Source organism: Methylobacterium frigidaeris, assembly GCF_022179185.1.
GTDB lineage: Bacteria > Pseudomonadota > Alphaproteobacteria > Rhizobiales > Beijerinckiaceae > Methylobacterium > Methylobacterium frigidaeris.
On the sequence record NZ_BPQJ01000002.1, the window covers coordinates 1 to 110,871 of the forward strand.

108 protein-coding genes, 1 rRNA gene and 1 riboswitch (1 of these 110 only partly in view) are annotated in these 110,871 nt (G+C 70.2%); of the genes, 27 read left to right on the top strand and 82 right to left on the bottom strand.

Annotation, left to right across the window (positions count from 1 at the left end):
• From MFF64_RS01875 to MFF64_RS01930, 12 genes are all read right to left on the bottom strand, one after another.
• Window positions 1-240 (bottom strand): 16S ribosomal RNA (locus MFF64_RS01875); the annotation flags it as partial.
• A 397-nt stretch (window positions 241-637) separates the two neighbouring features.
• Window positions 638-1,216 carry a biliverdin-producing heme oxygenase gene (locus MFF64_RS01880; RefSeq protein ID WP_099901804.1) on the bottom strand — a complete coding sequence of 193 codons (579 nt, stop codon included), beginning with the start codon at window positions 1,214-1,216 and terminating at the stop codon, window positions 638-640.
• Window positions 1,213-3,807 carry a histidine kinase dimerization/phosphoacceptor domain -containing protein gene (locus MFF64_RS01885; protein WP_238189331.1) on the bottom strand — a complete coding sequence of 865 codons (2,595 nt, stop codon included), beginning with the start codon at window positions 3,805-3,807 and terminating at the stop codon, window positions 1,213-1,215. Before MFF64_RS01885 ends, MFF64_RS01880 begins: the two co-directional genes overlap by 4 nt.
• 125 nt (window positions 3,808-3,932) lie before the next feature.
• Window positions 3,933-5,324, bottom strand: coding sequence for a dihydrolipoyl dehydrogenase (locus MFF64_RS01890; protein ID WP_238189333.1), 1,392 nt, complete (start codon window positions 5,322-5,324; stop codon window positions 3,933-3,935).
• 96 nt (window positions 5,325-5,420) lie between these two features.
• The gene (gene gmk / locus MFF64_RS01895; RefSeq protein ID WP_207768199.1) at window positions 5,421-6,131 is read right to left on the bottom strand and encodes a guanylate kinase; all 711 of its coding nucleotides are present in this window, start codon (window positions 6,129-6,131) and stop codon (window positions 5,421-5,423) included.
• A 142-nt stretch (window positions 6,132-6,273) separates the two neighbouring features.
• Window positions 6,274-7,149, bottom strand: a complete 876-nt coding sequence (locus tag MFF64_RS01900) for a YicC/YloC family endoribonuclease (protein ID WP_099906153.1) — start codon at window positions 7,147-7,149, stop codon at window positions 6,274-6,276.
• A gap of 8 nt (window positions 7,150-7,157) precedes the next feature.
• Window positions 7,158-8,528 (bottom strand): endolytic transglycosylase MltG, encoded by a 1,371-nt coding sequence (gene mltG / locus MFF64_RS01905; RefSeq protein WP_099906150.1) that lies wholly within the window; start codon window positions 8,526-8,528, stop codon window positions 7,158-7,160.
• Between the two features lie 198 nt (window positions 8,529-8,726).
• On the bottom strand, window positions 8,727-9,986 hold the full coding sequence (gene fabF, locus MFF64_RS01910) for a beta-ketoacyl-ACP synthase II (protein WP_099906148.1): 1,260 nt from the start codon (window positions 9,984-9,986) through the stop codon (window positions 8,727-8,729).
• A gap of 64 nt (window positions 9,987-10,050) precedes the next feature.
• A complete protein-coding gene (locus MFF64_RS01915; protein ID WP_048430877.1) occupies window positions 10,051-10,287 on the bottom strand; it encodes an acyl carrier protein in 237 nt (78 codons plus the stop codon).
• Between the two features lie 263 nt (window positions 10,288-10,550).
• Window positions 10,551-11,288 (bottom strand): 3-oxoacyl-[acyl-carrier-protein] reductase, encoded by a 738-nt coding sequence (gene fabG, locus MFF64_RS01920; RefSeq protein WP_238189336.1) that lies wholly within the window; start codon window positions 11,286-11,288, stop codon window positions 10,551-10,553.
• Between the two features lie 11 nt (window positions 11,289-11,299).
• Window positions 11,300-12,235: an ACP S-malonyltransferase gene (gene fabD / locus MFF64_RS01925; RefSeq protein ID WP_238189339.1), complete on the bottom strand. Its 936-nt coding sequence runs from the start codon at window positions 12,233-12,235 to the stop codon at window positions 11,300-11,302.
• 191 nt (window positions 12,236-12,426) lie between these two features.
• Window positions 12,427-13,152, bottom strand: a complete 726-nt coding sequence (locus tag MFF64_RS01930; protein WP_099904976.1) for a carbonic anhydrase — start codon at window positions 13,150-13,152, stop codon at window positions 12,427-12,429.
• Window positions 13,153-13,386: 234 nt separating this feature from the next.
• On the opposite strand from MFF64_RS01930, the gene rpoZ reads away from it, so the two are divergent.
• The 5 genes from rpoZ (at window position 13,387) to MFF64_RS01955 (ending at window position 19,476) form a co-directional block, all read left to right on the top strand.
• Window positions 13,387-13,797 (top strand): DNA-directed RNA polymerase subunit omega, encoded by a 411-nt coding sequence (rpoZ, locus tag MFF64_RS01935; RefSeq protein WP_099904978.1) that lies wholly within the window; start codon window positions 13,387-13,389, stop codon window positions 13,795-13,797.
• Window positions 13,798-14,098: 301 nt separating this feature from the next.
• Entirely contained in the window at window positions 14,099-16,345 is a 2,247-nt protein-coding gene (locus MFF64_RS01940; protein ID WP_099904980.1) for a RelA/SpoT family protein, read from the top strand.
• A gap of 513 nt (window positions 16,346-16,858) precedes the next feature.
• The gene (locus tag MFF64_RS01945; RefSeq protein ID WP_238189341.1) at window positions 16,859-17,866 is read left to right on the top strand and encodes a DUF3616 domain-containing protein; all 1,008 of its coding nucleotides are present in this window, start codon (window positions 16,859-16,861) and stop codon (window positions 17,864-17,866) included.
• Between the two features lie 101 nt (window positions 17,867-17,967).
• The gene (gene pyrE / locus MFF64_RS01950; RefSeq protein ID WP_099903086.1) at window positions 17,968-18,558 is read left to right on the top strand and encodes an orotate phosphoribosyltransferase; all 591 of its coding nucleotides are present in this window, start codon (window positions 17,968-17,970) and stop codon (window positions 18,556-18,558) included.
• Window positions 18,559-18,798: 240 nt separating this feature from the next.
• The gene (locus MFF64_RS01955; RefSeq protein ID WP_099903088.1) at window positions 18,799-19,476 is read left to right on the top strand and encodes a LabA-like NYN domain-containing protein; all 678 of its coding nucleotides are present in this window, start codon (window positions 18,799-18,801) and stop codon (window positions 19,474-19,476) included.
• Window positions 19,477-19,739: 263 nt separating this feature from the next.
• Here the strand turns inward: MFF64_RS01955 and MFF64_RS01960 are convergent, their stop codons facing one another.
• From MFF64_RS01960 to MFF64_RS01985, 6 genes are all read right to left on the bottom strand, one after another.
• The gene (locus tag MFF64_RS01960; protein ID WP_238189344.1) at window positions 19,740-20,663 is read right to left on the bottom strand and encodes an NAD-dependent epimerase/dehydratase family protein; all 924 of its coding nucleotides are present in this window, start codon (window positions 20,661-20,663) and stop codon (window positions 19,740-19,742) included.
• Window positions 20,660-21,673: an MraY family glycosyltransferase gene (locus MFF64_RS01965; RefSeq protein ID WP_238189346.1), complete on the bottom strand. Its 1,014-nt coding sequence runs from the start codon at window positions 21,671-21,673 to the stop codon at window positions 20,660-20,662. Before MFF64_RS01965 ends, MFF64_RS01960 begins: the two co-directional genes overlap by 4 nt.
• A gap of 176 nt (window positions 21,674-21,849) precedes the next feature.
• On the bottom strand, window positions 21,850-22,725 hold the full coding sequence (locus tag MFF64_RS01970; RefSeq protein ID WP_099908607.1) for a bifunctional helix-turn-helix transcriptional regulator/GNAT family N-acetyltransferase: 876 nt from the start codon (window positions 22,723-22,725) through the stop codon (window positions 21,850-21,852).
• Between the two features lie 120 nt (window positions 22,726-22,845).
• Window positions 22,846-23,649, bottom strand: coding sequence for a Bax inhibitor-1/YccA family protein (locus tag MFF64_RS01975; protein ID WP_099908605.1), 804 nt, complete (start codon window positions 23,647-23,649; stop codon window positions 22,846-22,848).
• Window positions 23,650-23,884: 235 nt separating this feature from the next.
• Window positions 23,885-26,479 (bottom strand): ABC transporter permease, encoded by a 2,595-nt coding sequence (locus MFF64_RS01980; RefSeq protein ID WP_099908603.1) that lies wholly within the window; start codon window positions 26,477-26,479, stop codon window positions 23,885-23,887.
• A gap of 5 nt (window positions 26,480-26,484) precedes the next feature.
• Entirely contained in the window at window positions 26,485-27,180 is a 696-nt protein-coding gene (locus tag MFF64_RS01985) for an ABC transporter ATP-binding protein (RefSeq protein WP_099908613.1), read from the bottom strand.
• Window positions 27,181-27,352: 172 nt separating this feature from the next.
• Here MFF64_RS01985 and MFF64_RS01990 point away from each other — a divergent pair, with 172 nt between their 5' ends.
• Both MFF64_RS01990 and thpR read left to right on the top strand, forming a co-directional pair.
• Window positions 27,353-27,952, top strand: coding sequence for an arylesterase (locus MFF64_RS01990; protein WP_238189348.1), 600 nt, complete (start codon window positions 27,353-27,355; stop codon window positions 27,950-27,952).
• 6 nt (window positions 27,953-27,958) lie between these two features.
• Complete coding sequence (thpR, locus tag MFF64_RS01995; RefSeq protein ID WP_099908599.1) at window positions 27,959-28,510, top strand: RNA 2',3'-cyclic phosphodiesterase; 552 nt, start codon at window positions 27,959-27,961, stop codon at window positions 28,508-28,510.
• 181 nt (window positions 28,511-28,691) lie between these two features.
• On the opposite strand, the gene MFF64_RS02000 is transcribed toward thpR, so the two are convergent.
• The 14 genes from MFF64_RS02000 to MFF64_RS02065 all read right to left on the bottom strand — a co-directional run bounded on the left by MFF64_RS02000 (window position 28,692) and on the right by MFF64_RS02065 (window position 41,033).
• Complete coding sequence (locus MFF64_RS02000) at window positions 28,692-29,909, bottom strand: ABC transporter substrate-binding protein (protein ID WP_099908597.1); 1,218 nt, start codon at window positions 29,907-29,909, stop codon at window positions 28,692-28,694.
• Between the two features lie 67 nt (window positions 29,910-29,976).
• Entirely contained in the window at window positions 29,977-30,969 is a 993-nt protein-coding gene (gene coaA, locus MFF64_RS02005) for a type I pantothenate kinase (protein ID WP_207768265.1), read from the bottom strand.
• Window positions 30,970-30,995: 26 nt separating this feature from the next.
• Window positions 30,996-31,319 carry a phosphoribosyl-ATP diphosphatase gene (locus MFF64_RS02010; RefSeq protein WP_099908595.1) on the bottom strand — a complete coding sequence of 108 codons (324 nt, stop codon included), beginning with the start codon at window positions 31,317-31,319 and terminating at the stop codon, window positions 30,996-30,998.
• A gap of 97 nt (window positions 31,320-31,416) precedes the next feature.
• Window positions 31,417-32,199 carry an imidazole glycerol phosphate synthase subunit HisF gene (gene hisF, locus MFF64_RS02015; RefSeq protein WP_099908593.1) on the bottom strand — a complete coding sequence of 261 codons (783 nt, stop codon included), beginning with the start codon at window positions 32,197-32,199 and terminating at the stop codon, window positions 31,417-31,419.
• Window positions 32,200-32,208: 9 nt separating this feature from the next.
• Window positions 32,209-32,691 (bottom strand): DUF29 domain-containing protein, encoded by a 483-nt coding sequence (locus MFF64_RS02020; RefSeq protein WP_238189350.1) that lies wholly within the window; start codon window positions 32,689-32,691, stop codon window positions 32,209-32,211.
• A gap of 33 nt (window positions 32,692-32,724) precedes the next feature.
• Window positions 32,725-33,471: a 1-(5-phosphoribosyl)-5-[(5-phosphoribosylamino)methylideneamino]imidazole-4-carboxamide isomerase gene (hisA, locus tag MFF64_RS02025; RefSeq protein ID WP_099908591.1), complete on the bottom strand. Its 747-nt coding sequence runs from the start codon at window positions 33,469-33,471 to the stop codon at window positions 32,725-32,727.
• A gap of 45 nt (window positions 33,472-33,516) precedes the next feature.
• Entirely contained in the window at window positions 33,517-34,176 is a 660-nt protein-coding gene (gene hisH / locus MFF64_RS02030) for an imidazole glycerol phosphate synthase subunit HisH (RefSeq protein WP_099908589.1), read from the bottom strand.
• 64 nt (window positions 34,177-34,240) lie between these two features.
• Window positions 34,241-34,735 (bottom strand): DUF2628 domain-containing protein, encoded by a 495-nt coding sequence (locus MFF64_RS02035; protein ID WP_099908587.1) that lies wholly within the window; start codon window positions 34,733-34,735, stop codon window positions 34,241-34,243.
• A 39-nt stretch (window positions 34,736-34,774) separates the two neighbouring features.
• Entirely contained in the window at window positions 34,775-35,377 is a 603-nt protein-coding gene (gene hisB / locus MFF64_RS02040) for an imidazoleglycerol-phosphate dehydratase HisB (RefSeq protein ID WP_099908585.1), read from the bottom strand.
• A 118-nt stretch (window positions 35,378-35,495) separates the two neighbouring features.
• A complete protein-coding gene (locus MFF64_RS02045) occupies window positions 35,496-36,374 on the bottom strand; it encodes an S-methyl-5'-thioadenosine phosphorylase (RefSeq protein WP_099908583.1) in 879 nt (292 codons plus the stop codon).
• A 164-nt stretch (window positions 36,375-36,538) separates the two neighbouring features.
• Window positions 36,539-37,450, bottom strand: coding sequence for a cytochrome c1 (locus MFF64_RS02050; RefSeq protein WP_099908581.1), 912 nt, complete (start codon window positions 37,448-37,450; stop codon window positions 36,539-36,541).
• A 91-nt stretch (window positions 37,451-37,541) separates the two neighbouring features.
• Complete coding sequence (locus tag MFF64_RS02055) at window positions 37,542-38,828, bottom strand: cytochrome b (protein ID WP_099908579.1); 1,287 nt, start codon at window positions 38,826-38,828, stop codon at window positions 37,542-37,544.
• A gap of 39 nt (window positions 38,829-38,867) precedes the next feature.
• A complete protein-coding gene (petA, locus tag MFF64_RS02060; RefSeq protein WP_099908577.1) occupies window positions 38,868-39,431 on the bottom strand; it encodes a ubiquinol-cytochrome c reductase iron-sulfur subunit in 564 nt (187 codons plus the stop codon).
• A gap of 297 nt (window positions 39,432-39,728) precedes the next feature.
• Window positions 39,729-41,033, bottom strand: coding sequence for an MFS transporter (locus MFF64_RS02065; RefSeq protein ID WP_238189352.1), 1,305 nt, complete (start codon window positions 41,031-41,033; stop codon window positions 39,729-39,731).
• Window positions 41,034-41,299: 266 nt separating this feature from the next.
• On the opposite strand from MFF64_RS02065, the gene ribH reads away from it, so the two are divergent.
• From ribH to MFF64_RS02085, 4 genes are all read left to right on the top strand, one after another.
• Window positions 41,300-41,842: a 6,7-dimethyl-8-ribityllumazine synthase gene (gene ribH, locus MFF64_RS02070; RefSeq protein WP_099901637.1), complete on the top strand. Its 543-nt coding sequence runs from the start codon at window positions 41,300-41,302 to the stop codon at window positions 41,840-41,842.
• A gap of 1 nt (window position 41,843) precedes the next feature.
• Window positions 41,844-42,326, top strand: coding sequence for a transcription antitermination factor NusB (gene nusB / locus MFF64_RS02075; RefSeq protein ID WP_238189354.1), 483 nt, complete (start codon window positions 41,844-41,846; stop codon window positions 42,324-42,326).
• Between the two features lie 177 nt (window positions 42,327-42,503).
• Window positions 42,504-43,508 (top strand): thiamine-phosphate kinase, encoded by a 1,005-nt coding sequence (gene thiL, locus MFF64_RS02080; protein WP_238189356.1) that lies wholly within the window; start codon window positions 42,504-42,506, stop codon window positions 43,506-43,508.
• A 220-nt stretch (window positions 43,509-43,728) separates the two neighbouring features.
• Window positions 43,729-45,876 (top strand): sodium-translocating pyrophosphatase, encoded by a 2,148-nt coding sequence (locus MFF64_RS02085; protein WP_238189359.1) that lies wholly within the window; start codon window positions 43,729-43,731, stop codon window positions 45,874-45,876.
• Between the two features lie 204 nt (window positions 45,877-46,080).
• On the opposite strand, the gene MFF64_RS02090 is transcribed toward MFF64_RS02085, so the two are convergent.
• The 3 genes from MFF64_RS02090 to MFF64_RS02100 all read right to left on the bottom strand — a co-directional run bounded on the left by MFF64_RS02090 (window position 46,081) and on the right by MFF64_RS02100 (window position 48,466).
• A complete protein-coding gene (locus MFF64_RS02090; protein ID WP_425324385.1) occupies window positions 46,081-46,590 on the bottom strand; it encodes a hypothetical protein in 510 nt (169 codons plus the stop codon).
• A 221-nt stretch (window positions 46,591-46,811) separates the two neighbouring features.
• The gene (locus MFF64_RS02095; protein ID WP_099904705.1) at window positions 46,812-47,321 is read right to left on the bottom strand and encodes an Hsp20 family protein; all 510 of its coding nucleotides are present in this window, start codon (window positions 47,319-47,321) and stop codon (window positions 46,812-46,814) included.
• A 389-nt stretch (window positions 47,322-47,710) separates the two neighbouring features.
• Window positions 47,711-48,466, bottom strand: coding sequence for an SDR family NAD(P)-dependent oxidoreductase (locus MFF64_RS02100; protein WP_099904707.1), 756 nt, complete (start codon window positions 48,464-48,466; stop codon window positions 47,711-47,713).
• Window positions 48,467-48,565: 99 nt separating this feature from the next.
• On the opposite strand from MFF64_RS02100, the gene MFF64_RS02105 reads away from it, so the two are divergent.
• Window positions 48,566-49,540 (top strand): LysR family transcriptional regulator, encoded by a 975-nt coding sequence (locus MFF64_RS02105; RefSeq protein WP_238189360.1) that lies wholly within the window; start codon window positions 48,566-48,568, stop codon window positions 49,538-49,540.
• On the opposite strand, the gene MFF64_RS02110 is transcribed toward MFF64_RS02105, so the two are convergent.
• The 4 genes from MFF64_RS02110 to glyA form a co-directional block, all read right to left on the bottom strand.
• On the bottom strand, window positions 49,467-50,117 hold the full coding sequence (locus MFF64_RS02110) for a riboflavin synthase (protein ID WP_238189363.1): 651 nt from the start codon (window positions 50,115-50,117) through the stop codon (window positions 49,467-49,469). The genes MFF64_RS02105 and MFF64_RS02110 overlap by 74 nt on opposite strands.
• Window positions 50,118-51,203 carry a bifunctional diaminohydroxyphosphoribosylaminopyrimidine deaminase/5-amino-6-(5-phosphoribosylamino)uracil reductase RibD gene (ribD, locus tag MFF64_RS02115; RefSeq protein ID WP_165795538.1) on the bottom strand — a complete coding sequence of 362 codons (1,086 nt, stop codon included), beginning with the start codon at window positions 51,201-51,203 and terminating at the stop codon, window positions 50,118-50,120.
• Window positions 51,204-51,238: 35 nt separating this feature from the next.
• On the bottom strand, window positions 51,239-51,787 hold the full coding sequence (nrdR, locus tag MFF64_RS02120; RefSeq protein WP_099900075.1) for a transcriptional regulator NrdR: 549 nt from the start codon (window positions 51,785-51,787) through the stop codon (window positions 51,239-51,241).
• A 119-nt stretch (window positions 51,788-51,906) separates the two neighbouring features.
• Window positions 51,907-53,208: a serine hydroxymethyltransferase gene (glyA, locus tag MFF64_RS02125; RefSeq protein WP_099900077.1), complete on the bottom strand. Its 1,302-nt coding sequence runs from the start codon at window positions 53,206-53,208 to the stop codon at window positions 51,907-51,909.
• Window positions 53,209-53,826: 618 nt separating this feature from the next.
• On the opposite strand from glyA, the gene MFF64_RS02130 reads away from it, so the two are divergent.
• Window positions 53,827-54,663: an outer membrane protein gene (locus tag MFF64_RS02130; protein WP_099900079.1), complete on the top strand. Its 837-nt coding sequence runs from the start codon at window positions 53,827-53,829 to the stop codon at window positions 54,661-54,663.
• Between the two features lie 98 nt (window positions 54,664-54,761).
• On the opposite strand, the gene MFF64_RS02135 is transcribed toward MFF64_RS02130, so the two are convergent.
• Both MFF64_RS02135 and MFF64_RS02140 read right to left on the bottom strand, forming a co-directional pair.
• Window positions 54,762-54,974 (bottom strand): SlyX family protein, encoded by a 213-nt coding sequence (locus tag MFF64_RS02135; RefSeq protein WP_099900081.1) that lies wholly within the window; start codon window positions 54,972-54,974, stop codon window positions 54,762-54,764.
• Between the two features lie 73 nt (window positions 54,975-55,047).
• Window positions 55,048-56,337, bottom strand: coding sequence for a L,D-transpeptidase family protein (locus tag MFF64_RS02140; RefSeq protein ID WP_238189365.1), 1,290 nt, complete (start codon window positions 56,335-56,337; stop codon window positions 55,048-55,050).
• Window positions 56,338-56,552: 215 nt separating this feature from the next.
• Between MFF64_RS02140 and MFF64_RS02145 the strand changes: the two genes are divergently transcribed.
• Both MFF64_RS02145 and MFF64_RS02150 read left to right on the top strand, forming a co-directional pair.
• Complete coding sequence (locus MFF64_RS02145) at window positions 56,553-56,978, top strand: hypothetical protein (RefSeq protein ID WP_133122968.1); 426 nt, start codon at window positions 56,553-56,555, stop codon at window positions 56,976-56,978.
• 61 nt (window positions 56,979-57,039) lie between these two features.
• Complete coding sequence (locus tag MFF64_RS02150; protein WP_099899052.1) at window positions 57,040-58,008, top strand: copper chaperone PCu(A)C domain-containing protein; 969 nt, start codon at window positions 57,040-57,042, stop codon at window positions 58,006-58,008.
• A gap of 154 nt (window positions 58,009-58,162) precedes the next feature.
• On the opposite strand, the gene MFF64_RS02155 is transcribed toward MFF64_RS02150, so the two are convergent.
• Both MFF64_RS02155 and MFF64_RS02160 read right to left on the bottom strand, forming a co-directional pair.
• Window positions 58,163-58,426, bottom strand: a complete 264-nt coding sequence (locus MFF64_RS02155) for a hypothetical protein (RefSeq protein ID WP_133122969.1) — start codon at window positions 58,424-58,426, stop codon at window positions 58,163-58,165.
• A 383-nt stretch (window positions 58,427-58,809) separates the two neighbouring features.
• Window positions 58,810-59,292 carry an Lrp/AsnC family transcriptional regulator gene (locus tag MFF64_RS02160; protein WP_099899056.1) on the bottom strand — a complete coding sequence of 161 codons (483 nt, stop codon included), beginning with the start codon at window positions 59,290-59,292 and terminating at the stop codon, window positions 58,810-58,812.
• Between the two features lie 125 nt (window positions 59,293-59,417).
• A riboswitch (ZMP/ZTP riboswitch) is annotated at window positions 59,418-59,502 on the top strand.
• A 23-nt stretch (window positions 59,503-59,525) separates the two neighbouring features.
• Here MFF64_RS02160 and MFF64_RS02165 point away from each other — a divergent pair.
• The gene (locus MFF64_RS02165) at window positions 59,526-60,842 is read left to right on the top strand and encodes a bifunctional folylpolyglutamate synthase/dihydrofolate synthase (RefSeq protein WP_238189367.1); all 1,317 of its coding nucleotides are present in this window, start codon (window positions 59,526-59,528) and stop codon (window positions 60,840-60,842) included.
• 99 nt (window positions 60,843-60,941) lie between these two features.
• On the opposite strand, the gene MFF64_RS02170 is transcribed toward MFF64_RS02165, so the two are convergent.
• From MFF64_RS02170 to MFF64_RS02220, 12 genes are all read right to left on the bottom strand, one after another.
• Window positions 60,942-61,658, bottom strand: coding sequence for an LrgB family protein (locus tag MFF64_RS02170; RefSeq protein WP_099899058.1), 717 nt, complete (start codon window positions 61,656-61,658; stop codon window positions 60,942-60,944).
• Window positions 61,655-62,026 carry a CidA/LrgA family protein gene (locus MFF64_RS02175; protein ID WP_099899060.1) on the bottom strand — a complete coding sequence of 124 codons (372 nt, stop codon included), beginning with the start codon at window positions 62,024-62,026 and terminating at the stop codon, window positions 61,655-61,657. The genes MFF64_RS02170 and MFF64_RS02175 overlap by 4 nt, the downstream gene beginning before the upstream one ends.
• Before the next feature lie 10 nt (window positions 62,027-62,036).
• On the bottom strand, window positions 62,037-62,789 hold the full coding sequence (locus MFF64_RS02180; RefSeq protein WP_238189370.1) for a glutamine amidotransferase: 753 nt from the start codon (window positions 62,787-62,789) through the stop codon (window positions 62,037-62,039).
• Between the two features lie 7 nt (window positions 62,790-62,796).
• The gene (locus tag MFF64_RS02185; protein WP_238189372.1) at window positions 62,797-63,279 is read right to left on the bottom strand and encodes a tellurite resistance TerB family protein; all 483 of its coding nucleotides are present in this window, start codon (window positions 63,277-63,279) and stop codon (window positions 62,797-62,799) included.
• A gap of 200 nt (window positions 63,280-63,479) precedes the next feature.
• Window positions 63,480-65,477, bottom strand: coding sequence for a glycosyltransferase (locus MFF64_RS02190; RefSeq protein WP_099899062.1), 1,998 nt, complete (start codon window positions 65,475-65,477; stop codon window positions 63,480-63,482).
• The gene (locus MFF64_RS02195; protein ID WP_238189374.1) at window positions 65,459-66,673 is read right to left on the bottom strand and encodes an HlyD family secretion protein; all 1,215 of its coding nucleotides are present in this window, start codon (window positions 66,671-66,673) and stop codon (window positions 65,459-65,461) included. Before MFF64_RS02195 ends, MFF64_RS02190 begins: the two co-directional genes overlap by 19 nt.
• A gap of 570 nt (window positions 66,674-67,243) precedes the next feature.
• The gene (locus tag MFF64_RS02200) at window positions 67,244-68,806 is read right to left on the bottom strand and encodes a sensor domain-containing diguanylate cyclase (RefSeq protein WP_099899066.1); all 1,563 of its coding nucleotides are present in this window, start codon (window positions 68,804-68,806) and stop codon (window positions 67,244-67,246) included.
• 85 nt (window positions 68,807-68,891) lie between these two features.
• A complete protein-coding gene (locus tag MFF64_RS02205) occupies window positions 68,892-69,368 on the bottom strand; it encodes a protein phosphatase CheZ (RefSeq protein ID WP_238189376.1) in 477 nt (158 codons plus the stop codon).
• A gap of 348 nt (window positions 69,369-69,716) precedes the next feature.
• On the bottom strand, window positions 69,717-69,851 hold the full coding sequence (locus MFF64_RS37785; protein WP_273557136.1) for a hypothetical protein: 135 nt from the start codon (window positions 69,849-69,851) through the stop codon (window positions 69,717-69,719).
• Window positions 69,852-69,935: 84 nt separating this feature from the next.
• Window positions 69,936-70,646 (bottom strand): SDR family NAD(P)-dependent oxidoreductase, encoded by a 711-nt coding sequence (locus tag MFF64_RS02210; protein ID WP_207767854.1) that lies wholly within the window; start codon window positions 70,644-70,646, stop codon window positions 69,936-69,938.
• An 83-nt stretch (window positions 70,647-70,729) separates the two neighbouring features.
• Window positions 70,730-71,122, bottom strand: coding sequence for a thiol-disulfide oxidoreductase DCC family protein (locus MFF64_RS02215; protein WP_099899072.1), 393 nt, complete (start codon window positions 71,120-71,122; stop codon window positions 70,730-70,732).
• 184 nt (window positions 71,123-71,306) lie between these two features.
• Entirely contained in the window at window positions 71,307-72,935 is a 1,629-nt protein-coding gene (locus tag MFF64_RS02220) for a long-chain-fatty-acid--CoA ligase (RefSeq protein WP_238189379.1), read from the bottom strand.
• Window positions 72,936-73,137: 202 nt separating this feature from the next.
• On the opposite strand from MFF64_RS02220, the gene MFF64_RS02225 reads away from it, so the two are divergent.
• Both MFF64_RS02225 and MFF64_RS02230 read left to right on the top strand, forming a co-directional pair.
• Window positions 73,138-73,620: a MarR family winged helix-turn-helix transcriptional regulator gene (locus MFF64_RS02225; RefSeq protein WP_099906174.1), complete on the top strand. Its 483-nt coding sequence runs from the start codon at window positions 73,138-73,140 to the stop codon at window positions 73,618-73,620.
• Between the two features lie 141 nt (window positions 73,621-73,761).
• A complete protein-coding gene (locus tag MFF64_RS02230) occupies window positions 73,762-74,883 on the top strand; it encodes an aldose epimerase family protein (protein ID WP_238189596.1) in 1,122 nt (373 codons plus the stop codon).
• An 81-nt stretch (window positions 74,884-74,964) separates the two neighbouring features.
• Here the strand turns inward: MFF64_RS02230 and MFF64_RS02235 are convergent, their stop codons facing one another.
• Window positions 74,965-75,717: a FadR/GntR family transcriptional regulator gene (locus tag MFF64_RS02235; protein WP_099906176.1), complete on the bottom strand. Its 753-nt coding sequence runs from the start codon at window positions 75,715-75,717 to the stop codon at window positions 74,965-74,967.
• 25 nt (window positions 75,718-75,742) lie between these two features.
• Window positions 75,743-76,279 (bottom strand): hypothetical protein, encoded by a 537-nt coding sequence (locus MFF64_RS02240; protein ID WP_099906178.1) that lies wholly within the window; start codon window positions 76,277-76,279, stop codon window positions 75,743-75,745.
• Between the two features lie 154 nt (window positions 76,280-76,433).
• On the opposite strand from MFF64_RS02240, the gene MFF64_RS02245 reads away from it, so the two are divergent.
• Together MFF64_RS02245 and MFF64_RS02250 are read left to right on the top strand one after the other, a co-directional pair.
• Window positions 76,434-77,816 carry an aminotransferase gene (locus MFF64_RS02245; RefSeq protein ID WP_099906180.1) on the top strand — a complete coding sequence of 461 codons (1,383 nt, stop codon included), beginning with the start codon at window positions 76,434-76,436 and terminating at the stop codon, window positions 77,814-77,816.
• A gap of 417 nt (window positions 77,817-78,233) precedes the next feature.
• The gene (locus tag MFF64_RS02250) at window positions 78,234-79,694 is read left to right on the top strand and encodes a methyl-accepting chemotaxis protein (RefSeq protein WP_238189381.1); all 1,461 of its coding nucleotides are present in this window, start codon (window positions 78,234-78,236) and stop codon (window positions 79,692-79,694) included.
• A 61-nt stretch (window positions 79,695-79,755) separates the two neighbouring features.
• On the opposite strand, the gene MFF64_RS02255 is transcribed toward MFF64_RS02250, so the two are convergent.
• From MFF64_RS02255 to alaS, 6 genes are all read right to left on the bottom strand, one after another.
• On the bottom strand, window positions 79,756-81,288 hold the full coding sequence (locus MFF64_RS02255; RefSeq protein ID WP_238189383.1) for an acyl-CoA carboxylase subunit beta: 1,533 nt from the start codon (window positions 81,286-81,288) through the stop codon (window positions 79,756-79,758).
• Between the two features lie 254 nt (window positions 81,289-81,542).
• Window positions 81,543-82,433 carry a glucose-1-phosphate thymidylyltransferase RfbA gene (rfbA, locus tag MFF64_RS02260; protein WP_099902317.1) on the bottom strand — a complete coding sequence of 297 codons (891 nt, stop codon included), beginning with the start codon at window positions 82,431-82,433 and terminating at the stop codon, window positions 81,543-81,545.
• A gap of 13 nt (window positions 82,434-82,446) precedes the next feature.
• Complete coding sequence (rfbD, locus tag MFF64_RS02265; RefSeq protein WP_099902314.1) at window positions 82,447-83,346, bottom strand: dTDP-4-dehydrorhamnose reductase; 900 nt, start codon at window positions 83,344-83,346, stop codon at window positions 82,447-82,449.
• A gap of 4 nt (window positions 83,347-83,350) precedes the next feature.
• Window positions 83,351-84,403: a dTDP-glucose 4,6-dehydratase gene (gene rfbB, locus MFF64_RS02270; RefSeq protein ID WP_238189385.1), complete on the bottom strand. Its 1,053-nt coding sequence runs from the start codon at window positions 84,401-84,403 to the stop codon at window positions 83,351-83,353.
• Window positions 84,404-84,513: 110 nt separating this feature from the next.
• Entirely contained in the window at window positions 84,514-85,068 is a 555-nt protein-coding gene (gene rfbC / locus MFF64_RS02275; RefSeq protein ID WP_099901666.1) for a dTDP-4-dehydrorhamnose 3,5-epimerase, read from the bottom strand.
• A 440-nt stretch (window positions 85,069-85,508) separates the two neighbouring features.
• The gene (alaS, locus tag MFF64_RS02280; RefSeq protein ID WP_238189388.1) at window positions 85,509-88,175 is read right to left on the bottom strand and encodes an alanine--tRNA ligase; all 2,667 of its coding nucleotides are present in this window, start codon (window positions 88,173-88,175) and stop codon (window positions 85,509-85,511) included.
• 188 nt (window positions 88,176-88,363) lie between these two features.
• Between alaS and MFF64_RS02285 the strand changes: the two genes are divergently transcribed.
• Window positions 88,364-88,774, top strand: a complete 411-nt coding sequence (locus tag MFF64_RS02285; protein ID WP_099907067.1) for an MAPEG family protein — start codon at window positions 88,364-88,366, stop codon at window positions 88,772-88,774.
• A 65-nt stretch (window positions 88,775-88,839) separates the two neighbouring features.
• Here MFF64_RS02285 and recA read toward each other — a convergent pair whose 3' ends face one another.
• The 10 genes from recA to flgB form a co-directional block, all read right to left on the bottom strand.
• Window positions 88,840-89,931, bottom strand: coding sequence for a recombinase RecA (gene recA, locus MFF64_RS02290; RefSeq protein WP_099907065.1), 1,092 nt, complete (start codon window positions 89,929-89,931; stop codon window positions 88,840-88,842).
• A gap of 123 nt (window positions 89,932-90,054) precedes the next feature.
• On the bottom strand, window positions 90,055-90,474 hold the full coding sequence (locus tag MFF64_RS02295; protein ID WP_238189390.1) for a type II toxin-antitoxin system VapC family toxin: 420 nt from the start codon (window positions 90,472-90,474) through the stop codon (window positions 90,055-90,057).
• Window positions 90,475-90,520: 46 nt separating this feature from the next.
• Window positions 90,521-90,745, bottom strand: coding sequence for a hypothetical protein (locus MFF64_RS02300; protein WP_133123684.1), 225 nt, complete (start codon window positions 90,743-90,745; stop codon window positions 90,521-90,523).
• 91 nt (window positions 90,746-90,836) lie between these two features.
• Complete coding sequence (gene cckA / locus MFF64_RS02305; protein WP_099907058.1) at window positions 90,837-93,434, bottom strand: cell cycle histidine kinase CckA; 2,598 nt, start codon at window positions 93,432-93,434, stop codon at window positions 90,837-90,839.
• 226 nt (window positions 93,435-93,660) lie between these two features.
• Window positions 93,661-94,725 carry a flagellar biosynthesis protein FlhB gene (flhB, locus tag MFF64_RS02310; protein ID WP_099907056.1) on the bottom strand — a complete coding sequence of 355 codons (1,065 nt, stop codon included), beginning with the start codon at window positions 94,723-94,725 and terminating at the stop codon, window positions 93,661-93,663.
• A 4-nt stretch (window positions 94,726-94,729) separates the two neighbouring features.
• Complete coding sequence (gene fliR / locus MFF64_RS02315) at window positions 94,730-95,503, bottom strand: flagellar biosynthetic protein FliR (RefSeq protein ID WP_238189392.1); 774 nt, start codon at window positions 95,501-95,503, stop codon at window positions 94,730-94,732.
• A gap of 57 nt (window positions 95,504-95,560) precedes the next feature.
• The gene (fliQ, locus tag MFF64_RS02320; protein WP_093566543.1) at window positions 95,561-95,827 is read right to left on the bottom strand and encodes a flagellar biosynthesis protein FliQ; all 267 of its coding nucleotides are present in this window, start codon (window positions 95,825-95,827) and stop codon (window positions 95,561-95,563) included.
• A 16-nt stretch (window positions 95,828-95,843) separates the two neighbouring features.
• Entirely contained in the window at window positions 95,844-96,149 is a 306-nt protein-coding gene (gene fliE, locus MFF64_RS02325; RefSeq protein ID WP_099900043.1) for a flagellar hook-basal body complex protein FliE, read from the bottom strand.
• Between the two features lie 2 nt (window positions 96,150-96,151).
• Window positions 96,152-96,562 (bottom strand): flagellar basal body rod protein FlgC, encoded by a 411-nt coding sequence (gene flgC / locus MFF64_RS02330; RefSeq protein WP_099900041.1) that lies wholly within the window; start codon window positions 96,560-96,562, stop codon window positions 96,152-96,154.
• An 89-nt stretch (window positions 96,563-96,651) separates the two neighbouring features.
• Entirely contained in the window at window positions 96,652-97,053 is a 402-nt protein-coding gene (gene flgB, locus MFF64_RS02335) for a flagellar basal body rod protein FlgB (RefSeq protein WP_099900039.1), read from the bottom strand.
• A 220-nt stretch (window positions 97,054-97,273) separates the two neighbouring features.
• On the opposite strand from flgB, the gene MFF64_RS02340 reads away from it, so the two are divergent.
• Both MFF64_RS02340 and fliP read left to right on the top strand, forming a co-directional pair.
• Window positions 97,274-98,488: a hypothetical protein gene (locus MFF64_RS02340; RefSeq protein ID WP_207767880.1), complete on the top strand. Its 1,215-nt coding sequence runs from the start codon at window positions 97,274-97,276 to the stop codon at window positions 98,486-98,488.
• A gap of 109 nt (window positions 98,489-98,597) precedes the next feature.
• Window positions 98,598-99,368 carry a flagellar type III secretion system pore protein FliP gene (gene fliP / locus MFF64_RS02345; RefSeq protein ID WP_099900035.1) on the top strand — a complete coding sequence of 257 codons (771 nt, stop codon included), beginning with the start codon at window positions 98,598-98,600 and terminating at the stop codon, window positions 99,366-99,368.
• Here fliP and MFF64_RS02350 read toward each other — a convergent pair.
• From MFF64_RS02350 to MFF64_RS02370, 5 genes are all read right to left on the bottom strand, one after another.
• Window positions 99,356-99,685: a hypothetical protein gene (locus MFF64_RS02350; protein ID WP_099900033.1), complete on the bottom strand. Its 330-nt coding sequence runs from the start codon at window positions 99,683-99,685 to the stop codon at window positions 99,356-99,358. The genes fliP and MFF64_RS02350 overlap by 13 nt on opposite strands.
• Window positions 99,686-99,710: 25 nt before the next feature.
• Window positions 99,711-100,109 (bottom strand): hypothetical protein, encoded by a 399-nt coding sequence (locus MFF64_RS02355; RefSeq protein WP_207767879.1) that lies wholly within the window; start codon window positions 100,107-100,109, stop codon window positions 99,711-99,713.
• Between the two features lie 92 nt (window positions 100,110-100,201).
• Window positions 100,202-100,519 (bottom strand): hypothetical protein, encoded by a 318-nt coding sequence (locus MFF64_RS02360; protein WP_238189394.1) that lies wholly within the window; start codon window positions 100,517-100,519, stop codon window positions 100,202-100,204.
• 53 nt (window positions 100,520-100,572) lie between these two features.
• Window positions 100,573-101,463, bottom strand: coding sequence for a DMT family transporter (locus MFF64_RS02365; protein WP_238189396.1), 891 nt, complete (start codon window positions 101,461-101,463; stop codon window positions 100,573-100,575).
• A 155-nt stretch (window positions 101,464-101,618) separates the two neighbouring features.
• Window positions 101,619-102,371 (bottom strand): class I SAM-dependent methyltransferase, encoded by a 753-nt coding sequence (locus MFF64_RS02370; protein WP_238189398.1) that lies wholly within the window; start codon window positions 102,369-102,371, stop codon window positions 101,619-101,621.
• 642 nt (window positions 102,372-103,013) lie between these two features.
• On the opposite strand from MFF64_RS02370, the gene MFF64_RS02375 reads away from it, so the two are divergent.
• Window positions 103,014-103,895 (top strand): YihY/virulence factor BrkB family protein, encoded by an 882-nt coding sequence (locus MFF64_RS02375; protein WP_099901281.1) that lies wholly within the window; start codon window positions 103,014-103,016, stop codon window positions 103,893-103,895.
• Window positions 103,896-104,071: 176 nt separating this feature from the next.
• On the opposite strand, the gene MFF64_RS02380 is transcribed toward MFF64_RS02375, so the two are convergent.
• Window positions 104,072-105,847 (bottom strand): glucan ABC transporter ATP-binding protein/ permease, encoded by a 1,776-nt coding sequence (locus tag MFF64_RS02380; protein WP_099902029.1) that lies wholly within the window; start codon window positions 105,845-105,847, stop codon window positions 104,072-104,074.
• Window positions 105,848-106,125: 278 nt separating this feature from the next.
• Between MFF64_RS02380 and MFF64_RS02385 the strand changes: the two genes are divergently transcribed.
• Both MFF64_RS02385 and MFF64_RS02390 read left to right on the top strand, forming a co-directional pair.
• Window positions 106,126-106,899: a motility protein A gene (locus tag MFF64_RS02385; RefSeq protein WP_099900917.1), complete on the top strand. Its 774-nt coding sequence runs from the start codon at window positions 106,126-106,128 to the stop codon at window positions 106,897-106,899.
• Between the two features lie 63 nt (window positions 106,900-106,962).
• Window positions 106,963-107,793, top strand: coding sequence for an OmpA/MotB family protein (locus MFF64_RS02390; RefSeq protein WP_238189400.1), 831 nt, complete (start codon window positions 106,963-106,965; stop codon window positions 107,791-107,793).
• 213 nt (window positions 107,794-108,006) lie between these two features.
• Here MFF64_RS02390 and MFF64_RS02395 read toward each other — a convergent pair whose 3' ends face one another.
• On the bottom strand, window positions 108,007-108,633 hold the full coding sequence (locus tag MFF64_RS02395; protein ID WP_099902481.1) for an RraA family protein: 627 nt from the start codon (window positions 108,631-108,633) through the stop codon (window positions 108,007-108,009).
• Window positions 108,630-109,550 (bottom strand): amino acid ABC transporter substrate-binding protein, encoded by a 921-nt coding sequence (locus tag MFF64_RS02400; RefSeq protein WP_099902479.1) that lies wholly within the window; start codon window positions 109,548-109,550, stop codon window positions 108,630-108,632. Before MFF64_RS02400 ends, MFF64_RS02395 begins: the two co-directional genes overlap by 4 nt.
• A gap of 196 nt (window positions 109,551-109,746) precedes the next feature.
• Between MFF64_RS02400 and MFF64_RS02405 the strand changes: the two genes are divergently transcribed.
• Complete coding sequence (locus tag MFF64_RS02405; RefSeq protein WP_238189402.1) at window positions 109,747-110,649, top strand: LysR family transcriptional regulator; 903 nt, start codon at window positions 109,747-109,749, stop codon at window positions 110,647-110,649.
• Between the two features lie 7 nt (window positions 110,650-110,656).
• On the opposite strand, the gene MFF64_RS02410 is transcribed toward MFF64_RS02405, so the two are convergent.
• Window positions 110,657-110,871, bottom strand: the final stretch of a protein-coding gene (locus MFF64_RS02410; protein ID WP_099904043.1) for a CAP domain-containing protein. The gene runs 301 nt beyond the window's last position; only the last 215 of its 516 coding nucleotides appear in the window; its start codon lies beyond the right edge, outside the window; its stop codon occupies window positions 110,657-110,659.

Sequence of the window (110,871 nt, forward strand, 5' to 3'; positions counted from 1 at the left end):
GGTGAGCCGTAACCTCACCAACCAGCTAATCAGACGCGGGCCGATCCTTCGGCAGCAAGCCTTTCCCCAAAAGGGCGTATCCGGTATTAGCTCAAGTTTCCCTGAGTTATTCCGAACCGAAGGGCACGTTCCCACGCGTTACTCACCCGTCTGCCGCTGACCCCGAAGGGCCCGCTCGACTTGCATGTGTTAAGCCTGCCGCCAGCGTTCGCTCTGAGCCAGGATCAAACTCTCAAGTTGAAGAGCTGATCATAGCTGATCACAACATAAACGGAAGCACACAACCGACCAGCGTTTCCGCCGATCGTGTGAGCACCGAAACGTCAGACCAGCATCATCCTACTCACGGCTGGTTCACGAAGAACCAGCCCGCAGGGACGACGCCGTCCACGCTTCTCTTTCTCAGATGAACTTGTCAAAGAGCGGGCCGGCCCGAACCGGCGATCATCGGCGACAACAGGACCAGTGCCTGACCAAGGTCAGGCCCGCTGGCCCAGACTGTGCAGAAGACGTTTCAGCGCCCGGTCCGCAGGAGCGGCCGTCGCCGATGAGCGGGGATATACGGGCCGCTCCCGGGCCCGTCAACCCCTTTGCGAAACTTTCGCGACGGGGTCCCTCCCCTTCCCGTTCAAGGCCGTCACGAGGACCGGCTTGGCTCGCCGCAGAGCCAGAGCCGCATGGCGTCGAAGGTCGCGGTCGCCGAGGCGACGATGACATCGGCCTTGCCATGCGACGCCTCCTCGGCGAGGGACAGGCGGAAGGCCTTCCACATCGCTCCGGTCTCACGACCGTGCGCCGCGTAGTAGCGGCAACCGCCTTCCGCGGTGAGCCCGAGCTGGCGCCCGATGTGCTTGGCGATCACCTGCCCGCCGAGAGTCGAGCCTTCAAGGACGTAGAGGGCGCCGAAGGCCTCGGCCCGGTGGCGTGGAAGAGCGAGTTGCGGCCGCGGCAGCGCCCCGATCGCCGCGTCGTCGAAGCCGAGGAAGCGCAGGTCGGCGACGAGATGCGCGAGGCGCCGGCGCGGATCGAAGAAGGCGGCGTCGCCGAGGGAAGCGGCGAGGGCCGGCTCCAGCACGGCATGGAGCCCCCAGAACCGGCCGAGCAGCGCGCGGTAATCATCGCGATTCGCGACGCGGGTCTCCCAGGCGAGGTCGCGCTCGATAGCGTCATGCGCCGCCCGGGTCTCGGTGCGCAGGCGCTCCAGGATGTCGCTCACGCGGTGACCGTGAAGCAGGCGCCGGGGCGGTTCTCGACCTCAAGGCGGGCGTTGATCTGGTCGAGCATCGCCCGGATCAGCTTCATGCCGAGGCCGGTGCCCCCGGCCGGAGCGTCGGGCCAGTCGGTCGGCAGGCCTTTTCCGTCGTCGCAGACCGAGAGCCGGATCCGCCCCTCGGTCTCGCCGGAGACGCTCACCGCGACGCGGCCACCTGCCTCCGCGAAGGCATACTTGAAGGCGTTGGTGATGAGTTCCGTCGCGATCAAGGAGAGTGCCACCGCCTTGCGGTAGGGGACCATCAGCCCCGGCTCAGCGTCGAGATCGACGGAATGCCCGTCCCCCGCCATGCTGGCGAGATCGGCGCAGAGATTCTCGATCGTCTGGCCGAGATCGACCTCCTCGACGCTCTCGGCCTGGTAAAGGCTGTCATGGACCCGCGCCACGCTCATCACCCGAGCCGCGGTCTCGGCGAAGGCCGCCTGCGATGCGGGGTCCGTCACCTGGCGGCGCTGCATCTGCAGGAAGGCCGAGACGATCTGGAGCGAGTTCTTGACCCGATGGTCGATCTCGCGGGTGAGCAGGTCCTTCTGGGCGAGCAGGCGCTCCTTGTCGGCGAGCAGCCCGGTCAGCTCGGTGATCTTGCGCTGCTGGCGCAGGACCACGCCCTCCACCGCCTGCGCCAGGGCCTCGGCGATGCCGGCCTGCCAGGGCGCGAACGGCTCGGACACCCCGCGGCGCTCCTCGACCCAGCGCTCGAACGAGCGGCGGGGCAGCACCGCCACCGGCCCGCTGCCCGCGAGCACCGGCTTCCGCGGATCGCCGCCCCAGGTGACGGTGCTCGGCACTTCGGGCCGGAACCACAGGAGCAGGTGGCGCCGCTCCGGATCGACGAAAACCGCGAGCAGGCCGCTGGCGGACTCGGCATAGGGTGCGCTCGGCGGGTGGGCGGCGGCGAATTCCGCCGTGGCGTAGCTGGTGCGATCCGCCGGCAGGGTCGTGCGCAGCCAGGCGGCGATGGCCAGGACCGCGTCCGGCGGCGGCGTCTGGCCGAGGCTGCGCACGGCATCGTCCGAGACGGTCGCGGCGCCGCGGGCGTCGAACAGGTCGAGGAGGGTGTGGGTGTTCTCGGTCAGCGCGCTGACGAAATCGTCGGAGCGGGCGAGCTCGCGTACCAGCTCGCTCTCCAGCGCCAGATGGGCCTGCTGCTCCTGCCACAGTCGCCGGCTCTCCAGCTCGTAGACCCGCATGGCGAAGGCGTCGGCGAGCACGGTGGCAGCGGCGCGGGTCTCGGGCGCGACGTAATGCGGCCGGCGGTGGTGGCCGATCATCAGGCCCCAGAGCCGCCCCTCGACCAGGATCGAGATCGACATCGACCCGTTCACGCCGAGATTGCGCTGGTACTCGAGGTGGATCGGCGACAGGCTGCGCGCCTGGGCAAAGGTCAGGTCGACCGGAGCGTTGGTAGGCGTGGGCGTCGCCACCAGGGGCACCGGGACGTAGTCGCGGTCGATGACGAAGCGGCTCTTCGAGCGGGTGTAGAGGGCGCGGGCCTGGGCCGGGATGTCGGAGGCCGGAAAGTGCAGGCCGAGCAGGCTGCGGGTCCAGGCAGGGTCCTTGTCCTCGGCGATGGCGGCGCCGTTCCAGTCCGGATCGAAGCGGTAGACCAGGATGCAGTCGAAGCCGGTCAGCGCCCTGGTCTCGCGGGCTGCCACCGCGGCGGCGCCCTCCAGCGTGTCGGCGCCGCGCAGGCGGCTGATGGCGAGCTCGGTATCGAGCTGGCTCGCCGAGCGGAAATCCTCCGGGTGGGCCGGCGCCAGTTCGAGCTCGACGATGATCCGGTCGCCGTTGCGGTGGGCCACCACCTCGACCGGCAACCCGTCGGCGGAGGGCAGCATGACGCGTTGGCGCATGACGCGGCCGGGATCGATGCCATCACCCTGCAGGCTTTCGCGGACCCGGTCGGCCAGCCCCGTTCCGAGCAGAGCGGCGAGGTCGAGGCCGAGCGGGTCCCGGTCGAGCACGTCGCCGACGTTGCGGCTGCAGGCGACCACTGTCAGGGTGTCGAGGTCGGCCGCGACCAGGACGGCATGGGGCTGGATCGCCCCGGGAATATGGATCGGCTCCTGCTCGCACAGGCGTGGGTCGACCGGCTCGGCCCGCACCCGCCGGTTCACCGCCGTCTGGACCGCCTCGCGGCTGTGCCCGTGTTCCAGCGTCTCCACCGGCTCGGTGACGATCCAGTAGCGGTCGGGCACCATGGCCTGACGCAAGGTAATCCTGACCTGCATCGGCCGCGGATCGAAGCCGTAGACGAACGAGAACGTGTGATCGAGCCGGCCCCGGCGCACGCCTTCGCGGAAGCGTCCATAGAAATGCGGCAGGTGGGTGCAGGGAGCGACGTCGGTGAAGAAGCTGCGGCCGATCACCTGCTCGGGCTGGCGGCCGGAGAACGCGCTCTCGGCACGGTTGTAGAGATGGATGACGCCGCGTCCGTCGATCTGGATCACACCCTGGCGGAGGCGGTCGAGGTCGTGCGGCGCGAGGGCGTCGAGGTCGATCGTCGGGGCCGTCGTCTGGTCGGGCAGGGTCACGGTGTATCCAACGAATCGATGGCCCGGGAGGGCGGCGCCTCCAGCGACAGGTCCCACACCTTAACGATTATCGCCTCCGAACGAAACCGCAACGGGTGATGGCCCGATGGCTCGCAGACGCTGCGTCACCGTGTTCCGCCCGTCCGCTCGGCCACCGCCTTGACGGCGCTCTGCAGCCCTTCCTCCAGAGTCGGGTGATAGAACGGGCGGTCGAGGAAGGTCGCGGCATTCCAGCCCTCCTGGACGGCGATGGCCATCAGGTGTGCGAGATGCTCGATCCCGGGCCCGACCATCGCGGCGCCGGTCAACCGGCCCTCGGGCTCGGCATAGACCCGGATCAGGCCGGCGGCCCGGTCCATCGCCCGGGCACGGCCCTGGTCGGCGAAGGCGGTCTCGCCGATGATCCAGTCGCGGGCCGCTTCGGCGTCGAAGGCCCGGCCGATAGCGGCGATCTGCGGGTCGGTGAAGACCAGCGCGAAGGCCGGCCAGGGCGGCGGCGCCTCGACCTGGGGGAAGCGCGCGGCGTTGCCGCCGGCGATCCAGCCCTGGCGCTGGGCCTCGTGCAGCACCGGATGCTCCTGGTTGGCGTCGCCCGCGATGAAGATCGGCGCCGTGCCGCACTGGAGCGTGCGCGGGTTGAAGTCCGGCAAGCCGTCCTCGTCGAGGGCGATCCCGGCGGCGCCGAGGTCGAGGTCGGAGAGGTTGGGCGGACGCCCGGCGGCGGCGAGCACGCGGTCGAAGGTGCCGCTGTCCTGGTCGCCGGATGCGAGGCGCCAGGTCAGCCGCACCCCGTCATCGGCGGCCTCGGCGGTCTCGACCGTGGCGCCGAGACGGAGATCGAACTCGGCGCCGATCAGATCGGCGGCGCAGGCGGCAATCTTGGGGTCGCGGGCACCGCCGACGGCGCCGGCGGGATCCAGGAGCGTCACCTGAACACCGAGGCGGGCCATCGCCTGCGCCAGTTCTAGCCCGACAGGGCCAGCGCCCAGGACCGCGAGGGATTCGGGCAGGGTCTCGATCTCGAACACCGTGTCGGTGGTGAGGACGCGGTCGGCGACCGGCCGCAGGGGCGGCGGCAGGCTCGGGGTCGAGCCGGTGGCGATCACCATGGCGCCGGCGCTGATCCGGGTGTGATCATCGACGAGGAGCGTGGTGGAGTCGGCAAAGCGGGCGGTGCCGGCGACACGCAAGTCCTGCGGGATGCGGTCGAGACCCTCGAAGACCGAGGCGACGAAGTCGTCGCGCAAGCGACGCACCCGCCGCATCACGGCCGCGCCATCGACCCGCACCTCGCCGGTGGTCACGCCGAGCGGGCCGGTGCCGCGCGCGTCGTGCACGGCGCGGCCGGCCTCGATCAGGAGCTTCGAGGGCATGCAGCCGACCCGGGCGCAGGTGGTACCGCCGGGGCCGCGCTCGATCAGCACCGCGCGGGCGCCAGCCTTGGCGGCGGCGGCGTGGGCCGCGATCCCGGCGGTACCGGCGCCGATGATCGCCACGTCGCAGGCCAGTTCACGCATCGCTGTTCCCCTCGGCCTGCTCGGCGCGGCGCGAGCGGCGACGCAGCGGATTCGACGGTGAAGCAACTTGCATCGCGGGCGATTCGTTCCCGCGCGTCAGGCTTTCGGCGCCGGGTCCGCGGGCGCTTGAGCTGAAGGATTCCGGCCCTCGGCGAGCAGGCCGCTGACGAAGCCGGCGAGGCCGACCTGGCGCTCACGGCGCAGGTGCTCGGCAGCGAGGATGGCTTCCAGGGTCTTGAACGAGCGGTCGAGGTCGTCGTTGACCAGCACGTAGTCGTATTCCGACCAGCGCTCGATCTCGGTGCGGGCGTTGAGCAGGCGGCGCTCGATCGTCTCGGCGGAATCCTCGGCCCGGCGCTCGAGGCGGCGGCGCAGCTCACCCAAGCTGGGCGGCAGGATGAAGATGGTGACGACGTCGTCGCGCAGCTTGGCGCGCACCTGCCGGGTGCCCTGGTAGTCGATGTCGAAGATCATGTCGCGGCCGGCCGCGAGCGCCTTCTCCACCGGGCCCCGGGGGGTGCCGTAATAGTTGCCGTGCACCTCGGCCCATTCGAGCAGGTCGTCGCGCTCGCGCAGGTGCTCGAAGGCGTCCCGATCGATGAAGCGGTAATGCTGGCCGTCGATCTCGGACGGGCGGCGCGCCCTTGTGGTGACCGAGACAGAGAGGTCGAGGCCCCATTCGGGCCGCTGGGCCAGCGCCCGGGTCAGGGTGGTCTTGCCCGCCCCCGAAGGCGAGGAGAGGATCAGCACCAGGCCCCGGCGCGCCACAGGTGTGTTCAGGAGTTCGGAGCCCATGGTCGCCACCATCGCGTTGCATCACCCTTTCGCCGGCATGGACGGGCGCGGGCCGTCCGCCGCGCCGCCGGCTTTCCGTTCAGGCCCTTCCAATGCCGCCCGCCCGGCGGGGGCGCAACCGGAGAGATGGCGACGGGGCGGGGACAGATTTCCCTTATTCGACGTTCTGGACCTGCTCGCGGAACTGCTCGACCACCGCCTTGAGGTCGAGGCCGATGCGGGAGAGCGACACGTCGTTGGCCTTGGCACAGAGCGTGTTGGCCTCGCGGCCGAGCTCCTGGGCCAGGAAATCGAGCCGGCGCCCGACGGCGCCGCCGGCGGCGAGCAGGTCGCGGGCAGCCGCGAGATGCGCGCGCAGGCGGTCGATCTCCTCCCGCACGTCGGCCCGCGCGGCGAGAAGCACCGCCTCCTGGTGCAGGCGGGCCGGATCGAAGCTGCCGGCCTCCATCAGGCTCGCGACCTGCGCCGCGAGACGGGCCTTCACCGCCTCCGGCCCGCGGGCCGGGCAGGCTTCCGCGGCCTCGACGAGGTCCGCCATGGCGGCGAGCTGGCCGCCGATGATCTCGGCGAGCGCCCGCCCTTCCGCGCGGCGCCCCTCGGCCAGGGCTTCGACCAGCCGGAGGGCGGCGGCCGAGAGGTCATGCCGCAGCGCCTCGTCGTCGGCCGTCTCCTCCTCGACCTCGACCACGCCGCGGACGCCCAGGAGCCCATCGACGGAGGGGAGCGTGATGCCGAGCGGCATCGGCACCCGGGTCACCGCCTCGGCCAGCGAGGCGAGGAGCGCCTCGTTGATGCGCACCCGCGGGGCGGCTTCCGAACGCGACAGGGTGAGGGTGAGATGGCAGGTGCCGCGGCCGAGGCGCTTCTGCACCAGGGCCCGGGCCTCCTCGCCGACGGAGTCGAGGCCGGTCGGGACCCGGACCCGGACCTCGAGCCCGCGGCCGTTGACGCTCTTGAGTTCCCACGCCCAGTGCGCGGGTCCGGTGGTTCCGGCTTCGCGGGCGAAGCCGGTCATGCTGGCGATGGACATCGTACGCTCTAAGGGTTGCGCAGGACCGGAACGGTCTTCGGCGAGTTCAGGTCGTAGGTCTTGTTGCGCAGCGGATCGCGGGCAGTCCCCTCGGAGGCGTCGAAGGCGCGCGAGCGGGTGCCCGGATTCGCGTCGCCGCCGTCATAGGCGAGGGGCGCGCCGGGCAGGCTCGTGCGCGAGGGCAGAGCCGAAGGGTCGGTCTGGGGCGGCGGCTCGACCTTGTCGACGCCGACCGCCGAGCCCGGATCGGCGGCAGCCTTCGCCTTCTCGACCTGGCGCCAACGGGCGACGTTGCGGTTATGCGCCTCCAGCGTCTCTGCGAAAACGTGTCCGCCGGTGCCGTCGGCGACGAAGAACAGCTCCTTGGTGCGCGACGGGTTCGCCACCGCCTCCAGGGCGGCGCGTCCCGGATTGGCGATCGGGCCCGGCGGCAGGCCCTCGATCGCGTAGGTGTTGTAGGGCGTCACCCGGTCGATCTCGGAGCGCAGGATGCCGCGCCCGAGGGTGCCGCGCCCGCCGACCAGACCGTACACGATGGTCGGGTCGGACTGCAGCTTCATCCGCTTCTGCAGGCGATTGACGAACACGCCGGCGACCCGGGGCCGCTCGTCGGCCCGGCCGGTCTCCTTCTCGACGATGGAGGCCAGGGTGACCATCTCCTGGGGCGTGCGCACCGGCACGTCGGGCGAGCGGCGGGCCCAGATCTGGTTCAGCACCTCGCGCTGCTTGGTGCGCATCAGGTTGAGGATCTTCTGGCGGGAATCGCCGCGCTCGAACTTGTAGGTGTCGGGGAGCAGCGAGCCTTCCGGGGGGGTCTCGTTGATGTCGCCGGTGAGGATGTCGTTGTCGTTGAGGCGGGCGACGATCTGCTCGCTCGTCAGGCCCTCCGGGAAGGTGATGGCGTGCTGCACCGGCCGGCCCTGGACCAGCACGTCGAGCACGTCGTCGATGCTGGCATGGGCCTTGAAGTTGTACTCGCCGGCCTTGAGCGCTGCTTTTCGGCCGAAGCGGGCGGTGAGCTCGAACAGCATCGGATGGGCGATCACGCCCTCGCGCTTGAGCAGGTCGGCCATCTCGCCGACGCTGGAGCGGGGCACCACCACGACCTTGTCGGCGGCAAGCGGCCCCGCCTCGTTGGTCTGGCGCTCGAGCACCACGAGGCCCAGGATGGCACCGAGGCCGAGAATGACGAACAGCGTCAGGAAGCCGCTCACTGCGGAGAGCAGGCCGCCGCGCTCGCGCACGGGCTTCTCGGGTGGCGGCGGGGGAGCGGTCGGCTTGATGGCCTCGCTCGGGCTGCGCGGGGCGAGCCGGCTCGGCGGGCTGACCGGCTCCGGCGCGCTCGGCGCCGGGTCCTGCGTCTTCGATCTGCGAAACATGGCGGTCCTGTCGTGGCGCGTCCGGGGAACCGGCCGGTGGACGCGCGTGCCGGCCCGATGGGGCGGAAAGCGACCGAGACCCTAGCAAGTTTTATGGCGAAATGGAGCCGGCGCGCGCCGGAGGCCACATGCGAGAAAGCCCCTCCACGCGGGCGAGAGGGGCTTTTCGAGGCGGCCGGGGTCCGTCCGGCCGGGCGATCAGTCGGCCCGGCGCAGGATGAGAGAGGCGTTGGTGCCGCCGAAGCCGAAGGAGTTCGACAGGGCGACGTCGACCTTCCGCTTCTGCGCCGTGTGCGGCACGAGGTCGATCGCGGTCTCGACGGAGGGGTTGTCGAGGTTGAGGGTCGGAGGCACGACCTGGTCGCGGATGGCGAGCACCGAGAAGATCGCCTCGATGGCGCCGGCGGCGCCCAGCAGGTGGCCGGTGGCCGACTTGGTCGAGGACATCGCCACGTCGGTGGCGTTGCCGAGCAGGCGCTCGACCGCCTTCAGCTCCAGCTCGTCGCCGAGCGGCGTCGAGGTGCCGTGGGCGTTGATGTAGTCGATCTCGGACGGGTCGATGCCGGCGCGCTTCACCGCCGCGCTCATGCAGCGATAGGCACCGTCTCCGTCCGGCGAGGGCGAGGTGATGTGGTAGGCGTCGCCCGAGAGGCCATAGCCGATCACCTCGGCGTAGATCTTGGCGCCGCGGGCCTTGGCGTGCTCGTACTCCTCGAGCACCACCACGCCGGCGCCCTCGCCCATCACGAACCCGTCGCGGTCGCGGTCATAGGGGCGGGAGGCGCGCTGCGGCTCGTCGTTGAAGCCGGTGGAGAGCGCCCGGCAGGCGGCGAAGCCCGCGAGCGAGAGCCGGTTGATCGGCGATTCGGCGCCGCCGGCCAGCATCACGTCGGCGTCGCCGAGCGCGATCAGGCGCGCGGCGTCACCGATCGCGTGGGCGCCGGTGGAGCAGGCCGTCACCACGGCGTGGTTCGGGCCCTTGAGGCCGTGGGCGATCGAGACCTGGCCGGAGGCCAGGTTGATGATCCGGCCCGGGATGAAGAACGGCGAGATCCGCCGCGGCCCCTTCTCGAACAGCGTCACCGAGGCATCGTAGATGCCGCCGATGCCGCCGATGCCGGAGCCGATGAGGACGCCGGTGGCGCACTGGTCCTCGTGCGAGGACGGGTGCCAGTCGGCGTCGTCGAGAGCCTGGCCGGCCGCCGCCATCGCGTAGACGATGAAGGGGTCGACCTTGCGCTGCTCCTTGGCTTCCATCCACCGGTCGGGATTGAAGGTGCCGTCACTGCCGTCGCCGAGGGGGATCGAGCAGGCGATCTTGCACGCCAGATCCGACACGTCGAAGGCCTCGACGCGGGCGGCACCGCTTTGCCCCTCGATGAGGCGGCTCCACGTGACGTCGACGCTGCTGCCCAGCGGCGACACCATTCCGAGGCCCGTGACGACGACTCGACGCATCGCGTTATCCCGACCCGATCCCATGACGGAAGCGTTCTACCTGACTAGCGGAAGAATGCGGCGATCAGCCGGCGTTCTTCTCGAGGAACTTGATCGCGTCGCCGACCGTCTGGATCGTCTCGGCGGCGTCGTCCGGGATCTCGACGTTGAACTCTTCCTCGAACGCCATCACCAGCTCGACGGTGTCGAGGCTGTCGGCGCCCAGATCGTCGATGAAGTTCGCGTTCGGAGTCACCTTCTCGGGCTCGACGCCCAGGTGATCGACGACGATCTTCTTCACCCGGTCCGCGATATCGCTCATCGTGTAGGTCCTTAAGTTACTGCTCGTGGAACTGTTCGGAGCCGCCGCGTGCGGGCGGAGCCCCGGGGGAAGTTCGTGATGCGGCCGGGCGTGCCGGTCGCGCATGTCGTGGAAAAGCCGCGGACGGCCGGTCCGTCAATCCCCTTGCACGGCCGGCGGGTGCTTAACACAGGGATTCCGCCCTGGCGAGGCCCGCTTCAGCTCCGGTTAAGAAACCGTGCTCCTCGCCTGGGGAATGTGTCCGGCCATCCCCGTGATGCCGCCTAGAACATCGCCATGCCGCCGTTGACGTGCAAGGTATGCCCGGTGACGTAGGCCGCCTCGTCGGAGGCGAGATACACCGCCGCCGCGGCGATCTCGGCGCCCTCGCCGAGGCGCCCCATCGGCACCGTGGCGAGGATGCCCTCGCGCTGCTTGTCGTTCAGCACGTCGGTCATCGGCGAAGTGATGAAGCCCGGCGCGATGCAGTTCACGGTGATCTTGCGGCTCGCCACCTCGGCGGCAAGCGCCTTGGTGAGGCCGACGAGGCCGGCCTTGGCGGCGGCGTAGTTGCCTTGGCCGGCATTGCCGGTGGCGCCCACCACCGAGCCGACATTGATGATGCGGCCGTAGCGGCGCTTCATCATGCCCTTCACCGCCGCCCGCGACAGCCGGAAGGCCGCCGTCAGGTTCACGGCGATCACGCTGTCCCACTCCTCGTCCTTCATGCGCAGGAAGAGGTTGTCGCGGGTGATGCCGGCATTGTTGACCAGCACGTCGAGCCCGCCGAGCGCGGCTTCCGCCGCCGGCACCAGGGCCTCGACCGCAACGGGGTCGGACAGGTTGGCCTCAAGGATGTGGACGCGCTCGCCGAGCTCGCCCGCGAGCGCCTCCAGGGCCTCGCGCCGGGTGCCGGAAACCGCCACATGGGCGCCCTGCCGGTGCAGGGCTCGGGCGATGGCGCCGCCGAGGCCGCCGGTGGCGCCGGTGACGAGGGCCTTGCGGCCGCTGAGGTCGAACATGCTTGATTCTCTCAGATGGTGAAGGCCGCGACCTCGGCCGAGGTGCCGACCGGCGTGGCGCTCGTCCCCGCCGCGATGCGCTTGACGAGGCCGGACAGCACCTTGCCGGTGCCGATCTCGTAGAAGGCGTCGACGCCGGACGCCGCCATCGCCGCCACGCATTCGCGCCAGCGCACGGTGCCGGTGACCTGCTCAACCAGCGCGTCGCGGATCGCCGCCGGCTCGCTCACCGGAGCGGCGAGCACGTTCGCCATCACCGGGACCGTGGCGGGGCGCAGATCCACCGCGTCCAGCGCCGCGCGCATCGCCTCGGCGGCGGGCGCCATCAGGCTGCAATGGAAGGGCGCGGAAACGTTCAGCATCACCGCGCGCTTGGCGCCGCGGCCTTGCGCCAGGGCGACCGCCCGCTCGACCGCCGCGCGGTGGCCCGACACCACCACCTGGCCGGCGCCGTTGTCGTTGGCGACGTCGCAGACGTCCCCCTGGCGGGCCTCCGCCGCGACCTCGGCCGCCGCCCCGACGTCGAGGCCGAGGAGGGCCGCCATGGCGCCGGAGCCCAGAGGCACCGCCTTCTGCATCGCCTCGCCGCGCAGGCGCAGGAGGCGCGCCGCGTCCGCCAGCGACAGGCTGCCGGCGGCGGCGAGCGCGCTGTACTCGCCGAGCGAGTGGCCGGCGACGAAGGCGGCATCGCGGGACAGGTCCAGGCCGCGCTCGGCCTCGAGCACCCGCAGCACCGCGATGCTCGACGCCATCAGGGCCGGCTGAGCGTTGGCGGTGAGCGTCAGCTCCTCGGCCGGGCCCTCGAACATCAGGCGGGAGAGGTTCTGCCCCAAGGCCTCGTCGACCTCGGCGAAGACCGCCCGGGCCGCGGCGTGGTCCTGGGCCAGGCCGGAGCCCATGCCGACGGCCTGGCTGCCCTGGCCCGGAAAGATGAAGGCGCGCGACACGTCGAATGCTTCCTGCCCTTGAGGCTGCCATAGGCAGCGTTAGGCTGCCGGACGCAGCAATGGGCCGCGACACGCAGCGATGCGGCTGCGAGACGCAGCGATTGGGCGGCGCCAGTCGCAGAGCGGCCGGCCGTAGTCAAGCGTGGCCGGAGCGCAAAATCAGGCGCCCCCATCTCGGGGGCGCCCCGGAATCAGGCCTCGTTGAAGAAATCGACCTCGCCGGTATCGAGGCTGTAGGCGGCGCCGACGATCCTGAGCTTCTTGTCGGCGAGCGGCGTGAGCAGCTCGGGCTCCGAGGCGGTGCGCAGGCGCTGCACCACCCGGCTCACATTGGCCCGCACGGCGTTCTCGACGAGGTCGCCCCCCTTGTCGCGCACGCCGAGCACCGCCGGGACGATCGGCTCGATCATCTGCCCGATGGCGCCGGGATACAGGGTGTTGTTCCTGACGACGTCGACCGCCGCCTCGACGGCGCCGCACCGGCTGTGCCCCATCACCAGGATCAGCGGCACGCCGAGCTTGGCCACGGCGTACTCGATCGAGCCGAGCGCCACCGTGTCGACGGTGTTGCCGGCATTGCGCACGATGAACAGCTCGCCCAGGCCACGGCCGAACAGGATCTCCGGCGAGACGCGGGAATCCGAGCAGCTCACCAGTACGCAGAACGGCGTCTGGCCCAGGGCGATCTCGATCCGCCGCTCGCGCCCCTGGACCGAGCGCACCGGGCTGTCGGTCTTGAACTGCCGGTTGCCCTTCTTAAGAGCCTCGAGCGCCTGGTCAGGCGTCATCGTGGTGCGGTTCGTCGACGGGGCGGCCGCGAGGGCGAGGCCGGGCGGTGCCAAGGCCGTCGCGGCGATGGCCGCCCCGAGGGAGCAGCCGCAGCCGAGGAGATGGCGTCGGCTCAGTCGGTTCATCATCGGGTCGTCTCCTCCAGCCTCCGCGCTTTGCACGCGGCCGGCCCGGGGATGCCGGGCCGCACGGCAGGATTGTGGGGCGGAGCGCCGGCGGCGCAATCGTCCAGAAACATTAGGCCCGGCGGCGGTGCAGCCCGCCAGGTCCCCGATGCGGCGGCGATGCTTGTTGCAAAACGGCATCTCGTGTAGGGAGGCGGAATCCCGAGATGTTTCGTTTGACCAAGGAAGGGGTCGCGCATGGCTCGCGTCACCGTTGAGGACTGCATCGACAAGGTCGAGAACCGCTTCGAGCTGGTGCTGCTGGCCGGCCACCGCGCCCGCCTGCTCTCCTCCGGCGCCCCGCTCACCATCGACCGCGACCGCGACAAGAACCCGGTCGTGGCCCTGCGCGAGATCGCCGACGAGACCATCACGCCGGACGACCTCAAGGAGCAGCTGATCCACTCGCTGCAGAAATACGTCGAGGTCGACGAGCCGGAGGCCGAGACCGTGCCGCTCCTGTCGAGCTCGCCCGCCGCGGCGGCGGTGGCGCCCCAGTCGTCCAGCGACGATGGCGACATCCAGTTCGACCGGATGAGCGAGGAGGACCTGCTGCGCGGCCTCGAGAACCTCGCGCCTCCGACCGAGACGGAGGAGGAGGGCGACTGAGTCCTCCCGGGACGGCGACCGGGCCTCTGGCCTCCGGGCCTCGGCCCGACGCGCCCCGAACCCGGCCGGGAGGCCGGCAGAACCCGGCCGGGAGGCCGGGTTTTTTCGTGACACGGCGCGGAAGCGGGGCTGCCGCGGCGTTTAGGGGCTGGCGCGACCGCCCGTTCGGCTCGATATTGGCCCTCGGACCTCCACAAGCGTCGTCGGCGTTCAGCGCACCCGGTTCGTCCCGGCACGCCGCGACGCCTCCGCGTCGGCCCCGTGCCGGCGCCCCGTCGCGCGCCAAGGAGACCAACGGCGGATGATGCGCCAGTACGAGCTCGTCGAGCGGGTCAAGGCCTACAATCCTGGCGCCGACGAGGCGCTGCTGAACCGGGCCTACGTCTACGCGATGCGGGCGCACGGCACGCAGAAGCGCGCCTCGGGGGATCCCTTCTTCGCCCATCCGCTCGAAGTGGCGGCCATCCTCACCGACCTGCGGCTCGACGACGCCACCATCGTGGCGGCGGTGCTGCACGATACCGTCGAGGACACGGCCGCCACCCTCGACGAGATCAACAGGGTCTTCACGCCCGAGATCGGCAAGCTCGTCGACGGGCTCACCAAGATCAAGCGCCTCGACCTGGTCTCGAAGCGCGCCGCGCAGGGCGAGAACTTCCGCAAGCTGCTGCTGGCGATCGCCGCCGACGTGCGGGTGCTGCTCGTCAAGCTCGCCGACCGGCTGCACAACATGCGCACGCTGCAGCACATGCCGGCGGAAAAGCGCGCCCGCATCGCCCAGGAGACCCTCGACATCTACGCGCCGCTCGCGAGCCGCATGGGCATGCAGGAGCTGCGCGAGGAGCTGGAGGACCTCTCCTTCGTCAACCTGAAGCCCGACGTCTACGCCACGATCGCCAAGCGGCTCGCCGACCTCTCGGCCAAGTCCGAGCGGCTGGTCGAGAGCATCGAGCGCGACCTGATGGCGAAGCTGGCGAATGCCGGCATCACCGCCACCGTCAAGGGACGGCAGAAGCGCCCCTACTCGATCTGGAGCAAGATGGAGCGCAAGTCGGTCGCGTTCGAGCAGCTCTCCGACATCTTCGGCTTCCGGGTCATCGTCGACAAGGTCGATACCTGCTACCGGGCGCTCGGCGTCGTCCACACCACCTGGCCGATGGTGCCGGGGCGCTACAAGGACTACATCTCGACCCCGAAGCAGAACGACTACCGCTCGATCCACACCACGGTGATCGGGCCGAAGAGCCAGCGCGTCGAGCTGCAGATCCGCACCACCGAGATGGACGAGATCGGCGAGTACGGCATCGCCGCGCACGCGCTCTACAAGGACGGCGCGCCGCACCTCGCTACCGAGAGCGGTGCCTATCAGTGGCTGCGCCGCACCATCGAGCTTCTGGCCGAGGGCGACAGCCCGGAGGAGTTCCTGGAGCACACCAAGCTCGAGCTGTTCCAGGACCAGGTCTTCTGCTTCACCCCGAAGGGCCGGCTGATCGCCCTGCCGCGGGGCGCGACGCCGATCGATTTCGCCTACGCGGTCCATACCGACGTCGGCAACACCGCGGTCGGCGCCAAGATCAACGGCCGCATCGCGCCGCTCCTCACCGAGTTGCAGAACGGCGACGAGGTCGAGATCGCCCGGGCCGACGGTCAGATCCCGCCGGCGGCCTGGGAATCCCTCGTCGTCACCGGCAAGGCCCGCGCCGCGATCCGGCGGGCCACCCGCTCGGCGGTGCGCCGGCAATATGCGGGCCTCGGGCGCCAGATCCTCGACCGCGCCTTCGAGCGGGCTGGCAAGAATTTTTCCGACGAGAAGCTGCGCGGCGCCCTGCCCCGGCTCGCCCGCCAATCGACCGAGGACGTCTTCGCGGCGGTCGGCCGGGGCGAGATGTTCTCCGGCGACGTCGTGAAAGCGGTCTATCCCGATTACAAGGACGAGCGCCGCGGCGCCGCCGCGAGCCAGGCCGGCCCGGGCCAGCCCCGCCCGCACGTCAACGGCGCCGGACGCCTGTCCCTCGACAAGGACCAGACGGTGCGCCTAACCTGGCCGGGCAAAGGTCCCGGCAAGGACGGCGCCGCCAAGGGCGGGCCGGAAGAGGGTGCGATCCCGATCCGCGGCCTCGACCGCGACCTGCTGGTGCGCTTCGCCCCCGATGGCGGCGCGGTGCCGGGCGACCGGATCGTCGGCATCCTCACCCCCGGCGAGGGCGTGACGATCTACCCGATCCAGTCGCCGGCGCTCGCCGCCTTCGACAACGAGCCCGACCGCTGGCTCGACGTGCGCTGGGACGTGGACGGCGCCTCGAACCAGCGCTTCCCCGCCCGCCTCGCCCTGCAATCGATCAACGAGCCCGGCAGCTTCGCCCAGATCGCCCAGGTGATCGCCGACCACGACGGCAACATCGACAACATCTCGATGAAGCGCCGGACTCAGGACTTCACCGACGTCACCATCGACCTCGCGGTCTGGGACCTGAAGCACCTCAACGCCATCGTGTCGGAGCTGCGGGCGAAGCGCGTGGTGAGCCGGGTGGACCGGGTGAACGGCTAGAGCACTTGACGATCGCGTTGCAATCGCGAAGCTCTCTAGGTCTTTGCTTTTGCCCCATTTTCTACGACGAACCGGTATCCGCTTCGTCGGAAAATGCTCTAGCGCTCGGCGCTCCGGCCCTCCGCACGCAGCAGGGCCGGAGTCCCGCTTCGGGAACCACGCCACGGCTTCGCGGGGTCGCGATCGTCGCTTGACGCCACCCTCCCGTATCCCAGTGATCCAACATCACGTAAGTCCGCCCTCGATATCTTCGGCTCCGCAAATTCGGCTTGACGGGTTGTACCGTCGAGCGCATCTTTTCTACAGAAACAAATCGTCCGATTGTGCGATGGGACGTCCAGGCGAAGATATAGACTGATATATTATATTATTTTAGCAAGTAGAAACAATGAATGTGAGCGCGGTCCAGGCGTCTATCGCGCACGGAAATCACGCCATGGGAGGTAGGATATGATGAACGCAAGACGTATCCGCCTTCCAATTTTGTGTCTCTCGACGATGTGCTTCCTCGGCTTGGCCGCGGCGGAGCCGGCAACGGCCGATAGCGCGAACCCGGAGCCCTGGAAGGTCGAGAAGACTCTGATCGGCAAGGACGATGACACGTCGACGGATGTCAGCGGCATCGCCTGCACCGAGAGCCAAGGTTTCCCGCGTCGCTGCCTGGTGATCGACGATGAGTTGCAAGCGGCCCAGATCGTGATTGTGGAGGACGGGCGGTTGCGTGCCGGCCAGGCGATCCCGCTGATCGACGACACACGCAAGGGCAAGCCGATCGAGTTCGACGGCGAGGGTGTCGCCTATGCCGACGGCACCTTCCTGATCATCGGCTCTCACGGCCACCCGCGCGACAAGAATAACAAGCTCGATCCGACCAAGGATAAGGACAGGGACAAGATCAAGGCGAGCATGACCGCCAACAGCCGGATCGCTCTGGTTCGTCTCACGGCCCACCAGATCGACCAGGACGGCAACCTGAAGGACAAGGTGGCCGTGCCGAAGGCCAAGCTCTTCACCGGCCTACCGGACATCCTGGCCGCGGAACCGCTGCTCAAGCCCTTCCTGAACCAGCGCCTGGACCAGAACGGCGTCACGATCGAGGGCATTGCGGCCTTGGATGACACGCTCTTCGTCGGCCTGCGCGGCCCGTCGCTCGGGGGCAACCGGGCGGCGATCCTCTCGATGCCCGTCAGGGACATCCTCGAGAACCGCACACCGAAGGCCAGGCTGCACCTCGTGCCGCTCGGGCCGGGGCAGGGCGTCCGGGACCTCGCGGCCTCGCCGTCGGGGCTCCTCGTCCTCGCCGGACCGACGGCGGACGTCGACGGCCCCTACTCGATCTACCGGGTCACGGGCGAGGCGGCGGAGTTTCTCGGCGAGGTGCCGCCCCGCGTCGAAGACGGCGAGAGGGTGAAGCCCGAGGCGCTGCTGTTCCTCGATCAGACGGCCAACAGCCAGCGCGTGCTCGTGCTGTCGGACGGCGCGACGGAAGGCGCGCCGCGGCCGCTGACGATCCGGCGCTGAGGCGGCGGGAGAGAGACGTGCCGACCGGCCGATTGCGCCGGTCGGCGCGCGCTGCCACAAGCCCCGACTCAGTGCCGCTCCAACGACCACTGAAGGGTGCCATGACCTCCGACGACGTCCTCGCTGAATTCCGCTCCGCCGGCGCCCTGCTCGAGGGCCATTTCGTGCTCTCCTCCGGGCTGCACAGCGCGGTGTTCCTGCAGAAGATGGCGATCTTCACCGATCCGGTGCGCACCGCGCGGGTCTGCGGCGCGCTCGCCGAGCGGATCGCCGACCGCTACGGCCGGGTCGATTACGTCGTCTCGCCCGCAATCGGCGGCATCGTACCGGGCTACGAGACCGCCCGGGCGCTCGGGGCCAAGGCGATCTTCGTCGAGCGCGACCCGGGCAAGCCGTTCGCCCTGCGCCGCGGCTTCCAGATCCCGAAGGGCGCCCGCGCGGTGATGGTCGAGGACATCGTCACCACCGGCCTGTCCTCCCGCGAGTGCCTGGCGGCCCTGACCTCCGAGCCCGGCGAGGTGGTGGGCGCGGCCTGCCTGATCGACCGCTCGGGCGGCAAGGCCGATCTCGGCCTGCCGCTGGTCGCCCTCGTCACCCTCGACATTCCGAACTACCCGGCCGACCAGCTGCCGCCGGACCTCGCCGCGATTCCCGCCGTGAAGCCCGGCAGCCGCGCCCTCCCGGACGCCTGACGCCCCCGCGGGCCGCTCTCCACGCCCGCGCCACGGCTTGTCCCCGTCGCACCGCCGCCTCATCGCTTGACAGGTGCGGCAGCGCGTCCTTAGCTGACCGAATTGCGGCCGCTATGCGGTGTGCGGCACCCGCGCTGATTGCCCCCACCCGGATACTCGGGGGCAGTTGCATTGCTGATGGCGGCTTTTCTCGCAAGTGATTCTTTTCGTGCGGCCGTACTGCACCTCCAAGGATAAATGATGCCCAATCCTTCACGCAGCGCCCTGTTCATCGACGGCGCCAATATCTACGCTACTACCAAGGCCCTTGGATTCGACATCGATTACCGCAAGCTCCTGGCCGATTTCCGGGCGCGCGAGAATCTCGTCCGCGCGTTCTACTATACGGCCCTGGTCGAGGACCAGGAATATTCCTCGATCCGGCCGCTGATCGACTGGCTCGACTATAACGGCTACCGCGTCGTCACCAAGCCGGTGAAGGAATTCACCGACTCGACGGGCCGCCGCAAGATCAAGGGCAACATGGACATCGAGCTCACGATCGATGCCATGGAGCTGAGCCCCTATATCGACCACATGGTGCTGTTCTCCGGCGATGGCGACTTCCGGCCGCTGGTGGCGGCGATGCAACGCCGCGGCGTGCGGGTGACCGTGGTCTCGACGGTGCAGACCCAGCCGCCGATGGTCGCCGACGAGCTGCGCCGCCAGGCCGACGACTTCGTCGACATCGTGCAGCTGATCCCGCGCATCGGCCGCGACCAGGGCGACCGCCCGGCCCGCCAGCCCCGCTCCGCCGGGCCGGACGGGCCGCGTGACACGCCCCCCCGGGATCCGGGCGAGCGGGCGCCGCGTGCCACCGTCAACCTCGAGAACCGCTACGGCATCCGCCAGACCGACGAGGACGACGCCGAGGATTGATCCCGTTCCCGGCGCGGACCACGCCGCAGCTCCCGGTCCAGCGCCCGATCGGGCGCTGGGCCACGTTCGCAACGAGAGCCTGATCGGGGAGGCAGACCCTGGTGGACGGGAGACCGAGGATCGCGACGGTGTCTCCTGGTGGGACCGTCCGGATCTGATCGAAATGGTCGTCTGGATCGCGCGCGGGATCTGGGGCCCCGTCGCGCTGATCGTCGCGGCGTTCCGGGATGACGCGGAGCGCCTCTCGGATCGTCGTCTCCGTGTCAGCCGCCAGCCCGGGCCAGCGCCTCCAAGCCGCTCCGGGTCTCGACCGGCGCCGTCCATCCCAGCGCCTCCAGGCCCGCCGTGCGGGCGACGAGGGAGCTGCCTAAGCGCTCGCGCAGCTCGCTCCGTCCGGTCAGCGCCAGGGCGGCGTCGAGGAGCACCTGGGGCATCGGCACGAGGCCCGGCCGACGGCTGAGGCCGGCGCGCAGGGACGCGATCATCTCCGGCACCCGCAGCGCTTCGGCCTCGGCGACGATCAGCGGCCGGCGCAAGGGGCCGGGCGCCCGCAAAACCGCGTCGACGGCATCGCTCAGGGATTCGACCGAGACCAGGGAGCGCCGCCCGGCGAGGCCCCCGAGGGGGAGCGGGTACGGCGCGGCGGCGAGTCGCATCAGCGCCGCCATGTTGCCCTTCTGGCCGGGCCCGTAGACCAGCACCGGCCGCAGGGAGACGTAATCGATGTCGATGCCCGCCAGCGCCTCCTCGGCGGCGAGCTTCGAGCGGCCGTACGGATCGGTCGGGGCCGGGGCGTCGGCCTCGGTGAGGATGCCGGCGGCGGAGGGGCCAACTTGAGCCCGGATCGAGGACAGGAACACGAAGCGGCGCACCCGGGCGCGGGCGGCCGCCTGGGCAAGGCCGCGCGTCGCCTCGGTGTTGAAGGTGCGGTAATCGTCCTCCGGCGCCCCCGACATCGCGTGGGCGAGGCCGGCCGAGTGCACGACCGCATCGGCGCCGCTGAGCGCCGCCGCCATGTTCTGAGACCGGGCGAGATCGCCCACCACCGCGCCGCTGATGCCCGGCGGCAGCTCCAGCGGCCGGCGCAGCAGGACCCGCACCCGGTAGCCCCGGGCGGTCAGTGCCGTCAGGAGGTGTCGACCGATGAAGCCGGTCGAGCCGGTGAGGGCGACGAGGGGAGCGGTCATGCGGCGGCGTTCCGGATGGCGGGCAGGGCGAAGAGCCGGAGCAGGCCGGCGACGAGCGCGGCGCCGAGGGCGAGGGCGACGAGGGAGGTCGTCCAGCCCGGCACCGCCAGGGTCGCAGCGGCGATGAGCGCCAGGGCGAGGTTGAGGACGAAGACCGCCCCGACCACGAAGGGCACGGAGCGCCCGTTGGTCGTGGCGCGCTGGTAGAAGTGGCTGCGATGCGCCTGCCAGACCGGCTCGCCGGCGAGGGCCCGGCGGCCGAGGGTCAGGGTCGCGTCGGCGAGGTAGTAGAGCGGCAGCAGGATCGCCGCGACGAGCCCCCCCTCCCCCGAGTCCCCCTGCCCGGCGAGCCGGTACAGCAGCCAGGCGACGATGAGCCCGATCGGCAGCGAACCGACATCGCCGAGGAAGAGCTTCGCCACCGGCCGGTTGAACGGCGCGAAGCCGAGGAGCCCGCCGAGGAGCGCCGCCGCCATCAGGGTCGCGTCTCCCGGCAGGCGGCCGGCGAGGCCGAAGGCCAGGAGGGCGCCGAGCACCGGCACCATCTCGGCCACCGTCATCCAGTCGAGCCCGTCCATGAAATTCGTGAGGTTGACGAACCACAGCCCGGCCAGGATCGCGAGGCCGCGCTCGAGCCAGAGCGGCAGGTCGGGCACCAGCTGCCCGCCGGCCGCAGTGAGCACCAGCACCACGGAGGCCGCCTGGAGCGGCAGGCGCGCCCTCACCGGGAGCGGCCGGATGTCGTCGACGGCGCCGACGATGCCCAGGGCGATCGCGCCGGCCGCGAGCGCCACGATCTCACCCCCGGGCGCGCCGACCAGCGCGAAGACCGCCGCGAAGGCGGCCGCCACCACCGCGATGCCTCCGCCCTGCGGCGTCGGGATCCGGTGGCTCGACCGAGCATTCGGCCGCGCGAGCGCGTAGCGCTGGAGCAGCGGCCGCAAGGCGACGATCAGCCCTGACGAGAGGAGAGCAGCGAGGGGAACGGCGACGAGGGGGCTGAGCGGCATGCGGCGGCGGGCGGGCGGGAGGTCGAGCCCACCCCTACCCTACCCGTCACGACGCGGCCAGACGGTGCCTCGACTCGACGCCAGTCCAAAGAACCTGGCTCTTTTCCGGATCGTGGAGCACAGGCCTCAGGGAGGAGATGCAGCGGGTGTTGACGGACGGCGCCGGACGAACCGCCTCACAACCGCTTCTCGAAGAAATGATCCGGATACGGATCGTCATTGAACCGGTCGATCTCGACCCATCCGGTGCGGCGGTAGAGCTGAAGCGCCTCGGTGAGGGCACTGTTCGAATCGAGGCGCAGGATCGCGATGCCGAGGTCGCGGGCGGCTGCCTCGGCGGCCTCCATCAGGCGGCGGGCGAGGCCGAGGCCGCGGGCGGAGGGGCAGACCCAGAGCCGCTTGATCTCGGCCGTCTCCCCGCCCTTGCCCTTGAGGCCGACGCAGCCGATCGGCAGGCCGTCCGACCGCGCGATCAGGAAGGTGCCGCGCGGGCGCATCATGTCGGCCGCCTCCGGGTCGCGGGAGAGGGACACGTCGAAGCCGGTGGCGAGCCGCCGCCCCAGCTCGGCGTAGTACGCGGTCAGGCAATGCAGGGCCTGCTCGGACCGCGGGTCGGATTCCTCGATCGCGATCCGCTCGCGGCCGAGCGCCGTGGCGACGAGGTCCATGGCGCGCAGGAGATCGTCGCCCTTGGGAAAGCGGGCCAGCAGCTCCGCCGCCCGGTCGTTCGACAGGGCCTCGTAGGCTGCAAATTCCTGCCGGCCGGCCTCGGTCAGGGCGGCGACCCGGCGGCGGGCATCGTCCGGATGGGGCAGCGTGACGATCAGCCCCTCCTCCTCCAGGCTGCGCAGGAGCCGGCTCATCAGGCCGGAATCGAGCCCGAGATAGTCGCGCAGGCTGCCCACCTCCCCGCGCCCGTGACCGATGGCGTTGAGCACCCGGGCCGCGCCCAGCGGCCGGCCGCGGCCGAGAAACGAGGTGTCGAGGGCTCCGACCTCGGCGGTCACGGCCCGGTTGAAGCGGCGGATTCGGCGGATAGCGTCGGTCGACATATACCTGACTTAAGTCAGATATTTTATGCCGTCAACGGCGCAGCCAGACGCGAAAAAGCCCCGGCCACAGGGGCCGGGGCTTCTCATTTACACAAGGAGCGGCACGCCGCTCCGGTGTTTTTAGTTGTTCCGGTTGCCCATCAGCGAGAGCAGGAACTGGAACATGTTGATGAAGTCCAGGTAGAGCGTCAGAGCGCCGAACACCGACACCTTGGCTGCGGTCTCCCCGTCGAAGTTGCCGTAGACGTACATCTCCTTGAGCTTCTGCGTGTCGTACGCGGTCAGGCCGGCGAAGATCAGCACGCCGATGACCGAGATCGCGAATTGCAGCGCGCTCGAGGCCAGGAAGATGTTCACCAGGCTGGCGATCACGAGGCCGATCAGACCCATCACCAGGAACGAGCCGATGCCCGACAGGCTCCGGGTCGTGGTGTAGCCATAGAGGCTCAAGCCACCGAAGGCCGCCGCCGTGATGAAGAACACCTGGACCACGCTCGCGCCGGTGTAGCGGAGCAGCAGCGTCGACAGCGACGCACCCATCACCGCCGCGAAGGCGAAGAAGGTGGTGCGGGCCGTGGCGGCCGACATCCGGTCCATCCGGAACGAGAAGAGGAAGATGAAGGCGAGCGGCGCGAGCGCGATCACCCACATCAGCGGCGTGGCGTAGAGCGTGCGGCCGAAGCTGGTCAGCGGGATCGAGCCGATCCGCGCCACCGCGTCCGCCGACGAGGTCGCCACCGCGAGCTTGTTGATGCCGATGGCCACCAGCCCGGAGATGCCGAGGCCGATGATCATGTTGTTGTAGACGCCGAGCATGAACGCGCGCAGGCCCTGGTCGACCTGGACCTGGCTCTGGGCGTAGCCCGTGGGCCCCCCGTAGCCGCTCGCGTTGCCCTGCCGGAACGGGCTGTTCTCGAATGCCATGGGAGATTCCTTCGGAAGCTCTCTAGCGTGGATGTTCCTGATGCGAGGCTCTCACGCGACCCTCGGACGCTTGACGCGTCGGATCGGCATTCGAGCCCTCGCGGGCCCGTCCGCCTTGACCGGAATATGTGGGGTGCGGCGAGCGCGCACAAGGGCGTAAGCGGATCCGCCGCTCATCGGATCCCGACAAAACGCAAGGTCAATCCGCCGCAGGGAATGCGAAGGATTAACATCCCTACAGATTTCGTAGGTACTGCGCCGGCTTCTGGCTGAGGATGCGCCAGGTGCCGGCGAGCCCGAGGCCCACCGCCACGACGACCGCCAGCAGGGCCGCGAGCAACGCTCCCGAGAGGTCGAGGGCGAAGTCGAGATGCATGACCTTGGTGAGGATCATCCAGCCCGCCAGCGTACCGGCGACGAGGCCGAAGACGGCGGTGGCAAGGCCGAGCGCGCCGTACTCCATCGTGTAGGCCGCGAGGAGCCGCGCCCGGGTGGCGCCGAGCGTCTTGAGCACCACGGCGTCGTAGAGCCGGGCCCGGTGGCCGGCCGCGAGCGCCCCGGCGAGCACGAACAGGCTGGTGGCCACCGCCACCGCGCTGGCGCCGCGGATCGCGAAGACGAGTTTGCCGACGAGGTCGTTGACCGCGTCGAGGGCGTCCTTCACCCGCACGCTGCTCACCGAGGGGAACTCCTTGGCCGCGTCGCGCAGGATCCGGGCCTCGAGGGCGGCGTCCGGCCCTTCCGGCAGGGTCAGGGTCGCGAGGTCGCTGTGCGGCGCGCCCCGGAAGGTGCCCGGCGAGAACACCATCACGAAGTTGATGCCGAGATTGCGCCACTCGACGTGGCGCAGGTTGGCGATCGTGACGGTGAGGCTGCGCCCGAGCACGTTGACGGTGACCGTGTCGCCGACCTTGAGGTTCAGGCTGCGGGCGAGCTGATCGTCGAAGGAAACGAGCGGCTTACCAACCTCCTCGCCCTTCCACCACTGCCCGGCGGTGATCCGCGAGCCGTCCGGGAGGTCCTCGGCGTAGGTGATGCCGCGGTCGCCGTCGAGCACCCAGGCGGCGTCCTCGCCGGCCTTGATCTGCGCCGCCGGCACGCCGTTCAGCGCCGTGATTCGCCCGCGCATCATCGGCACCCGCTCGATCTTGGCCCGCGGCGCGGCCCGCCCGAGGAACTGGTCGAAGGCGCCCGATTCGCGGCTCGGGATGTCGAGGAAGAACAGGCTCGGCGCCTTGGCCGGCAGCGAGCGGGTCAGCGTGCGGGTGATGTTGGCGTCGATCAGGCTCAAGGTGACGAGGAGCGTGATGCCGAGGCCGAGCGACAGCACGATCGAGGGCGTGAGCGCGCCGGGCCGGTGGAGGTTGGCGAGCGCCAGCCGCGGCGCCGCCCGGGCCGGGCGCGGCAGGCGGCGCGCCAGGGCCATCAGCCCGAAGGCGACGAGGCGCAGGAGGCCGAAGGCGATGCCCGCCGCGACGATGAAGATCAGCGCGACCCAGCGGTCGTAGGCGGTGGTCAGCGCCAGGGCCACGAGGCCCGCCAGCGCCAGGCCCAGGATGCCGAAGTAGCGCGGCCGCGGCCAGCGCCGGTCGGGATCGACCGTATCGCGAAACAGGCCAGACACCGCGACGTCGTGGGCGCGGCCGAGCGGCCCGATCGCGAAGGCGAGCGCCGTCAGCACGCCGTAGAACGCCGCCACCACGAGTTCGCCCGGCGCGAGCGTCGGGTTGAGCGGCAGCGGCAGGAGCGAGCCGAACGCAGCGTCGAGGGCGAAGGGCAGCACGGCGCCGACCGCGAGGCCGGCGACGATGCCGATGCCGGCGATCAGCATCACCTGGGTCAGGTAGAGGCCGACTACCTGGCTGCCCGGAGCGCCGAGGCTCTTGAGGGTCGCGATCGAGGCGCGCTTGCGCTCGACGAAGGCCCGCACCGCGTTGGCGACGCCGACGCCGCCGACGAGGAGCGCCGTGAGGCCGACGAGCGTGAGGAACTGGGTGAAGCGCTCGATGCTGCGGGCGAAGCGCGGATCGGCGTTGAGCCGCGAGCGGATCTCCCATCCCGCCTCCGGCAAGGCGGTGCGGGCCTCGGCCATCGTCGTCTCGACCGCCGCGTCGTCGCCCCGCGGCAGCATAACACGGTAGACGAAGCGGTTGAGGCTGCCGGGCTGGACGAGGCCCGAGGCGCGCAAGCCGTCGAGCGACACCATCAGGCGCGGGCCGAAGCCGATGCCCCCGGCGATCTTGTCCGGCTCGCTCACCAGCACCGTGCGCAGCACGATCTCGGCCCCGCCGATGGTCAGGCGGTCGCCGAGCTTGAGGTCGAGGCGGGCGAGCAGGGCCGGGTCGGCGGCGGCGCCGTAGACGCCGTCGCGGGCGGCGAAGATCTCCGAGGGCGGCATCTGCGGCTCGGTCGTCAGCTCGCCCACGGCGGGGTAATCGGGCCCGACCGCCTTCAGCTCGACGAGGGCCGCGCCCTTCTCGCCCGCCGAGGCCATCGCACGGGTGAAGCCCACCGCCGAGACGCGGCCCCGCGCCTCCAGGAAGGCCTTTTCCTGCGGGCTCGCCTCGCGGTGGATCAGCCCGAAGGTGACGTCGCCGCCGAGGATGCGCCGTCCCTCGCGGGCGAGCCCGTCGGAAAGCGAGCGCGACAGCGACGCGACGCCCGCGATGGTGGCGACGCCGATGGCGATGCAGGCCAGCAGCACCGTGAAGCCGCGCAGGCCTCCGCGCAGCTCGCGGAGCGCGAGGCGCAGGGTCAGCGGCAGGCGCGAGGGACGGCCGGGCCCAGTGCCGGGAGAGTGGCCGGGGAGCTTGGGAAGGCTGCCGTGCATGGATCCTACGCGCTCACCGCGGTGTCGATCAGTCCCGAGCGCAACCGCACCGTGCGGTCGCACAGGCGGGCGAGGCCGGGATCGTGGGTGACCAGCACCAGCGTGGCGCCGCGGTCGCGCTTGAGGGCGAAGAGCAGCTCGACGATCTGCGCGCCGGTCGCCTCGTCGAGGTTGCCGGTCGGCTCGTCGGCGACGAGGATCGCCGGCTCCGGCGCCACCGCCCGTGCGATGGCGACGCGCTGCTGCTCGCCGCCGGAGAGCTGGGCCGGATAATGGTGCAGGCGATGCCCGAGGCCGACCGCCTCCAGCTCCCGCGCCGCCCTCGCATGGGCATCCGGCGCGTCGGCGAGTTCGAGCGGCAACGCGACGTTCTCGAGCGCCGTCATGGTCGGCACGAGGTGGAAGGACTGGAACACGATGCCGATGCGCCGGCCGCGGAACCGCGCCAGCGCATCCTCGTCGAGACCGGCGAGATCGGTGCCCTCGACCACGACCCGGCCGGAATCCGGCCGTTCCAGCCCGGCCATGGTCATCAGCAAGGTCGACTTGCCCGAGCCCGAGGGACCGACGAGGCCGACCGCTTCACCCGAAGCAACGGCGAGGGAGATGCCCTTGAGGATGTGGACCCGGGCAGCGCCGCGGCCGAGGCTGAGATCGACGCCGTCGAGCGCGATCGCCGGTCCGGTGGCCTTGTCGGTCATGGGTGGGAAGCCGATCTTGTGCGGGGCGACCGAGGCGGTCGCCACCGGAGGTGACGTGTTGGGACGGACCTACGCAGGACAGGCGGCCCGCCGGCCCGATATGGGCCACGCATCGATGCTCCGCCATGATGGCCGCCGCGCGGCACTCGCATTTCTGATCGTTTCGCTGCTGATGACGCTCGTGACGCCGCTCCGCGCCAAAGATCGCCCCTTGTCCCTCGTCGCCCTCGGCGACAGCCTCACGGCGGGCTACGGCCTGCCCGCCGATGCCGCCTTCCCGGTGCAGCTCGAAGCAGCCCTGAAGGCGAAGGGCCACGCCGTGACGGTCGCCAATGCGGGCGTCTCCGGCGACACCGCGACCGGCGGGCTCGACCGGGTCGAGTGGTCGGTGCCGGACGGGACCGACGGCGTGATCCTGGAACTCGGCGCCAACGACATGCTGCGCGGGACCGATCCGGCGGTGACCGAGAGGGCCCTCGACGCGATCATCGCGACGCTGAAGGCCCGCGGCATCCCGGTCCTGCTCGCCGGCATGCGGGCGGCGCCGAATCTCGGGCCCGATTACGGCAAGCGCTTCGACGCGATCTATCCGCGTTTGGCCTCGCGCTACGACCTGATCCTCTACCCGTTCTTCCTCGACGGCATCGCCGGAGACCGGAGCCTCAACCTCGCCGACGGCCTGCACCCGACCAAGGCCGGCGTCGCGCGGGTGGTCGCCGGCATCCTGCCGAGCGTCGAGGATTTTCTGAAGCGCCTGCGCCAGGGGTCCTGATCCGCCATGCCGCGCCTGTTCACCGGGATCGAGGTCCCGCCCGAGACCGGGCTGGCGCTCAGCGCCTTCCGGGGCGGCCTGCCGGGCGCCCGCTGGGTCGAGCCCGCCGACTACCACGTCACCCTGCGCTTCATCGGCGACGTCGAGGGCGGGCTCGCCGAGGAGATCACCGAGGCGCTCGCAGAGGTGCGGGCCCGCCCTCCCCTGACCCTCGTCCTCGACGACCTGGCAGTCTTCGGCGGCGAGAAGCCGCACGCCCTCTACGCGCGCGTCGTGCCCGATCCCGACCTCGCCGAACTGCAGGCGGAGCACGAGCGCATCCTGCGTCAGCTCGGCGTCGCCCCCGACACGCGGCGCTTCACGCCCCACGTCACCCTGGCCCGGCTCAGGCGCGGCGCCGGCCCGGACGGGGTGGCGCAGTACCTGGCGGTGCAGCCGGTCTTCTCGCGGATCTCGTTCACGGCCGAGCGGGTGGCCCTGTACTCGGCGCGCGAATCGGTCGGCGGCGGTCCCTACGTGGTGGAGGCGGCCTATCCGCTGGCGGAGGACGAGGCCTGAGGCCGGCCTCTTCGGACGGAGGCCACTTCCCCGTTGGCAAGCCACCCAAACGGAGGATGGTGGTATAATCAAACTGGGATAGTATCGGGGTACTGCCCCTTGACGGGCACGCGCCCACGCCGGTCACCTCCACCTTCGAACTTGGCGTGGGCGTGTTCTTGTCCAGCGAGCAGGTCTCGTCTCACCCCGCCTTGCCGACATACGGGCAGTTGCCCGCCTCGATCGGCCGGAACGCCCGGTCGCCGGGGATCGTCGCGATCGGCTTGAGCAGGTCCCACTCGCCCTTCGATTCGGCCGGGGCCTTCACCTGCATCAGGTACATCTCGTGGACCATGCGGCCGTCCTCGCGGACCCGGCCGTTCTTGGCGAAGAAGTCGTTGACCGGAGTCTCGCGCATCGTAGCGACGACCGCCCTGGCGGCATCGGTCCCGGTCGCCTGCACCGCCTTCAGGTAGTTCGCGATGCTGGAATAGACCCCGGCCTGGAACTGGGTCGGCATGCGGCCGTGGCGCTTGAGGAAGCGTTGGGCGAAGGCCCGGGTCTCGTTGTCGCGGTCCCAGTAGAAGCTCGTGGTCAGCAGCATTCCCTGCGCGGTCTCAAGGCCGATCGCCCGCAGGTCGACCACATCGATCAGGAGCCCGACGAGCTTCTGTCCCTGCTGCTGGATTCCGAATTCACCCGCTTGCTTCGCCGCCGTCGCGGTGTCGCCGACCGGATCGGCGAGCGCGATCACCTTGGCGCCCGAGGCTTGCGCCTGGAGCAGGGCCGAGGAGAAATCCGCCATTCCCATCGGGTGGCGCACCGAGCCGATCACCTTGCCGCCGGCGCGGTTCACCGCCTGGCCGGTGTCGCGCTCCAGGGCGTGGCCGAAGGCGTAATCGGCGGTGACGAAGTACCAGGAACTGGCACCTTGCGAGACCAGCGGACCGGCGGTTCCGTTGGCGAGCGAGTAGGTGTCGTAGGTCCAGTGGATCGCGTTCGGCGAGCAGGCCGGGCCTGACAGGTCGGACGAGCCCGCCGAGGAGTTGAGGAACAGGCGGTCGCGCTCGCGGGTCAGATTCTGCACGGCGAGCGCCACCGACGAGGTCGGCACGTCGGCGACGACGTCGACCTGCTGCAACTCCAGCCACTGGCGGACGATGTTCGAGCCGATATCGGGCTTGTTCTGGTGGTCGGCCGAGACGACCTCGATGCGCTTGCCCAGCACCGTGCCGCCGAAATCCTCCACCGCCATCCGGGCGGCGGTGACCGAGCCCGGGCCGGTGCTGTCGGCCTGGGCCGCGCTCATGTCCGACAGGACGCCGATCTTGACCACGTCGTCGGAGATCTGCGCCTGCGCCGCGCCCGCGCACAAGGCCGCGGCCAGCGCCAGGCCGGCGCCCCAGAGGGCTCGTCTCATGGTATGTCCTCCCGGTTTTTTTTGCATGCTGGCGGGGGATGGGAGGACGGTCAACCCGCGCTGGACCCTACAGCCGGCGCAACGCCACGCTCTCGATGCGATGGCTCGCGCCCTTGGCGAGGATCAGGCTGGCGCGCTGGCGCGTCGGCACGATGTTGTCGCGCAGGTTGAGGAGGTTGATGCGGTTCCACAACCCGTCGGCGATGCCGAGCGCCTCCTCCTCGCTGATCTCGGCGTATTTGCGGAAGTAGGAGAGCGGGTCACGGAAGGCGGTGTTGCGCAGGCGCAGGAAGCGGTTGACGTACCAGCGGTGCAGGTCGTCCTCGTGCGCGTCGAGATAGACCGAGAAGTCGAAGAAGTCCGAGACGAAGGGGATCGCGGTGCCGTCCCGGGGCAGGCGGGCAGGCTGGAGCACGTTCAGCCCCTCGACTATCAGGATGTCGGGCCGATCGACCACCGTGGTCTCCCCCGGCACCACGTCGTAGACGAGGTGGGAGTAGAGCGGTGCGGCGACCTGGCGCTTGCCGGCCTTGATGTCGGCGAGGAAACGCAGCAGCGTCGGGGTGTCGTAGCTCTCCGGAAAGCCCTTGCGCTCCATCAGGCCGAGGCGGTTCAGCTCGGCATTGGGGAACAGGAACCCGTCGGTGGTGACGAGGTCGACCTTCGGGGTGTTGGGCCAGCGGGCGAGCAGCGCCTTCAGCACCCGGGCGGTGGTCGACTTGCCGACCGCGACCGAGCCGGCGACCCCGATGATGTAGGGCACCTTCACCTCGCGCTCGGCGAGGAGGAAGCGCTGGGTCGCCTTGAACAGCCCCTGCGTCGCCGCGACGTAGAGCGAGAGCAGCCGCGACAGCGGCAGGTAGATCGCGATGACCTCTTCCAGCGAGATCGGGTCGTTGAGCGACTGCAGCCGCATCACGTCCTCGGCGGTGAGGGTGAGCGGCGTGTCGGCGCGCAGATGCGCCCATTCCTCGCGGGAGAAGACCCGGTAGGGCGAGAGGTGGTCGGTCGCCTCGTCGAGGCTCGCCGCCAGCTGCGCCGCGCCGAGGGTCGGGGCCATGCTAGCGCCGTCGATGCCGGGCTCGGTCATGCCGGCCTCCTCGACGCCTTCTCGGCGATGCCGCTCTGGGCCGTGCGCCGCTCCAGCTCCGCCATCACGGCCTCCAGCGGCACCTCGGCGGCCTGCAGCACCACGAGCAGGTGGTAGAGCACGTCAGCGGCCTCCGCCGTCAGCCCGTCGCGGTCGCCCTGCACTGCCGCGATCGCGGCCTCGACTGCCTCCTCGCCAAGCTTCTTCGCCGGCCGGGCCGGCCCGCCGGCGACGAGCTTGGCGGTGTAGGATTCCTCCGGCGAGGCCGCGGCGCGCTCGCGGACGATGCGGTCGAGGTCGGCGAGGGTGAAGGCGGTCATGCGGCTGCCAAATGGTGTTGCGGGTGAACCCTGGGGCCGGCCGTGCCGGGTGGTCAAGCGGCTTGCCCCACCATGTCCCGCGATGATTGCCGAGAGGTCAGGGCGTCGGATCGAGCCGCATCGCCAGGCCCGCCGCCGCCATGTGGGCCTTGGCCTCCGCCACGGTGTGCTGGCCGAAATGGAAGATCGAGGCCGCCAGCACCGCGCTGGCGCCGCCGTCGCGCACGCCGGCGACGAGGTCGTCGAGCCCCCCGACGCCGCCCGAGGCGATGACCGGCACATTCACCGCGTCGCTGATCGCCCGGGTCAGGCCGATGTCGTAGCCCGAGCGCATGCCGTCCCGGTCCATCGAGGTGACGAGCAGCTCGCCGGCGCCCTTGCCGGCCACCGTGCGGGCAAAGTCGATCGCGTCGATCCCGGTGGGTTTGCGGCCGCCATGGGTGAAGATCTCCCAGCGTCCCGGCTCGCCCTCGCCTGAGACGCGCTTGGCGTCGATCGCCACGACGATGCACTGGGCGCCGAACTTCTCCGCCGCCCGCGCCACCAGATCCGGGTCGGCGACCGCCGCGGTGTTGATGGAGACCTTGTCGGCCCCGGCCAGCAGCAGGGTGCGGATGTCCTCGACCTTGCGCACCCCACCGCCGACGGTAAGAGGCATGAAGCAGGCTTCCGCCGTGCGGCTCACCGCGTCGAGCAGAATGCCCCGGTCCTCGTGGCTTGCCGTGATGTCGAGGAAGCAGAGCTCGTCGGCTCCGGCGCGGTCATAGGCCTTGGCGGCCTCGACCGGGTCGCCGGCGTCGCGCAGCTCGAGGAACTGCACGCCCTTGACGACGCGGCCGTCCTTGACGTCAAGGCAGGGGATGATGCGGGTCTTGAGCACAGGCGCCGTTCAGGTTGTCGGGTCTACGGGGAAGTCGCGGGTGAGCAGGTCGTCGCGGGTGTAGGGGCAGGCCTCGGGAAACGTCTCGACCGGCAGACCCGTATCGCGGGCGGCATCGAGCCTGGCGCCGCAATACGCGCGGATCATCGCCTCTTCGAGTCGGGATGTCAGGCTCGGGCTGTCAGCCAGCAGATAGGCCGCCCGGCCGCGCTCGCCCTCGATCGTCAGAGCCCATTCTCGCACGCGCCGCTCGGACTGGTAGTCCGTTGTCAGCATATGGAGCAGGATGCCCCGCCAAGCCTCGACCAGGGCGTAGAACTCGGACCGGCCCAGGCTCTCGATCTCCTCGGCCAGGTTCTCGCGGTCGAGTGCCGAGACATCGCCGGCGCGCAGGGCCACCGCCTGCTCCATAGCCCAGCCGTAGAGGTCGTCCGCGTAGGCTATGCGGGGCTGGACGCCGTCGGGGCTGGGCTGGGTGGTTGCGGCGGTCACGCGCTGGCTCGTCCTTCGTACGGCCTTAGCCTATCACGAAGCAGCCTTGCCGCGCGCCCGCGCGATGGCGGCCAGCGCCTCCTTCGGATCGATCCGGCCGTCATACAGGGCCCGCCCCGTGATGGCGCCGGCGAGCCCCGCGCAATCCGGCTCGAGGATGCGGTGCACGTCCTCGATCGAGGCCAGGCCCCCGGAGGCGATCACCGGGATCTTCACCGCCTGGGCCAGGCCCAAGGTCATCGGGATGTTGAGCCCCTTGAGGATGCCGTCCCGGGCGATGTCGGTGTAGATGATCGCGGCGACACCGGCATCCTCGAAGCGGCGGCCGAGTTCCTCCGCCGTGACCGTCGAGGTCTTGGCCCAGCCCTCGACCGCGACGCGCCCGTCCTTGGCGTCGATGCCGACGGCGATCTTGCCCGGGAATCGGCGGGCCGCCTCGCGCACGAAGGTCGGGTCCTTCACGGCGGCGGTGCCGATGATGACCCGGCTGACGCCCTTGGCGAGCCAGCCCTCGACGGTGCGCATCTCACGGATGCCGCCGCCGAGCTGGACCGGGATCTTGACCGCAGCGAGGATGGCGTCGACCGCCGCGGCGTTCATCGGCGCGCCCGCGAAGGCGCCGTCGAGGTCGACCACGTGGAGCCAGGAGAAGCCCTGCTCCTGGAACGTCCCGGCTTGCGCCGCCGGATCGTCGCTGAAGACGATGGCCTGCGCCATGTCGCCCTGCACGAGGCGGACGCAGCGCCCTTCCTTGAGATCGATGGCCGGAAACAGGATCACGCGTCGTCACCGCAAGGCTTGAGGGTGTGGGAGCGCGGCGCGCCGTCAGGGGCGCCAGCGCAGGAAGTTGCCGATGAGCCGAAGCCCGAGGGTCTGGCTCTTCTCAGGGTGGAACTGCGTGCCGGCGATGGTGCCGCGGGCGACCATGGCGGTGACCGCGCCGCCGTAATCGGCGGTGGCGACGACGTCGCCGGGCTCTGCCGGCGCGAGCGCGTAGCTGTGCACGAAATAGGCGTGCAGCCCGTCTCCGCCCGTGGGGATGCCGTCGAGCAGCGGATGCGGCCGGCGCTCCTGCAGCGTGTTCCAGCCCATATGCGGCACCTTCAGGCCCGGATCCGCCGGCCTGATCGGCGCGACGTCGCCCGGGATCCAGCCGAGGCCGGGGGTGACCTCGTATTCGAGGCCGCGGCTCGCCAGCAGCTGCATGCCGACGCAGATGCCGAGGAACGGCCGGCCGCGGGCATGCGCCGCCTCCGTCATCGCCTCGACCATGCCGGAGACGGCGTCGAGGCCGCGCCGGCAATCGGCATAGGCGCCGACGCCCGGCAGCACGACCCGGTCGGCGGCGGCGACCGTCGCGGGATCGGAGGTGACGAGGATGCGGGCGTCGGTCCCGGTCTCGCGGGCGGCGCGCTCGAATGCCTTGGCGGCCGAGTGCAGGTTGCCGGAGCCGTAATCGATGATGGCGACGGTGTCCGCGCTCAACGGAGATCCTCCCGGGTCGCGGTGGTCTGGGTCAACGGGGGGCTCGATCGGGTGGTTGCGGCGCTCACCGGGGTCCTTGCGCCTCCGGGAAGAGGCCCAGAGCCGGGCTCTCGGCGCGGGCGCTCGCCGGCGTCACCGGCCGGGGCGCGGCGGTCGTTCCGAGGCGGGCGCCCTCCTCCCGCAGCCAGCGGGCGACGAACTTCACCTCGGCCTCCTTGGTGTCCGAAGCCGTCACCGCGTCGCGGATCGGGCGGCCGGTGCGGGCATAGGTCCAGCGCCGCAGCGACGAGGCCTCGAGCCCGATGAGCCAGGACAGGAGCAGCGCGATCACGAAGCCCGCCACCGGATTCAACCCCAGGGCGAGGCCGGCGGCCCAGACCACGATCTCGGCCGCGAGCACGACGAGGCCCGCGAGCCAGAGCCGGTGCCAGAAGAACCACAGGGCCGAGAACCAGAAGGCCGGCCAGACGAAGGCGTCCGGCACCAGCTTGGCGCGGTCGAGCGCCTCCGGCTCGCCGGGATCGACCTCGTCGGGCACGTGCAGGGTGTAGGTGGTCATCCGGTTCCCCCCGGGATCCGTCGTTGCGGCATGACAGCTCTAGAGCGAGCCTTTGGTCGATGGCACCCGGCCGCCCTCGCGGGGATCGACCTCGACCGCGTGCCGCAAGGCACGTGCCAGCCCCTTGTAGCAGCTCTCGGCAATGTGGTGCTGGTTGTCGCCGTACAGCGTTTCGACGTGCAGCGTGATCCCGGCATTCATCGCGAAGGCCTGGAACCACTCGCGCACCAGCTCGGTATCGAAGACGCCGATCTTCTCGCGGGCGAACGCGGTGCGGAAGACCAGGAACGGCCGGCCGGAGATGTCGACGGCGACCCGCGTCAGTGCCTCGTCCATGGGCAGATGCAGGTCGGCATAGCGGCGAATGCCGCGCTTGTCGCCGAGCGCCTGAGCGAAGGCCTGGCCGAGGGCGATGCCGCAATCCTCGGTGGTATGGTGCTGGTCGACGTGGAGGTCGCCCGTCACCTTGACCTCGAGGTCGAACAGGGCGTGGCGGGCGAGCAGCTCCAGCATGTGGTCGAGGAAGCCGACCCCCGTCGCGATGCTGGCCCGGCCGGTGCCGTCGAGGGTGAGCGCGACGCTGACGTCGGTCTCGGCGGTGCGCCGGTCGACGCGGCCGGCGCGTAGGGGAGTGTCGGTCATCGCAGGAGACTGTTGCCAACGGAAACGGGCTGCCTTGTTAAAAGGCAGCCCGCGGAAATGCCAGGGGCGATCCGGCCTTTATGCCGTCGCGCCCCCGGGGCCCGAGGGAGCGGCGGGATCAGATGTCCGCCAGCACTCGCGCGCAAACCGCATCCAGCTTCGCCATCAGCGCCGGGTCGCGATGGGTCGGCGCGGTCATGATCGCACCCTCGAGCGCCCGGTCGGAGCCCGCCGGGCAGGGTTCGCGCTCGGCCGGGAAGTCGCGGGCGAGACGGCTCACCAGGCGCGCGGCCTTCGAGGCGTTGGCGCGGGCCACCGCCACCACGGAGGCGACGTCGACGGCGCCGTGTTCCGGGTGCCAGCAATCGAAATCCGTCACCATGGCGATCGTCGCGTAGGTGATCTCGGCCTCGCGGGCGAGCTTGGCCTCCGGCATGTTGGTCATGCCGATCACGTCGTAGCCCTGCGCCTTGTAGGTGAGCGACTCGGCATAGGACGAGAATTGCGGCCCCTCCATGCAGACATAGGTGCCGCCCTTCCTGACCGCGATCTCCTCGGCGTCGGCCGCGGCCTGGATGCGGGCCTGGAGGGCCGGACCGACCGGATGGGCCATCGAGACGTGGGCGACGCAGCCATTGCCGAAGAACGACGAGGTGCGGCCGACCGTGCGGTCGACGAACTGGTCGACGAGCACGAACAGACCCGGATAGAGCTCCTGCCGAAACGAGCCGCAGGCCGAGAGGGCGACGATGTCGGTGACGCCGGCGCGCTTGAGCACGTCGATATTGGCCCGGTAATCGATGCCCGACGGCGACAGCCGGTGGCCGCGCCCGTGCCGGGCGAGGAACACCACCGGCGTCTCGCCGATCCGGCCGACGCGGAGCGCGTCCGAGGGTTCGCCCCAGGGCGAGGTCATTGCTTCCTCGCGCACGTCCTCCAGACCGGGCAGGTCATAGACGCCCGACCCGCCGATGACTCCGAGCACCGCCTTGACCATGGGGGTTCTCCTGTAACGAAAGAGGCCCCTTTCGGGGCCTCTGGAAGGGATGGATCCGAGAGCATCATCCGATCGCGCTGCGATCGGATGATGCTCTCGGTCGTTGATCTTTCCGCATTTTCTTCGACGAACCGGCGTCCACTTCGTCTGAAAATGCTCTGGCGTCAGCTGGTCTTGTGCAGCTCGGGCTGCAGCCCGTGCGTCTCGCCGCCGACGTCGGACCAGATCTTCTTCTTCACGTAGTAGAGCAGGCCGGCCAGCACGAGCAGGAACAGCATCGCCCGCAGGCCCAGCGACTTGCGCGCCAGGAGGTGCGGCTCCGCCGTCCACATCAGGAAGGCGGTGACGTCGCGCGAGTACTGGTCGACGGTCTCCGGCACGACCGGTTGGCCGTTCGCGCCCTTGGCGTAGGTCACCTGACCGTCGCTCAGAGGCTTGGGCATCGCGATGACGTGGCCCGGATAATACTCGTTGTAGTGGCCACCCGCCGGCACCTGCACGTCCTTCGGCGGCTCATCCTTGTAGCCGTTGAGGAGGGCGTGGATGTAATCCGGGCCCTGCTCGGTGTAGCCGATGAAGGGCAGCCAATCGATGATGAACCACAGGCCGCCGCGGGCGAAGGTGCGGGCCTTGGCCATCAGCGACAGGTCCGGCGGCGCCTTGCCGCCGTTGGCGGCGGCCGCGGCCTGGTCGTTCGGGAACGGCGCCGGGATCTTGTCGGCCGGGCGGCCGGGCCGCTCGAACATGTCGCCGGAATCGTTCGGGCCATCCTTGACCTTGTACTCGGCCGCCAGCGCCTTGACCTGGGCGGCGGAGAAGTCAGGCCCGCCCTCCTCCTCCAGGTTGCGGAAGCGGATGTAGCTCAGGCTGTGGCAGTTCGAGCAGACCTCGCGGTAGACCTGGAAGCCGCGCTGCAGCTGCGCCTGGTCGAAAGTGCCGAACATCCCCGAGAAGGTCCACTTCTCGCGGTGCGGCAGCGGCCCACCCTCCGCCGCCGAGGCGGCGCCGGCCGACAGGAACGCGGCGAAAGCGGCCGCCACGAGAGCGCGTGTCCGGAGAGCGCGTGTTCTGATCATTCCCCTCGATGCCCCTTGCGGCGTCGTTAGTGCTTCATCGCGATCGTGGGACGGGCGGATGCGTGGAGCATCCGCCCACCCGAGGCCTGTGTCAGCCCTTGGTCGGGGGCGCGGCGGCCGCGCCGGCCGGCATGCCGGAGGAGCCGACCTGCTTGCCCGGGCCGGTGACGCTCTCGAGGATCGAGCCCGGCAGGGGCTTCGGGGTCTCGAAGAGGCCGACCAGCGGCATCACGATCAGGAAGTGGGCGAAGTAGTAGAAGGTGGCGATGCGCGAGGCGAGGACATAGCCGCCCTCCGGGGGCTTCGAGCCGAGCCAGCCGAGCAGGAAGCAGCAGAAGATGAAGACCCAGAAGAACTGGCGGTAGATCGGCCGGTAGTTGGCCGAGCGGACCCGCGAGGTGTCGAGCCACGGCGCCAGCGCCAGGATGATCACCGCGCCGAACATCAGGATCACGCCGCCGAGCTTGTCCGGCACCGCGCGCAGGATGGCGTAGAAGGGCAGGAAGTACCACTCGGGCACGATGTGCGCAGGCGTCACGGCGGGGTTCGCCGGGATGTAGTTGTCGGCGTGGCCGAGGTAGTTCGGCTGGAGGAAGATCCAGTAGGCGAAGAAGACGAAGAACACCACCACCGCGAACACGTCCTTGATGGTCGCGTAGGGGGTGAAGGGCACGGCGTCCTTGCCGGTCTTGATCGGGATGCCGGTCGGGTTGTTCTGGCCGGTGACGTGCAGCGCCCAGACGTGCAGGACGACGACGCCGGCGATCATGAACGGCAGGAGGTAGTGCAGCGAGAAGAAGCGGTTGATGGTCGGGTTGCCGACCGAGTAGCCGCCCCAGAGCAGGCTCTGGATCGTGTCGCCGACGATCGGGATCGCCGCCAGGATGTTGGTGATGACGGTGGCGCCCCAGAACGACATCTGGCCCCACGGCAGGGTGTAGCCGAGGAACGCGGTCGCCATCATCAGGAGGTAGATGATCACGCCGAGGATGTAGAGCACCTCGCGCGGGGCCTTGTACGACCCGTAATAGAGGTTGCGGAACATGTGCACGTAGACCGCGATGAAGAACATCGAGGCGCCGTTGGCGTGCATGTAGCGCAGGAGCCAGCCGTAGTTCACGTCGCGCATGATGTGCTCGACGGAGTTGAACGCCTCGGTGGCCGAGGGCTGGTAGTGCATCGCCAGCCAGACGCCGGTGATGATCTGCGAGCCCAGCATCGCCATCAGGATGGCGCCGAACGTCCAGAAGTAGTTCAGGTTGCGCGGAACCGGGAAGGCGATGAACGAGGAATGGACCAGGCCTGCGATCGGCAGCCGGGCCTCGAACCACTTCGCGAAGCGGCTCTTGGGAACGTAGGTTGTGGCGTGTGCGCTCATGGGGCAGCCCGCGTCTGGCGTTGCTTCACGATCGGCGGATCAGGCGGTGGCGCCTTCGCCGATGCGGACCTTGGTGTCGCCCTGGAAGGCGTAGGGCGGGATCGGCAGGTTGATCGGCGCAGGGCCACGGGTCACGCGGCCCACCGCATCGAACTGCGAGCCGTGGCAGGGGCAGGCCCAGCCCTCGAGCCCGTTGGCGTTGGCGATCGGCACGCAGCCGAGATGGGTGCAGTTGCCGTAGGCGACGAGCCAGCGCTCGTGGCCCTCCTTGACGCGGCCCAGGAACGGCGCCGGGTCGATCAGGCTCGCCGGGGCGACCGCCTTCATGTCGGCGACCTCCTTCTCGGTGAGGTGGCGCACGAAGATCAGCTTGCCGCGCCAGAAAACGTTGACGATCTGGCCATCGGCGATCGGCGTGAGGTCGACGTCGATGGGAGCGCCGGCGGCGATCGTCTCGGCATCCGGGGCCATCGAGGCGACGAACGGCCAGGCCAGAGCGGCAGCCCCGACCACGGCGCCCGCGCCGGTGGCGAGGAACAGGAAGTCCCGGCGGGTCGTCCCGTGGGGATGCGCGGCGTCGGATGGGGCGACGGTGGTGGCCAAGTTCCGGCTCTCCCGAAAATCGTTGACGGCGGCGGGCCGCCGCTTGCGCGGCGCAAGGCGTCGTGGCCCGCTGGAAGGGTCGGCGGGGTTGTCGTTCCCCGATCCTGCCGGACCGAAGCACCTCCCCACTCGTGGCGGCAATGCGACCGGGCGTCGCCGCGCGGGTAGCTCTGTTGCACGGCCAAGCCCCGGAATAAAGGGCGAAAAGGCGCCCCGATCCGGAGGAATTCCAGATTTCCGCTGAGTGTGTTCTCTGCCGTGGGACGGCCCGCGAGGGCCGTCCCGATCGGCTGCGGGCTACTCGGCGGGAGCACCGACGCGGCCCGGTGCCGCGGCTGCGCCGCCATGGCTCAGGCGCAGCACCGTGATCATGCCGACGAGGCCCGCGCAGGCGATCAGCAGGAGGCCGCCGGTGAAGCTGCCGGTCCAGTCCTTGATCGCGCCGACCGCGTAGGGGGCGACGAAGCCCGACAGGTTGCCGATCGAGTTCACCACCGCGATCGCGCCGGCGGCGGCGGCGCCCGAGAGGGTCTCGGTCGGAAGCGTCCAGGTGATCGGCAGCGCCCCGAAGATGCCCAGAGCCGCGCCCGAGAACAGCACCACCTTCACGATCGGGTCGCTGACGAGGGCTGCCCCGATGGTGCAGAGCGACGCGCAGGCGAGCGCCGCGGCGAGGTGGTAGCGCCGCTCGCGCTTGGCGTCCGAGCGCCGGCCCCACCACAGCATGCCGACGGTGCCGACGGCGTAGGGGATGATCATCACGAAGCCGGTCTGGGCGTTGGTGAGCCCGAACGCCTTGAAGATCTGCGGCAGGAAGAAGCCGAAGGCGTAGAGCAGCGCGACCGCGCCGAAATACACGACCGCGATGGCGAGCACCCGCGGGTTGAGGATCTCCTGCGTCAGCGGCACGTGGCCCTGGCGCGGGTTGCGGGCGGCTTCAGCGGCGAGCGTCTGCTCGAGCCAGGCCCGCTCGTCGGGGGCGAGCCACTGCGCGTCCGCCGGCCGGTCGGTGAGGTAGAAGTAGGTCATCACCGACAGGATCACCGCCGGAAGCGCCTCGATCACGTAGAGCCACTGCCAGCCCTTGAAGCCGAGCACGCCGTCGAGCTCGAGCAGCAGGCCGGAGATCGGCGAGCCGATGACGCTCGAGAGCGGGATCGCCACCATGAACAGCGAGACGATGCGGGCCCGGTAGGCGGCCGGGTACCAGAGCGTGAGATAGAAGATGATGCCCGGGAAGAAGCCGGCCTCCGCCGCGCCGAGCAACAGGCGCATGATGTAGAAGCTGACTTCGCCACCGATGAAGGCCATGCCGCCGGAGATCAAGCCCCAGCTCAGCATGATGCGGGCGATCCAGCGCCGCGCCCCGAATTTCTCGAGCGCCAGGTTCGAGGGCACCTCGAAGATGAAGTAGGTGATGAAGAACAGTCCGGCGCCGAGGCCGTAGGCGGTGGCCGAGATGCCGAGGTCCCGGTTCATCGTCAGCGAGGCGAACCCGACATTGACGCGGTCGAGATAGGCCACGAAGTAGCAGACGATCAGGAACGGGATCAGGCGCCAGCTGACGCGCCTGATGGTGCGGGCTTCGATGTCGGTCGTCACGGCGCTGTCCTCCCGGCCGATTGTTGTTGGGCCATAATCCGGTGCGGCCGGGTGCGATGGCCCGGCTCTGGCGCCCGGGATGACCGGATTGTTCCCGGTTGGCAAGGATCCCTCGGCAGGCAGCGACGATCTGCGAGGGTCCGCGCACTTGTGGGAGGCTCCTCTTCTGGTCTAGTGCTCCCCTCCCCGCCGGTGATGCACCGCAGCGAGGCCGCGTCACGGCCGCGCGCGAGCCGGTGCCCGTTCGAGGCTCGAAGACCCGCGCCATGCACACGCCACGCCGCGACAGCGGAGCCGACCGCCCCCAGCTCACCGGAGCCCGGGTGCTCGTCGTCGAGGCCCGCTACTACGAGGACATTTCCGACGAGCTCCTCGCCGGTGCGCAGGCTGCGATCGCGGCGGCGGGGGCCGAGGCCGTGGTCGTCACGGTGCCGGGCGCGCTGGAGATCCCCCAGGCCGTCGCGATCCTGCTCGAGGCGGCGGCCCGCGCCCACAAGCCCTATGACGCGGTGGTGGCGCTCGGCTGCGTGATCCGCGGCGAGACCGGCCATTACGACATCGTCGCGGGCGAGAGCGCCCGGGCCCTGATGGACCTCTCGGTGATGCTCCGCCTGCCGCTCGGCAACGGCATCCTGACGGTCGAGACCGAGGCCCAGGCCCAAGCCCGCGCCCGCGTCGCCGAGATGAACAAGGGCGGCGGCGCCGCGGAAGCCGCGCTGGCGGTGCTCGCCCTGCGCCGGGCCGAGGAAGCCGGGCGCCAGGACCGCACCATCGGCTTCACCCCCCGCCGCAATCCGGAGTCCGATTGAGATGAAGCCCGCCGAGCGCAGCGGCGCCCGCCTGGCGGTGGTCCAGGCTCTCTACGAGATGGAGATCTCCGGCAAGGGCGTGATCGACGCGCTGGCCGAGTTCGAGGCCTTCTGGATCGGCCAGGTCATCGACGAGGTCGAGCACCCGCCGGCCGAGACGGCCTTCTTCCGCGACCTCCTGCGCGGCGTCGTCGAGGAGCAGCGGGCGATCGACCAGCGCCTCGACGCTGCGCTCTCCGCCGGCTGGCCCCTGCGCCGCCTCGAGGCGGTGGTGCGGGCGATCCTGCGGGCCGGTGCCTACGAGGTGATGTTCCGCCGCGACGTGCCGGTGAAGGTCGCGATCTCCGAATACGTCGACGTCGCCCACAGCTTCTACGAGGGCGAAGAGCCGGGCCTCGTCAACGCGGTGCTCGACAAGGTCGGCCGCGTCGTGCGTCCGGACGATTTCGCGAAGGATTCAGCCAAGGGTTCGCGCGCCGGTTGAGGCGGCACGGGTCGCTTCCCGCGGTCTCGGCGAAACGATCCGGAAATGTGGGACGATTTTCCTTTTGTTGCGTTAGGGCATTGCCGCGGCCGCCGACCTGCGCTCTAGCTGTCTGCCGAGGGGGGGCGGATCGCGGTTTCGCCCCTTGCCTGCCTTCCACCGCGAGACCACCACGCGATGGCCCGCACCGATCTGCCCCGCCCCACCGAAGATGAGTTGATCGCCCGCTACTTCGCGCCTCTCGCCGGTGCCGGCGGGCTGTCCTTGCGCGACGACGCGGCCGTGCTGACGCCGAGCCCGGGTCACGACCTGGTGCTGACCACCGACGCGGTGGTGGCCGGCGTGCATTACTATCCCGACGACCCGCCGTCCTCGATCGCCTGCAAGGCGCTCGGCGTGAACCTGTCCGACCTCGCCGCGAAGGGGGCCGAGCCGCGGGGCTTCCTCCTCACCCTCGCGCTCAGCGACGATTGGGACGAGGCCTGGCTCGCCGAGTTCTGCACCGGGTTGAGCGAGGCCGCGGCGCTGGCGAGCTGCCCGCTCCTCGGCGGCGACACCGTGCGGGCGGCCGGCCCCACCCTCGTCGGCATCACCGCCCTCGGCGAGGTCCCGTCCGGCACGATGGTGCGGCGGGGCACGGCGCGGGTCGGGGACAGGCTCCTCGTCTCGGGCAGCATCGGCGACGCGGCTTTCGGCCTCAAGCTCCGGCAGAAGCCCGCGGCGCCCTGGGGGGAGGCCCTATCCTTCCCGGTCCGCACCGCCCTGGTCGACCGCTACCTGCATCCGCAGGCCCGCCTCGCCCTCGCGCCGGCCCTGCGGGCCCATGCCCGCGCGGCGATGGACGTGTCGGACGGGCTCGTCGGCGATCTCGCCAAGATGATGCGGGCCGCGGACCTGAGCGCCGAGGTCGAGATCGAGGCGATTCCGCTCTCGGACGCGGCTCGGGCGGCGCTGGCCGTAAAACCGGCGCTCCTCGACACCGCGCTTACCGGTGGCGACGATTACGAGATCCTCTGTGCCGCCGATCCCGCGGAGGTGCCGGCCCTGCAGGAGGCCGCTGGGCGGGCCGGCGTGCCGCTCGCCGAGATCGGCACGGTGACGGAAGGCAGCGCCCCGCCGGTCTTCCGTGCGGCGGACGGCAGCGTGCGCCGCTTCCGCTCCGGCTCGTTCAGCCACTTCTAGACGCGGTCCAAAGACGCAAGGCCGGCGCCGAAAGTCTCAGGCGGATGAAGCTTGGGAGCATTTGCGCTCCGGTGGGAAGTTTGGCACGACTAGGGGCGCGGATCCGTGCTGGCGCGCGGGCCCGCTCAACAGGGAGGGAGGCCCGCTTCGCGCGTTCACGGCCGCTCGCCATCTCGGCCGTCCGACGTCGCGGGAATGCCCGACAATCAAGGACGGTAGAATGACCGCACTCCTGCTCATCATCCTGGGCGGCCTCTGCGCCGTTGCCTACGGCATCGTCACCATCAACGACGTCATGCGGCGCGACGCCGGTACGCAGCGCATGCAGGAGATCGCCGGTGCGATCGCCGAGGGCGCCCAGGCCTATCTGCGCCGCCAATACCTCACGATCGGGGCCGTCGGCGTGGTGCTGTTCGTGCTCCTCGCCTGGTTCCTCGGCCTCAAGGTCGCGATCGGCTTCCTGATCGGCGCCGTCCTGTCGGGCGTCGCCGGCTTCATCGGCATGAACGTCTCGGTGCGGGCCAACGTGCGCACCGCCCAGGCCGCGGCGCAATCGCTCGGCGCCGGCCTCTCGGTGGCGTTCAAGTCGGGTGCCGTCACCGGCATGCTGGTGGCCGGCCTCGCGCTCCTCGGTGTGGCCCTCTACTACACCTATCTCACCCGCTTCGCCGGCCTGAACCCGTCGAGCCGCGAGGTGATCGACGCGCTCGTGGCGCTTGGCTTCGGCGCCTCCCTGATCTCGATCTTCGCACGGCTGGGCGGCGGCATCTTCACCAAGGGCGCCGATGTCGGCGGCGACCTCGTCGGCAAGGTCGAGGCGGGCATTCCGGAGGACGATCCGCGCAATCCCGCCACCATCGCGGACAATGTCGGCGACAATGTCGGCGACTGCGCCGGCATGGCCGCCGACCTGTTCGAGACTTATGCCGTCACCCTCGTCGCCACGATGGTGCTGGCGGCGATCTTCTTCTCCGGCCAGACCGATGTCGGCGGCCGCAACGTGCTCGAGACGATGCTGATCTACCCGATGGCGATCGGGGCTGCCTGCATCATCACCTCGATCATCGGCACGTTCTTCGTGCGGCTCGGCTCGAACCAGTCGATCATGGGGGCGCTCTACAAGGGGCTGATCGGCGCCGGCGCGCTCTCGATCGTCGCCATTGCGGGCCTGAACATGGTGATGTTCGGCGGCTTCTCGACGAGCTTCACCACCACCGGCGGCGACACTTTCACCTCGCTCAGCCTGTTCCTCTGTGCGGTGGCCGGCCTCGTCATCACGGCGCTGATCGTCGTCATCACCGAGTACTACACCGGCACCCGCTACCGCCCGGTCAAGTCGATCGCCCATTCCTCGGTCACCGGCCACGGCACCAACGTAATCCAGGGCCTGGCGATCTCCCTCGAATCGACCGCGCTCCCGGCGATCGTGATCGTCGCCGGCATCATCGTCACCTACGGGCTCGCGGGCCTGTTCGGCATCGCCATCGCGGTCACCGCCATGCTGGCGCTCGCCGGCGTCGTCGTCGCCCTCGACGCCTTCGGCCCGGTCACCGACAATGCCGGCGGCATCGCCGAGATGGCGGGACTCCCGAAGGAGGTGCGCAAGTCCACCGACGCGCTCGACGCCGTCGGCAACACCACCAAGGCGGTCACCAAGGGCTACGCCATCGGCTCGGCGGGCCTCGGTGCCCTGGTGCTGTTCGCCGCCTACACGTCGGACCTCAACTACTTCATCAAGAATGCCTCGCCGACCCAGTACCGGTTCTTCCAGGGCATCACCGTCGACTTCTCGCTGTCGAACCCCTACGTGGTCGTCGGCCTGCTCCTCGGCGGCCTGATCCCGTACCTGTTCGGCGGCATCGCCATGACGGCGGTGGGCCGCGCCGCCGGCGCGGTGGTGGAGGAGGTCCGCCGCCAGTTCCGCGAGAAGCCCGGCATCATGCAGGGGACCGAGCGGCCCGACTACGGCCGCGCCGTCGACATGCTGACTAAGGCGGCGATCAAGGAGATGGTGGTGCCCTCGCTGCTGCCGGTGCTCTCGCCGGTGGTGCTGTTCTTCGTGATCCAGGCCATCGCCGGCAAGGGCCAGGCCTTCGCGGCGGTGGGCGCGATGCTGCTCGGCGTGATCCTCACCGGCCTCTACGTCGCGGTCTCGATGACCTCCGGCGGCGGTGCCTGGGACAACGCCAAGAAGTTCATCGAGGACGGCCACCACGGCGGCAAGGGCTCCGACGCCCACAAGGCCGCGGTCACCGGCGACACCGTCGGCGATCCCTACAAGGACACCGCCGGCCCGGCGGTGAACCCGGCGATCAAGATCACCAACATCATCGCCCTGCTGCTGCTGGCGATCCTGGCGCATAGCTGAGCGGCGGGCGGACCGGCGATCCGCATCGGATCGCCATGACCCGCATCTCCCTAACAGCGAAGCGGCCGTCCGGAGCCCGGACGGCCGCCTTTTTTCAAATGCCACTGCTCGCCGTCGGCAGGGCGACCAGTCACCCCCCGCGATCCGCCCGCGCCATCAGTGGATCGGCAAAGTCGCCGACTTCCTGCCCCGGGCCGGGCGCGCCTAGGCCGGCAAGCCGAGCGCCCGCGCCGCGGCGTTCGGAGGTGTCCGGGGACGCGGCGCCGGCATCAGCGCGGCCGGGCACGGCGGGGGGTCATCGTCGTCATCCCGGCGGCCGGGACGGGTGGAGGAGCGCAGGTTCCACGGCGCGCCCGAACGCCTCTGAGACGGCCGCCGTCTCGTCGCGGGCGTGACGGCTTCCCGTCGCGAGGAACCGCGGTCGAGTTCGGCGAGGGCACCGAGCACGGCATCGACCGGGACCGGCTCGGCCCGGCAGCCGACCAGGCAGCGCAGGCCCGGCGCGTTCTCCAGGGCGCAGGCATCCGAGGCCCAGGAGGCCAGGATCGCGCGCTTCTCCGCCCGCGAGAGGCGCGGGTGCGCCAAGAGCTCCCGCGGGTGACGAAACACGTCGCCGGGCGCGACCAGCGCCTGCCACCCCTCGAACGAGGCGGGCTGGGTGGACGGCGGGTTCATCGGGCCGGAATGGGTGAGATGCGTCTCCATCATTGACACGGGTCATCCTCCCTGATGGTGCGTGACGGTGCACGACAAGGAATCAGGCCCCGGGGGCGCAGGCCTCCGGGGTTGCCGCTCGTCAGTGGATTATACCGCCGCGCCTTCGAACGGACGCGTTCGAAGGCGCCAGGCAAGCCCGAACGGGCGCCGGCGCTGATGCGCCGGTCGCCTTCGCATCGACACGTCGATGCGAAGGCGCGAGGGTATTTCTGGAGGGATCAGGCGGCCTTGACGCGATCCCCGGCGCGGTCCTCGACCTGGAGCGGGGCGCTCTGGGCCGGGGCGTTGTCCTGCCCGAGGGTGTCCTGCCTGCTGCCGATCGCGATGCGGCGGGGCTTGAGCGCCTCCGGCACCTCACGCTTGAGATCGACCGCCAGCAGGCCGTTCTCCAGGCTGGCGCCCGTCACCTTCACGTGGTCGGCCAGGCTGAAGGTCTGGCGGAAGGCGCGCGCGGCGATGCCGCGGTGCAGGTAATCGCGCTCTCCGTCCTTGTCCTTCTTCTGGCCGGCGACGAGCAGCGCGGTGTCGTGTTGGGTCAGCTCGATCTCGTCTTGTGAGAAGCCGGCGACCGCCATGGTGATGCGGTAGGCGTCGTCAGCGACCTTCTCGATGTCGTAAGGTGGCCACTGGGTCGACGGCTCGACCCGAGCGGCTTGGTCGAGCATCGAGAAAAGGCGGTCGAATCCGACGGTGGAACGGTAGAGCGGCGCGAAATCGTAGGTCCTCATGACCACATCCTCCTTGAGAGCAACGTGATGACGAGGGCCGCCGGACACCCGGTCCGGCGCCCAACCTGCGAGCCCATTCGGGCCTCGCGCGCATGTAACGCGGATCCCGCGCTCCGGTTCCAGCTCCATTGAGATTTTTTAGCCCGCGCGACGTCTCATCGAGGAACGCCGTCGTCCCACAAAGCCGTTCCGGCTTCGGCGGATGGCCCCGGCCGTCACCCGGCTAGGGCCGCCCCCGAGGACGAGGGTGAGGCCGAGGAGGGCGGCACGAAAAGCCGTCTCGTGGGTGCTGCTCATGCGGGATCTCCCGAGTGTTTCAGGGGAGCACGGTCCGACCGAGGCCGCTCGCCGGCGCAATGATACGCGCGTACCAGATCGGATGTGCCCAGTCAGACCTGCGCCTGTCCGCCATCCACGAACAACTCGATGCCGTTGACGAAGCTCGCATCGTCCGAGGCCAGGAACAGGGCTGCCCTGGCGATCTCGTCCGCCTCGCCGACCCGGCCCATCGGGATCCGGGAGGCGAGATAGTCGAGCAGGCCCTGCTGCTGGGCCGCGTCCGGGCCGGCGAGATCGACGAGGCCCGGGGTGCGGGTCGCGCCGGGGCTCAGCGTGTTCACCCGGATGCCGCGCCCCTTCAGGTCGAGGATCCAGTTGCGGGCGAGCGCCCGCACCGCCGCCTTCGAGGCGGCGTAGACGCTGAAGGCCTGCGTGCCTTCCGTGCCCGCCGTCGAACCGGTCAGAATCACCGAGGCGCCGGGCGCCAGCAGCGGCAGCGCCTTCTGCACCGTGAACAGCACGCCCTTCACGTTGCGGCCGAACGTGTCCTCATACTGCTCCTCGGTGATCTCGCCGAGCGGCAGCATCGACCCCCCGCCGGCATTGGCGAACAGCACGTCGATGCGGCCGGCCTCCGCCTGCACCTGCGCATAGAGCCGGTCGAGGTCGGCGAGCGTCGAGGCGTCGGCCTGCACGCCGGTCGCGGCCGGACCGATGGCGGCCACGGCCCGGTCGAGCTCGGCCCGGCGCCGGCCGGTGACGAAGACCCGGGCGCCTTCCCGCGCGAAGAGCCTGGCGGTGGCCAGACCGATGCCGCTGGTGCCGCCGGTCACCACCGCGACCTTGTGAGTGAGCTTGCCTGTCATGATCCGTGTCTCTCCCGTCCGGGTGCGTGAGCGGATCACGGACCGACGTTAGTGCTTGCGATACAGCAACGTCCGCAAACCATCGTTGCAGATCTGTCGATGTCGAAGCTGCCGGATTTCGAGGGGCTCGCCCTGTTCGCCAAGGTCGCGGAGGAGCGCTCCTACGCGGGTGCCGCGCGGGTGGCAGGCGTGTCGGTCGCCACCGTGTCACGGGCGGTGAGCCGGCTGGAGGCGCGTCTGGGCGGGCGGCTCGTCAACCGCAGCTCGCGCCGGCTCGCCCTGACCGCGTTCGGCGAGCAGGTGGTCGCGGGCGCCGCCCGGGCCTGCCGCGAGGCGCAAGAGGCGGAGGATGCGGCGCGCGACCTGTCGCGCCGGCCGCGCGGCACGGTGCGGCTCGCGGTGCCGATGTCTTTCGGGTTGCGCTGGGTCGCGCCGCTGCTGCCGGAGCTGTTTCGCCTCTACCCGGAACTCGCCGTCGACCTGCACCTCTCGGACGCGAGGGTCGATCTCGTCGGCGAGGGGTTCGACGCGGCCTTGCGGATCGCGGCCCTGCCGGATTCGACGCTCGTCGCGCGGCGGCTCCTGCCCGTCACGGCCCTCGTCGTGGCGGCGCCGGCCTACCTGGCGCGCCACGGCCGGCCGGAGCATCCGGACGGCTTGAGGCTGGACCACTGTCTCGGCTACGCCTATCGGGCCCGGCAGGGCGTCTGGCGCTTCACAGGGCCGGATGGCACGGAGGTCAGTGTCGCCCCCGCCGGGCCGTTGCGGGTGACGAATGCCGACGCCTTGCTGCCGGTGCTGCTCGACGGGCTCGGCGTGGCCGAGCTGCCGGACTTCATCGTGGCCGAATACCTCGCCGACGGGCGCTTGGAGGCGCTTCTGCCGGGCTGGCACCTGCCGGGCGGCGCACTGTCCTTCGTCACGCCGAGCGCGCAGGCGCGGCCGGCGAAGGTCGAGGCCTTGGCCGAGTTTTTCGCGACGCGATTGACGGGTCTTGCGGTCAGCCGGCGACCGCCGCCCGCGCCTCCGTCAACCGCGCCGCGTAGCGGGCGATCAGATCGACCTCGAGATTGAGCGTGTCCCCGACCCGGCGCTCGCCCCAGGTAGTGACGGCCAGCGTGTGGGGGATCAGCAGCACCGTGAAGGTGTCGCCCTCCACACCGTTGACGGTGAGCGAGGTGCCGTCGAGGCAGACCGAGCCCTTCTCGGCGATGAAGCGCGACAGCGCGGCGGGCGCCCGGAGCACGAAGCGCTCGCTGGGGGCCCAGCTATCCCCCGCGTCGCCGGCCTGCCCGGTCACCGGTTCGCGGGCGACGATCTCGGCGAGGCCGTCGACGTGGCCGGTGACGAGGTGGCCGCCGAGCTCGTCCCCGATCTTCAGCGAGCGCTCCAGGTTCACCCGCGTGCCCGGGCCCCACGCCCCGACGGTCGTGCGGGCCAGGGTCTCGGCGGCGGCATCGACCTCGAAGGTGCAGCCGCCCGCGCGCGGCGTCACCGTCACGGCGGTGAGGCAGGGCCCCGAGCAGGCGATCGAGGCGCCGATCAGGATGCCGGCGGGGTCGTAGGCGCAGTCGATGGCGATGCGCTTCAGCTTGGAATCGCCGGACACCGCGGCGACGCGGCCGACATCCGAGACGAGGCCGGTGAACATCTACGGGCTCCGTACGTGGCAGGTGAAGAGATCGGTGCCGACCCGATACTCCTCCGCGACCGCGAAATCCGCGGAGGCGAGGCGGGCGGCGAGGTTCGGGCCGACCGCCGGCAGGCCGGGCTGGCCGAGGACGCAATCGCCGGTGACGAGCAGGCACTCGTCGACGAGGTTCTCGCGCGCCAGCGCGTCGGCGAGCGTCGGCCCGCCCTCGGAGCAGACCCGGGTCAAGCCGCGGGCGCCGAGGAAGCGCAGGGCGGCGGGCAGGTCGATGCGGCCCTCCGCCGTGACCGGCACCCGCTGCACCTCGGCGCCGGCGGCGCTCAGGGCGTCCGCCGCCTCCATGGAGCCCTGAGGGCCGGCGAGGATCAGGGTCGGGACGGTGGCGCTGGTGCGCACCAGGCCGGCGGTCGGCGGCGTGCGCAGGCAGGGATCGAGGACGATCCGCAGCGGCGAGCGCGCCGCCATCCCGGGCAGGCGCACGGTGAGCGCGGGGTCGTCGGCCAGCACGGTGCCGACACCGACCATGATCGCGTCGCAATGCGCCCGCTGCAGATGGATCTCGGCATTGGCCCGCGGTCCGCTGATCATCAGCCGTCCCTCCCCGCCCGCCGCGAAGCCGTCCGCGGTGCGGGCGAGCTTGAGGAAGACGGCAGGACGGCCCTGAAGGATCCGGGTCACGTGCCCGCGCTGGTCGCGCGCGGCCTCCGCACCCAGGAGCCCAACCGAGACCGCGATGCCGGCCTGCGCCAGCCGGGCATGGCCGCGGCCGGCGACCCGGGGATCGGGATCGTCCATCGCGCTCACCACCCGGGCCACGCCGGCCGCGATGGTGGCGTCGGCGCACGGCGAGGTGCGGCCGTGATGGGAGCAGGGTTCGAGCGTCACGTAGAGGGTGGCACCGCGGGCAGCCTCCCCCGCCGCCGCCAGCGCCACCCGCTCGGCATGAGGCCGGCCGCCGGGTTGCGTCACGCCCTGGGCCAGGATGCGCTCGGCGCCCGGCGGACCGCCGACCAGCACCGCGCCGACCGAGGGGTTGGGCCAGGCCTGGCCCAGATGGCGCCGGCCGAGGGCGAGGGCGAGGCGCATGTAGCGCCGGTCCGACTGGACGGGATCCGGAGCGCTCACGACGCGCGGCTCCGCGGCCGCCGGGCCGGCGGCGCCGGATCGATCGGGGGCGACGCGTCGGCGGGGACAGGCTCGTCGGCGGCCGCCTGGGCCGCACCGGCGGCGAGGTGGCCCAGAAGCTCCTCGAAGTCGCGGGCCTCGCGAAAATTCTTGTAGACCGAGGCGAAGCGCACATAGGCGACGTCGTCGAGGCCCTTCAGCCCCTCCATCACCGCCTCGCCGATCGCCTCGCTGGTCACCTCGGCCTCGCCGGTGCTCTCGAGCCGGCGGGTGATGCCGCTCACCAGGCGCTCGACCCGCTCCGGCTCGACCGGGCGCTTGCGGAGCGCCGTCTCGACCGAGCGCTGGAGCTTGTCGCGGTCGAACGGCACCTTGCGGCCCGAGCGCTTGACCACGATCAGCTCGCGCAGTTGCACCCGCTCGAAGGTGGTGAAGCGGCCGCCGCAATCCGGGCAGATCCGCCGGCGCCGGATCGCCGAGCTGTCGTCGCTCGGTCGGGAATCCTTCACCTGTGTGTCGAGGCCGCCGCAATAGGGGCACCGCATCGGCCGCCCGTTCCTCTGTGTACGAAAAAGGGCCGGTCCCGCGTGGGACCGGCCCCGGAGGGGCGTGTTCTAGAGCGCTCCCGGCGGAAGGGGAAGCCGGGAGATCAGGCGCTCACAACTCAGCCATAGATCGGGAAACGGTCGGTGAGCGCGTGGACCTCGCGCTTGGCCGCCTCCTCGGCGCCCGCATCGCCCGCCTCGCCGGCGCGGTGCAGGCCGTCGAGTACGTGCACGATCAGCTCGCCGACCTTCTTGAACTCGGCAACGCCGAAGCCGCGGGAGGTCGCGGCCGGGGTGCCGAGCCGGATGCCGGAGGTGATGGTCGGCTTCTGGGGATCGAACGGCACGCCGTTCTTGTTGCAGGTGATGCCGGCGCGGGAGAGCGCGGCTTCCGCCGCCTTGCCGGTCAGCTCCTTGGCGCGAAGATCCACCAGCATCAGGTGGTTGTCGGTGCCGCCCGAGGTGATGTCGTAGCCGCCCGAGATGATGGTGTCGGCGAGCGCCCGGGCATTCTCCACCACCTGACGGGCATAGACCTTGAACTCGGGGCGCAAAGCCTCGCCGAAGGCCACCGCCTTCCCGGCGATGACGTGCATCAGCGGCCCGCCCTGGAGGCCGGGGAAGATCGCCGAGTTGAGCTTCTTGGCCAAGGCCTCGTCGTTGGTCAGGATCATGCCGCCGCGTGGGCCGCGCAGGGTCTTGTGCGTGGTGGTGGTGACGACGTGGGCGTGCGGGAACGGCGACGGATGCGCGCCGCCAGCCACCAGGCCGGCGAAGTGGGCCATGTCGACGAAGAACACCGCGCCGACGCTGTCGGCGATCTCGCGGAACTTGGCGAAGTCCCAGTGGCGCGGATAACCGGAGCCGCCGGCGATGATGACCTTCGGCTTGTGCTCCTGGGCCAGGCGCTCGACCTGCTCCATGTCGATGCGCTGGTCGTCGCGGCGCACGGTGTAGGAGACCGGCTTGAACCACTTGCCCGAGACGTTCGGGGGCGCGCCGTGGGTGAGATGGCCGCCCGCCGCGAGATCGAGGCCGAGGAAGGTGTCGCCGGGCTGCATCGTGGCCATGAACACGGCCTGGTTCGCCTGGGAGCCGGAATTCGGCTGCACGTTGGCGAACTCGCAAGCAAACAGGCGCTTGGCGCGCTCGATGGCGAGGTTCTCGGCGATGTCGACGAACTCGCAGCCGCCGTAGTAGCGCCGGCCCGGATAGCCCTCGGCGTACTTGTTGGTCAGCACCGAGCCCTGTGCCTCCAGCACGGCGCGCGAGACGATGTTCTCCGAGGCGATCAGCTCGATCTCGTGCTGCTGGCGGCCGAGCTCCTTCGCGACGGCGCCGGCGAGCTCCGGGTCGGCGTCGGCCAGCGACGCGGAGAAGAACGAGTTGGACCGGGAAGTGGCGGCGGTGCCCACGCTCATGATGGCCTCGAGGTTCGTCGGGAGCCGCCCGGACGGAGCGCCGGTGCGGAAATAAGCTACTGGGATCGGCCGGCTTCTACACGCGGACGACGCAAGAGTCCAAGGCCGCGAAGGCTGGACCTTCCGCCGCGTGCGCCTCCGGGCTTCGGCCTAGGTGAGGGCGGATCGATGCCCGCGCTCGGCCCGCCGGACCCGATCTGCACGCAGATTGGATTTGGATCGACCAGAAATAAACTCAAAAAAATTGAAACCGCCTTTGGGGAAAATTCGTGGGGCGTGGCCTCCTCCTCACGGCGGCGCCGGCGGCCACGATCGTCCGATCGGTCTGGCCAAGGCACATCGCAGGCTCGCTCACGTCGCGCTGGCGAGTGACCCCGCATATCGAGTCCCAGCAATTTCCCCGTTACCGAGAATTTAATCCCCGCTCACAAAAATTTTATGACTGACCATTTCCAAAGAAGAACTGTGCTCCATTCGACACTACGCGCTGGTAAATCCCGATGACGGCTGTTGGTCTGCGGTTTCTCCGGTGCCGTGGCTCGCCGGTCATTGGACGCGGTGCGACGCTGCCTCACACATTGACGGCGTCTCAATCGCGCAAGAGGAAAACCCGGGTCCATGCTGAAGTCATTGCTCACCGCCGGCACTGCCGCCGTCCTGTCCGTCGGCGCCGCGTCCGCCGCCGACCTGCCGCGGCGCGCCGCTCCGCCGCCGGTCTTCACGCCGGTGCCGGTCTTCACCTGGACGGGAGCCTATTTCGGCATCAATGCCGGCTACACCTATACGGAGGCCGACCGGCTGAGCACCGTCGGCATCGGGGCGCTCCAGGCCAACGTCAACAATGGCTTGCGCCGCGCGAGCGTCCCGCTGGCGCAGGACGGCTTCACCGCCGGCGGCCAGATCGGATACAATTACCAGTTCACGCCGGGCTCCGGCTTCGTCGTCGGTCTCGAGGCGGACGCAGCCTATACCGACCTGAACCGCCGCCGCACCGAGTCCATCTTCCTGCCGGCGATCAACCCGAACCAGCTGACCAACACCTACCGGGCGGATCTCAGTTTCCTGGGCACCGTGCGCGGCCGGATCGGCTACGCCTTCGACCGCGTCCTCGTGTACGGCACCGGCGGCTTCGCCTACGGCGACGTGACCCAGACCGTCGCCTTCCAGACCAACGCGCCGGTCACCTATTTCGGCAGCCGCTCGCGCATCGAGACCGGCTACGCCTATGGCGGCGGCATCGAGTACGCCCTGCCCACCGATTCGTTCCTGAACGTCTTCAAGTCGAACGCGGTGACGCTGAAGGCGGAGTACCTCCGCTACGACCTCGGCAGCCGCAACCTGCTGGTCGCCTCGACCGGCGCTCCGCTCAGCCCGGGCGTCGGCTACTTCACCCGGTTCCGCACCGAGGGCAGCCTCGTCCGCGCCGGCCTCAACTTCAAGTTCGGCACGTTCTAACCCTCGTTCCGCCGGTCGCAGACGGCCGGTGCCGGGAGCGGCGGAAACGGCACCGTGCGATCCGCCCCGGGCCCTGCGGCCCGGGGCGGTCTCTTTTCTCAGTAGTGGGGCGGCGGTGGCTCGTCCCCGGTCCCGGTCGGGCGCTCGGCCATCTCGCGCACACGCTCGCGCAGGGCAGCGACGTGCCGCGTCAGGGCGTCGATCGCGCTCCACTGCTCGGTGACGATGCGGTTCAGGTCCTCGATCGTCGCGTCCTGATGGGCAATGCGCGCTTCCAGCGCGTCGAGGCGGTCTTCCGGATCGGGGGTCATCTGGCGTCCACTCGCGCGAAAACGGCCCGGGCTCGCGCCCGGGCCGTCGTCGGTTCGGTTGGTTGCGCGGCGATCAGTTGGTCTGGTCGTCGTCGGCGTCAGGGTTGAAGTTGCGCGGGCCGGCGGCGGCGGCCGCCATCGAGGCGGTCGGGGCGCCGGCGCCGTCACGCTTGTAGATGTCGTCGCGGAACTGCACGAGGCCGTCCGGGGTCGACCAGGCGGTGATGTAGGTCCAGTAGACCGGGATCGGCGCGGTCGGCCGGGCATCGACGCGCTGGCCGCTCTGGATGATCGACTCGATCGTGTCCGGGTTGGCGTTCGGGGTGCCCTGCAGGATCCAGGACACGTAGTCACGCACGTTCTGCACGCGCACGCAGCCCGACGAGACGAAGCGGAAGTCGTCGCCGAAGATGCCCTTGGCCGGCGTGTCGTGCATGTACACGCCGTGCGGGTTCGGGATGTTGATCCGCACGAAGCCCATCGAGTTCAGGTCGACGCCCGGATCCTGGCGGAAGCGGTAGCGGGTCGCCTCGTCGGAGTGCCAGTTGACCTGCGACGGGGGGATCTCGCGGTCGCCGTTGAAGATGCGGATCTTGTTGTCCGTCAGGTAAGACGGATCCTTCTGCATCTTCGGGATCAGGTCCTTCTTGATGATCGAGGCCGGCACGGTCCAGTAGGGGTTGAAGTTCACCTCCTGGATCTTCGCGTTCATGATCGGCGACTGGCGGTCGATCTTGCCGACGCCGGCGGCGTGGCGTGTCGCGACGTGATCGCCCTCGACCGTCTCGACGAGCGCCGCCGGGATGTTGACGATGACGTAGCGTTCGCCGAGGCTGCCCGAGTAGGAGCGCAGGCGCACCGCGTTCAGCTCGAGCTGACGCAGGCGCACATCCGCCGGCACGTTCATCGCCTGCACGGTGGTGATGTTCATCGCGCCGGTCTGGTTCAGGCCGTGGCGGGCCTGGAAACGGCGCACGCCGGCCTCGACGTAGGAATCGTAGACCGGCGAGGAGCCGGCGGCCGGGTCGAGGTCGCCAGAGGCGATCAGGCGCTGGCGCAGGCCCGTCACCGCCGGGCTCTTCGAGCCGACGCGCAGGCGCTCGGCACCGGAGACCGACTGCCAGCCGCCGCGGGCCACGATGTCGCGGTAGCGCTCGACCATCTGCTCGGTCGCCGCCAGTGTCTGGGGCGAGAGGATCGGCGTGTTGGAGCGCTGCACCCGCATCGTCGCGGCGGAATCGTAGTTCTGCGCCCACTCGGCCTGGGCCAGCCCGCCGCCCCGGTCCTGCGCCAGGGCCGGGATAGCGGCGGCGGCCAGGAGAGCCAGGCCGAGCGAACCGGTGAGGGAAACGCGTGTCAGCATGGGAAATCTGCTCTCGAACCTGTGACGCGGGACGTGTGACGGCGGCAAACCTGATCGCTGCCGTGTTGCGCCCCATTCTATGGCCCGTGACGGTGCCGGGATGCGGTTAAGACACTATGAGGAGCAGGCCAGATTGTGGCGCCGGGCGGGCGCCGCTGTGGAGCTGCGAGCTGGGCTGTGGACTGCGGTAATTGTGCAACGCGCGGCGGGAGCCGGTGCGCGGGCTCGTCGTCGCGGGCGTGGCGGAGCCGAGCCGCCTGGGCTATGTCTGGCCGATGAGCGACGTTGGGCAGGCACGGGGCAGGAGGATGGCGCGCTGGCGCGCGGTCGCCGCCGTTCTGTCGCTCTACGGGCTGGTGCTGCAGGCCTTCCTCACCGGCCTCGGCCCGGTTCCGGTCGCGGCCGGCCCCGGCCTCGTCTGCCAGTCGCATCAGGCCCCGGCGGGCGGCGAGCCGCTCGTGCACGCGCATGCCTGCTGCACGGTCGCCTGTCAGGCCCCCCTCGCCCCGCCGGCCCCGGCGACGGCGGAGGCCTGGCCGCCCCGGGCGGCCGTCGTCCTGTCGTGGTCCATCGAGGCGGCCGCCCCGGCCCGCGCTGCGCCCGCCCGGCCCGCTTCCGCCCGTGGTCCGCCCGCTGCGTGACATGATTGGCGGCTCGGCGCCGCTCCTCGACCTCCGTCACGCTTCTCCCGGACCCAACGTCATGACCTTCCCGCTTCGCGCCGGCCTCGCCGCCGCCCTCTCCCTTGCCGCCGCTCCCGCCCTCGCCCACGCGGTGCTCGCCGTGACGCAGGCGAGCCCGAACCAGACCTATCGCGGCGTGGTCCAGATCGGCCATGGCTGCGACGGAAAGGCGACCACCGGCATCACCGTGACGATCCCCGACGGGGTGATCGCGGCGAAGCCCATGCCGAAGGCCGGCTGGGAGCTCAGCACCGTGAAGGGCGCCTATGGCCGCGCCTACCCGTCCTATCACGGCTCGGTCTCGGAGGGCGTGAAGACGATCACCTGGAAGGGCGGTTCCCTGCCCGACGACCAATACGACGAGTTCGTGTTCCAGGCCCGCCTCACCGATGCGGTCGCGCCGGGCGGCACGGTCTACTTCCCCGTGCGCCAGGATTGCGACGGCGCCGTCGTCGACTGGCGCGAGGTGCCGGCCGCCGGTCAATCCGCCCGCGACCTGACATCTCCCGCCCCGGGCGTGCGCATCGTGGCGGCCGCGGCGGCCGCCCCGGCCGCGTCAGCGCCGGCGTCGATCAAGGCCGGCGATCTCACCATCGAGGCGCCGTGGATCCGCGCCACCCCCGGCGGCGCCAAGGTCGCGGGCGGCTACCTGCAGGTCACCAATACCGGCAAGGAGCCCGACCGGCTGGTCTCGGCCTCGATCCCCCTCGCGGCCCGGGGCGAGGTGCACCAGATGGCGATGGACAAGGGCGTGGCGAAGATGGCGCCGGTGGAATCCGGACTCGTCATCAAGCCAGGAGAAACTGTGGTGCTCAAGCCCGGCGGCTACCACCTGATGTTCATGGACCTGACCGGCCCGGTGAAGGCCGGCAGCACCCTCGAGGGCACCCTCACCTTCGCCCGCGCCGGGACGGTGCCGGTGCGCTTCGCCGTCGGCGCCATCGGCGCGTCGGCGCCGGAGGCCGGGGGCGGGCACCAGCATCATTGACGGGTGACGGCGGCGACCGTTCGACGTCGCCGCCTTCTCTCTCGGCTTTGGAATTCGTGCGGCTCCCGACCGGCTGGTTCAGTCAGCCACCACGTGATCGCCGTCGCGACGCGAAAGGCTGGACCGGATCGCGGCCAGACCTCGCATCGCCCGATCACTCCCGGTCCGGATCGAGCCCCGCGGCGGCGAGCAGCGCCTGGTCGAGGCCGTCGCCGCCGGCCGACAATGCCTCGCGCAAGGCAGCCTCGTCGGCGTAGATCATCACGTCGCAGACATCCAGCGCCGAATCGGCTCCGAGATGCAAGCAGGTCCGGATCACGTAGCGGTGCTCCGGCGTGCGGTAGAGGGTCTGCGTGACCGGCACGGGATCATCGGGCCGGCTCGTCGTGCCGGCGATCGGAACGGCGAACAGGCTCACCGGATCCGGTTCGGCTCCCGACCGTCCGGCGATCGGGCGCGGCTTCGCGGCGTCGCTCCGGGACCGAGCCGGGATCGGTTTCGGTGGGAAGGGCTCGTGGCGATCCGACATCGTCATCCTGCGGCCTCTGTCATCCTGCCGTCGCGCGCCTCCGGCAATGATCCCGAATAGTGTCGGTGGGCATACATCCTGAGATCGCCATCCTGGCGGTATAGTATCAACTCAGAGTTTTATTTGCGTCGCTACACGCCCGATGAACTCTCCCCAAAGATGCGACGATGGTCGCAGCCCGCCATCCGTCGAGCCCGCAATCTAGGACATACTGACACGAAAGTCAGGTTTTCACAGTAAAGTATGCCGAGGCCCGGTGGATGACACTAGGATCATACCTCGGATGCGGGCCCGTCGAGGGGCGCGATCGGCTCGTCCTTGATCTGGTCGAGGGCGAGCGCGGTGCGCACCGTACGCACGTTGGGCAGGCCGGTGAGATGGCCGACGAGCTGCTGGAAGGCGGCGAGGTTCGGCGCGACGCATTTGAGCAGGAAGTCGGTCTCGCCCGAGAGCGTCCAGCATTCCCGCACCATCGGCCAGTCGCGCATCTCGGCCGCGAAGGCGGCGAGTTCCGCCTGGCCTTGCGCGGCGAGCTGCACCATGGCGAAGCACACCACCTCGTAACCGAGCGCCTTCGGCTCCAGCAGGGCGCGGTAGCCGCGGATGATGCCGGCCTCCTCCAGCGCGCGGACCCGGCGCAGGCAGGGCGGCGCCGACAGGCCGACGCGCCGAGCCAGCTCCACGTTGGTGATGGAGCCGTCGGCCTGCAGCTCCCGGAGGATCGCCCAGTCGATGGCGTCGAGGCGGGCGGGCAAGGCGGCGGGCGATCCTGGCAAGCGGAACGGGAGCCCCGGTGAGTACCCGCCCGCCGGGGCCGGCACAAGGTGACGCGACGGCTGACGACGCCGGTTGCCCGCCGCCGGCTCGTCTCTTATGGGGGGCTGTCCCGCGTGACTGGCGAGGTTCAAGGTGGTCCAACCACCGGGGAGCGCGGGATGTCGCCGCCGCTCGCCTGGGCACCCTCCCCGCACCGACCGACGGGTGACCCATGACGCCGACGCCGCGCATTCCCTCGCTCCTGTCCTCGCCCTCCGACGTTCCCCTGCCCGCCGTCCTGGACCGCCTCGACCGCCTGACCGACTGGGAGAAGCGGCCGCGGGGCGGGATGCGGGTCGGGCTCGACCCGATGCGCGACCTGCTCCACCGACTCGGCGAACCGCACGAGCGCTTGCGGGTGATCCATGTCGGCGGCACCAAGGGCAAGGGCTCGGTCTGCGCGCTGATCGAGGCCGGGCTGATCCGGGCCGGCCTGCGGGTCGGGCGCTACGCCTCGCCCCATGTCGAATCCGTCGCCGAGCGGGTCTGCCTCCAGGGCCGGCCGGTGGAGGACGCGCGCCTCGCACAAGCGCTTGCCCGCGCGCTCGACGCCCACGAGGCGGCGCGCCGCGACGGCACGGCGGGCCAGGACGCGACCTGGTTCGACGTGCTGACCGCCGCCGCCCTCACGATCTTCGGCGAGGCCGGGCTCGACTGGGCGGTGATCGAGGTCGGGCTCGGCGGGCGCCTCGATTCGACCAACGCGGTCGGCAGCGAGGTCGCGGTCGTCACCAACGTCGCCCTCGAACACACCGAGATCCTGGGGACCACCCGCGCGGCCATCGCGGCCGAGAAGGTCGGCATCCTCAAGCCCGGCGCGGTCCTCGTCACCACCCTCCCGGCCGACGATGAGGCCGGGGCGGTCGTGGCCGCCCGCGCCGCCGCCCTCGGCTGTCCGGTGCTGCGGCCGGCGATCTCGGACGGCGCCGCGATCGAGGAGGAGAACGCCGCCCTCGCCGGCCTCGTCCTCGACCATCTCGGCAGAAGCGGCGCGCTCGGCCGCGACGGCGCCCCCTTGCGGGCCAACCTCCTCGACGCCGCGGCCCGCGCGAGCGCCCGCCTGCCGGGGCGGCTCGAGCGCCGGCGGGTCAGGACCGCGGCCCGTGCGGTGCCGGTGGTGCTCGACGGGGCGCATGTGCCGTTCAACCTCGCAGCGGTCCTGCGCGACCTTGCCCGCGCCCCCGACCTCTCCGGTCCCTGCATCGCCCTGGTGGCGCTGGCGGGCGACAAGGACGCGGCAGGTTTCCTCTCGGTCCTGGCCGGCTACGGGGCGAGCGTCGTCGCGACCGAGATGCCGGAGCGGCGCGGGCACGCCGCCGCCGCGCTCCGGGCGCTCGCCGCCGCCGAGGGGATGGAGGCCGAGGCGGTGGCGGCTCCGGATGCAGGCCTCACCCGCGCGGCAGACCTCGCGGCGAGGCGGGGCGGCTGGCTCCTAGTGACGGGCTCGCTCCACCTCGTCGGCGCTCTGCGGGCGGCGACGGAGGCCTGAGCGGACGACGCGTTGGCGGACCACCGTTTCGTCCGCTCAGATCCTTGTTCCGTCGCAGGTTTTCATCGCAGACCCGACGGCCACTTCTGCGAAGCCTGCTTAGCGCAGGAACGCCAGCGCCAGCGGTACCAGCACGGCGGTCAGGAAGGCGTTGAGGCCCATGGCGATGCCCGCGAAGGTGCCGGCGACCTCGCTGACCTGGAAGGCGCGGGCGGTGCCGATGCCGTGGGCGGCCAAGCCCGCCGCGAAGCCGCGGGCGCGGTAATCCCTAATCCCGAGGCGGTCGAGGAGCGGCGTCACCATGATGGCGCCGAGGATGCCGGTGAGGATCACCAGCACGGCTGTCAGCGTCGGGTCGCCGCCGAGCGCCGAGGTGATGCCCATGGCGACGCTGGCGGTCACGGATTTCGGCGCCAGCGCGATCAGGATCGGGTCCGGCACGCCGAGGAGCTTCGCGGTTCCGATGCCGGTGACGAGGGCGACCGTGGAGCCGACCAGGAGGGCGGCCAGCATCGGCACCAGCACCCGGGTCACGGTCTTGCGGTGCTCGTAGAGCGGGATCGCCAGGGCCACCGTGGCGGGGCCGAGCAGGAAGTGCACGAACTGCGCGCCCTCGAAATAGACTGCGTAGGGCGTGCGGGTGACGACCAGCACCAGGCCGACCATCCAGATCGCGTGCAGCACCGGGTTCGCCAAGGGGTGGCGGCCAGTGGCGGCGGAGACCCGGTCGGCGATGACGTAGGCGGTCAGCGTCACCGTGAGCCACAGGAGCGGCGTGCGCGACAGGAAGACCCAGAGGGCGAAATCCCCCGTCATCGCCCGGTTCGCCGCGCGACGTACGCGAAGGTGTAGACCGTGGCGACGAGGGCGAGCGCCGTCGAGACCACCAAAGCCGCGGCGAGGGCGAGGCCGTGGGCCGCCAGCACGTCGAGCCGGCCGATCACCCCGGCACCCGCCGGCACGAACAGCAGCGAGAGGTGGGCGAGCAAGCCCTTGCCGGTGCGCTCCAGCGTGCCGTCGACGAGCGGCGCCGGCAGCCCGCCGGGGCGCCGGTCGCGCAGGGCCAGCACCGCGAGGAGCAGAGCCATGCCGACGACCGGGCCCGGGACCGGCAGCGCGAAGGCGCGGGCGAGGATCTCGCCGACGAGCTGGCAGAGCAGCAGCAGGGTCAGGCTGAGGATCATGACGCGGCCATCATTGCGCAGCCTGGAGCCCGGGTCCCGCGAGCCAGTGGTCGAGGAAGGCGTCGAGCCAGCGCACCACGTGGCCGTCATGCATCAGCCGGCCCTCGATCTGCCGCGCACGGTTCTGTGCGCCGGGCAGGAGCAGGCGCTCGGCAGCCCGCACGGTCCAGCGGCAGATCATCGCGTGGGTGACCTCGGGGTGGAACTGGAAGCCGAAAGCCGCCGGCCCGACCCGGATCGCCTGGGTTGGGAAGTCGTCGCCGGTGGCGAGCGTGTCGGCCCCCGCCGGGCAGGTGAAGCCCTCCCGGTGCCAGTGATAGACGTGGGACGGCCAGGGCTGGCCGATCTCGCCCGCGAAATCGCGCCCCGCCGCGGTCGGCAGCAGGGGATAGTAGCCGATCTCGGCCCGCCCCTCCGGATGGGCGCAGACCGTGGCGCCGAGGCATTTCGCCAGCATCTGCGCGCCGAGGCACAGGCCGAGGAAGGGACGTTCCTCGCGGAGCGGCACCTGGATCCAGTCGATCTCCTGCCGCACGAAGTCGTCGCCGTCATTGGCGCTCATCGGACCGCCGAAGATCACTGCGCCGGCATGGTCCTGCATCGTCTCGGGGAGCGGATCGCCGAAGCGGGGGCGGCGGATGTCGAGGGGGTAGCCGCGCTCCTGGAACAGCCGGCCGAGGCGGCCGGGCGTGGATTGCTCCTGGTGCAGGATCAGCAGCACGGGCTTGCGCCCAGGCTCGGGCATCACGAAGGAACTCACCATCGATCGCTCACCGGGCCGGCGCCTGCGGGGTCGGCAGCCCCGCCAGGGCGACCGCCCGGGTGGCGGTGATGGCGGCATCGTCGAAGCCCAGGAGTTGGCCGACGCGCCAGACGAGGTCGTCCTCGAACTCGTGCACCCGTCCGTCGGCCGCGGCCACCGCCCAGGCGAGGCCGAGGAGCCCGCGCCGCTCCTCCTCCGGCACGTCGCGGCCGATCATCTCGACGAGCTCGGCCACGTCGCGGGTCTCGTCGTCGAAGCTGATGGCCCGCTCGATCAGCGCCTTGGCCCGCGCCTCGTCGGGCGCGAAGCGATGGGTCAGGAGGCGCGCGAGCCGGTCGCGCTCCACCGCCGCGAGCGTGCCGTCGACCCGCGCCACGTGGACGAGCAGGGCCACGGCAGCGAGGTGCTGCTCCGCCTCCGGATCGGGCGGCGAGGCGGGCGCGCCGAACATCCCGGCGGCATAGGCACGAAGGCGGGCGATGAGGGGCATCGGGGAGATGTGGGCGGGGATTCTAGATTGTGCAACGCATGCTCCGGAATCGGCGGCCCAGCGTCAAGCGCTCCGGGCGCCGGAGGGTCGGCCCGAGCCCTGCATCCGTGGTCTGCACCGGCACGGCCGACTGCATCTGTCACCGAGGAGCAACGTCGATGAGCCTCGCGGTGCTCGAGAGCCGGCCTCGTCCCGGCGGGTCAGGCCGTCGCCCGCACGGTCCGGCCGAACATGCGGGACCAGAGGCCGCTGGCGATCGCCGACTTGTCGAGCTCGTGAATGTCCTGCGAGTACTGCCCGGTATAGAGCTTCACGATCATCCGGTCGCGGCACTCGCCTTCCAGCCTGTAGCTGAACTTCAAGGCGAATCCGCCCTTCGCCAGGCGGGACACCGCCTCGATCGTGCCGCGCAGGTGCGGAAACCGCTCCATCTCGACGGTCACCGCGTCCCCCGCCCTCGCCGCCGGCGCGGAGTCCAGCTCAATGATGCCGCCCTCGAGCGAGAGGCTGGTGATCCGGCCGGTGAGCACCGCGTCTTCGTGCTCGATCCGGGCCGCCTCGTCGGTGGCGAAGCTGTCGAGGAGCGGCCTCGGTTTCTCGAAGCAGATGAGGGCCGCCACCATCAGCACCGCGATGTTGATGACCGCCCACCAGGCCGAGACGACGGAGAACTCCCCCTCTCCGATCCGGGACCATTCGGGCACGACGTTGACGACGAGGCCGAGCGCCGTGACGGCGATCCAGAACGCGATCGAGAAGAAGGTGTAGGCGTCGAACTCCGATTCCTCGTTGCCCGACCCCTTCGGCGTCACGCGGAACGGCACGCCGAACGGCTTGACCAGGCTGGAGATGACGACCGGCAGCATGCGGAAGGTGGCGAAGGCGCCCACCGCCGAGGAGATCAGCGGCAGGTAGCGCGTCGGCGTCAGCCAGCCCATCAGCAGGAAATAGGCCGCCAGCACCGGCAGCTGGTACCAGACGATGTCCTGCGTTCCCGTGAAGTACAGAGGCGCGGCGCCGGTCCAGAGATAGACCGCGGGCACGACCAGGATCACGAAGCGGACGGTGTACTGGACGAGCCAGGACAGCGGCAGGAACATGAAGCGCTGAAACAGGGTGAGGCCCGGGCCGCGCAACGGGCCGTTATGCAGGTAGATCGTCTGGATGCCGCCGCGGCACCAGCGGCCGCGCTGGACGAAGTAGCCCTTCAGGTTCTCGGCGGCGAGGCCCATTGACAGGCGCTCGTTGAGATAGCGCGTCTTGTAGCCCCGGTTGAGGAGCGCCAAGGTGGTGAGGAGGTCCTCGGTGATCGAGTCGTGCGGGAACCCGCCGATCTCGTCGAGTGCCGAGCGCCGCGCGATCGAGCACGAGCCGCAGCAGAAGCTGACGTCCCAAGCGTCGCGGCTCGCCGCCATCTCGTCGAAGAACAGGCGCTGCTCGTCCGGCCAGACCTTCTCGAGGCTGAGGTTGGACTGGACCGGATCCTTGTTGAAGAAGTGCTGCGGGGTCTGGACGATGCCGATCGTCGGGTCCTCGAAGAACGGCACCGTGCGGCGCAGGAAGTTGCGGTAGGGCACGAAATCGGCATCGAAGATGGCGATGAACTCGCCCGACGAGACCGTCAGGCCGTTGTTCATGTTGCCGGCCTTGGCGTGGGAGTTGTCGGGGCGCGTGACGTGGATGGCGCCCTTGCTCTCGCAATAGTCCCGCAGCCAGTCGCGTCGCTTGTCGTCGAGGACGTAGACCTTGAGCTTGTCACGCGGGTAATCGAGGGCGAGCGCGCCGACGATGGTGCGCTCCAGGACGTCGATCGGTTCGTTGTAGGTCGGGATGAACACGTCGACCGTGGGCAGATCGGCGGCGTCGCGGGCGAAGAACTCCCGCTCGCGCCGGTCCGCCTCGGCACTGCGGTCGACGTATCGGCTCATCGCCACGAGGAACAGCAGGATGTCCGCGAAGGCGCCGAGCTCGACCAGGAAGACGAACCACGCCCAGAAGAAGCCGAAGCTCCCGTCGACGGGATGGGGCAGCACCGTCGAGAAGAAGCGCCACGCGAGGTAGCGCAGGGCCACCGCGAGCACGACGAGGCAGGTGATCGCCCGCGACCACGTCGCCTTGCGCGGCCAGTTCAGGCTGAACAGGAAGAAGAACGCGACGACGAAGAGGGTCGGGGCGAGATCTAGGAGATGCTGAACCACAGGCTCTTCACCCCGTTCAGGAACTGGTACCGCTTGGTGGCGCGCGCGATCCGGACCTGCACCGAGCGGCCGACCTGGCAGAAATTCGCGAAGTCGCGCTGCATCGGGTTCGGTTCGAGGGCGACGCGGATGCGGGCGCTCTTGCCGCGGCTCTCCGGCGGGACCGCCGCCAGCACCATTTCCTCGACCGCCGCGCTCGACCCGCGCACCGAGAGGACGGTGCCGGGGATGATCTGACTGCTGCCCAGCAGGCGCACCTCCGCGGCGGCGCCGGGACGGATGTCGTCGTAGTCGATCTCGTTGACCAGGATGTCGACGAAGAGGTCGCGGCAATCGAGCAGCCGCGTCAGCTCATTGCCGACGACGACGTTGGACCCGGCCACCACGTTGTTGCGCCAGATCACGCCGTCGAAGGGGACGCGGACGATCGCGGTCGAGAGCCGGTCGTTGCGATCGCGCTCGAGCTCGATCTGGCGCTCCAGCTGCTGGATGCGCGCGCGCTCGGCCCGGGCCTGCATCTGCACGTTGGCGAGCTGGATCGCCACCTCGTCCTGGCGCTGCTGCGAGTAGGGCACGTCGTTGCGCCCCTCGCCGACGAAAGTCCCCTTCCGGAGCGCCTCCAATTGCCGCGACAGGCGCTCCAGGTCGGCCTTGGCGATCGCCTGCTCGCTCGTGGCCGCCACCGAGGCGGCGCGCGCCTGCTCGACGGAGCTCCCGGCCACGACGCCGGTCGCACCGAGCGTCGTCTTGCGGACCAGGTCCGCCTGCGCGGAGACCTGCTGCGCCTGCGCCGCCGTGATGCGCTGCTGGCGGATGACGATTTCCTGCTGGATGCCGGTGATGCTGGCCTGCTGATACTCCTTCAACCTGGCGGCGAGATCGTTCTTGATGGCCGAGAGCGAGCCAGCCTGCCCCTCGAGGGCGCGTAAGCGCTCGCGCGTCGCACCGAGATCGGCCTCCAGCTGCGCCTCTGCCGTGCGGGCGATGCGCTCGTTCCTGATCTGGAAGAGCTGGAAGCCCTCGGGGACGGCCGTGCCGACCTTCGGGGGCGTGGCGGACACCACGCCCTCGATCGGCGCGGCAATCACGGTGAAGCGGGCATTCACTGTCCCGTCGAGACTCGTGTATCCAGTCAAGACCGGCAGAACCGCCAGGACGGCCGCTCCAAGCAGCAGCGCACCGATGAGGATACGCATCGCTCGGCTGTTCCATAGCATTCCCGAAGCCCCATTCTTTCTCCTATCGCGACAACTAACGATCGAGAGGGAATTCGGTTCAACTCTTGACGGTTAAAATTTGTCTTCAATGCGACATATTGTGGAAAGACGAATTGAAAATGCCAAGTTTTATGAAAATTATTCTTGAACTAAAGCCATCATACGGCTTTATCATCCGATCATGCCAAAATGAATATTCAAGACGATCAAGGGAGATCGAGCTGCAGCCAGGATCAATTCAACCCGGCATTGCATAGCTCGAATCACGAATGTTCGCCTCGGCGTGCGCTCACGCTAGTCCCGGTGTGGAGACGCGGCGCTTCATCCCGACCATCCTTCGTGGGAGCACCACCCTGTACAGCACGATGGACCCCGCCTGATTGGCGGCTACAGGCGTGGCGCGTTCCCGCCCTTCCGACAACTCACGGTCAGATGCGCCGCGTCGAGTTGCAACCGTCCGGGAAAACCATGGCCGATTCTCCATGAGGCCTTGCCACATCGCCGGACCGTGCCTCACGGGGGCGCCGCATCATCCCGCTCGTGCCCTCGTCAAACGACACTCGCCGCCGCGCCAACGACCTGGAGCGTCGCGGCGCCCGGCTCCGGGGCCCAGGCCCCGCTGGGGCAGGCCCGTGCCGAGCAGGTCCGGTTGCGGCCCTCCGCCTTCGCCGCGTAGAGGGCGGCGTCTGCGAGACGGAAGAGCTCAGCCGTCGATCCGCCGTCCCGCGGCCGCCCGCTGGCCAGGCCGATGCTCACCGTGATGGGGCCGATGCCGACTCCCTCCGCCTCGACGCGGAGACCGGCGACCGCCTCGTGCACCGCCTGCGCGACGCGGGCGGCGCCGTCGGCATCGGCGTCCGGCAACAGGATGGCGAATTCCTCGCCGCCGACGCGGGCGACGAGATCGGCCGGCCGGCGCGCGCTCGGCTCCAAGGCCCGGGCCAGCTCGCGCAACACCCGGTCGCCGACCGCGTGACCATAACGGTCGTTGTAGCGCTTGAAGTGATCGGCATCGACGACGAGCAGGGCGAGGGAGCCGCCGCAGCGGCGCACCTCGGCGAAAGTCCGCTCGAAGGTCTCCGTGAAGTGGCGGCGGTTGGGGAGGCTCGTGAGGGCGTCGGTGCGCGAGAGGAGGGCCAGTTCGGCCTCCGCCGCGGTGCGCCGCCTGAGTTCCCACCCGGCCAGCAGCGATAGCCCGACCGTCAGGCCGCACAGGGCGAGCACGATGCCGCCGATCACCAGCGCCTTCGCCCGCCATTCGGCCTCGATCTCCCGCGTGGAGAGCGCGACGTTGAGGATGAGCGGCAGGTGGCCGACCCGCGTGAACGCGTAGAGGCGCTCGAGCCCGTCGCTCTGGGTGGCGCCGACGAAGCTGCCGCTGCCCTCGCGCAGGAAACGCAGGAAGTTCGGCGCGCGCGCGAAGCTCGGAGCGAGCACCGCGTCCGGCTCCGGATAGCGCAGGAGGCGTGTACCGTCCTGGAGGAATAGGTTGATCGCGCCCGCCCGCCCCAGCTCGATCCGGTCGAACAGGCGGCTGAAGTAGGACATCGACAGGCTGCCGAGGACGAGCCCGCCGAAGGAACCGTCGGCCTTGTCGATCCGCCGGCTGAGAACGATGACGGGCTTGCCGGTGAGATGCGAGATCAGCGGCTGGCTGATGTGCAGCCCGATGCCGGGATCATCCCTGTGGGCCTTGAAGTAGGCGCGCCCGGCGTTGTTGAGCCGCCGCGCCGGCCAGCCGCCGGCATCGAAGACGGTGTCGCCGTTCTCGTCGAGCACCAGCACCACGCCGAGATCCTTGGCGTTGACGGCGCGGTCGAACAAGACGCGCTGGCGGAAGTCGGGAGCGAGATCCGCCAGTCCGGGCATCTTGAGGTTGTCGACGACGCCCTGCAGCGTCAGGTCGATGATCTCGACGTTGCGCTCGATATCGCGCTCGATCACCTGCAGCAGGTTCCGCGAGGTCTGCCGGGCCTTGTCCCAGGCGTCCTGGCGCAGCTCGAGCAGCATCGCGGTGCAGACGGCCACCATGCCGAGCGGCGCCAGGATCCCGAGCACGACCCAGAGCCGGGCCGAACGGATGCACCGAGACAGGCGAGTCGACGGTCCCATGGTCACGCATCGCAGGGAGGGGAGAGGACGGCGGCGTCCGGGATCGGTCGAGCGCGGCTCGTCAGCGCCCCTCGAGCGAGGATCCTTACGGGAACATCGCGTCGACGGCGTCCTGCGAGACGGCGGCGTCGCCGGGAAGGGCCGGGCCGTTGAGGAGAGCGTCCTCGTCCTTGCGGCGCTCCGGCGCCGGCTTCGACGGGGAGGCCGAGCCGGACCAGAGACGCATCATCTCGGCGACCCGCTCCTCGACAAGGACGATGGTCCGCACGACCTTCGCGATCCGCTGACCGGTCAGGTCCTGGAAGTTGCAGGCCTCGAAGATGGTCTGCATCTGGGCCTGGATGGCGAGAGCATCGTCCCGGGTCGCGTCGTCCCCGGCCCGCCTGGCGATCCCGCCGGCGAGCGCGTCGACCGCCTCCGAGGCCGTCAGGATCGTGTCGGTGGCCTGCTCGGTGCCGCGGACGACGGCGTTGAGCTCGTCGCGGGTGCGGCCGGCATCCTGCTCCTCCCGGATTTCGGCGATTTCCTGCCGCGTCCGCGCGATTGCCTCGGAGATCGCCACGATGTGACTCTGCAGGAGGGCAGTGCTGTCTTCAAGAGACCCGAATTTCGCCGTACCGCTGGTCATGATCCCGGGACACTATACGTGATTACCACGCCGCCCACGGTAGCCGTCCCTGATTAAACATTCGCAAATTTCGCGTGGGCACCGGCCACGCATGCAGCACGCCTCGAGCGAGCGACTCCGGTCGCCACCGCGTGTCCGGGCGGTGCGGCGAACGGCGGGGACCTGTGCCGTTCACCGCAGGCGACGCCGGAACCGATGACGAACCGGCCGCCTTGATGGGATCGGCGGCGACCGGGACATGGCGGCGCCAGGACATGGCGGCGCCAGGACCAGCCGCAACGATCAGATCAGGTAGACGGTGCCGTGCAGCCCGAACACCTTCGGGCAGTTGGAGGCATCCACCAGGGTCTGCGCGGCCTTGAGGTCGATGTTTCGCTCGGCCGCCAGTTCGGCCACGGTCTTCCACACCGGCATCATGCACTCCTTCTCGACCCGGACTTCATGCCTGACAAGCGCGACCTCCCGTCATTGGTTGCACCGTGCAGCACGCGTCTCCGTGCCTCATGGCGGGATCGGCTGCCCGTCCCACGCGAAAACTCGGCCGGAATCCCGGATCTGCAGCCCGTCGAGGATCCGCATGAGATGGGCGGCGCTCTCCTCCGGCGCGAACAGGCCCGGCCCCGGATCCGGGCGGAACGGCCGGGACAGGGCCGTCTGCACGGTTCCGGGATGCAGGCCCGCCACGATCAGCTCCGGATGGGTGCGCGCCGTCTCGACCGCGAGGGTGCGCAGGACCTGGTTCAGCGCCGCCTTCGAGGCCCGGTAGGCGTACCATCCCCCCAGCCGGTTGTCGCCGATCGAGCCGACCCGCGCCGAGAGGGCGGCGAACACGCGGCGCCCCTTGCGCGGCATCAGCGGCAGGAGGTGCTTGGCCACCAGGGCCGGGCCGATCGCGTTCACGGCCATCACCGCCGCCATCGCGGCCGGATCGAGCGTCCGGAGCGCCTTCTCGGGGGCGACGCCCGGCCCGTGCAGGATGCCGCTCGCGACGATGACGAGATCCACCGGCCCAGCCTCCCCGACGCGCTGCGCCGCCGCCGCGACGGAGACCTCGTCGGTGATGTCGGCGGGCACGGACCGCACGGGTCCGGCCTGCGGCGCGGGCGAGCGCGACAGGGCGAAGACCGTCCCGTGCGCCCCGCCCGCGGCGAGCGCCGCGACGAGGGCGCGACCGATCCCGCCCGAGGCCCCGACAACGACCGCGCTGCTCATGCGACACCCCATTGCATAGGCGTGGACATCCCGTGCCGCGTCCCGCCGGCGCGGCGCCCGGATCCGTGCCTCGCGCCGGACATCTAAACGATGCCGCGGCGGTGCAGCAGCCGCGCGAGGCGCGGCCGCAGCGGGAGGAACAGGCGATAGGCCGTCTCGGCCAGGGACAGGATGGGACGAAGGCCGAGCACCCGGACCTCGACGAGCCTGCCGAGCCAGCGCCAGGCCGGCAGACGTTGCCAGAGTCGCGCGAAGGCGGCCGCGCCGGAGACGAGACGCCCATCCGCCTCGCGCACGTGGAACCGGCCCTGCGCGGCGGCCCGGTCGAGGCCCGGCCCCAGGGTCGCGTCGTCCTCGATCGTCGCAAGATCGACGAAGCTCACGCGCTCCGCCCCGGCACAGCGCCGGTAATGCCCGATCTCGCTGCGGCAGAGCGGGCAGGCCCCATCGTAGTAGACGGTCAGATCCTCCCGCATCCTGCTCCCTCACCGCAACGCTCGTCCCTTGCGAGATGGGCGCGCGGCGGCCTCCGTCAGGGTGGGGCGGACGCGCGATAAGGTCGCGCCGCCGGTTTATCGGCTCGGCTCCCGAGGGGAAGCACAGGGCAGGACCGCCGAACCGGGAGGCGGACGCAGCCGAGCGCCCGCCTCCCGGCGAGGGTCACGCCGCTCCGGGCAGCCGGTAATCGCGGAACTGGTCGCGCAGGGCCGTCTTCTGGATCTTGCCGGTGGCGGTGTGGGGGATCGCCTGCACCACCACCACGTCGTCGGGCATCCACCACTTGGCGATGCGCGGCGCCATGAAGGCCAGGATGTCGGCCTTGTCGGGAGTGCGGCCCTCCTTCGGCACCACGATGAGCAGCGGGCGCTCGTCCCATTTCGGGTGCTGCACGCCGATCACCGCGGCCTCCGCCACGTCGGGGTGGCCGACTGCCAGGTTTTCCAAGTCGATCGAGGAGATCCACTCGCCCCCGGACTTGATCACGTCCTTCGAGCGGTCGGTGATCGCCATGTAGCCGTGCGGATCGATGGTGGCGACGTCGCCGGTATCGAAGAAGCCGCGATCGTCGAGGATCGGCTCGTCGCTGCGGAAATACGCTTTCGCCACCGCGAAGCCCGCGACCTTGAGGCGGCCGAAGGTGGTGCCGTCCCAGGGCAGGTCGCGGTCGTCGTCGTCGGTCAGGCGGAACTCGACGCCGAAGGGGGCGTAGCCCTGCTTCATCTTGAGGTCGAGACGGGCCTCGCCTTCCAGATGGGCCACTTCCGGCTTGAGCGAGCAGTAGGAGCCGATCGGGCTCATCTCGGTCATGCCCCAGGCATGATCGACGGTGACGCCGTAATCGCGCTCGAAGCGCTCGGTCATCGCCCGCGGGCAGGCCGAGCCGCCGATCACCACCCGCTTGAGATGGCTCAGGCGCTTCCCCGTCGTGTCGAGATATTGCAGCAGGCCGAGCCAGACGGTGGGCACCGCCGCCGTCACGGTGACGCCGGTGGTCTCCAGGATCTCGTGCACCGAGGCGCCGTCGAGCTTCGGGCCCGGCATGACGAGCCCGGCCCCGGACATCGGCGCCGCGAAGCTGAAGCCCCAGGCATTGGCGTGGAACAGCGGCACCACCGGCATCGCCATGTCGGTGGGCTTGAGGGCGATGAAGGCCGGATTGTTGACCATCAGCGCCAGCAGCACGTTCGAGCGGTGCGAGTAGAGCACGCCCTTCGGCAGGCCGGTGGTGCCGGAGGTGTAGCAGAGGCCCGCCGCGGTGTTCTCCTCGAAGGTCGCCCAGGCGAAGTCGTCGTCGGCCTCCGCCAGCCAGTCCTCGTAGGCGACGGCATTGCGCAAGCTCGTCTGCGGCATGTGGGCGCCGTCGGTGAGCACGACGTAGCGCTCGATCGTCGGCAGCTTGTCCGCCAGACGCTCGACCAGCGGCAGGAAGGTCAGGTCGAGGAGGAGGATCCGGTCCTCGGCGTGGTTGATGATGTAGGCGATCTGGTCCTCGAACAGGCGCGGATTGACCGTGTGGTAGATCGCCCCGATGCCAGTGATGCCGTACCAGGCTTCGAGGTGGCGCCAGGTGTTCCAGGCGAGCGTCGCCACCCGGTCGCCGAGGCGGATGCCGTCGGCGGCGAGGCGCTTCGACAGGCGCAAGGATCGCTGGCGGACCTCGGCGTAGGTGGTCCGGTGCATCGGCCCCTCGACCGAGCGCGAGATCACCGGGCGGGCGCCGTGCTGAAGCGCGGCGTAGTCGAGGATGCGGTGGATCAGCAGGGGCCAGTCCTGCATCAGGCCGAGCATGGCGTGTCGTCCTTCCCTTGGGCTTCCTCTGGGGGGCCGCGCTCACCGGCACGGCCCTCGGTCGCCGGGGCCTTTTTGCCCGCGGTCTCACGCTGTCAGCTTATGGCAGCGGTGCCGGGGCGGCTAGAGCGGTACCGGCGCGCAGCCGGGCAGGATGCCGGATGGTTCTGGCGCCGGAATGGTTCTGATGTAAACTATTTCGATGACGGCATCCTCGCGCCCCCAACCTACGGCTGGGGCAGACGCCCCGGCCGAGGCCGACCCGCTGCGGGTCTGGTTTCGCTTCATCCGCCTGCACCGGCGCGTCTCGGCCGCGGTGGCGGCGGAGCTGCGGGCCGTCGGACTGTCGATCCCGCAATTCGACGTGCTCTCGACCCTGTCAGAGCGCGAGGGCCTGACCCAGCAGGATCTCGCCGAGCGGCTCTACGTCACCAAGGGCAACGTCTCGGGGCTGATCGACCGGCTGGTCGAGGCCGGACTGGTCGAGCGCCGCCCGATTCCCGGCGACCGGCGCTCCCACGCCCTGCACCTGACTGAGGCGGGGCTGGCGCTCGCCCGCACCGGCATCGCGGCCCAGAGAGCCTACGTCACCCGCACCCTCGGCCGGCTGCCCCCGGGCGATGTGGCCGAGCTGGAGCGGGTGGTGCTGGCCTGGCGCGACGCCGCCCGGGCCGACAGCGGCTGATTTCCGCCCGGGCATTGCCACCGCGCCTCCTATTTGTATGAGTATATCCCATGGCGCAAAGGCGCCGGTTCGGCCGCTCGCCAGAGGCGGCGCAGGGAGGGATCGCGGATGCGTGCATGGATCATGGCGCTCGCTTGGATCATGGCACTCACTTGCGCCTGCGCCCTGCCGGCGGCAGCCGGGGAGGCCAAGAGGGCCCCATTCGGAACCCTGCCCGACGGGCGCGTGGTCGAGGAGGTGACGCTCAGCCGTGGCGGCCTCACCGCACGGATCCTTACCTGGGGCGCGCTGCTGCGCAGCCTCGACGTGCCGGACCGGGCCGGCAAGGCGACGGACGTCGTCCTCGGCTACAAGGATCTCGCCGGCTACATGAAGGCTCCGAACTATTTCGGGGTCAGCGTCGGGCGCTACGCCAACCGCATCCGCGCCGGCCGCTTCAGCCTCGACGGCAAGGAGTACACGCTCGCCCGCAACGACGGCCCGAACGCGCTGCATGGCGGCCGCGAGGGCTTCGACAAGCGGCTGTGGACGGTCACCGAGGTCAAGGACGGCGCCGCGCCCTCGGTGACGCTGCGCTACGTCAGCGACGACGGCGAGGAGGGCTATCCCGGCACCCTGACGGCGAGCGTCACCTACGCGCTCGATTCCGACGGCACCCTCACGGTCGAGTACCGGGCGACCACGGACAAGCCGACCATCGTCAACCTGACGAATCACAGCTTCTTCAACCTCGCGGGCGAGGATTCCGGCCGGATGATCCTCGACCACGTCCTGACGATCCCGGCCGAGCGCTACACCCCGGTCGACGAGACCCTGATTCCGACCGGCGAGATCGCCCCCGTCGCCGGCACGCCGTTCGACTTCCGGAAAGCGACGCCAATCGGCGCCCGCATCCGCGAGGGCCGGGACCCGCAGATCCTGCGCGGGCGCGGCTACGACCACAATTTCGTGGTGACGAACGCCCCGACCGCCGACGCGCACCTCGTGGCCCGCGTCGAGGATCCGGCCTCGGGCCGGGTGATGGAGGTCGCGAGCAACCAGCCCGGCGTGCAGTTCTATGCCGGCAACTTCCTCGACGCGACGGCGGTGGGAAAATCCGGCCTGTCCTACCGGCAATCGGATGCGCTGGCACTGGAGCCGCAGGTCTTTCCCGATACCCCGAACCGGCCGTCCTTCGGCACCGCCCGGCTCGATCCGGGGGCGACGTACCGGAACGTGATCACGTATCGGTTCTCGGCGGGAAGATCAGGAGCCACGAAGTAGCTCCCGCGCAATCCAGCAGACATGGCTTCACCACGACCTCCTCCCGAGGTCGTCGGTGGGCGTTGCGGGGAAACCGCTGCTTCACTCCACCATCGACCATTCCGTATCCGCCAGCGCCAAGCGGATCAGCTCCGCCATCCGCGCCCGCGCCGGAGCCCCCTCCCCCGCGGCGATCGCCTCCAACAGCGCGCGGTGCTCCGGCAGGGGATCGCGCGGCAGGGCGCGGCGGCGCTGCTTGTAGATCGTGGTCCAGGTGACCGCGGCGGCGACCGAGCTCGACAGGGCGATCAGCGGGGCGTTGCCGGTGGCCTCCAGGATGGCGTGGTGGAAGGACTGGTCGGCGGCGCGGCCGGCCGGCACCGCGAGGCCGTGGCGGGCCATGCCGTCGAGGGCGCGGGCCATCCGGGCGAGGTCGGCGTCGGTCCGCCGCTGGGCCGCGAGCTCGGCCGCCGCCGGCTCGACGATCTGGCGCAGCTCGAACAGGTCGCGGATGAAGGCCTCGCCCGGCTCGGTCTCGAAGGCCCAGGCCAGGATGTCGGGATCGAGCAGGTTCCAGCGGCCGCGCTCGCTCACCCGGGTGCCGGCCTTGGGCCGGCTCTCGACCAGGCCCTTGGCGCTCAAGGTCCGGATCGCCTCCCGGTAGGCGGTGCGGGACACGGAAAAGCTCTCGGAGGCGGCGATCTCCCCGGGCAGCACCGCACCCGGCGGGTAGCGCCCGGCCAGGATCGCGATCCCGAGGTCGCGCGCCACGGCGCCATGGAGCCGGTGCGAGGCCGAGGCGAGCGGGAGCACGACGGCATCGCGCGCGCGCTCGTCACGATCGTCCCGAGCCATCCCAGTCGTCCCGCGCCATTCGGCCTCACGTCACCGCCCGCTTCTCCACCTCGATGACGACGCCGTTCGGCGTCATCCGCTCGCGGGAAAAGAGCCGGTCGCCGGGCAGGAACACCCCGAGCGGCTCGTCCCGGTCCGGCAGCACCACGGTGGCGCTGTAATTGACGAAGACCAGCACGTGACGGCGCTGCGCCAGCGAGGCAACCGCCCAGCGCTTGAGCTGGCCGTAATACGGCTCCCTCCGCCAGACGGAGGGCTGGCTCGGATCGACCTGGACGTGCAGGAAGCGCGTCGTCGGGTCGAGGCTCAGCACCATCTTGGCCTTGTCGGGCTTCCATTCCGGGCCGAGCCAGGCTTCCGTCATCCAGAGGCAGAAGAACGCGCGGCAATGGCCGGGCCGCGTCTCGTGGATGCCGCAGCCGCGGCCCGGCTTGGCATGGCGGCACCATTCCCCGGCCACGCTCTCGACCGCCGGCACGTCGTAGACCTTGCAGCACAGGGTACAGGCGCCGCAGGCCCGGCCGGGCGCGGGCGTCGAGACGATTTGGGCGGGGTCGAGCATGCGCGTCGGTCTGACCAGGATTGTGCGGAGCTGCCGCGAGGGCGGCCCGGGTTGTGCCTCGGCATCGCGCCGCTAGTGTGACGGCGCAAGCGAATTCTGCTCGGCCAGTTGGGGGCCTCTTCCGGCTCCCCCGTGAAGGAAAGCGACAGAGGCAATGCTCTCGAACCTCGCCACCCGCGACGTCGAAACCCTGATCCATCCCTACACCAACCTGGCGGCCTTCCGGCAGACCGGGCCGCTGGTGCTGGAGCGGGGCCACGGCGTCTGGGTCTACGACACCGACGGCCGGCCCTATCTCGAGGGCATGGCGGGCCTGTGGTGCACGGCGCTCGGTTATTCCAACGAGGAGCTGGTCGAGGCCGCCCGCGAGCAGATGGCGCGCCTGCCCTTCACCCACCTGTTCTCCGGTCGCAGCCACGACCCGGCGATCGAGCTCGCCGAGACCCTGAAGGAGCTGGCCCCGATCCCGGTCTCGAAGGTGTTCTTCACCTCCTCGGGCTCGGAGGCCAACGACACCCAGGTCAAGCTGACCTGGTACCTCAACAACGCCCTCGGCCGGCCGCAGAAGAAGAAGATCATCGGCCGGCACAAGGGCTATCACGGCGTCACCGTCGCGTCGGCCTCGCTCACCGGGCTCACCGCCAACCATGCCGACTGGGACCTGCCGCTGCCGGGCTTCCTGCACGCCGCCTGCCCGCACCATTACCGCGGCGCCGAACCCGGCGAGAGCGAGGAGGCCTATTCGGCGCGCCTCGCGGCCGAGCTGGAGGAGATGATCCTGCGTGAGGGGCCGGAGACCGTCGCGGCCTTCATCGCCGAGCCGGTGATGGGCGCCGGCGGCGCCATCGTGCCGCCGAAAGGGTACTTCGCGGCGATCGAGCCGGTCCTCGCCCGCTACGACGTGCGCCTGATCGCCGACGAGGTGATCTGCGGCTTCGGCCGGCTCGGCACCTGGTTCGGCTCCGAGACGCTCGGCATGAAGCCCCACAGCCTGTCCTTCGCCAAGGCGCTGACCTCGGCCTACATGCCGCTCGGCGGCGTCACCGTCGACGAGACGCTGTACCAGGCGATGCAGGACCAGAGCCGCAAGATCGGCACTTTCGGGCACGGCACCACCTATTCGGGCCACCCGGTGGCGAGCGCGGTGGCGCTCAAGACCATCGAGATCTACCGGCGCGACCGCATCATCGAGGGGGCGGCCGAGAAGGCGCCGCACTTCCAGCGCCGGCTCTCGGCCCTGGAGGAGCACCCGCTCGTCGGCGAAGCGAAGGGCCTCGGCCTGATCGGCGGCCTCGAGATCGTCGCCGACAAGGCGACGAAGCGCCAGTACGACCCCAAGGCCGGCGTCGCCGCCCGCTGCGTCGCCTTCGCGCAGGAGGAAGGCCTGATCGTCCGCTTCCTCACCGGCGACCGCGTCGCGGTCTGCCCGCCCCTGGTGATCCGTCCGGACGAGATCGACACCTTGTTCGACCGCCTCGGCACCGCGCTGGACCGCACCCACGCCTGGATTCGCGAGCAGGGCCTGACGGCGGTCTGACATCGCCCGAAGCGCGACGAGAGAGGCCGCCACCTGGCGGCCTCGGCCAAGCAGTCTAGACCAGCATCGGCCGAGTATCGAAGCGCCAGGCTCCGAGGCGATACAAGTTACCACACGTAATATCCCTCTGTCTCGCTTGCGAACCAAGGACGATACGGCGGCCGTCGGTCAGACCTTACCGTTAGGCGCGGCCGGAGCACCCGACGGGCCGGCCTCCTCGGTCACTCGCGCCAACCATCTGCCATGACAGGAGAATTCTGGAAAATTCCCAGAGTCGGCCGGCATTTGCCTCTCATGCCTGTTGGTTCGCTGGACCTTGCCCAGCCTGTAATGTAACCGAAAACTTGTCAGTTCTTAAGATTTTTTTAAGTCTGCCGACCCATTTTTTGAGCAAATTCGCCCAATGGAGCCGGCGGCATGTTTTGGAAGCATCGGGAGAACTTGTCGGACGCTACAATGAGCGCTCTCAGCAAGTCCCTCGCCATCATCGAGTTCAACCTTGACGGCACGGTGATCCAGGCGAACACCAATTTTCTCAACTTGCTCGACTACCGGCTGGACGAGATCGTCGGGCAGCATCACCGAATGTTTCTCGACAAGGAGGCTGCGGCTTCGCCCGACTACGCGATGTTCTGGGATAAGCTGCGGGCGGGCGAGTTCTTCGCCGACGAGTTCCTGCGCTTCGGCAAGAACGGCAAGCGCATCTGGCTCGAGGCGACCTACAACCCGGTCTTCGACGCCACCGGCAAGCCCGTCAAGGTGGTCAAGCTCGCCGCCGACATCACCACGAAGAAGAACGAGATCAGCCGTCTCCTGACGATGATCGAGGGCATGCCGGTCGCGGTGATGACCGCCGACCCGCACAACGACTTCCGCATCGACTACATGAACGGCGCCTCGCGCCGCACCCTCGGCCCGCTGGCGCAGTACCTGCCGGTCGCGGCCGATCTGATGGTCGGCACCTCGATCGACGTCTTCCACAAGAACCCGTCGCACCAGCGCCGGATGCTGGCCGATGCGAGCCGGCTGCCGCACCGGACCCGGATCAAGCTCGGGCCGGAGGTGCTCGATCTGCAGGTCTCGGCGATTATGGGGCCGGACGGCACCTATATCGGGCCGATGCTGACCTGGGCCGTGGTGACCGCGCAGGCGACCATGGCCTCCGACGTGTCGCAGGTGGTGAACGCCATGAGCTCCGCGGTCGAGGAGATGCAGCGCTCCGCCAACGGTCTCGGCCAATCGGCCGATGAGGCGCGCGAGCGCGCCGCCACGGTGGCGGCTGGCTCGGAGGAGATGACCGCCGCGATCCAGGAGATCGCCGGCCAGGTCGGGCGCGTCTCCGAGCGCGCCCAGCAGATCGCCGCCCAGGCCGAGGCGACCGACGCCACGGTGCGCAGCCTCTCGGCCAAGGCCCGCGAGGTCGATTCGGTCGTCGGCATGATCTCCACCATCGCCGACCAGACCAATCTGCTGGCGCTCAACGCCACGATCGAGGCGGCCCGGGCGGGGGCGGCGGGACGAGGCTTCGCGGTGGTGGCCGCCGAGGTCAAGGAGCTGGCCGGCCAGACCGCCAAGGCGACGGGCGAGATCACCCAGCGCATCGGGGACATCCAGGGTGCGACCGGCGATGCGGTGGCGGCGATCGCGACCATCACGGCTGCGGTGGCGGAACTGTCGCGGCTGACGCTGGCCATCGCCAGCGCGGTCGAGCAGCAGGCCGCCTCGACGCATGAGGTGTCGTCGAACATCGTGGCGGTGTCGGATGCTGCGAACGCCACGGGCCGGATCGCCGAGACGGTCCGGACGGTGTCGGAGAGCCTCGCCGGTCATTCGAGCGGCCTGACCGGCAGCGTGGAGAAGTTCCTGAAGGCGGGGTGACGCCGAGCAGGCGAAGACGATGGAACAGGGCGGCGGAGCCGGGCTCCGCCGCCCTTCCGCGTTACAGCGGGATGTTGTCGTGCTTCTTCCAGGGCTGCTCGCTCTCCTTGGTGCGCAGCATGGCGAGCGCCCGGGCGATGCGCCGCCGCGTCGAGTGCGGCATGATCACCTCGTCGATGTAGCCGCGCTCGGCGGCGACGAACGGCGACATGAAGCGCTCCTCGTACTCGGCCGTGCGCGCCGCGATCTTGTCCGGGTCGCCGAGATCCTGGCGGAAGATGATCTCGACCGCGCCCTTGGCGCCCATCACGGCGATCTGGGCGGTCGGCCAGGCGTAGTTCACGTCGCCGCCGACATGCTTGGAGGCCATCACGTCGTAGGCGCCGCCGAAGGCCTTGCGGGTGATGACGGTGACGAGCGGCACCGTCGCCTGGCTGTAGGCGAAGAGCAGCTTGGCGCCGTGCTTGATCAGCCCGCCATATTCCTGCGCGGTGCCCGGCAGGAAGCCCGGCACGTCGACGAAGGTACAGATCGGGATCGAGAACGCGTCGCAGAAGCGCACGAAGCGGGCGGCCTTGCGCGAGGCGTCCGAGTCGAGCACGCCCGCCAGCACCATCGGCTGGTTGGCGACGAAGCCGACGGTGCGGCCCTCGATGCGCCCGAAGCCCGTGATGATGTTGCGGGCATACGCCGCCTGGATCTCGAAGAAGTCGCCCTCGTCGACGACCCGCCGGATCAGCTCGCCCATGTCGTAGGGCTTGTTCGGGTTGTCGGGGATCAGGGTGTCGAGGCTGCGGTCGAGGCGGGCGGGATCGTCGAAGCTCTCGATCTCCGGCACGCCGGCCTGGTTGTTGGCCGGCAGGAAGTCCATCAGGCGCCGGATCTGCAGGAGCGCCTCGACGTCGTTCTCGTAGGAGCCGTCGGCGATCGACGACTTCGAGGTGTGGACCTTGGCGCCGCCCAATTCCTCGGCGGTGACCACCTCGTTGGTCACGGTCTTCACCACGTCGGGCCCGGTCACGAACATGTAGCTCGTGTCGCGCACCATGAAGATGAAGTCGGTCATCGCCGGCGAGTAGACGTCGCCGCCGGCGCAGGGGCCCATGATGACCGAGATCTGCGGGATCACGCCGGACGCCGTGACGTTGCGCTTGAACACCTCGCCGTAGCCGCCGAGCGCCGCGACGCCCTCCTGGATGCGGGCGCCGCCGGCATCGAACAGGCCGATGATCGGGGCGCGCATCTTCAGCGCCATGTCCTGGACCTTGATGATCTTCTGGGCATGCGCCTCGGAGAGCGAGCCGCCGAAGACCGTGAAGTCCTTGGAGAACACGAAGACAGTGCGGCCGTTGATGGTGCCCCAGCCGGTGATGACGCCGTCACCCGGGATCTTCTGCTTCTCCATCCCGAAATCGATCGAGCGGTGCTGCACGAACATGTCGAATTCCTCGAACGACCCGGAGTCGAGGAGGAGCTCGATGCGCTCGCGCGCGGTGAGCTTGCCGCGCTTGTGCTGCGCCGCCACCCGGCTCTCGCCGCCACCGACCCGGGCCTGCGCGCGCCGCTGGTCGAGCCGTTCGAGGATGTCCTTCATGCTGTCGCCCATTCCTGGAGAAGAGTCGCGCGCCCGCCGGGAGGCTTCCGACCCGGGACTTGCCCCGCGTCAGAATTGGCCATGCTGCCTTGGCCGTGAAGCGGCCTTAGCACGCGCCGGGGCGCGGCGAAAACTCGGTCTTTTCGGGCGGGCATGGAGGCCGACAGCGGCCGAAACGCGAAGGGCCGCGCCCTCCCCTCGCGGGGGTGGCGCGGCCCTCGATTCAGGGGTCAATGGACCGGAGCAGAGGCCGATCAGAGCAGGGCTTGACCCGGCTCCTCCTCGCGGGCGAGGCGCAGCAGGCTCTGGCCGTAATTGGTCTTGGCGAAGAGCTGGCCGCGGGCCACCACCTGCTCGCGGGTGATGAAGCCTTGCGTGTAGGCGATCTCCTCCAGGCAGGCGACCTGCATGCCCTGGCGGTGCTGGATCACGCGGACGAACTCGCCGGCCTCGAGCAGGTTGTCGTGGGTCCCGGTATCGAGCCAGGCATAGCCGCGGGACATGCACTCGACATGGAGCTGGCCGCGGTCGAGATAGGCCTGGTTGACGTCGGTGATCTCCAGCTCGCCGCGGGGCGAGGGCTTCACCGCCGCCGCGATGTCGAGCACCTGGTTGTCGTAGAAGTAGAGACCGGTCACCGCCCAAGGCGATTCCGGGTTCTTGGGCTTCTCGACCAGCTTGGTGGCGCGGCCCTGCTTGTCGAGGGTGACGACGCCGTAGGCCTCCGGCTGGTCGACGTGATAGGCGAACACCGTAGCGCCGGTCTTGCGGTCACGCGCCTTGGCCAGAAGCTGGCGCATGCCGGCGCCGAAGAACAGGTTGTCGCCGAGCACCAGCGCGACCGGGTCGTCGCCGACGAATTCGCGACCGATGATGAAGGCCTGGGCGAGGCCCTCCGGCTTCGGCTGCAGCGCGTACGAGATGGTGATGCCGAACTGCTCGCCGGTGCCGAACAGGCGCTTGTAGTTGTCGATATGCTCCGGCGACGAGATCAGCAGGATGTCGCGGATGCCGGCCAGCATCAGCACCGAGACCGGGTAGTAGATCATCGGCTTGTCGTAGACCGGCAGCAGCTGCTTGTTGATCGCCAGCGTCGCCGGGTGCAGCCGCGTGCCGGATCCGCCGGCGAGCACGATGCCCTTCATGATCTGATACTCCTCAGGCTTGTTTCGCACGCGGACCGATCAGCTGGTCCAGGATGTCGTCGAGGGCCACCTGCCACGGGCGGGGCGTGAGGCCGAAGGCGGCGGTCAGCGTCTCGGTCGAGAGCTCGGAATTGGCGGGCCGGGTGACCGGGGTCTTGAACGCCGTGCTCGGGATCGGCTCGACCGGCACCGAGCGGGCGCCGCGGGACGCCGCGCCCGCCATGATGGCACCCGCGAAGTCGTACCAGGTCGTCGCCCCGGCATTGACGCAGTGATAGGTGCCGGCAGGGGCGGCCGGATCCTCGGCGAAGCGAAGCGCGATGGCCACCAGGGCGGCGGCGAGGTCGCCGGCGGAGGTCGGGCAACCGCGCTGGTCGTCGACCACCGTCAGCTTGTCGCGCTCGCCCGCAAGCCGCAGCATCGTCTTGACGAAGTTGGCCCGGTGCGGGCTCACCACCCAGGCCGTGCGCACCACGGCGTGGCGCGGGTTGCCGGTGCGGACCGCCATCTCGCCGGCGGCCTTGCTGGCGCCGTAGACGCTCACCGGCCGCACCGGCGCGTCGGTGGCGTAGGCGCCGGTGCCCGAGCCGTCGAAGACGTAGTCGGTCGAGACGTGGATCAGCGGGATGCCGGCCTTCGCGGTCTCCGCCGCCAGATAGGCGGGAGCCAGCGCGTTGAGCCGCCAGGCGGCGGCCACGTCGCTCTCGGCCTTGTCGACCGCCGTGTAGGCGGCGGTGTTGATCACCGCCGCGAACGGACGCTCGGCGACGGCGCGGGCGACCGCGGCCTCGTCGGTGATGTCGAGCGCATCCCGGGTCGGGGCGTGGATCGCCACGCCGTCACCCCAGGATTGCCGCTGCAATTCGGTGCCGACCTGGCCGCCACCGCCGAGGACGAGGATCTCCCGCGTCATGGTCTCACTCCGCCGTCAGGCCGAGGCGCTCGCCGGAATAGCGGCCCTCACGGATCGGGCGCCACCAGGACTCGTTGTCGAGGTACCAGCGCACGGTGTCCTCGAGGGCCTGCTCGAAGGTGCGGGTGGGCTTGTAGCCCACTTCGGCCTCCGCCTTGCCCGGGTCGATGGCGTAGCGCCGGTCGTGGCCCGGACGGTCGGTGACGAACTGGATCAGGCGCTCGTGCGGGCCGGCCTCGGGCCGCAGCCGGTCGAAGATCGCGCAGAGCGTCTTCACCACGTCGAGGTTGTTGCGCACCGAGCGGCCGCCGAGCAGGTAGGTCTCGCCGACCCGGCCCTTCTCCAGCACCGCGACGAGGCCGCGGGCATGGTCCTCGACGTGGATCCAGTCGCGCTCGTTCTGGCCGTCGCCGTAGACCGGCAGGTTCTTGCCGTCCAGCGCGTTGAGGATCATCAGCGGGATCAGCTTCTCGGGGAAGTGCCGCGGCCCGTAATTGTTCGAGCAGTTGGTCACCAGCACCGGCAGGCCGTAGGTCTCGTGCCAGGCGCGGGCCAGGTGGTCGGACGCCGCCTTGGAGGCCGAGTAGGGCGAGCGCGGGTCGTAGCGGCTCTCCTCGGTGAAGAAGCCGCCCGGGGGCAGCGAGCCGTAGACCTCGTCGGTCGAGACGTGGAGAAAGCGGAAGGCGTCGCGCTCCGCGCCGGACAGCGTGTTGTAGTAGGCGCGGGCGGCCTCCAGCATCACCTGAGTACCGACCACGTTGGTGCGGATGAAGGCGCCCGGTCCGGTGATCGAGCGGTCGACGTGGCTCTCGGCGGCCAGATGCATCACCGCCTCGGGGCGGAACTCGGAGAAGAGCGCGCCGACCTTCTCGTGGTCGCAGATATCGGCCTCGGCGAAGCGGTGCCGGTTGTTGCCCTTGAGCGGCATCAGCGAGATCGGGTTCGCCGCGTAGGTCAGCGCGTCGAGGGTGAGGACCTCGTGACCGAGGTCTTGGACGAGGTGCAGGACCAGGGCCGAGCCGATGAAGCCGCAGCCGCCCGTGACGAGGATGCGCATGGGGTGGGTGATCTCCTGAAAAACAGTGCCGGTCGGCCGAGCGAGGGGAGGAGGCGAGTCGACTCGCCTTCTGATTGCATGATCGATCGCCGCCGGAGCGGTAGCGGCCCTCAGAACAGCGGCGGCAGATCGGCGAAGCGGGGCGCGACCTTGTCCTTGGCCGAGAGCTGGGCTTCGGCCTCGCTCACCGGCCAGTCGATCCCGAGGGCGGGATCGTTCCAGAGCAGGTTGCCGTCATGCTCCGGGCTGTAGACGCCGCCGGCGACCTTGTAGGCCACCATCGTGTCCGGCTCGAGGGTGCAGAAGCCGTGGCCGAAGCCGATCGGCACGTAGAGCTGGTGGCCGTTCTCGGCGTCGAGGCGGGCGGCGACGTGCCGGCCGTAGGTGGGCGAATCCCGGCGCAGGTCCACCGCGACGTCGAGGATCGCGCCCGAGAGGACCCGGATCAGCTTGGCCTGGGCGAAGGGACGGCGCTGGAAGTGCAGGCCGCGGACGGTGCCCTGCTGCGCCGAGAAGGACTGGTTGTCCTGGATGAAGTGATCCTCGACGCCGTGGGCGGCCAGGATGTCGGCCCGGTAGGTTTCCGAGAACCAGCCGCGCGCATCGCCGTGCCGCTTCGGGATCACGAGCTTCACCGCCGGGATCGCCTGATCGATGACCTGCATTCCTGCCCACCTTCCGAAATCGCGCGGCCTGACTAATCCCCGGGCTCATGCCCCGCAATCATGGCACAACCGCGTCGGCCGGCCCTGTCAGGAAGCGTAGTCCGGCAGGCTCTACTTTGCCGATGCGAGATGAGCAAGGTCTGCGGGAGATCGGGCGCGATCGGCCGAGACCAATCGCAAGAGGCGACCACGCGCCCGAGGTGGCTTGATGAGGGCAGCGCTTGCTCTTCAGCCGGGCGCGATTGCAGTCTCGGCAAGACAATATTTGAGGCGACGTGAGAAGAGAGTCCAGCGACCAGACGAAGGAGGTCGCGGCCGAGCTATTGCACCCAGCCACGTCTCCGTCGTCTGTGCCGCGCGCGGGCCCGGCCTGTGGCTCTAAAGCATCATGCGTGACGCTTCGATGTCAGCCACCGGCCGCCCGCACGGCATGCGTCTTCTCAGGCGGCCGCGAGAGCCGCCGCGATCGCCTCCAGGGCGGCCTCGGCCGCCGCACCGTCGGGACCGCCGGCCTGGGCCATGTCGCGGCGCCCGCCGCCACCCTTGCCGCCGAGCCGCTCCGACCCCGCCCGGACCAGGGCGACGGCGTCGAACCGACCGGTCAGGTCCTCGGTCACGCCGACGACGAGGCCGGCCTTGCCGTCCGGCGCGACGCCGACGATCGCCACGATCCCGGAGCCGAGCCGCTTCTTGCCCTCGTCGGCCAGGCTCTTGAGGTCGCGCATCTCGACCCCTTGCACGACGCGTGCCATCAGCTTCGTGCCGGCGATCTCGCGTCCGGCATCGTCGGCCGCGTTGCCGCCGCCCCCGCCCATGGCGAGCTTGCGGCGCGCCTCGGCCAGCTCGCGCTCCATCCGGCGGCGCTCGTCGAGGAGGCTCGCCAGGCGCTCGGGCGCCTCGGCGACCGGCACCTTGAGCAGGCCCGCCAAAGCGGCGAGCTGGCGGCTCTCGCCGGCGAGGTGGCGGCGGGCGGCGTCGCCCGTCATCGCCTCGATCCGGCGCACGCCGGCGCCGACCGCGCTCTCGGCGAGGATCGTCACCACGCCGATATCCCCGGTGCGGCCGACATGGGTGCCGCCGCACAGCTCGACCGAGAAGGTCCTGGGCCGTCCGTCGGGGGCGCTGTCGCGGCCCATCGAGACCACCCGCACCTCCTCGCCGTACTTCTCGCCGAACAGCGCGCGGGCGCCCGACGCGATGGCGTCATCGACCGCCATCAGCTTCGTCACCACCGGCTCGTTCTGGAGCAGCACCCGGTTGGCGATCTCCTCGACCTGGGCGAGCTCGTCGGCCTCGATCGGCTTCGGATGGCTGATGTCGAAGCGCAGGCGCTCGGGTGCGACGAGCGAGCCCTTCTGGGCGACGTGGTCGCCGAGCACCTGGCGCAGAGCCTCGTGCAGCAGGTGGGTGGCGGAGTGGTTGGCACGGATCGCCGCGCGGCGCCCGTGATCGACCTTCAGCTCGACCGCCTGACCGAGGCTCAGGGCCCCCTCCTCCACCGCGACGTGGTGGACGAACAGGTCGCCGAGCTTCTTCTCGGTCGCGGTCACCCGGACCTTGAGTCCCTGGCCGGTCACCGTGCCGGTATCGCCGACCTGGCCGCCGGACTCGCCGTAGAACGGCGTCTGGGTGACGACGAGCAGGCCTTCCTCGCCGGCCGCGATCGCCTCGACCTCGGCGCCGCCGCGCACGAGCGCGGTGACGACGGCCTCGGCCTCCTCCGTGTCGTAGCCGAGGAACTCGGTCGCGCCGGTGCGCTCGCGAAGGGCGTACCACAGGGTCTCGGTGGCGGCCTCGCCGGAACCCGACCAGGCGGCGCGGGCAGCGGCGCGCTGGCGCTCCATCGCGGCGGTGAAGCCGTCCGTGTCGACCGTGATGCCGCGGGACTTCAGCGCGTCCTGGGTCAGGTCGAGGGGGAAGCCGTAGGTGTCGTAGAGGGTGAAGGCGGTCTCGCCCGACAGGCTCTGGCCTTCCGAGAGGTCGCGGGTCTCGGCGTCGAGGATCGACAGGCCGCGCTCGAGGGTGCGGCGGAAGCGGGTCTCCTCCAGCCGCAGGGTCTCGGCGATCAGGCTCTCGGCCCGAACCAGCTCGGGATAGGCCTGGCCCATCTCCCGTACCAGGGTCGGCACGAGGCGGTACATCATCGGGTCGCGGGCGCCGAGCAGCTGGGCGTGGCGCATGGCGCGGCGCATGATCCGGCGCAGGACGTAGCCGCGCCCCTCGTTGCTCGGCAGCACCCCGTCGGCGACGAGGAAGGACGAGGCGCGCAGGTGGTCGGCGATCACCCGGTAGGACGCCGTCTGCTTGCCTTCCGGCGCCCGGCCGACCTGATGCGCCACCGCGTCGATCAGGCTGCGGAAGAGGTCCGTGTCGTAGTTGCTCTTCACGCCCTGGAGGATCGCCGCCATGCGCTCGAGGCCCATGCCGGTATCGATCGAGGGCCGCGGCAGGCCGACCCGGTTGCCCGGCTCGATCTGCTCGTACTGCATGAACACGAGGTTCCAGAACTCGAGGAAGCGGTCGCCATCCTCCTCCGGGCTGCCGGGCGGGCCGCCCCACAGCTCGGGGCCCTGGTCGATGAAGATCTCCGAGCACGGCCCACACGGGCCGGTATCGCCCATCTGCCAGAAATTGTCGGAGGTGCCGATGCGGATGATGCGGTCGTCGGAGAAGCCGGCGATCTTGCGCCACAGGGTGGCGGCATCGTCGTCGTCGGCGTAGACCGTGACCAGCAGCTTCTCCGGCGAGAGTCCGAATTCCTTGGTGACGAGATTCCAGGCCAGCTCGATCGCCAGCGGCTTGAAGTAGTCGCCGAACGAGAAATTGCCCAGCATCTCGAAGAAGGTGTGGTGGCGCGCCGTGTACCCGACATTGTCGAGGTCGTTGTGCTTGCCGCCGGCGCGCACGCATTTCTGGGCCGTGACGGCGCGCTGGTAGGGCCGCTTCTCGATGCCGGTGAAGACGTTCTTGAACTGCACCATGCCGGCGTTGGTGAACATCAACGTCGGGTCGTTGCGCGGCACCAGCGGCGAGGACGGCACCGCTTCATGGCCGTGCTTGGCGAAGTAGTCCAGGAAGGTGGACCGGATCTCGTTGACGCCACTCATGGGAAGAATCGTCTCTGCGGAAGGCGGGCCGGGCGGGCGGGCTTGAAAAGGGGCGCACCGGCGGGCGGCACGCGGATGCATCCGCGTGTCTTTAGTCACGCGCTCCCCCCATGTCGAGGCGAACCGGCGCCGCTATGTGACCAGGGGCAAGCGCGGCCGCCGGCCCGCCCGGCAGGAACCGAGCCTCGATGACCGACGAAATCCGCCTCCTCGCCTTCTCGGTCGCCCTCGGCTTCGTCCACATCGTGGCGGCCTCCGCCGCCGGGCTCGGCCAGCGCGGCGGGCTCGCCTGGGCGGCCGGCAACCGCGAGGGCGAGGGCGAGGTCACCGGCGCCGCCGCCCGGCTGCAGCGCGCCTCGAAGAACTTCTTCGAGACCTTCCCGCTCTTCGCCGCTCTGGTGCTGGCCGCCGCGGTGTCGGGCCGGCAGGGCGGCGCGGTGGCCTGGGGCGCCCAGCTCTATTTCTGGGCCCGGCTCCTCTACCTGCCGATCTACGGCTTCGGCATCCCGTGGATCCGCACGCTCGTCTGGGGCGTGGCCATCGTCGGCATCGGCTTCGTGTTCGCCGGGCTGTTCGGCTGGGCCGGACCGGGGATGTAACGAAAACGGGCCGCCGCGCTCGTCGCGCGGCGGCCCTCCTGGTCTTTCAGTACCGTTCCGTCGGATCAGGCCGAGCCCTCGTCGAGGTCATCGGCGGTGGGCGTGGCGTTCTCGAGGATGCGGTCGGCGACGAGACCCGAATTCTGCCGGATCGAGGCCTCGATCTTGTTGGCGATGTCGGGGTTGTCGCGCAGGAAGCCCTTCGAATTCTCGCGGCCCTGGCCGAGACGCTGGCTGTCGTAGGAGAACCAGGCGCCCGACTTCTCGACGATGCCGGCCTTGACGCCGAGGTCGATCAGCTCGCCGACCTTCGACACGCCCTCGCCGAACATGATGTCGAACTCGACCTGCTTGAACGGCGGCGCCACCTTGTTCTTGACCACCTTGACCCGAACGCTGTTGCCGATCGGCTGGTCGCGGTCCTTGAGGGTCGAGATGCGGCGGATGTCGAGGCGCACCGAGGCGTAGAACTTCAGCGCGTTGCCGCCGGTGGTGGTCTCGGGGCTGCCGTACATCACGCCGATCTTCATCCGGATCTGGTTGATGAAGATGACCATGCAGTTCGAGCGCGAGATCGAACCGGTGAGCTTGCGCAGGGCCTGGCTCATCAGGCGGGCCTGGAGGCCCGGCTGCTGGTCGCCCATCTCACCCTCGATCTCGGCCCGCGGGGTGAGGGCGGCCACCGAATCGACCACCAGCACGTCGATGGCGCCGGAGCGCACCAGGGTGTCGGTGATCTCCAGGGCCTGCTCGCCGGTATCGGGCTGGGAGATCAGCAGGTCGTCGAGGTTGACGCCGAGCTTGCGGGCATAGACCGGATCGAGGGCGTGCTCGGCATCCACGAAGGCGCAGACGCCGCCCTTCTTCTGAGCTTCGGCGATGGTGTGGAGGGCGAGCGTGGTCTTGCCGGAGGATTCCGGCCCGTAGATCTCGATCACGCGCCCGCGCGGCAGGCCGCCGACGCCGAGCGCGATGTCGAGGCCGAGCGACCCGGTCGAGACGACCTCGACCTCCTGCACCTTGTCGCCCTTGCCGAGCCGCATGATCGAGCCCTTGCCGAAGGCGCGCTCGATCTGGGCGAGGGCGGCGTCGATCGCCTTCGACTTGTCTTTGTCCATGGTCGGGTTTTCCACCAGTCGCATCTGGGGCTGAGCCATCTCGGCGGGTCCTTATGGCAGGAGGGGCGGCAAGTCTCAATCGCGCGGCTGGGTTTCATGTACTCGTTTTGTTCTCGTTCGGCAAGAGTGGGAACGGAATTCGTCGGGGGACGGCCGAGTCAGTCAGCCACCATCGAGGAAGCGGAGCAGGTTGGCGTTCGACCGAGACGGCCAGCCGGTGCCGGCCAAATCGGGGTCGTGGCTCCAGATGTCGGCATCGAGGAGCCAGGCCCGGGCGAGGACGTGCGCGTCGGACGTCGAGCCGTTGCGAGATGCGACGGCGTGGGAGAGGACGCGGGCTGCCTCGGGCAGTTGCCCGGTGTAGGCATCGGCCTCGATCACCGTGAGACTACTCAGAAGCCCTTCCACTTGCGCGGTCGTCTCCTCCCGCACGCTTGGCAGGCCGCGCAGCATGCCGAGAACCTCGGCGGCGGTGCGAGCCGACGTGACGAGTCCTCGGCTCACCTGGATGATCTCGAAGGTAGCGCGGGACTGTTTTCCGAGGATGACGCCCAGGATGATGTTGGTATCGACGACGATCACCGGCGAGGGAGGACGCGGCGTTCCACAGAGACAATCGATCAGATCGTCATTCGATGCCGCGCTCCGCCAGCAGCCGGTCGATCGCGGCATTCTCCTCCGGTGTCCGCCGCGCGGCAGCTGCATCACTGTCGGCCAGCACCTTGCGCATGTATTCCGGAGACACAATGCGGATCGGCAGCAGGATGCCGACCGTCGCGGTGCCGTTCTTGATCGGCATCGCGTGCGGCAGGATCTGGATCGCGCCGGCCGACATCCTCTGGAGCTCGCGCATGCTGATCGCGCTCCTCATGGCCGCCTCCTCGCTACATACATGTATGTAAGCCCGGCGGGCACCAGCCACAGGGATGCGATCCGGGCCGCCCTCACCCCGCCATCGTGGTCTTCACCGTCTCGACGAGCTGCTTGAGGCTGAAGGGCTTGGGCAGGAAGTTGAATTCCTCGCCGTCGGGCAGGTTCTTGCGGAAGGCGTCCTCGGCGTAGCCGGAGACGAAGATCACCTTCAGGGCCGGATGGGCCTTGCGCAACTCGCGCAAGAGGGTCGGACCATCCATCTCGGGCATCACCACGTCGGAGACGACGAGGTCCACCGGCACGTCGCGCTCCTGCATGATCTGCAGGGCCTCGAGGCCGGAGGCCGCCTCGAGCACGGTGTAGCCCCGCGCGGTGAGCGCCCGGCCGTTGACGGCGCGGACCGGATCCTCGTCCTCGACGAGCAGGATCGTGCCGCGGCCGGTGAGGTCGCGGGCGGGCGCCTTCGCGGGCTCCGCCGGGGACGCGGCCGCAGCCGGTGCGGAACCGCCGGCGGGTGGGGCGATCTCGGGCAGCGTCTCCTGGGCTTCGGTCTCCGGCACCGGCACGTGGCGTGGCAGGTAGATGGCGAAGACCGTGCCCTGGCCGATGGTCGAGCGCACGTCGATGTAGCCGCCGGACTGCTTGACGATGCCGAACACGGTCGAGAGGCCGAGACCCGTGCCCTTGTTGACCTCCTTCGTCGTGAAGAACGGCTCGAAGATCTTCTCCATCACTTCGGGCGTCATGCCGGTGCCGGTATCGCTGACCTCAATCAGCACGTGATCGGCCCCCGGCAGGCCGTTGAGGCGCAACGCCCCCACGGCTTCCGCGGTCATGTTGGCGGTGCGGATCAGGAGGCGCCCGCCCTCCGGCATCGCGTCGCGCGCATTGACCGCGAGATTCACGATCACCTGCTCGAACTGGTTGACGTCGGCCTTGACCGGCCAGAGGTCGCGGCCGTGCTTCAGGTCGAGCTCGACCCGCTCGCCGAGCAGCCGCTTGAGCAGCAGGGTGAGGTCCGAGAGCGCCTCGCCGAGATGGATCACCTCCGGCCGCAGGGTCTGCCGGCGCGAGAAGGCCAGCAGCTGCCGCACCAGGCTGGCGGCCCGGTTGGCGTTCTGCTTGATCTGCATGATGTCCTGGAAGGCCGGGTCGGTCGGCCGGTGGCTCGCCAGCAGCAGGTCCGAGTAGCCAATGATCGCCTGCAGCACGTTGTTGAAGTCGTGCGCGATGCCGCCGGCGAGCTGGCCGACCATCTCCATCTTCTGGGCCTGGTTGACCTGCTGCTGGAGCTGGTGCTGGGCCGTGGTGTCGAGGGCGTAGAGGATCACCGCGCCCTCCGCGCCGCCGGCGCTGCCCGCGGGGCTGAGCCAGATCCGGGCAGAGCGGTTGACCGGGGCCGAGACCCCGATCTCGACCGGCGGCACGTCGCCGCGCCCCTCCGCCGCGGCGCGCGCCGCCGCATCGACGATGGAGCGGTCGCGCTCGACGATGAAGTCGCGCACGGGGGGGCCCACCTCGCTGCCGTCGCCGGTGCGCGGCAGGGTGCCGAACAGCCGCGCGAAGGAGGCATTGGCACGGACCAGCCGTCCGTCGGCGGCGAGCGTCGCCACCGCGACCGGGCTGGTGTTGAAGAAGCGGTCGAAGCGCAGCTCGGCCGCCTGCTGGGGATCGTCGCTCTCCCCGCCGGCGGAGCGGTTGAGCACCAGCGTGCGCGAATCGCCCGGCCGCCCGTCCTGGCCGTAGGCGACGCGGTGATAGAGCCGGGCCGAGAGCGGGTGGCCGTTGCGCCGGCGCAGATCGAGGTCGAACCGGTCGGTGCGGACCTCGCCGGGCTCGCCCTTGCCGCCGACCAGGACGGGCCCGAGATCGTCGGGCAGGATCTCGGACAGGCGCAATCCGCCCGAGCCGACCTGCGCCAGGTCATGGCCGAGCCACGCCGCCAGCGTGGCGTTCATGTAGACGACCGAGCCCTTCGGATCGACCGCCATGAAGCCGGCCGGCGCGTGGTCGAGGTAGTCGATCGCGTGCTGGAGCTCCTGGAAGACGTTCTCCTGGCGCTCGCGCTCGTGGGTGATGTCGGCGACGCTCCACAGGGCGACCGGCCGGCGCGGCAGGGGCAGGGGCCGCACGCCGATGCGGAACCAGGCGAAGTCGCGCTCCGCTGCGCCGCCGGGCGGGGGCGCCATGCGGATCTCCTCCGACAGGGAGCGGCCCTCGCGCGCGGCTTGCGCGAGGCGGTAGACCGCTTCCGACACCTCCGGCGAGCCGACGAAGACCCGCTCCACGGGACGCAGGTTGGTGAAGGTGTCGCTGCCGGCGAGCTTCAGGTAGGCGGCATTGGCGTAGATCGGCCGGCCGCCCTCCTCCATGGCGATCATGCCGTCGGGCGCGGCATCGACCACCGCCTTGGTGACGTCGTTGCGGGTGCCCTGGCCGGTGAGCTGGATCGCCCCGATGGCGAAGGCGAACAGGCAGAACACGCCCGCCATGGCGAGCAGCGCCAGCAGGCCGAGGATGATCGGCTGCGCCTGCTCGTTGGCGACGAAGCTCAGGCCCACCGCTGCGCCGACCAGGAGGCCGGCCAGCAGCAGGAGCAGGCTGACCCGGCCGGGCCGCTCGGAGCGGTCGAGGGCGGCCTCCGCCGCGGATGAGCTCAACTCCGGCATGTCGCCTCGACACTCCCCAGGGGCCGGCCTCACGCGTCCGGGCCCCGATCCTTACGGCCCATGGGCCGGTCTCGTCCGTTCCCTAGCAGGCGCGGCGTTTCCGTGGAATGAACCCGGTTCGTTCCGGGGCCGGATCCGCCGAATCAGTGCACCTCACGACACGCCCGCCGCACCGGCGCCGGTGCGGCGGGCGCGGAGGGCGTGTCGGGAGCGTCGCGAGGCCCCCTCAGTGACGCCGGCGCAGGCGCATCACGTAGCCGATCACCTCGGCCACGGCACGGTAATGCTCGGGCGGCACCGCGGCGTCGATCTCGACGGTGGCGTGGAGCGCGCGCGCCAGCGGCGGGTTCTCGACCACCGGCACGCCGTGCTCGCGCGCCACCTCGCGGATGCGGAACGCCAGCGCGTCGACGCCCTTGGCGACGCAGACCGGCGCGGCCATCCCGGCCTCGTAGCGGAGCGCCACCGCGTAGTGGGTCGGGTTGGTGACGATCACGCTCGCGCCCGGCACCGCCGCCATCATGCGCTTCTTGACCCGCTGCATGCGGATCTGGCGCAGTCGCCCCTTCACCTCCGGGTTGCCGTCCTGCTCCTTGAGCTCCTCCTTGAGCTCCTGCTTCGACATCCGCAGGCGCGCCCGCCAGCGGAAGCGCTGGTAGAGCGCGTCGCCGAGGGTGACGACGATGGAGGCTGCCAGAACCGCGCCCATCAGCCGCAGGCAGAGCGCGAGGGTGGCCTGGAGCAGGCCCTGCGGCTCGAGCCGGGCGAAAGCCTCGAGCCGGTCGCGGTCGCCCCACAGGACGAGGCCGGCGGCGACGCCGACGAGCAGGATCTTGATCACGCCCTTGCCGAACTGGAACCACGCCTCCGGGCCGAACAGCCGCTTGAGGCCGGCCATCGGCGAGACGCGGCTCCACTTCGCCGCCAGGGTCTCGGTGGTCCAGACCAGCGGATGCTGGACGAGGCCGCCGACGAGGCCCGCCATCGCCACCGCCCCCATCGGCACCGCGAGGGCGAGCGCTCCGGCGATCAGGGCCCGGCGACCGAAGGCGAGGTAGCCGGCCGGGTCCGAGGGCACCTCGTGCAGATGGGCGAGCAGGCCGCGCAGGTCGGTCAGCAGGCCGCGGGCGAGGGGCGCCGCGCCGACCATCAGCACCAGCGTGAAGGCGCCGAGCATCAGGAAGGTGTTGACCTCCTGGCTGGTGGCGACGTCGCCCCGCTTGATCGCGTCGTCGAGGCGTCGCTGGGTCGGGTCTTCGGTGCGGTCTTCCTGGTCGGCCTGCTCCGACATCCGCTCACGCCCTCCCGAGATCGGCCAGGAAGCGGCCGAGATCGTCGACGAACACCCCCATGATCACCCCGATGGTAGCCAGGAAGACCAGCATGCCGACCAGGATCGCGGCCGGGGTGGCGACGAAGAACACCTGCATCTGCGGCATCAGGCGCGAGAGCACGCCGAGACCGAGGTTGAACAGGATGCCGAAGGCGATGAACGGCGCCGAGATCTGCACCGCCAGGGTGAAGCCGCGAGCCACCGCCCGCACCGCGAAGGCGGCGGCGTCGCCGGTGGCCGGCATGCCGACCGGCGGCATCAGGGCGTAGGAGTCGCGGATGCCCGCGAGCGCCAGGTGATGCAGGTCGGCGGCGAGCACCAGGGTGAGGCCGAGCAGGCTCAGGAAGCTGCCGAGCGTCGCCTGCTGGTTGCCGAGGGCGGGATCGACCGTCATCGCGTAGGCGAGGCCGAGCTGCTGGGCGATGATCGTGCCGGCGGTCTGGAGCGCCGCGATCACCGCCCGCACGCTCAGGCCCAGCACCAGACCGACCGCGATCTCGCCGATGAGCACGCCGATCAGCGCCGTGCCGACGCCGCCGGGTTCCGGCCCGGTGCCCCCGGGGAGCAGCGGGCGGGCGACCGGAAACAGCACCAGGGAGAGCAGCAGCGCGAAGGCGAGGCGCAGGCGCGGCGTCACCATCGCCTCGCCGATGCCCGGCATCAGCATCACCAGCGTGCCGACCCGCGCGAAGGTGAGGAGGTAGGCCGAGGCGAGGCCGGGCAGGAGGAGGTTCACGTCCGGGCCGAATCGGGGAGCGGGAGTATCGACTTCTCGGCTGGAATCCGCGCCCGCTCAACCCCCCGTGGCGATGCGGGCGGCGATGCGGGTCATGTAGCCGGCCAGCGCGTCGCCCATGAAGGGCAGCATCAGCATCATCGCGGCGAGGACCGCGACGATCTTCGGCACGTAGATCAGGGTCTGCTCCTGGATCTGGGTGAGGGCCTGGAACAGCGAGACCGCCAGGCCGACGACCAGGGCAACGACCATCGGGGGGCCGGCGACCTTCAGGAAGGTGACGATGCCGTCGCGCGCGACGTCGAGGATGGCGAGACCGGTCATCGGCGCCAACGATTCCTTAAATCTGCATCCGCATGATGTCCTCGTAGGCGGAGATCACGCGGTCGCGCACCGCCACCAGGGTCTGGAGCGCGGTCTCGCTCTCGGCCACCGCCGTCACCACGTCGACCACGTTGGCCTTCCCGGCGGCGACCGCCATGGCCTGGTCGTCGGCGCGCCTGCCGGCCTCGCCGACTCCGTCGAGAGCGGAGGACAGGAGCTGGGTGAAGCCGCCCTCCCCGGCGCCGACGACGCCGGACGTGGGGGCGCGCCCCATGCTCTGGATGGCGGCGTAGGCGCCGGCCGCGAAAGCGTTGGTGGTCATGGTCAGGCCTTCAGGATGTCGATGGTGCGGGCCACCATGCGGTTGGTGAGCGTGACCATGTTGAGGTTCGCCTCGTAGGAGCGCTGGGCCTCGCGCATGTCGACGGTCTCGACCAGGACGTTGACGTTGGGCATCCGCACCGTGCCGTTGGCATCGGCGGCGGGGTTGCCCGGGTCCTGCTTGGAGCGGAACGGGCCCTGGTCGCGGCGCACCTTGCCGAGATCCACCACCGACGCGTCGAGCTCGCGGTCGATGTGGTTGGCGAAGGTCGGGATCTTGCGCCGGTAGGGCTCGGCGGCGGCGCTGGTCGGCGCCGAATCCGCGTTGGCGATGTTCTCTGAGATCACGCGCATCCGGCCCGACTGGACCTTGAGCCCGGAGGCCGCGATGCCGATCGCCTTTCTGAAATCCATGGAACCCACCTCGGGTCGGGCTGACGATGCAACGGGGAGACGGCCGGTCGTGGCCGGGGTCGGCGCGACGGGGGACGTCCTGAAGGATCCTACCTGCCGACCGCGGTGCGCAGGCTCTGCAGGCTCTTGCGGTAGAGGAGGCTGGCGAGCTGGTAGTCGCCCTGGTTGTCGGCGGCCTTCAGCATCTCGTCCTCGAGGCTGACGGCGTTCCCGCTCGGCATCATCTCGAAGCGCGTGCCCGTCCGCTCCTCGGCCGGCGCGGCCTTTCCGGTGCCGGCAAGGTGCAGGCTGCTGGTGCGCTCCATGCCGACGCCCGGCAGGCCGGCCGCAAGGGTGCCGTCGGGGCGGAAGCGCGGCGCCTTGAGGTCACGGGCCCGGAAGCCGGGCGTGTCGGCATTGGCGACGTTCTCGGCCAGGACCTTCTGGCGCGTCTGCTGCCACTGCATCCGGTTGCGCAACATCGCGACGAGGGGGAGATCGGTGACCGACACGGGCGGGCCTTCCGGGTTTTGACCGGCACAATCTGCCTAGCGCATGGTTAAAACCTGGTTAAGACGATCCCTATCCGCGGGTCCCGCGCGGCTCATCCGCAACGCCTCTCAAAGCTGTTAACGATATGTAAACGTCCCCTGCGCAGGCCCGGCACAGCCGTGCTAGAAGGCTACCCATCGTCGGCGTGCCCCGCGTGCGCCTCATTTGAGAGACCGCGCTTTGCTCTCCTCGATCCTCGGGACGGACGGTTCGCCCTTGCTCTCCTACCTGATCGTCTTCCTGATCATGGTCGTGCTCCTCAGCCTGTTCGCTCTCGGGGCGAAACGGTTCGCCCGGGGACGCCTCACCCTGGGGGGCAACGGTGGGACCGGCCGCAGCCGGCAGCCGCGGCTCGGCATCGTCGACATCTACGAGCTGGACCGGCAGCGCCAGCTGATCCTGCTGCGGCGCGACAACACCGAGCACCTGCTGCTCGTCGGCGGGCCGAACGACGTCGTGGTCGAGCGCAACATCGTGCGGGCCGGCGCCGCGCGGGTGTCGGCGGAGCTGGCCGACCGGTCGGAGGCCGAGGGCCCCGAGGCGCCGCTCCCCCTGCCGGCGGGCACCGAGCCGGCGCCGCTGCCGCCGCCCTTCCCCGAGCCGGAGCTGCCGCGCCCGCCGGAGCCCGAGCGGATCGCGGCCGCCTTCGCGCCGGTCCCGCGGCGAGATGACTCGGCCCAGGGGAGCCTGGCTCAGGAGAACCTGACTCAGGAGAACTTGGCCCCGCAGCCCGAGCCGGCGCGGCCGTCCTCGCGCTTCAACGCCTCGCGCCGGGTCGAGCCGCCGAGCCTGCGCGCCGCCCGCCAGGCGCCGCCGCCCCTGGAAACGCCTCCCGAGGCGCCTCCCTTCACAGTCCCGGTGCCGCCGGTGGTGCCGGTTCCCCCGCCGATGCCGGAGCCGGTCCTGCCGCCCGAGCCGGCGCCCGCCCCGGCCGGCACCCGCGGGGCTGAGCCGCGCAACGTGGACGCGGCGATCCTCAACGACATGGCCCGCCAGCTGGAAGAGGCCCTGCGGCGGCCTTCCTCGGCAGTAGCGCCGGCCCGCCCGGCCACCCCGGTGGCAAGCCCTTCGCCGGAGCCGGCGCCTGCCCCGCCCGAGCCAGCGCCTCCTCCTCCGCCGCCCCCGCCGCCGGAGCCCGAGCCCGTACCGGAGCCCGCGCCCCCTCCGCCGCCCGAGCCGCCGCCACCGCCGCCGGAACCCGAGCCGGCCCCCCCTCCCCCGCCGGAGCCGGAACCAGCCCCGCCTCCCCCGCCCGAGCCGCCTCCCGCTCCTCCTCCGCCGCCGGAGGAGCCGGCCCCGACCTCGAAGCCGCCCTCGGTCCAGAACCCGTTCTCGGTCGAGGAGATCGAGGCCGAATTCGCCCGCCTCCTCGGCCGTCCGCTCGACAAGCGTTGAGCGTCAGCCACCGGGGCTGTTGCACCGGAACCGCGCCCGCCCGCCCTCGAAGGGATGAGGCGGGCGCACCGCTTGCGGGCCGCATCGGCGCAGCCCAGGGTGCGCCGCCATGGCGCCCCCGACTCTCCGCTCCCTCCGCCCGCTTCTCTTCTCCCCGGTTCTCTGCGGCGCGGGGGTGGCCCTGCTGTTCCTGCCGGGCGGGACGGCCTTGGCGCAGAGCCTGACGGTCGATCTCGGTCCGAGCGGCGGCGTCACCGAGCGGGCCTTGCAGCTCGTCGCCCTCATCACCGTGCTGGCGCTGGCGCCCTCGGTCCTGGTGATGGCGACCTCGTTCACCCGCATCGTGGTGGTGCTGTCGATCCTGCGCTCGGCGCTCGGCACCCAGACGGCACCGCCGAACGCCGTGATCGTCAGCCTGTCGCTGTTCCTCACCGCCTTCGTGATGGCGCCGACGGCGCGGGAGGCCTACCGCACCGGCATCGAGCCGCTGCTCGCCGGGCAGATCCAGCAAGCCCAGGCCTTCGAGCGGGCGAGCCAGCCGTTCAAGGCCTTCATGCTGCGCAGCGTGCGCGAGAAGGACCTGCGCCTCTTCCTCGATCTCGCCCGAGCCGGGACGCCGGCGACGCCCGAGGCGGTGGGGCTCGAGGTGCTGACCCCCGCCTTCATGATCTCGGAGCTGCGTCGCGCCTTCGAGATCGGCTTCCTGCTGTTCATCCCGTTCCTGATCATCGACCTCGTGGTCGCGTCGATCCTGATGTCGGTCGGCATGATGATGCTGCCGCCCGCCACGGTGGCGCTGCCGTTCAAGCTGATCTTCTTCGTGCTGGTCGACGGCTGGACCCTGGTGGCCGGCTCCCTGGTGCAGAGCTACGGCGGCTGATCCGCCGCCGTCTCCGCCCTCTTCTTCGCTCCTTTGGCACGGGTGCCGCGCGGCACCAGGCGCAGGGCCTCCCCGGCGAGGTGGGCGGGCACGCCGCGGCGCATCAGCCGGTCGCGCCGAGCCCGGCGCGCGAGGCCGGCGGCCTGTGCCTCCGCCGCGTCGAGGAGCGGCTGCGCCCAGGCCTCGAACCAAGCGCTCTGCACTGCGAGACCGAGGAGGACGGCCTCGCAGGCGAGGATCCGATAAGCCGATGCGACCCGGCTCATCTGCTCGTGAAGAGCGATGCCGGGATGCGGGGCGGCGGGCGGCACGCTCACCGGGCTCCGCGCCGGGGCCGCGCGCTCACCGCAGGACGGCGTCGGGACTCGCGCCCTCCCGGCCCGGCCGGACGGCCTCGATCACGTGCGGATCGGGCAAGGTCAGATCGGGAGCATCCTGCGCGGCCGCTGCGGTCCCGGCCGGCACGATCGCGGCTTCTGCGGGATTGTAAGGCCGGTTGTAGCAACGGCAGATCGCGCGCCAGAACGCCGCGCGCTCCTCGGGCGCGAACCGGCGCAGGCAGGCGTCGAGAGCGTCCTGCCCGGCACGGGCGAGGTAGTCCCGCGCGACCTCGTCGAGATGGTCGGGACAGCTCGGCGCAGCGAGGTCGATCGGGCGCAGGTCCGCGTCGGGCAGGAGCGGCGGAGGCGGCGCGTGATCGCGGGCTGGTGCGATCGCATCAAGCACGGTCGGCTCGGGCACGGCTCGGCTCCCTGACGGTTTTCCACGACAGGTCTAACGTCCAATGTCCCGCTTCGATCCAGGTCGAATGTTAGCGCCTGGACAAGGCGCCGTCAGGGCTCGGGAAAGAACGGCGGCGGGATGTTGTAGATCGGCAGGTTGGTGTTGCGCGGCAGCCAGGCGTGGAACACCGTGCCGTCGGTCTCGCCGTAGGAGACCGGCTGGACCGCGGCGCCGCGGACCCGCACGAGGCCGGGCCGGTCAGGCCGGCGGACGTGTCGCGCGACCGGCCGGCGCGCCGGCTCGTCTCCCGCACGAACCCGGCCGTATCCGGTGGAGGCTTCGCGACGAGCATCGGGGTCACCGTCCGCCGCCGCAGGAGCGGCAAGCGCCAGGATGATCAGGCCGGCGGTCAGGACGGGGCGCAGCATGCGGGCTCTCTCCGAAGCGCCCTCAGCTTAGGACCCTGAGTCCCACCAGGCGCTTAACCGCGGCTGGCGATCGCCACGCCGACGACAGCCACCACCATGCCGAGGAGCTGGACCGGCGCCAGGGTCTCGCCGAACAGCCCGAACGCCATCGCGGCCGAGACCGGCGGCACGAGGTAGAACAGGGCGGCTACGCCCGCCACTGCCCCGCGGCGGATCAGCCCGAGCAGGATCAGGATGCCGCCGACCGAGAGGCCGAGCACCGCCCAGGCGAGGCCGAGGAGCAGCGGCGCCGAGAAATCGAATTCGCCATGCTCGGTGAGGAGCGCCAGCGGCAGGGTCAACAGCCCGGCACCGACGAATTGCGCGGCGGCGTTGGTGCGCAGGTCGACGGCGGCGGCCGTGCGCTTCTGCCACAGGGTTCCGAGAGTGATGGCGATGGTGCCGCAGAAGCACACGCCCAAGGCCTCCGGCGGGATGCCGCCGGCCGCCCCGATCCTCGGCGCCAGCACCAGCCCGGCGCCGAGGAGGCCGACCGCGATGCCGAGCCACCGCACGCCCGACACCCGCTCGCCGAGGAGCGGCCCGGCCACCGCGGCGGTCAGCAGCGGCTGCAGGCTCGCCACCAGGGCCGCGATGCCGGCCGGCAGCCCGCGATGCACCGCCCAGAATACCGCGTCGAGGTAGAGGCCGTGGATCAGGATCCCCGCCACCATCGCGTCGCGCCAGCCGCGCCAGCCCCGGGGCCATGTCGCGCCGACCGCGAGGGCGATGCCCGTCAGCACGAGCGCGGTGAGACCGAAGCGGACGGCGAGGAAGGTCAGCGGCTCGGCATGCGGCGCGATCAGCCGCGCCACGATGAAGCCCGTGGCCCAGATCAGCACGAACAGACCGGGCGCCAGACGGGTGGGCCACGACGCGTCGGACAGCGGAAGGAGGCGGCTCATGATGCCTGCGCAACGAGCACGAGCGCGGCTGTTCTGCAACTGAATTCGCCACAAGATGGACCGGCCTTCCCGGGACCGACGATACCGCCCGGAGGCCGACCCACATGCCGGCAATACCGCCGGTGCGGAAACCCCTGGCCCGCTCTGCCCGCTTCCTACAGCCAGTAGCGCGCGGTCAGCTTTTCCGACGTATCGATGCATGACGTACTTCTGATCTGCATCTCCTCGAAAAATCCCGTGATCGTCATCTCGGACAGGTCGTAGGACAGCATCTTTTTGACGTAAGAATTATAATTGTCCTTGAGACGCGTCGATCTCGGATCGAGATTCGTGACGATGATCAATCCGGTCGGAAAGGCATCGAGGGCCAGGATATCCAGATCCGGCCTCTCTCGCTTGAGAAGCAGCGCGGTCCGCCAGACATCGCCCGTCCACCAGCCGGCACGGTGCGCCTCGATCGGGACGATTCCCTGCTCCTCGCGGGAGGTCATCGGGATTTCCACCGGGAGACAGTCGTGAATCATGATGACGGAATTGGGCGCCGATGCAGATTCGGTATTGTAGAAATCCCTCAGCAAGAATTCACACCGGTGCATGCCGTCCAAGAAGGCAAGCTGGACCGGCTCAGCGAAAATCGCACGCGCATCGTAGTTCGCAAAAAAATCATCGGACGCAAGCTGATAAAGGAGAGAAACAGGCCGCGATGATAAAATCTTTGGATTGTCGAATTGAAAATTTGGATCTATGGCGATCGACTTACAACTGGAAAGTGCCAGAGTGCCACCGTGGCGCGTTCCAATTTCCAGGTAATTCCGGGGACGCAACTCTCTATGCATGTGTGTCAGTAAATCATGATACTCGATACCGGCATGATCTTCGACAATATCGTGAGCTAAAGATCTTATCATGAATTAATCCCTCAGATCTTTGGAAGAATTTTATGGACCCTATCATGAAGAAAACGACTCGCCGTGTCAACGACACGGCAAATCGAATTGCAATGAGCATCAAAGAAATCACATTGCATCATCTCTCAAAGCAAGATCAACGAAAGCCGACGCGCCATTTTCACGAAAACATCCACCTACGATCCTGTCCGTTGCGGCTCAACTATTCCAACGATTGATCTTGGAAATTCCCGTCGTGTTTCCATGAAATCCAGGTATTGCCCATGACGGCGGAGGCGAGTTTTCTATGCCGACGGACCATGGGCGATTGATCGGAAGGACCGGACACGGCCACCCCTCGCGAAAGGCGTCGTGCCGCCACGTGTTCACGCGGACGAGGTCGTGTCGGATCATACCGGCGTCGGCGCAGCGCACCTGACCCCTGCCGCGTCCGCGCGCACGGGCCTCGTCCGATCGCGGTCGCTCGGCCCCGACCCCGACCCGCGGTCGGACAGGCCGTGGTGAAGCCGGGCGGGGAGCCCGACGTGCCCGGAAGAGCGCGGGCGATGGTTTTCTGCGAGGCCATCTTCCCACGGCCGGCGGTCGCGCTCTACGTGAAGCGGCATTCGCCGGTAAGGTCAGCCCGAGAGCCCGCGCGCCGTGATCCGTCCCCGCACCGCCCTGGAGATCGCCGCCATCGCGGCGCAGCGCTTCGTCGCTCACGACGGCTGGGCAATCGCCAGCCACATCGCGCTCTCGCTCCTGACCTCGCTGTTCCCGTTCCTGATCCTGCTCACCGCGCTCGCCGGCGTGTTCGGCACCAAGTCGCTCGCCGATGAGGCCGGCAACCTCTTGTTCGAGATCTGGCCGAGCGAGGTGGCGGGCCCGATCGCCGGGGAGGTCCACCGGGTGCTGACCGAGCAGCGCGGCGGCCTCCTGACCCTCGGCGCGGTGCTGGCGCTCTACTTCTCGTCGAGCGGGGTCGAGAGCCTGCGGGTCGGGCTCAACCGGGCCTATGGGCTTCGCGAGATGCGGCCGTGGTGGCTGACCCGTCTCGAATCGATCGGCTACGTCATCTGCGCCGCCTTCGCGATGCTGGCCTTCACCTTCCTGGTGGTGCTGGGGCCGCTGGTCTGGCGCGGGCTGGTCATGGTGGCGCCGGGGCTGGAACCGCTCGGCCTCACGATCGCGGTCGGCCGGGTGACGGTGACGGTGCTGCTGGTGGCGAGCGTGCTGGTGATCGCCCACAAGTTCATCGCCGCCGGGCGCCGGCCGGTCGCCATGGTGCTGCCCGGCATCGCCGTGACCCTCGGCCTGTGGGTGCTGGCCGGCCTCGGCTTCGGGATGTATCTCGACCGGTTCTCGAGCGCCTACGTGTCGACCTACGGGGGTCTCGCCACCGCGATGGTCTTCCTGGTCTTCGTCTACTGGCTCGCCGCGATGTTCCTGTTCGGCGGCGAGATCAACGGCACGGTGATCGCCGCCCGCCGCCGGCGCCTCCAGGCCCGGGCCCAGAGCCGGCGGGACACGGTGAAGCTGATGTGATACCGCCGCGCCTTCGAACGGACGCGTTCGAAGGCGCCAGGCAAGCCCGAACGGGCGCCGGCGCTGATGCGCCGGTCGCCTTCGCATCGACCGTGTCGATGCGAAGGCGCGAGGGTGTGAGAAGCCGGGGCGGGCTCATCGCCCGCCCCTCTCGGCCCGACCGTCTCGACCATGCCTCACGCCGCCATCGCGTAGTCCGGCTCCGGCTCGGCCGCCATGAACTGGGCCCGGGCGAGCTCGGCGAAGCGGCCGCCCTCGGCCACCAGCTCGTCGAAGGTGCCGCTCTCGACGATCCGGCCCTCGTGGAAGACCAGGATGCGGTCGGCGTCGCGGATCGTCGACAGGCGGTGGGCGATCACGAAGGTGGTGCGGCCCTCCATCACCGCCTCGAGCGCGCCCTGGAGCTTGCGCTCGGTGGCGGCGTCGAGGGCGCTCGTCGCCTCGTCGAGGATCAGGACCGGCGGGTTCTTCAGGAGCGCGCGGGCGATCGAGAGCCGCTGGCGCTCGCCCCCCGACAGCGAGCGGCCGCGCTCGCCGATGACCGTGTCGAGCCCGTCGGGCTGGCGCGCCATGAACTCCGAGGCCTGGGCCCGCTCCAGCGCGTCGAGCATCTCGGCATCGGTCGCGTCGGGCCGGCCGACCTGGAGGTTCTCGCGGATCGAGCGGGCGAACAGCATCGGCTCCTGGAACACCACGCCGATGTTGTGGCGCAAGGACGAGAGGCCGACGTCCCGCAGATCCTCGCCGTCGATGCGGATCGCGCCGGCATCAGGGTCGAAGGCACGGTGCAGAAGACCGAGCGTCGTCGACTTCCCCGACCCCGTGGTGCCGACGAGCGCCACGGTCTCGCCGGCCCGCGCCGTGAACGACACGCCGTCGAGGGCCGGGCGGCGGCCGTCGTAGGAGAAGCGCACGTCCTCGAAGGAGACGTCGCCGGACAGCCGCGCCACCGCCTTGGCGCCGGGCCGGTCGTGGACCGCCGGGACGGTGTCGAGGATCTCGAAGAATTCCTGCATCTTCGGCGCCTGGAGGAAGACGCCGTTGACGAAGGCGACCACCTGGTCGAGCCGGGCAACCAGCATGGTGGCGAGGCTCATGAACGAGACCACGTCGCCGACGGTGGCGAGGCCATGGCCGTGCAGCACGATGCCGGTGACGAAGATCGCCGTCATGGTCAGCGTCGCCGAGGCGCGGGTGGCGACCGAGGCGAGGGCCCACCAGGACAGGACCGGGATCTGGGCGGCCAGAAGGTCGCGGATGATGCCGTGCATCGCCTCCTTCTCGGCCTTGGCGCGGGTGAAGGACTGGATCACCGCGACGTTGCCGAGCGCGTCGGAAGCGTGGGCCGCGAGGCCCGAATGGTATTCCTCGACCTTGCCCTGCAGGGTCTCGGTGCGGCGCAGGACGAAGGTCGTGAGCGCGGTGAACACCACCATCAGGGCGACCAGGATCGAGCCGAGCTGCCAGTTGAGGAACAGCGTCAGCGGCAGCAGCACGACGAGGGAGACGAGCGCCGCGCAATGGTCGCGGAAGAAGCCGAGCCAGGTCGCCGCCATGCCGCTCGTGCCCTCCAGCATCGCCTTCAGCACCCGGCCCGAATGGTTGGCCGAGTGGAAGGCGAGCGGCAGGTCGAGGACGTGCTCGAAGTAGTTCGCCATCGCCGAGAGGCGGCTGCGATGGGCGAGCCGGTCGGCGTGCAGCGCGATCAGCACGCCGGCGGCGATCGAGAACAGCCCGAACCCGACCCAGGCGGCGACGAGGAGGAGCAGGCTCGACGTGCCGGCGCCCCCGGCCGGGAGGTGAGTCAGCCGGTCGATGATGCGGCCGAACAGCACCGGCTCGGCGAAGGCCGCCACCGCCAGGGCGACGTTCGCGGCCGCGAGCAGCGCGCCGAGGCGCAGATCGGGCCCGAGCTGGCCCATGACCCGAACATAGAGCCTGATCAACCGCATGGACGGTGAATCCTAACGAGATGCCCTTTGACGCGGCCCGGGCGCTCGCCCGCCGCCTGCCCCGCGCGCGGCCTGTTGTGGCGGCCGTTCGATCGCATGGTTCTTCATATGACGGTCTCTCGCTGAACGGCGCATGACGGCGCCGGGGTCCGGGAGCGGCATTTTTACCGTTCGTTGAGCCTGTTCGCCGTAATCTCCGGCGCAAGGACACGCGCCGCCCGGTGATGTGCCCCGCAGGCGCGGGGCCGCGCGACGGCGCATGAAGGGGCCGAGCTCAGATGGATATCGCAACCGGCGCCGGCCTCGTCGGCGGCATCGCGGTCGTGTTCGTGCTCATCATGATCGACGGCGGCAACTTCGCCGCCTATTTCGACAAGCACGCGGTGATCGTGATCTTCGGCGGCGCCACCGCCGCCACCATGCTGCGCTTCCCGTTCTCGGTCATCGTCCACGGCGTGCCGATGGGCCTGCGCTACGTCTTCAACATGCGGGCGATCCGGCCGCGCGAGCTCATCGACGAGATCACCAAGATCGCCGACGTGGTGAAGCGCCAGGGGCCGATGGCGATCGAGAACCTCGAGATCTCGGACCCCTTCCTGGCGCAGGGGGTGCGCTACATCGCCGACGGCTACGACCGCGAGTTCATCCGCGACACGATGGAGCGCGACCGCGACAACTTCCTGATGCATCTCGACGAGGGCTCGAAGGTGTATCGCGCCTTCGGCGACTGCGCCCCGGCCTGGGGCATGATCGGCACGATTCTCGGCATGGTGACGATGTTCGCGAACATGTCCGACCCCTCGAAGCTCGGCCCCGCCATGGCGACCGCGCTGCTGGCCACCCTCTACGGCGCGCTCATCGCCAACATGGTCGCCCTTCCGATCGCCGATAAGCTGCACGTCAAGCTCGAGGAGGAGGACGTCTCCCGCACGCTCATCATCGACGGGGTGCTGCTGATCCGCGACGCCAAGAGCGCCTCGCTGGTGCGCGAGATGCTGATCGCCTACCTGCCGCACAACCATCGTGACGAGCTGGCCGCCGAGACGGCCTGAGGCACCGCGAGGACACGGCCGCCAAGGCGGCCCGATCGAGCGCCCTTCGAGGAGACCTGAGCGGTGGCTAGAAAGAAGCGCGGCGCCCATGGCGGCCACGGCTGGTTCGTGACCTTCGCGGACCTGATGGCGCTGCTGATGAGCTTCTTCGTCATGATCGCCGCCTACTCGACCCAGGACCAGAAGAAGCTCCAGGCAGTGGCCGGCTCGATGCGCGACGCCTTCGGCAACAACCGCGAGTCGCGCTTCAACGGCGTCATCGAGAAGGCCGGCCTGCCGGCCGCCACCCGGCCCCGCGACACCCGCGACATCGCGCCCGAGAGAGCGACGGACCGGCCCGAGCCGCCCAACCCCGAGGAGGTGATGCCGGACGGCACCCAGCGCAATTCCTACAAGGACGGGTTCGGCCTGGCGGTGACGTCCCTGCGCCAGGCGCTGCAGGACCTGCCGGAGATCGCCGAACTGTCGAAGAGCATCGTGATCGAGGTGACGGCACGGGGCCTCGACATCTCCCTCGTCGACCAGGACAACCGCTCGATGTTCCCGGAGGGCTCGACCCGGCCGAACGACCGCACCCGCCAAGTGCTGGAGCGGATCGTCCCGACCCTGCGCCGGCTGCCCAACCGCATCGCGGTGACGGGCTACACCGCCGCCGACCGCCCCGGCCGCCGCGCCGCGGCACCGCCCTGGGAGCTCTCCGCCGGCCGCGCGGTCAGCGTGCGCGAGATCCTGGCCGGCAGCGGCCTCCCCGCCGACCGCTTCGCCGCCGTCTCCGGCAAGGCCGACACCGAGCCGCTGTTTCCCGACAACCCGTACCTGCCGGCCAACCGCCGGGTGACGGTGACGCTCTTGAACGAGGCGCCGCCGACGCCGCGGGGGATGGGGTTTCCGTAGGGGCTTGGCAACTGGACGCGCCGCTCGTGCGGGCCTGTACGCCGCCGAGGCAGCGGCCCGGAACCGGGTGGAGAGCGCCGGCGCACCCGGCGGGGAAGCGCATGCTGGGATCGACCGTGCTGCGGTGTCCCGGTCGGCCGTCCGTACGGGCCGGCAGCACGAGGCGATCTCGCAAGACGGGGAGCCCGCGCTCGGCGCGGCCTCCCCCGGGCCTCACGAGGCCTTCGCGTAGCGGTCGTCGTAGCGTCCTTCCGCGATCAGGCGAAGAGCCTCGGCCTCGCGCGCCTCCTGGGCCCTGGCCGCCGCCAACAATTCCCGGGCCCGGCCGGGCGGAAAGGTGACCACGCCATCGGCATCGCCCACCACGACGTCGCCGGGCTGCACGACCCAGCCGCCGATGGAGACCGGCACGCCGATCTCGCCCGGCCCGGTCTTGTACGGCCCGCGATGGGTGACCGAGCGGGCATAGCAGGGGAAGTCGGACGCCGCGAACTCCGCCGCGTCCCGGATCGCGCCGTCGATCACGAAGCCCGCCGCGCCGCGGCTCTCCGCGATCGCCTTCATGATCCCGCCGACGAGGGCCCGGTCGCCGCCCCCGCCGCCCTCGACCACCACCACCTCGCCGGGCCGGACCCGTTCGAGGGCCTGATGGATGGCGAGGTTGTCGCCGCCGCGGACCCGGACCGTCAGGGCCCGGCCGACCAACGGCCCGCCGCGGTGGAACGGCCGCAGGCCGACCGGGCCGGCGAGGCGGTCGAGGTTGTCGCTGAGCGCCGCGGTCGGCACGCCGCGGAAGGCGGCGAGCCAATCGGCATCGACCAGGGGGGCCGGATCGCTCACGACTTCACCGCATAGGCGGACGGATCGGGCGAACTGGTCGGATGCGCGAAGGCGCGCTCCAGCTCGGGCGAGAGCGGCACGGCGAAGTTCAGGCCCCGGGGCGGCACCGGCGATTGGAACCAGCGCCGGTAGATCGTCATGATCTCGGGGCTGCGGTAGAGATCGGCGGTCGCCGCATCCGCCAACGCCTTGAACGGGGCGTCGTCCTTGCGCAGCATGATGCCGTAGGGCTCGGGTGCCGACAGGGCCTCATCGCTGAGCCGGTAGGCCTCCGGCTCCTTGGACTGCGCGATCAGGATGCTGAGCTGCACGTCGTCGGTGACGAAGGCGGCGACCCGCCCGCTCTCAAGCAGCAGGAAGCCTTCTGCCGGATCCTTGGCGGCCTGGATGGTCATGCCGAGCTGGCGCTCGGTGTTGAGCTTGTTGAGCTGGATGACGTTGGTCGAGCCCGCCACCGTGGCCACCGTCTTGCCCCGCAGGTCGTCGAGGCGCGAGAGGCCGAGGCTCTTCCTCGCGGCGAAGCGCGTCGAGGCCAGGAAGTGCGTGTTGGTGAAGGTGACCTGCTTCTGGCGCTCGGCGTTGTTGGTGGTGGTGCCGCATTCCAGGTCGATCGATCCGTTCGCCATCAAGGGGATGCGGGTCGAGGAGATCACGGTCTGCATCTCGACCTTGAGGTCGGGCCGCCCGAGACGCGCCTTCACGGCGCCGACGATGTGCTGGCAGATGTCGACGGTGTAGCCGACGATCCGCGCCTGGTCGTCGATATAGCTGAACGGCGTCGCGCTGTCCCGCACGCCGAGGACGATGCGGTTGCTGTCCTTGATCTTGCGCAGGGTGCCGGTCAGTCCGTCCGCCGCCGCCGGGGCGAGCAGGGCCGCGACCAGGGGCAAGGCGGACAACAGGGCATGCGCGCGCATGGACGGACTCCGGTGAGGAATAATGGGAGCGCTGAGGCGAAGCGGCGGCGTCCGCCTCACAGCCGATCCGGTCGAGGCGGGGGCACCGCGGGCGGCAGAGTGGAACAAGGCCTTCGGCGAAAAAAGCGATTAAAACTCCCCGCATTACATGCCAGAACGGCATGATCCGGACCGCCCCGACCCTCGGTGAGGCCTCGTGCCGACGCTCAAGCAACTCGATGCCCTGCGCTGGGCCGTGGCTCTCGGCAGCTTCGAGCGTGCGGCGGAGCGGCTGAACACCACGCAATCGGCGGTCTCGAAGCGGATCCGCGACTTGGAGGCCGCCCTCGGCGCCGAACTCTTCGACCGGCGCCAGCGCGGGGCGCGCCTCACGCCGCGGGGTGAAACCGTGCTGGCCATGGGCGAGGAGATGCTGTCGCTGCGCGATCGGCTGATCGCCCTCGGCGAGGGCGAGACACCGTCGCTGCGCCGCCTGCGCTTCGGCGTGACCGAGCTGACCGCGCTGACCTGGTTGTCGGCCTTCGTGGCGGAGCTACGCGCCTCCTACCCCCGGATCACCCTGGAGCCGGAGGTGGAGCAGAGCGTCAACCTGCTAGCGCTGCTCGCGTCCGGCGAACTCGACTTCATCGTCGTTCCGGACGTGTTCTGGCAGGCGGGCTACCTCGCGGTGCCGCTGGCCCGGGTCGAGAATGCCTGGATGTGCAGTCCGCTTCTCCTGCACGAACGGAAGGTCATGCCCCTCGACGACCTGATGCGGCTGCCGATGCTGATCCAGGGCGACCGCTCGGGCTCGGGCCTGTTCTTCGACAAGTGGCTGAAGCAGCACGGCGTCACCCCAGCCCGCATGATCCGGAGCAACAGCATGATCGCCCTCGTCGGGCTGACCATTGCGGCGGTCGGAATCAGCTATCAGCCGCGCCACTGCCTCAAGGGACTGGTCGAGCGGGGCGACCTGCGCCTCGTCGAGAGCAACCCGGCCCTGCCGGCCATGAGCTACGTGATGATGTTCCGGAACGGCGAGGCCGCGAACCTCGTCCACGTCCTCACCGGGCTGGCACGGCGGACCTGCGACTTCACCCGGCCGGTTCGCTGGAGCTGACGCGGCGCTACTTCGCCACCAGCAAAGCCCAATACACCTTGTACTTCGACCCCGGCGCGTAGGCCGTCGCGATCCCCATCCGGGTGGCGGAGGGATCGAGCATCACGGCGTTGTGGGACGGGCTGTCGCGCCAGCCCGAGAAGGCCTCGGCCAGGGTGTGATAGCCGGCGGAGAGGTTGGCGGCCGGCTCCGGGTAGCCCATCCGGGCCGCCACCGTCTTGA

What these genes read in the sequence shown, in the direction of transcription:
- rfbD (WP_099902314.1), bottom strand. Translation starts at nt 83,346, where the DNA reads ATGACGCGGGAGATCCTCGTCCTCGGCGGTGGCGGCCAGGTCGGCACC.
- MFF64_RS02195 (WP_238189374.1), bottom strand. Translation starts at nt 66,673, where the DNA reads ATGCGTATCCTCATCGGTGCGCTGCTGCTTGGAGCGGCCGTCCTGGCG.
- mltG (WP_099906150.1), bottom strand. Translation starts at nt 8,528, where the DNA reads ATGTTTCGCAGATCGAAGACGCAGGACCCGGCGCCGAGCGCGCCGGAG.
- MFF64_RS01890 (WP_238189333.1), bottom strand. Translation starts at nt 5,324, where the DNA reads ATGCGTGAACTGGCCTGCGACGTGGCGATCATCGGCGCCGGTACCGCC.
- cckA (WP_099907058.1), bottom strand. Translation starts at nt 93,434, where the DNA reads ATGCCGGAGTTGAGCTCATCCGCGGCGGAGGCCGCCCTCGACCGCTCC.
- thiL (WP_238189356.1), top strand. Translation starts at nt 42,504, where the DNA reads ATGGCCCGCACCGATCTGCCCCGCCCCACCGAAGATGAGTTGATCGCC.
- MFF64_RS01965 (WP_238189346.1), bottom strand. Translation starts at nt 21,673, where the DNA reads ATGCCGCTCAGCCCCCTCGTCGCCGTTCCCCTCGCTGCTCTCCTCTCG.
- MFF64_RS01955 (WP_099903088.1), top strand. Translation starts at nt 18,799, where the DNA reads ATGCCCAATCCTTCACGCAGCGCCCTGTTCATCGACGGCGCCAATATC.
- MFF64_RS01980 (WP_099908603.1), bottom strand. Translation starts at nt 26,479, where the DNA reads ATGCACGGCAGCCTTCCCAAGCTCCCCGGCCACTCTCCCGGCACTGGG.
- fabF (WP_099906148.1), bottom strand. Translation starts at nt 9,986, where the DNA reads ATGCGTCGAGTCGTCGTCACGGGCCTCGGAATGGTGTCGCCGCTGGGC.
- MFF64_RS02110 (WP_238189363.1), bottom strand. Translation starts at nt 50,117, where the DNA reads ATGTTCACCGGCCTCGTCTCGGATGTCGGCCGCGTCGCCGCGGTGTCC.
- MFF64_RS02045 (WP_099908583.1), bottom strand. Translation starts at nt 36,374, where the DNA reads ATGGTCAAGGCGGTGCTCGGAGTCATCGGCGGGTCGGGCGTCTATGAC.
- MFF64_RS02140 (WP_238189365.1), bottom strand. Translation starts at nt 56,337, where the DNA reads ATGCTGACACGCGTTTCCCTCACCGGTTCGCTCGGCCTGGCTCTCCTG.
- MFF64_RS01975 (WP_099908605.1), bottom strand. Translation starts at nt 23,649, where the DNA reads ATGGCATTCGAGAACAGCCCGTTCCGGCAGGGCAACGCGAGCGGCTAC.
- gmk (WP_207768199.1), bottom strand. Translation starts at nt 6,131, where the DNA reads ATGGTGGCGACCATGGGCTCCGAACTCCTGAACACACCTGTGGCGCGC.
- fliP (WP_099900035.1), top strand. Translation starts at nt 98,598, where the DNA reads ATGGCGCCCCCGACTCTCCGCTCCCTCCGCCCGCTTCTCTTCTCCCCG.
- MFF64_RS02215 (WP_099899072.1), bottom strand. Translation starts at nt 71,122, where the DNA reads ATGCGGGAGGATCTGACCGTCTACTACGATGGGGCCTGCCCGCTCTGC.
- MFF64_RS02165 (WP_238189367.1), top strand. Translation starts at nt 59,526, where the DNA reads ATGACGCCGACGCCGCGCATTCCCTCGCTCCTGTCCTCGCCCTCCGAC.
- MFF64_RS02000 (WP_099908597.1), bottom strand. Translation starts at nt 29,909, where the DNA reads ATGAGACGAGCCCTCTGGGGCGCCGGCCTGGCGCTGGCCGCGGCCTTG.
- MFF64_RS02230 (WP_238189596.1), top strand. Translation starts at nt 73,762, where the DNA reads ATGGCACTCACTTGCGCCTGCGCCCTGCCGGCGGCAGCCGGGGAGGCC.
- MFF64_RS01990 (WP_238189348.1), top strand. Translation starts at nt 27,353, where the DNA reads ATGACGCTCGTGACGCCGCTCCGCGCCAAAGATCGCCCCTTGTCCCTC.
- MFF64_RS02255 (WP_238189383.1), bottom strand. Translation starts at nt 81,288, where the DNA reads ATGAAGGACATCCTCGAACGGCTCGACCAGCGGCGCGCGCAGGCCCGG.
- MFF64_RS02365 (WP_238189396.1), bottom strand. Translation starts at nt 101,463, where the DNA reads ATGAGCCGCCTCCTTCCGCTGTCCGACGCGTCGTGGCCCACCCGTCTG.
- MFF64_RS02240 (WP_099906178.1), bottom strand. Translation starts at nt 76,279, where the DNA reads ATGCTCGACCCCGCCCAAATCGTCTCGACGCCCGCGCCCGGCCGGGCC.
- MFF64_RS02035 (WP_099908587.1), bottom strand. Translation starts at nt 34,735, where the DNA reads ATGACCACCTACACCCTGCACGTGCCCGACGAGGTCGATCCCGGCGAG.
- MFF64_RS02370 (WP_238189398.1), bottom strand. Translation starts at nt 102,371, where the DNA reads ATGATAAGATCTTTAGCTCACGATATTGTCGAAGATCATGCCGGTATC.
- MFF64_RS02250 (WP_238189381.1), top strand. Translation starts at nt 78,234, where the DNA reads ATGTTTTGGAAGCATCGGGAGAACTTGTCGGACGCTACAATGAGCGCT.
- MFF64_RS02235 (WP_099906176.1), bottom strand. Translation starts at nt 75,717, where the DNA reads ATGGCTCGGGACGATCGTGACGAGCGCGCGCGCGATGCCGTCGTGCTC.
- MFF64_RS02175 (WP_099899060.1), bottom strand. Translation starts at nt 62,026, where the DNA reads ATGATCCTCAGCCTGACCCTGCTGCTGCTCTGCCAGCTCGTCGGCGAG.
- MFF64_RS02220 (WP_238189379.1), bottom strand. Translation starts at nt 72,935, where the DNA reads ATGCTCGGCCTGATGCAGGACTGGCCCCTGCTGATCCACCGCATCCTC.
- MFF64_RS01940 (WP_099904980.1), top strand. Translation starts at nt 14,099, where the DNA reads ATGATGCGCCAGTACGAGCTCGTCGAGCGGGTCAAGGCCTACAATCCT.
- fliE (WP_099900043.1), bottom strand. Translation starts at nt 96,149, where the DNA reads ATGACCACCAACGCTTTCGCGGCCGGCGCCTACGCCGCCATCCAGAGC.
- MFF64_RS02170 (WP_099899058.1), bottom strand. Translation starts at nt 61,658, where the DNA reads ATGACGGGGGATTTCGCCCTCTGGGTCTTCCTGTCGCGCACGCCGCTC.
- MFF64_RS02105 (WP_238189360.1), top strand. Translation starts at nt 48,566, where the DNA reads ATGTCGAAGCTGCCGGATTTCGAGGGGCTCGCCCTGTTCGCCAAGGTC.
- MFF64_RS02085 (WP_238189359.1), top strand. Translation starts at nt 43,729, where the DNA reads ATGACCGCACTCCTGCTCATCATCCTGGGCGGCCTCTGCGCCGTTGCC.
- MFF64_RS02245 (WP_099906180.1), top strand. Translation starts at nt 76,434, where the DNA reads ATGCTCTCGAACCTCGCCACCCGCGACGTCGAAACCCTGATCCATCCC.
- MFF64_RS37785 (WP_273557136.1), bottom strand. Translation starts at nt 69,851, where the DNA reads ATGATGCCGGTGTGGAAGACCGTGGCCGAACTGGCGGCCGAGCGAAAC.
- MFF64_RS02185 (WP_238189372.1), bottom strand. Translation starts at nt 63,279, where the DNA reads ATGCCCCTCATCGCCCGCCTTCGTGCCTATGCCGCCGGGATGTTCGGC.
- MFF64_RS02095 (WP_099904705.1), bottom strand. Translation starts at nt 47,321, where the DNA reads ATGAGGACCTACGATTTCGCGCCGCTCTACCGTTCCACCGTCGGATTC.
- MFF64_RS02360 (WP_238189394.1), bottom strand. Translation starts at nt 100,519, where the DNA reads ATGCTGCGCCCCGTCCTGACCGCCGGCCTGATCATCCTGGCGCTTGCC.
- MFF64_RS02135 (WP_099900081.1), bottom strand. Translation starts at nt 54,974, where the DNA reads ATGACCCCCGATCCGGAAGACCGCCTCGACGCGCTGGAAGCGCGCATT.
- MFF64_RS01960 (WP_238189344.1), bottom strand. Translation starts at nt 20,663, where the DNA reads ATGACCGCTCCCCTCGTCGCCCTCACCGGCTCGACCGGCTTCATCGGT.
- hisB (WP_099908585.1), bottom strand. Translation starts at nt 35,377, where the DNA reads ATGACCGACACTCCCCTACGCGCCGGCCGCGTCGACCGGCGCACCGCC.
- thpR (WP_099908599.1), top strand. Translation starts at nt 27,959, where the DNA reads ATGCCGCGCCTGTTCACCGGGATCGAGGTCCCGCCCGAGACCGGGCTG.
- nusB (WP_238189354.1), top strand. Translation starts at nt 41,844, where the DNA reads ATGAAGCCCGCCGAGCGCAGCGGCGCCCGCCTGGCGGTGGTCCAGGCT.
- MFF64_RS02300 (WP_133123684.1), bottom strand. Translation starts at nt 90,745, where the DNA reads ATGCGCGAGCTCCAGAGGATGTCGGCCGGCGCGATCCAGATCCTGCCG.
- MFF64_RS02400 (WP_099902479.1), bottom strand. Translation starts at nt 109,550, where the DNA reads ATGCGCGCGCATGCCCTGTTGTCCGCCTTGCCCCTGGTCGCGGCCCTG.
- MFF64_RS02050 (WP_099908581.1), bottom strand. Translation starts at nt 37,450, where the DNA reads ATGATCAGAACACGCGCTCTCCGGACACGCGCTCTCGTGGCGGCCGCT.
- MFF64_RS01985 (WP_099908613.1), bottom strand. Translation starts at nt 27,180, where the DNA reads ATGACCGACAAGGCCACCGGACCGGCGATCGCGCTCGACGGCGTCGAT.
- rfbC (WP_099901666.1), bottom strand. Translation starts at nt 85,068, where the DNA reads ATGCAGGTCATCGATCAGGCGATCCCGGCGGTGAAGCTCGTGATCCCG.
- rfbB (WP_238189385.1), bottom strand. Translation starts at nt 84,403, where the DNA reads ATGCGCATCCTCGTCACGGGCGGCTGCGGCTTCATCGGCTCGGCCCTG.
- MFF64_RS01930 (WP_099904976.1), bottom strand. Translation starts at nt 13,152, where the DNA reads ATGATGAACCGACTGAGCCGACGCCATCTCCTCGGCTGCGGCTGCTCC.
- MFF64_RS02225 (WP_099906174.1), top strand. Translation starts at nt 73,138, where the DNA reads ATGACGGCATCCTCGCGCCCCCAACCTACGGCTGGGGCAGACGCCCCG.
- flgC (WP_099900041.1), bottom strand. Translation starts at nt 96,562, where the DNA reads ATGGATTTCAGAAAGGCGATCGGCATCGCGGCCTCCGGGCTCAAGGTC.
- MFF64_RS02150 (WP_099899052.1), top strand. Translation starts at nt 57,040, where the DNA reads ATGACCTTCCCGCTTCGCGCCGGCCTCGCCGCCGCCCTCTCCCTTGCC.
- MFF64_RS02385 (WP_099900917.1), top strand. Translation starts at nt 106,126, where the DNA reads ATGGATATCGCAACCGGCGCCGGCCTCGTCGGCGGCATCGCGGTCGTG.
- alaS (WP_238189388.1), bottom strand. Translation starts at nt 88,175, where the DNA reads ATGAGTGGCGTCAACGAGATCCGGTCCACCTTCCTGGACTACTTCGCC.
- ribH (WP_099901637.1), top strand. Translation starts at nt 41,300, where the DNA reads ATGCACACGCCACGCCGCGACAGCGGAGCCGACCGCCCCCAGCTCACC.
- fabG (WP_238189336.1), bottom strand. Translation starts at nt 11,288, where the DNA reads ATGTTCGACCTCAGCGGCCGCAAGGCCCTCGTCACCGGCGCCACCGGC.
- MFF64_RS01900 (WP_099906153.1), bottom strand. Translation starts at nt 7,149, where the DNA reads ATGTCCATCGCCAGCATGACCGGCTTCGCCCGCGAAGCCGGAACCACC.
- MFF64_RS01970 (WP_099908607.1), bottom strand. Translation starts at nt 22,725, where the DNA reads ATGTCGACCGACGCTATCCGCCGAATCCGCCGCTTCAACCGGGCCGTG.
- rpoZ (WP_099904978.1), top strand. Translation starts at nt 13,387, where the DNA reads ATGGCTCGCGTCACCGTTGAGGACTGCATCGACAAGGTCGAGAACCGC.
- fliQ (WP_093566543.1), bottom strand. Translation starts at nt 95,827, where the DNA reads ATGACCGGTCTCGCCATCCTCGACGTCGCGCGCGACGGCATCGTCACC.
- MFF64_RS02130 (WP_099900079.1), top strand. Translation starts at nt 53,827, where the DNA reads ATGCTGAAGTCATTGCTCACCGCCGGCACTGCCGCCGTCCTGTCCGTC.
- MFF64_RS02210 (WP_207767854.1), bottom strand. Translation starts at nt 70,646, where the DNA reads ATGAGCAGCGCGGTCGTTGTCGGGGCCTCGGGCGGGATCGGTCGCGCC.
- flhB (WP_099907056.1), bottom strand. Translation starts at nt 94,725, where the DNA reads ATGTCGGAGCAGGCCGACCAGGAAGACCGCACCGAAGACCCGACCCAG.
- MFF64_RS02100 (WP_099904707.1), bottom strand. Translation starts at nt 48,466, where the DNA reads ATGACAGGCAAGCTCACTCACAAGGTCGCGGTGGTGACCGGCGGCACC.
- MFF64_RS02285 (WP_099907067.1), top strand. Translation starts at nt 88,364, where the DNA reads ATGACCGACGAAATCCGCCTCCTCGCCTTCTCGGTCGCCCTCGGCTTC.
- MFF64_RS02380 (WP_099902029.1), bottom strand. Translation starts at nt 105,847, where the DNA reads ATGCGGTTGATCAGGCTCTATGTTCGGGTCATGGGCCAGCTCGGGCCC.
- rfbA (WP_099902317.1), bottom strand. Translation starts at nt 82,433, where the DNA reads ATGAAGGGCATCGTGCTCGCCGGCGGATCCGGCACGCGGCTGCACCCG.
- pyrE (WP_099903086.1), top strand. Translation starts at nt 17,968, where the DNA reads ATGACCTCCGACGACGTCCTCGCTGAATTCCGCTCCGCCGGCGCCCTG.
- MFF64_RS02010 (WP_099908595.1), bottom strand. Translation starts at nt 31,319, where the DNA reads ATGACCGCCTTCACCCTCGCCGACCTCGACCGCATCGTCCGCGAGCGC.
- glyA (WP_099900077.1), bottom strand. Translation starts at nt 53,208, where the DNA reads ATGAGCGTGGGCACCGCCGCCACTTCCCGGTCCAACTCGTTCTTCTCC.
- MFF64_RS02055 (WP_099908579.1), bottom strand. Translation starts at nt 38,828, where the DNA reads ATGAGCGCACACGCCACAACCTACGTTCCCAAGAGCCGCTTCGCGAAG.
- MFF64_RS02200 (WP_099899066.1), bottom strand. Translation starts at nt 68,806, where the DNA reads ATGGGACCGTCGACTCGCCTGTCTCGGTGCATCCGTTCGGCCCGGCTC.
- MFF64_RS02180 (WP_238189370.1), bottom strand. Translation starts at nt 62,789, where the DNA reads ATGGTGAGTTCCTTCGTGATGCCCGAGCCTGGGCGCAAGCCCGTGCTG.
- ribD (WP_165795538.1), bottom strand. Translation starts at nt 51,203, where the DNA reads ATGCGCCTCGCCCTCGCCCTCGGCCGGCGCCATCTGGGCCAGGCCTGG.
- recA (WP_099907065.1), bottom strand. Translation starts at nt 89,931, where the DNA reads ATGGCTCAGCCCCAGATGCGACTGGTGGAAAACCCGACCATGGACAAA.
- coaA (WP_207768265.1), bottom strand. Translation starts at nt 30,969, where the DNA reads ATGGCCCCGACCCTCGGCGCGGCGCAGCTGGCGGCGAGCCTCGACGAG.
- MFF64_RS01915 (WP_048430877.1), bottom strand. Translation starts at nt 10,287, where the DNA reads ATGAGCGATATCGCGGACCGGGTGAAGAAGATCGTCGTCGATCACCTG.
- nrdR (WP_099900075.1), bottom strand. Translation starts at nt 51,787, where the DNA reads ATGCGGTGCCCCTATTGCGGCGGCCTCGACACACAGGTGAAGGATTCC.